Here is a 112,525-nt window from a genome sequence, read left to right as displayed (position 1 = left end):
GGACAAAGTCAGCTACGTGATCAGCTCCCGCTATCGCATCGCAACGTTGCAACGACTCTCAGAGGGACCCGCGACGCCGTCGCTCATCGCCGACGAAACGGACCTCAGCATCGCACACGTCTCTCGGGCGCTCCAAGAGCTACGGGACAACGATCTCGTCCGCCTGCTCGTCTCCGAGGACCGGCGCAAGGGCCGCGTCTACGGCATCACCGACGCCGGGCTAGACGTCTGGCAGACCATCGAGACCGAAAACATGGTGTGACGAATAGTCAGTCCCGCGCGTTGTTTTCTTTCCTGTTCTCGTCGAGTTCGCGTTCACCTTCGGGGAGCAGTTGTTCCGGCCGACGCTGATGTTTGGGAGTCTCGGCGAACTCAGTGATGCGTTGCCACTCGTCCGACGTCAGATGGCCACTCATGCAACAGCGTAGAACACGTCAAGCGACTTCGTAATTCGTAGATTATGCGCGGAAACAGCCTCTTTCGCTCAGTCGAGATTCGGCGGTCGGATCGCGATGCCCGTCGGCGTGACGAGTACGCGATATCCCTCGTGCGTGAACTGGAACTGGGCGTCCGTGGCCGCGGTACCGAACAGCGCGTCCAGCGCGTCAGTGTCCACGGAATCCGCTAGCGGTGTCATTTCCACCGGGTCGATACCCATCACCGCAGCGAGTTCATGGGCGATAGTCGTACTCATCGAGCGATCGCTGGGAACGGGACTTACGTTTTCCCGCGTCTTCGTATCACAATGCTGCATCATCAGTGTCAACGCACAGATGGTATATAATATTTGACTTTCTCGGTGGCCGACCGAAAGAACGGCTTAAAATCCGAAGACAGCAACAGGTCCTGGCTACTCTCGGCTCGGCGAATTCGCGTTTCCCCGGGTCGACACCACGCGTTGCTCATCTCTCGGCGTCGAGCGTGCGCGACAGTCCCTTTCGGAGGCCGACGTTGGCCTCGAACCCCAGGTCTTCCGCGGCCCGACGCACGTCGGCCTCGCTTCGGTCGATGTCGCCGATTCGGGCCGGGCCGTGCTCGATAGGCACGTCCGCACCCACCACGTCGCGAACCGCCTCCGCGAGGTAGTTGATGGTGACGCTCTCGCCGGTGCCGACGTTGAACGGACGGCCGACGGCGTCCGTCGTCGCGGCACAGAGGTTCGCCCGCACCACGTCGTCGACGTAGACGAAGTCGCGGGTCTGCTCGCCGTCACCCTCGACTGTCAGCGGGTCACCCGACTGGGCCTGCCGAACGAACGTCCCGATGACGCCCGCGTACTCGCCGTCCAGTCCGCGCGGCCCGTAGACGTTGAAGTACCGAAGCGGGACGGTCGGGAGGTCGTACGTCTCCGCGTAGAACTGCGCGTACTGCTCGTTGAGTCGCTTCTCGAAGCCGTAGGGCGACGACGGGTCGAGTCGCGCGTCCTCGGCGACGGGCACGGATTCCGGGTCGCCGTAGACGGCGGCGGAAGACGCCATGACGACCCGTGCGTCGTGGCGGCGGGCGCACTCCAAGACGCCGAGCGTGGCCGTCCCGTTCAGTTCGTGACACGCCTGCGGGCGCTCGACTGACTCGGGAACACTGACCATGGCCGCCTCGTGGAAGACCACGTCCGCGCCCGCCATCGCCTCGTCGACGGTCGATTCGTCGCGCACGTCGCCCTCGTGGACCGCGACGCCCTCGGGGAGGTTCGTCCGGTCGCCCGTCGAGAAATCGTCGAGGACGGTCACGTCGTTCTCGGGTGCGAGCGCCGCGGTGAGGTGACTCCCGATGAAGCCCGCGCCGCCGGTAACCAGTATCTGCCGGTCGCTGAGAGACGCTATCGCCATCTAGACGTGTGCAGTCAGACCGCGGCGTAAGTTATGGGGTGACGAACCGTTCGTTGGCGGTGCCTACGCCCCGATAGCCGACGCAGGGACCTGTCAGACGCACGCGAGCGCGCCCATCGTCGGGCGAACGCTGAGTATAACAATGAGTGAATCACCGCAACCGCCACCCGATGACGGAACAGGTCCCGTTCACAGACGTCTACGTCGACGACGACATCGTCGAGCGTGTCGTCGAAACCCTCGAATCGCGGCGCTACGTCAAGGGCCCGCGTGTGCAAGAGCTCGAACGACAGTTCGCCGAGACGTGTGGCACAGCCCACGCCGTCGGCGTCAGCAGCGGCACCGCCGCGTTACACCTCTCGATGAAAGCCGCCGGTATCGGCCCAGGCGACTCCGTACTGGTCCCGGCACACACCTTCTTCGCGACGGTCAGCCCCGTCCTCGAACTCGGCGCAGAACCGGTGTTCGTCGACGTGAACCCGCAGACGTACACGATGAGCGGGACCGACCTCGCTCGGAAGGCGTCGAAGGCCGACAACCCGCAGGCCGTCGTGCCGGTCCACCTCTACGGCCAACCGGCGGCGATGCACGCCGTCTGGAGCGTCGCCGACGCCCACGACCTCACGGTCTTCGAGGATTCGTGTCAGGCCCACGGCGCGACCTACCGCGGCGAACGAACCGGGAGTCTCGGCGACGTGGGATGTTTCAGTTTCTACCCCTCGAAGAACATGACCGTCGCGGGCGACGGCGGGATGCTCGTCACCGACGACGACGAACTCGCTCGCACCGCCCGCCAACTCCGGAACCACGGCCGCGACGCGGACGGTAATCACGTCCGACTCGGCCTCAATCACCGACTCAACGAGGTCAGCGCCGCCGCCGGACTCGAACAGCTATCGCACCTCGCCGACTGGAACGCCGACCGGGCGGCCGCCGCGGCGCGCTACCGCGAGAACCTCGGCGACGTTCCCGAAGTGGAACTCCCGGTCGAACGCGACAACGGGACCCACGTCTACCACCTGTTCGTCGTCCAAGTGCCGGACCGAGACGACCTGCAGTTGTATCTGGAGGAACAGGGCATCCAGACCGGCATCCACTACGACCCGCCGGTCCACCTCACCCCGGCAATGCAGAAGGAACTGAGCGAGCGCCCGACGCTCCCCGAAACGGAGCGAATCTGCTCGCGCATCCTCTCGCTCCCGATGCACCCCCGCATCACCGATGCGGAGATAGACCGGGTCAGCGACGCCATCCGGAGGTACTACGAATGAGGTACGGCGTCGTCGGGACCGGATACTGGGGGAAGAACCACGTCCGAGTCGCCCGCGAACTGCAAGACGAGGGTCACTTCGACGAGGTGGTCATCTGCGATACGGACGAACAGCGCGTCCAGTCGCTCGCGGATTCCTACGACGTGCCGTACGTGACCAGTATTGACGAGTTGGACGTGGACGCCGCGACGGTGGCGACGCCGTCGACCACCCACCTCGACATCGGGAAGACGTTGCTCGGGCAGGGCACGGACCTCCTCATCGAGAAACCGCTGGCGCTGAACTCGACGGATGCATGGGACCTCGTCGAAACCGCCGACGAGCAGGACTGTTCGCTCGGCGTGGGTCACATCTTCCGCTACCACCCCGCCCTGCGGGCCTTGAAGCGCCGTATCGACCGCGGCGAACTCGGCCGCATCAAGTACCTCCAGACCCGGCGCTTCTCCTTCCGCGTCCCGCGGCGGACCACGGGCGTCCTCTACTCGCTCGCGGTCCACGACGTAGACATCTACGACTACCTCCTGGACCGTCGCCCCGACACCATCCACGGCCGGTTCGACTCCTTCGTCAGAGAGGACATCGTCGAGACGTCGACGCTGACGCTCGGCTACGGGAAGGCCACCGGCGTCATCAACTCCTCGTGGCAGGTCCCCGTCTTCGATAAGACCAGGGACCTCATCGTCGTCGGGTCGAACCGCTCGGCGTACATCGACTACCTCGAGAACACGAAGCTCGAAGTGTTCGACGCCGAGGTGTTCTCTGACCCCGACGGCGGCCTCAATTCGCGCAACGACGGCTCGATGGTTCACGTCACCGACGAGCAAGAACCCCTGAAGCTCGAAGTCGAGTCGTTCGCCGATGCCTCGAAAAGCGGCGAAGACCCGCCCGCGAGCGGGACCGTCGGTGCGCGCGCCATCGAGACGCTCGAACACGCCGAGCGCTCCGCGCGAGAAGACATCGTCGTCTCGATGGACGAACCGGCGCTCGTCGGGCAGTACGGCGACGACTAGTCCCGTTCTCGGCGGGGGTCCCCCCAGACCCCGGTGGTTACGCCGTCGATAGCGTCGCGGGGCGGAACTCACGAGTCAGGGGGAATCGTCGAGGCCGAGCGCACGAAAAGGACGCGCAGTGAGAGGGGTTCCGCGATGATGAACGGATTCGCGACGGTCATCCAGAGAGTCATAGCGACTGCTGGCCCCCAATCAGTCACCCGCTCTCTTGGTCGGACCCTCCTACGGCCGCTGGCACCGGGTCACTCGTGGGTCGGACGACGGTTCGGGACGGAATCTGGTCCTCCCGCTTCGGTGCTCTCGTGACGAGGCGCTGGAACCACGTCTCCTCGTTCGGCGCTGGCTTCTCCACGACTTCGTAGTCGACGGCGACGCCGCCGTCCTCGGTCGCAGAGACGCGGACGTAGTTGAGTTGGTACCACGAGTAAAAGACCGGCGGCAGGACGCCGAATACCGGTTCGACCCGCCGGAGTCGCTTCAGCCACGTTCCCGTGTTGACGACGACCCTGTCGGCCACTTCGGTGACCGAGGGTCGGTGAGTGTGCCCGTAGACGAACACGGCGATTTCCGGGTCGGACGCGAACACGGCTCTCGCACCGTCGAGATAGGTCTCTCCCGTCGAACTCCGGTCCTCCGGTCGGTCGATACCGAACCGCCAGAGCGTCTTCCGAACGTCTCTGCCGAGAACGTACAGCGGTATAGCGACGAGTATCAGTACCACGGTGATAGCGAGGTTCGCAGTCAACAGCAGGTCGACCAGCATCCCGACGGGGCCGAACAGTTCGAGGAAGCGTTCGACGAGGTCCATCGGCAGCGACCAGAGGCCGACCGCATCGAGTCCGAACGCCAGGATGTAGAGGAATCCGATGTTGAACAGGAATAGAAACGGCGCGGAGACGTATCTGAGCCACGGACTCATCTCACGATAGAAGTAGTTGGACACCATCCACGCCGGAATCTGGGTCATCGGCGTCACCGCCTGGATATCCTTGAGCCAGTTGAACTTCCCGCGACCGGAGAGGCGACCGGCGCGACTCGTTATCTGTCTGTTGACGAAGTATCCCGGTGGGTTCGCGTACGGGTTCCCGAAATCCGGAATCTGGTTGTTGGAGTCGCGCTGCATCCCGTGCTCGATGTAGACGACGTAGTCACCGACGTCCCGTGTGATCGAGATTTCCTGTCGAAGCGTGACGTTGAACTCGGCCAAACGGTCGACGTACTCGGAATATGCCGCGAGTTCGTAGTCGTGATTTCCGGGTATCAGCGTGATCGGGACCTGACCGCCCGTCGCTCTCAACTGCTCGAACAGTTCCGGATACCGGTCGACGAGCGCGTCGAACTTGTCGAGTCCGTCGAGGTCGGTGAACTCCCACAGACCGAACGCGTCACCGTTGATTATCAACTCGGCGTCCTCATCGGTCGTTTCGAGCATCCGGAGGAACGACAGCAACTCCTCCAGGAAATCGACGTGTCCCAGTTGCTCGTCGCCCCCGATGTGGAGGTCGCTGATAAGGTAGTACGAATCAGTCACGGTCGTCTCTCTAGGCCCCAAATACCGGTTTCCTCGTCGTGGCACCACGCTGTCGGCGTGCGTCTGGGCTGCCCTCCCTCCGCGTCCCAGTGGCCTGCGGCCCCAGCGCCCGACCCACAGACCAGCGGTCTCCTCGCCGAGACGCCGGATACCTGTGCCTCGACGACCTCGACTCTGCCGAGTTCGACTCCCTCGCTGTCCGCCTCGTCGAAGACGGCGTAGTCGAGACGCCGCTCACCGAGTGACTCGTGAGCCCCCTCTTCTCTCCATGGGGGTGCCGACGCTGAAACTAGTCGCATGGAACACATGACGCTCCGAGAGCGTAAAAAATATGAGTGTGTTGATAATTTGAGCGGTCCCCGTCCCCGGTTCGGCGGCGTTCCGCTACACGGCGGAACCCACCGGTGTGAGACGTACCACTCGGCGCGACAGCAGAGTGTGGTACTCGCTCTGCGGACGATATGTTTGAGAAACGGTGTCTCGCGTAATCGGTGGGTCGTGGCCCGACCACGCGTCGACGCGTGGCCGAACGCGTCGACTCCCGGACACCTCACACACGAGAAAGAGCTATCTGAAGACCTCACGTTCTATTACCTGTACGTTCGATAACACGTCACAGAGGCAGTCTATCCCTATGGCCGAAGACCCCAGTACCGACCCGTCGGCGCCCGAGTCCCCCGAGACGGACGGCTTCAGGCGAATCAGTGTGGCCGTCGAGTGGCCCGCGGTCGAGCGCGGACGCGCGGCGCTCTGGTTCGTCATGCTCGTCCTCGTCGCCGGACTCCTCTACGTAGGCTGGCGATACGTCGGGACCGTGGTTATGGGGCTGTTCGTCTACTACGTGACGCGTCCGGTGTTGCGTCGCTTCGAGCCACGATTCGAGTCACGGACGGTGGCCGTCGCCCTCACGCTCACCGCAGTCGCGTTGCCGTTGCTGTTCGTCGTGGGGTGGGCGTTCGCCATCCTGATCGCTTCGTTGAACGACCTCATCGAGTCGGACATCCTCGATAACGTGGAGGCGTTCATCCAGCCGTATCTCGACCTCACCGCGTTACTGAGCCAACTGGGCGTCTTCGTCGAGGAGGTCCTCAGAGACCCGAGCAGGCTCGCTGAGGTCGATATCGGAACCTTCACGGGGAACATCGTGGGGTCGATACTCGGGTGGGTCAGCGTCGCCGTCAACGTCGGCATTCACGCCTTTATCGTCCTCATCATCGTCTTCTACCTGCTCAAAGACGACTACCGAATCGCTCGGTGGGCTCGAACCACGTTCGTCGAGGAGGGGAGCCCCCTGGAATCCTACTTCGAAACGGTCGACAGAGACCTCCACAACGTCTACTTCGGAAACATCCTGAACGCGCTCCTCACCGGGATGCTCGCCGCCACGACGTACACGCTGCTCAACGCCTTCGCACCGGCGACGACCAGAATCCCGGAAGCGGCGTTTCTGGGCCTCCTCGTCGGCGCGGCGAGCCTCGTTCCGGTCGTCGGTATCAAACTCGTCACGTGGCCGGTCGGCGCGTATCTCCTCGGACGGGCGCTGTGGTTCGACCCGGAAACGCTCTGGTTTCCAGTCGTGTTCTTCGGCGTCTCCATCGTCATCGTGGACTACATTCCCGACCAGTTGCTCCGTCCCTACGTCAGCGGTCGGACGCTGCACGTCGGCGCGGTGATGCTCGCGTACACCGTCGGCCCGCTCCTCTTCGGATGGTTCGGTATCTTCTTGGCACCGCTCTTGTTCGTCGCGACGTTCGAGTTCGGCCGGATTCTCGTGCCGTGGCTTCTGAACGCGCCGGAACCGGACCGGGAATCAGGTGACCGGCCGGACGGCCACGCAGGACAGTCACGGGCGTCCGAGCAAGCGCTTCCGTCAGAGAGTTCAGACGCAGAGGCATCGGGGACGGCGGTGGACCGACCGCCCACGAGGCCCGATGCGACCGACCGACCGGTTACGGACGAGTGAGGACGACGGTCCGGCGGCGTCGGTGGTCGACCGCGGACCTCCGGACAGAGAACAGGCTTCGCGAACCGCTCAGTCCTGTGCCGGGGCCGACGCCGACACGGTCTCCTCGACGTCGAACTCGGGGACCGACGACGACTCGAACAGGTCGGTGTAGGAGGTGGCCGTGAGGTTGATGCGTCGACCGGCGAGGGTGGTGTAGGCCGGTTGGAACGGCGGGAAGTCGAGGGCGCGAATCTTGTCGTACACCTCCAGTTGCGTCTGTTCGTCGTCGGCCGCCAGTCGCTCGGGGGGAATCTCCTTCGCGCCGTCGAGGCTGGCTTTGGTGTAGAAGTAGCGCTCGCCGTCGTAGGCGTCCTGCGGAGTCGCGAGGCTGTGAACGTCGCCGTCGACGAGGGTCGGCAACTGTTCGCGGAACATCTCGACGGACGCCTCGGTGACGCGGTCGTACAGTGTGCGGGCGGTATCCGTCTCCCGAATCGGGACGAAACTCCGGGCGAGGATGTCCCCGGCGTCGACTTCGGGGGCCATGATGTGGAACGTCGTCCCGTACTTCCAGTGGTCGTCGCCGCGGGCGTTCAGGATGGCGTGACTGAAGACGTTGCTCCCCCGGTAGCGCGGGAGTTCGGCCTGATGGAGGTTCAGCGGGGCGACGTTCGGGTGGGACAGCAGTTCCTCGCCGAGGATGTTGGGGTAGTAGACGCTGACGAGGTAGTCGATGTCGTGGTCGAGTACTCGCCGTTCGTCCTCGCGCGTGACGACGGCGTGACCGAGGTCAGACGCGAGGTCGTACAGGCACCCGTCCCACCACGTGTCCTCGTCGGGACCGTAGGTGACGACGAGTTCCACGTCGAAGTCGTCGTGGTCCGTGAGCAGTTCGAGGCACCGTTCGCCGAGGGGATGGCTTCCCATGAACGCGACCGAAGGCATAGCGATGCGTACCTGAACGACGGGCGTAGTTATGGACTCCTTGTTACGAGATGAACGACAGGACGACGCGGGGTTTCAACATTCCGCTGGCGACGGCCAACGCCGCCCAGACGACGCCCCCGACCAGAATCGCGGCCGAGAGCGTGAGCAGGCCGTCGACTCTGGGGAGGAGCGTGAACACGACGCCGCCCATGACGAGGGCGATGGCCGAGACGCGCGCGAGGTGGTTCACGACGCCGTGGGCGTCAAAGGGCAACTCGCGGTGGATGTAGTAGACGTTGACGAACGTGTACGCAGTGTACGTGATGACCGTCGCGATACCGGCCCCCAGTGCGCCCAGCGGCGGGATGAGCAGGACGTTCAGGCCGAGGTTGCCGACGGCGCTGGCCCCGCGGGCGATGGCCCGCACCCGGGCCAGACCGAGGTAGTCGAGGGCCGACCCGGTAATCTTGTGGACCGCGCGGACCACCACGAACAGCGCGTATAACTGGATGAGCGGGACCGCGCCGAGGTAGTCCGGGCCGACGACGTACCGGACCGTGGGGCGGGCGACGACGACGAGTCCGGCGGCCGCGGGAACGTACAGCAGGAGGACGTTGCGGAGCGACGTGTCGTAGATTCCCCCCGCGCGCTCGCGGTTCTCGGCCGCCGACTGCTCGCCCAGCGTCGGTGAGATGGTGAACCCGAGCGACTGTGCGGGGACGATGCAGAGGTCGGCAATCTGTCGCGCGAGCGTGTAGAACCCGACGGCGGCGGGCGTCGCGAGTATGCCGACGAGGACGGTGTCTATCTTGCTGTCGACGACGACGCTCGCGCGGGTCGCGGCCGTCGGGACGCTGTATTCGATGAGTCGCCGCCGGAGGCCGGACTCCGGGTCGTCCGTCGCCGGGAGGTCGCGGTAGAAGCGCGTGTACAACAGGACGAGGCCGACGACAGTGGCAGTGAAGAAGCCGATGACGTACCCAGCCATCGCCCCTGTGACACCATAGCCCAGGACGACGAGTCCCGTCGCGGCGACCAGTCGCGTCACGCTGTTGACCGCCGTCAGCGCGGCGCTGTAGGTGACGCGGTTGAACGCCTGGAAGACCGACTTGAGGTAGCCCGACAGGGACCGACCGAGGACGTAGAGACCGCCGACGAACAGGGCTGACGTGACCGACGGCCGCCCCAGGAGTGTCGCCAACGGCTCGCTCACAACCGTGATGACGACGGCGACGGTGACCGCGATACCCGAGATGATCAGCAGCGACCACCAGATGATGTGTCGGACCTGCGTGTCGTCGCGTTCGAGGTACTCGTTGACGTACCGCGCGGTGGCGTTGGGGATGCCCAGCGTCGCGAACAGTTCCGCGACGCCGACCACGGAGATGGCGAAGTACAGCAGACCGTACTGCTCCGGGTCGAGCAGGTACCGCGTGAGGATGATGAGCAGCGCGCCGTTGGCGAGTGCGTGGACGGCGCGGGCGGCGAGCGAGGCCTTAAATCCGGTGGCGATGCGCTCGCTGATGCTGCTCATCGAAGGCAGTCCTCACCTCGGACGAAGTACAGGCGGTAGTCGCCGTTGGATTGGACCCGGTAGATGTCCGGGTTCTGTCTGAACGACCGGAAGTCCTCGGCGGAGTATCGGAAGCCTTCGTACAGCGCGATTTCCTTCTCGTAGTCCCGCGAGGTCAGCGGCACGTACCGACAGTGCGAGTAGAAGGTCGTCTCGTTGTTGCCGAACACCCGGAACGGTATCTTCTCCTCCTTGCCGGGGAAGTGTTCGCCGGTGGGCGTGTAGTCGGAGTAGGTCGTCCCGTAGTAGGCGTCGACGAAGCGCCGCGGCCCGCCGCGCGGCCCGGCGAACCACACCGACGGGTCGCGCTGTTCGAAGGTGGTGACGTGGCCCTCCATGTACGTCTCTGGGACGTGGTCGGAGTCCTTGTACATGTGCGGCGACTGGTGCAGGATGAGCGCCTGGGGCACAATCAGGAGGACCAACACGACGGCGACGGCGGCTTGCCAGTTCTTCTCCGAGAGGGAGAAACTGACCGGGATGCCGTCGCTGACCGCGACGGCGACGAGGATGGTGACGAACACCATCATGAACCCGAGGTAGCGGAACGGCTGACGGGTGACGCTGGTGATGAAGAAGATACCGAACAGCATGAACACCGGGATGAACCCGAACGTGACGTACCGCAACAGGTCGTTCCGGTCGGGATAGCGGTCGTCGAGGCGGCCGCTCATCGTCGCGAGCATCACCAACCCGGCGACGACAGAGAGGACGGCGCTGACGAGGAAAATCTTGACGAACAGTTCGTCGAGACCGCTCCCGAGCGCCGAGAGCGAACTCCCCGACTGCGAGATTTCGTCGGCGGGGTTCGCCCCGTACAGCAGGCCCGTGACCACCGTCTGGAGGGTCCCCGTCGCGCGGTCGAACCGCGGCGTCCACACTGCGAAAAAGAGACCCACGACGATGGCCTGCGGTGCGAGCGAGCGGTGGTCGGCGATGCGGTTGGCGAGGCCGTAGCGCCTCGAGGCGTGCGCGAGCACCTGCAATCCGAATCCGGCGGCGACGATGAACAGGACGTTCGCGCCCGACTGCGGGTGCAGGAGGATGGCGGTGATGCCCGCCAGCGTCAGCAACAGGCCGACGGGCGTCACCACGCGCCGCCCGGCGACGGTGAGCAGCGATTGACCGTCGCCGACGTACCGGAAGAGGAGGTACAGCGCGAACGGCGTGAAGAAGATGGCCGCGCTCGTCGGGTACGGGAAGATGTAGGTGTGGATGTTGTTGATGGGCAAAAACAGCAGCGCGAAGAACACGCCGACGGCCAGCGCGTTCGACCGCCCGGCGATACGCGCGACACAGAGGCCGGTGAACAGGACGTACAGCGCGATGAACACCGGGACGACCAACTGGAGTGTGCGCCGCGGCGGCAGGCCGCTCATCGAGGTCAAGACGACGGCCGTGCTGTGGATACCCGGATACAGGAAGTTCACGGGATTGAGCGCGCCTTCGGCTATCATCCGCGTCCAACCGAGGTAGCTCAGGGCGTCGCCGATACCGTAGTAGTAGTAGTCCCGAATCATCGGGAGCGTGGCCACGCTGATGCCGACGAGCATCCCGAGGAGGAGCGACAGGCGGTGGCGGGCGGTTCCGCCGGGCACGGTCAGACCCACGAGGACGGCGGCGAGGAAGGCGACGCCGGACCCGACCCAGAACAGCATCGGGGTGGCGGTGTAGATGGAGATCTCGTAGCCCGTCGGCGGGTGCTGCGCGGCGACGAGGACCCCGGCCGTGTAGAGCACGTATCCGACGAGGAGGACGGCGACGTGGCGGCGACGTTTCGAAGACATGACGACTATCTGAACCCTGCTGGGGAGTGTCCTGACATTGTTATGGATTCTCTGTGGGCGGTATGGTCGTATTTATTCTCAGTTCTGTGCTACGTCCTCGTAGACGGCGACGAGGCGCTCGCCCATCCGAGTCAGCGAGATGTCGCGGGCGTACTCTCGCCCGTTCGACCGGTGCCCCGCATCGAGTACCGAGGCGAGGCCCTCGACTAACGCGTCGTCGTCGTCGCTGACCGTCGACGGTTCGACGGTGGCGAGGCGCGAGCGCACGTCGCCCACGTCCGTCGAGACGACGGGGAGGTTGCAGGCCATCGCCTCTTTGACGGTGTTGGGCGACCCTTCGCGGAGCGAAGTCATAATCATCGCGTCGGCCGCGTTGAGGTAGTACGGCATTCGTTCGTGGGCGACGCCCGTCGCCGTCCGGAGCGACACCGGCCCGTCGACTCGGTCGCTGACCCGGTCGACGATTCGCTCTGCGCGCGGGTAGTTCTTCACGTCACGTTTCGGCGGATAGGGGAACAGGACGATGTGTTCGTCCTTGGGCCATCCGAGTTCCTGTCGGGCGATGCCGCGCTCGATGGGGCGGAACTGCTCTAAATCGACGCCGTGGGGGATGACCAGACACTCGCCCTCGTAAATCTCGGCCATCCCGTCGGACATGACGATGACCTCGTCGCAGTAGCGGGCGAACCGCTGGGTGACGGGACCGTACTTGCCCATCAGGTCGCTCCCCCACAGCGAGAGGACGACCGGTAGTTTCGGCTGGGCGACGGCCATCGGCGCGGTCAGGCCGTAGTTCGCGTGGATGAGGTCGTAGTCGTCCAGCGAGTTCGCCAGGACGGACGGGTAGAAGCGGACGTAGTCCAGCACCGACCGCTGGCCGTCCTCGTCTGGGTCGATCGACTCGGAGCGGTTGCGGCCCGGCACCGAGAGCGTGGTCAGTTCGACGCCGCGTCGCTCTAACTCCTGGACCTGCGCCCGGAAGAACTGGGCGTCCTTGTTCGTGACGAGGTTGAGTACACGCATTGGAGTCACCGTGTCACGGCCATGAAGGCCGATTTCGCGAGGTTCATTGCCGTGCTATCCGTCTCGATGGTGTAGTACGGAACCAGTTCGCCTGCGAACTTCCCCTTGTAGTCACACAGTCGCTTCGTGTTCGCGCCCATGAGGTCGTACTCGTCGACTTGTTCGAGCGCGGAGTCTTCGAGGATGTCCTCGATGACCCGCCAGTGGACGAGGCTGTTGACGCTGACCCCATCGTGGTCCATCCGCGTCCCGCCCTGCCAGAAGTACGCCGTCTCAGGGCCGTACAACACCGTCACGCCGGACAGGAACTCGCCGTCGCCGGTCCGGGCAACGTACGCGCGGGCGTCGTCGCCGAGTCCGGTGAAGAGGTCGCGGACGTAGTCCCAGGTCATCGGGAAGCCGCGGCTCTGGTCGTTGTAGCGGGTCCGCGTCGCCTCGAATATCTCCCGTGCGCTGTCGAGGCCCTCGACTGAAACGGTGATGTCGCTCTCGCTGCCCCGTCGGATGTCCCGTCGGAGGCTCTTGCTGAACGAGGAGAGCACCGGGTCGACGCCCTGCTGGTCGAGGTCGACGACGTAGGTGAACTGCGTCGAGAGTTTGAAGTCGGCCCACTGGAACGGCCGCGGGTCGCCGTACTGTCGCGGGGTCAGCATTCTGACCAGCGAGAGCGGTCCCATCGCGCCGAGGTCTTCGAGGACCGCCTCGACGAACTTCTTGTTCACTCGCTCGCGCTTGCGCTGTTTCGGACTGGTCGGCATCACTATCGGCCCCAACCGCGGGATGTTCATCCCCGGCGGGGGCGACATGAGAGTTCGACCGATGGTTCGTCGCGTCTCCACGATGGGCATCAGACCGACTGCCTGATGGCCCTTGAAACCGCCGTAGAGGACGAGTTCCCCGTCGACGTGTGCGTCGATTGCCGACAGCGCCGCTGGCGTGTGGAACACCTCGTAACCGGTCTCGGGTAGTGCGTCCCCCCACTCCGAGAGTGTCAATCGTTCGACTTCCATCTTGCTCGCTCCGGAGTCACTTGGCGACGGTATTGGTTATCGGGTTCCTAAGCGGTCGGCGTAGAGGTCACCGGGCGGTCCGACCCACGCACCGCGAGACAGCGCCGCCTCGACGAGGCGACGGTAGAGGCGGCCAAACCCGGGATGGTCGTCGCTGAAATAGCGGGGATGCCACAGCGCGGTCATCACCGCGTCGTTGTCGTCGGCCTCGTCGAGGAGGGACTCACACTCGGCCCACGCGCGGTCGAAGTCCTCGGCGGGGTCCGGCAGCGCCGCCTCCATCACGGTCAGCGGGAAGACGACGAACTCGTCGTCGAAGGGACGGAACGGGTGGTAGCCGTCGGTGAACCCGTACTCCGTGGGGCTCCCGAGCGTCGTGTCGTACTGCAAACCGATGGCGCGGTAGTGCTCCCACGTCTCGGGGCGTTCGAGACGGAGGTAGTGCTGGCGGCCGCCGACGACGGGTTCTCCGAGGACACCTTCGAGTCGGTCTTTCTCCGCTCGGAGGCGGTCGCGGTCGTTTACGGCCTCGTAGGAACCGTGCAGTCCGACCTCCCATCCGCCGCGGCGGAGCGTTCGGATGAGTCGCCGGATACGGTCGTCTTCGAGGTCGTACCGTCCGGCGAACAGTTGCCAGCCCTCCATCGTCAGCCACTCCGACATCGGGCGGTCGCCGAACAGCGACTGCTCGTCGAGCATGTAAAAGGCCGACCGCACCCCCGCTTCGCGCTCGAAGTCGAGCAGGTCGTCGAACGTCCAGTAGGGCGTCCGGTGCGGGGCGAGGTCGAGGAGGTGGGACGGGTCGCGCCGCGTCAGCGCGTAAAAGAGCGACTGGTAGGTCTTGTACGGGCGGTCCACGTCGTGGGTCAGACAGAGGGCGAACTCGTGGTCTTCGGGGACCCACTCGTCGGCGGTAGGGTAGCTCATCGGCCCGCGGCCAGCGTCTCCTCGACGACCACGTCGGTCACGTCGACGCGCTCTTCGAGCAGGCGCTCTCGTCGGTAGTCCCACTCGGCGGCCGTCTCGGGACTCTCGACGAGCGATTTCACTTTCTCGACGGCCTCGTTCTCGTCGCGGATGTTGTAGACGAGTCCCCACTCTTCGAGTTCGCGGAACGTCGAGAGGTCGTCGTCGCCGACGAAGGAGTTCGACCGGACTGCGGGCGTCCCGAGGACGCCCGCCTCGATAGCCATCGTCTGTGAGTCGCCGACGTAGCCGTCGGCGTAGTACAGCAGGTCGTGAATCGTCTCGGGCGGCACCGGGAGGCGGTACTCCTCGAACGCCGCGGGGAGCGGGGATTCGCTGGTGATGTACACCTGCCCGCGCTCGGAGAGATACTCGACGAGTTCCTGTTTCGCGGCGTTACTGAAGCCCGACTGGCCCACGTCGTGGTGCGCGGCCCACGAGACGAACCGCAGGACGTAGTACGGTTCGTCGACAGTGACGCCCGCTTCGCGCAGCGGTTCGGGGTCCGGTTCGAAGCGGTCGGGGTGGAGGTACGCGAGTTCGTGATAGCCGTCGTAGCGGCGGTGTTTGCCGTTGTAGTCCAACTCGAAGCACGCCGGGGTACAGATGCGCGAGGTGAAGGGGACGGTCAGTTTCGCCAGCGTGCGCGTCTCCACCTCGTCGTCGGTGAACGTCACGCTCGGCGTCCCGGTCAGTTTCGCGGCCTGCGCCGCGACCGGACTGAGGTGGCTGACCACCACGTCCGAGTCGAACTGCCGGATGGCGCGGATGAGTTTGAGTTCGCGGACCGCCCACTCCAAGATGAGTTTCGGCGTCGAGTCGGCCTGCCGCGACAACACCTTATAGTCGATGTCGTAGGCGTCCAGTAGGTCCGTGGTCACCTCCTTTTCGCGGGCGGTGACGAACGTCTCGTGACCCCGGTCCTGCAACTCCCAGATGGCGTGTTTGAACAGGTGAACGTGGGCCGGGTGGCCGACTTCGAAGTGGACGTTCATCTGAGGAGCGTCAGCCCTCGCTTGCCGACGTTCGTTATGGTGTCCTTCGCGACTTCGGCGACCAGTTCCGGCGTCGAGTCGGCCCATCGGTTGGGGTGGGTCAACAGGCACGCACGGTCGACGCGATGGCTCCGAAGGAGCGCTTCGAGGTCCGCCGTCGTGTCGGCGCTGACGCGCTTCTCGCCTTCGCCCATCGTGTGGTCTTTGATCTTCAGCGCACCGTCTTCCCACGTCCGGCCGGTGTCCGAGAAGTACGTCACGTCCGTGAAGTCCATCGAGAGGTACGCCTCGCCGAGGAGGTCCCACGGTTCGAGGTCCGCCGCCGTGTCCCACATGTCGCGGTTGTCGTGCGGTGTCAGCGGATTGCCGTGCATACAGACGGTGTCGACGGTGACGTGTTCGCGGAGGCGTTCGAGGTGGTCGCCGAAGGAGAGGCGGGCCTCCACCACGTCCCCGTCCGCGCGGTCTAAGTCCTCGTAGTGGTAGCCGACCTCGTGGCCGAGCGATTCGACTTCCCGGAGTATCTCCGGCTTGAACACCTTGTCTATCGTCCGGAAGTAGTAGGTGCTGGGAACGTCGCGCTCGGCCTCGATACGCGCGAACCGGGCCGAGTTTTCGGGTTTCCGGTCCACGTCGTGCCGGAGGACAACGAACCGTTCTGGCAGGTCGTCACACCGGATGTAGTCCCGGACCGTCAGAAACTCGTACCCGGCGTCGAGGGCCGTATCGAGGAGTCTGGCGTACGCCGCGTCGGTGAAGTCTCGTGTCATCGGTGCTCGTTCGGCGCGTCGAGAACTTCCGGGAGCGGCCGGTGCTTTGCGGGGGTGCCGATAGCCAGCGTGTTCGGCGGCACGTCGCCGGTGACGACGGCCCCGGCCGCGACGAACGACCGCTCGCCGACGGTGACGCCGGGCAGAATCGTCGCGTTCGCGCCCACGGACACGTCGTCTTCGAGTTTCGGCCCGACGAGGTCCACATCGCGACGGAGCGGATACGGGTCGTTCGTGAGGACCGCTCGCGGGCCGAGGAACACCCGGTCGGCGATGTCGGTGTGCGGCGGGACGTACACGCCGGTCTGCATGCTCACGTCGTCGCCGATGTCGCACTGACCGTCGATGACTGTCTGCGTGCCCACGAGCACGTCGTGGCCGATAGTCGTCTGTTCGCGGATGACCGAATCGTGTCCTGTCTGGAAGCCGTCGCCGACCACCACGTCCGGATAGATGATGGTCCCGGAGCGCACGACCGCGTCGTCGCCGATGTGAGCGGGCGTCTGCTCCTGTTCGGGCGGCAGAATCCGCGCCGAGTCCGCGATACGACAGCCGGTTCCGAGTTGGCTCTGACTCATCGGTCCGCACCCTGTTCGAACGTACTGACCGCCGCGGGACGGTCGATTGTATCAAACCCGTTCATCTGCATCCAGTTCGGCCACTCCCGGGCTTTGTTATGGAGAACCTGTCTCAGTCGAGTCGATAGACCCCCGTCTTGAAACCCCCTGCGGGAACAGTGGTAAGCTGATGCTACCGATGCGTCTACGTCGTATAACCAAGAGGGGTGACAGCCACTCGGCAACAAATGGGAACCGTCGTCGTCTCAGTGGACGCCGAACTCGGCTGGGGGTTCCACGACTACCCCCCGGAAGAACGACCGACCGACCGCATCGAGCGCTCCAGATGGGGCTGGGAGCGACTCGTCTCGCTGTTCGAAGAGTTCGACGTTCCGGCGACGTGGGCCGTCGTCGGCCACCTGTTCGAGGAGGAGTGTAACGGCGCGCACGTCGGTCATCCGTCCCCGCCGGGATGGTTCGACCACGAACGCGGTCCCGACGCGATGGCCGCGGAGTTGCGGTTCGCGCCGGACCTGATTCGACCGCTCGTCGACGGCCCGGTCCCGCACGACGTCGGGTCCCACACCTACTCACACGTCGAGTTCGGTGCCCCGTACGCCACGCCAGAACTGGCGAGCGCCGAGTGTCAACGGGCCGTCGAGGCCGCCGAGGCGTTCGGCGTCTCGATGGACTCGTTCGTCTTCCCGCGCAACCGCGTCGGGCACCGCGGCGCGCTGGCAGAGACGGATTTCACGTGCTACCGCGGACGAAAGCCGAACAGACACTCTGCAGGCTCACTGGCGAAACCGGCCAGAAAGCTCGCGCGCGCGACAGTCGTCGAACAACCGCCGCCGCTGGTCACACCGGAAATCGACGAACACGGCCTCGTGAACATCCCGGCGTCGCTGTACCTGTTCGGGTTCGAGGGCGTCGCGCGGCGGGCGCTATCGGCGACGGTCGGCGACCCCATCGTCAAACAGGCCCGTCTCGGCATCGAGGCGGCCGCGCGGCGCGACGGCGTCTGTCACCTGTGGCTTCACCCGAACAATCTCACCGACGACGACGACCTCCAGCGAATCCGCGCCGTTTTGGACGCTATCGACCGAACGCGAGCGCAGACGGACCTCAGCGTCGCGACGATGCGCGAGGTAGCGCGGGAGACCCTTCGGGCGCAGTCGCCGACGAAGCGGCCGTGACGCCGTGACGGACCTCACGCGAATCGCCGTCCTGGCCGGACCGACGCTGGCCCGATGGGAAGTCGACGCGCTCGAACGCGTGCTGCGCGAATGCGACGCGACACTGTCGCTTGTCGTCGAGCTCCGCGTTCCGAGAGAACGGACGACGGGCGACCGAATCCGGCGCGCCCTCGAACTCCGTGAGTGGGCGGCTGTGAGTGGCTGTACCTCATTGTACAACAGCGTATACGGCTCCGCTCCGGAGAAGCGCACCGTGAGGTTGTCGGACGTGACCTGCTTCGACGGCGTGACCACTCACGCGTGTACGCCGTCGGTGGTCGACGGGTGGAAGCACCGCCTCCCCGCCGAGACGGTCGAGACGGTCGCCGACATCGCCGACGTGGCGCTGTACTTCGGCGGCGAATTCCTGACCGGCCCGGTACTGACGGCCCCGACACACGGTGTTCTCCGGTTTCACCACGGCGACCTGCGCGAGTATCGGGGACAGCCTCCCGGGTTCTGGGAGTTCGTCCGGGACGAACCCGAAGCGGGTGTCTCCCTCCAGCGGCTAACTGAACGCCTCGACGGCGGCGAAATCGTCTCCTTACACCGCGTGCCTATCGACGATGCGCGCCGGTGGCGGACGGTTCGCCGTCGTCTCTATCGGACATCTGCCCACGTCCTCGCCGACGGCGTGAAGCGCGTCACCGACGAGGCGTTCGAACCGGTGAGGCTGTCGGCGGATGACCTCGGACGGGTCTATACGCTCCCGCGTGGTCGGGCGGTCGGACGATTCGCAGTGAAAACGATTCAGGCGCTCCTGGCCGACCGCTGTCGACGCGGGGACTACTCCCCGCCGGACGACGTGGTCGAGACCCCGCTCTGAACGGGTTCTGTCTCAACCTCGCCCTGCAGTCGCTCCTCGGCGGCGTCGCGGTCTTCTGGGTAGCCCACGTCCGTCCGCCAGCCGTTCATCCGGATGGCGTCGATGGTCCGGCCAGACTGGAGGAGGAGGTCGACGGCGTCCGAAATCTCGTACTCGCCGCGGTCGGAGGGCTGGACGAGGTGACACGCGTGGAAGATGGCCGGAGAGAACGTGTAAAAGCCGGTCATCACCAGGTTCGAGGGCGGGTCGTCGGGCTTTTCGACGACGTTCGTTATCTCGCCGTACTTGTTGGTGTCACAGACCCCGTAGCGGGAGGCTTCGTCCCACGGCACTTCCTCGACGAGGAAGGCGGCGTCGGCGCGTTCCTCTCGCTGTCGGTTCACAACGTCCTGGAGGTTGGCCTCGAAGATGTTGTCGCCGAGCATCAGCATGAAGTCGTCGTCGATGTGCTCTTCGACGGTCAGCAGGGCGTGGGCCAGTCCCTTCTGCTCGCGTTGGTGCGTGTAGGTGATGGGGACGCCCTCGAATTCGTCCTCGTAGTAGTTGATGATGGCTTGTTTCTTGTAGCCGACGACGACGTGTAGCCCGGACGCCCCGAGTTCGATGAGTCGCTCGAAGCAGTGCGTGAGGATGGGCTTTCCGGCGACTTCGACCATCCCTTTGGGCTTGTCGTCGGTGAGTGGTCGGAGGCGAGTCCCCTGCCCGGCCGCGAGTATCACAGCGTCCATCGTACCGTGGAGAGGCGCTTCTTCGGACAAAGGTATGGTCCGCCTTCGCTCGACTCAGGCTTGCATACCGTCGTCTTCGGCGAGCATCCGCGGGTGTTCGACGAGGGAGCGGGCCTCGTCGGCGGTGGCGACCGGGCGGAGCGCGTTGCGCGCGATTTCGGCCACCTGCCGGACCAACTGCGCGTTGCGTTCGACGGGGCGTTCGGGGTCGAAAAAGAGGTTGTCCTCCATGCCCACAACGGGGTGCGCGCCGAGGAAGAACGCGAGCGTCGTCAGCGGGTACTGGTTCGGTCCGGTCGCGCGGACCAGACACTGTGCCTCGTCCGGCACGGCCTCCAGCAGTGAGAGGGCGTTCATCGGCGTCGCGACGGTGCCGTCGCGCGCGCCGAACAACAGCGTCACGAGCGGCGGCCCGTCGAGGACCGATTCCTCGACGAGGCGGTTCACCTCGTGAATGTCGCGGCCGTTGGTGACGAGCAAGTTCGGCTTGATACGTCGGTCGACGAGTCCCTCGACGAACCGGTCCACGTCGCGGCGCGTCGTCGTCGTGGTTCCGCGGTACTCGTAGTGCGCCGGGCCGACCCGCACGGTGGCGATGTCGGGGACCGGGTCCTCGTCGAGGACGGCGAAGAAGTCGCCGAGTTCGCAGTCCGGAGCGACGGCGTAATCGATGAGCACGTCGTCGGCGCAGATGTCTCGGACCGCCGTCGCGAACGCCGGGAGGCGAGTCGCGTCGGGGTCGCCGTCCTCGTCGCGGCCGTGGAGATGTGCGACCGACGCGCCGAGCGACGCCGACTCGTAGACGTGTTTGGCGACGGCTTCGGGCGTCACCGGCAGGTGCTCGTTCACGTCCGTCGAGTAGCGGTATCCGGTCGGTGCGACGCCGAGTATTGCTTCGTCGCCGCGCATGTAGTCACTGTAGGTCATCGTCGGTCGTAGTCCCGAAATCTGGGGTGGCTGACCCCAGCACGAACCAGCAATTAGTTATGGAGTTCCTAGGGCGGTGTCACTCCCGCAGGTCGACGAGGACGTCCGCTTCGGCCACGATGAACGCCTCTTCGAGCAGGCTCGACTCCTCCGCGGGGAGGAAGACGTACTTGTCGTCGGTCTCCGACTGGATGACCGTCAGGTCGACCAGTTCGTAGCCGAGGTTCTCGTGCGGATCGGGGTCGTCTGGGACCGCGTCCCATTCTTCTGACGTCAACATCGTTACCCGTGGAAGATGTTGATGTCCGCGTCGCCCTCGAGGTCGATGCTCTGGAGGTTTCCGCTGTAGTAGTAGGCGTCGACGCCGTTGCGGACCTGCCCGGTTACCGTTCCGTCCTCGATGACGTCGTCCTGCAGGTCGACGGCGAGGTTGGTGTCGACGACTTCGGTGCGCTGTTCGTCGAGGGTGATGTCGCCGGAGACGGTGACCGCGTAGGCCGCGGACTCCTCGGCGTCACCGGTCCCGTCGATTTCGAAGCGGTTGGGGAGCGTCGACCCGCCCGTGGACCCGTCACCGGAGCTGACGGGGGTAATCTCGACCCGGTCGAGGTTCCCGAAGTCCTCGCCGGTCGACTCGATTCGGAGCGACGACTCGCCCTCGGGGAGCGTCATCGTCAGGGAGACGGTGTCCCACGCGGTCCAACTCTCGGTGGACTCCGTGGTCACCTCCTCGACGTCGTTTCCAGCCTTGATTCGCGCGGTCCGGGACGGGCCGTGCCCCAGCGCGTAGCGGATGGTCACGTCGTACTCGCCGCCGGTCGTGGCGACGGGCCACTGGACGTAGCCGCCGTCGACGGGATAGTTGACGAAGCCGTCGCCGGAGTACCCGTCGTGTTCGGTCTGCAACTCGGCGTCGCCGCCGATCATCGCGTCGGTCGGGTACAGGGTGGTCGTCTCGTTGACCGACGGGGCGTCCGTCTCGGTGGAGTCGCCACCGCTGTCGCCCGTGGTGTCGGTCGTGGAGTCCTCGCCGGAGTCCGAGGTGTCGTCACCGGACGTACCGTCGGACGTGGAGTCGCCACCCGAGTCGGCGGTATCCCCGGACGTGCTGCCTTCCGAAGTCGACGCGGCGGGTTCGACCTGCACGGCGTCCAGGTTCCCGAAGTCCTCGCCCGTGGCGGCGACGCGGAGCGTCGATTCGCCGTCGGGGACGGTGACCGTCGTCTCGACCGTCTCCCACGTCGTCCACGCGCCCGTGGCCGAGGCAGTGACGGGCGTCGAACTGCCGTCGGCGATGACCGCGCCGGTCCGCTCGCCGTAGCCGAGCGCGTAGCGGAGCGTCAGGTCGTACTCCGTCTCGCCGTCGGCGCTGACGGGCCACTCGACGTAGCCGTTCGAGTCCGGGAAGTTGACGAAGCCGTCGCCGGAGTAGCCGTCCCAGTCGGATTCGAGGTTGGCGCTACCGCCGACGGTGCCGTCGCGGGGCAGGAGCGTCGTGGAGGACTCGAGCGGGACGGTCGAAGGGTCGGAGGAGTCCGTCGACGTGTCGCTGTCGTCGGTGGACCCGTCCGTGGTCGAACCGTCAGAGCTAGTCGACCCACTGCCGTCAGTCGACGTGGACCCGTCGCCGTTGACCGGCGTCCAGATGGCGTAGTCGGTGTTCGGCGACTCGGCGTCGCCACCGGTCGCACCCGAGAACCCGGACGGGAGGTCCGTGCTCCCCGGCCCAGAGATGTCGATGTTCTCGCCGGACCAGTTGCCCTCCACGTCCCACTCGGTGTCGAAGACGTCGCTGTTCTCGTTGTAGATGCGGAGGTCGCGGACGACGCCGGACCCGCCTTCACCGCGCTCGTGGAAGTCGACACACACACCGCCGGTCTCGCCCCAGTAGAAGTCGCAGTCCTCGATGACCACGTCGTCTCCGGCGTCGTCTATCTTGATGGCCCGGAGGCTGTCGCCGCCGCCGTAGCCCTCCTCGGACGGGGCAGTCTCCGTCGCTTCGAAGTAACAGCCACGGATGATGCTCTCGCTCGGAGCGAACCGAATCATCGAGGAGTTGGAGTTGCGGAACACGCAGTCCTCGACGATGACCTGTCCGTCCTCGCCCGTGTAGGGGTCAGAGACGTATAGGGCGACGTTACCGAGGCCCTCGAAGTAACAGCCCTTGACGTGGAGTGTCCCCGCGTGGTCGGACCCGGCGTAGATACCGGTCGAGTCGGACCCGTCGACGGTTCCGTCTGGAACGTTGACGTTGAACACCTCCATCGTCGCGCCCTCCTCGGCCCCGACGCGCCAACGGGACTGCTCGACGCCGCGTTCGCCGCGAACGGTGATGTTCGCGACCCGGACCGTTCCGTCCGTCGCCTGGATGGACGGTCGTACCGTCTCCTCGGGGTCCGGGCGGTTGAACACGACGCCGTCCGCCGACCCGATGAGGGCGCAGTTAGCCTTCTCGCCACCGAGGCCGTCCCCGGTGTAATCGTACTCGCCCGCGGGAATCAGCACCTTGTTCCCGTCGTCGAAGTGGTCCTCCAGATACGGGTCGATAAGGTCACCATTCTGAAGACCCTCGTTCGCCAGGTCGACGGTGTTCTCGGCGGCGAGCGTGCTGCCGACCGCCGTACTCCCGACGGCGGCGGCCGCCGCGACGCCGACTGTCTTCATGAACGTCCGCCGGTTGGTATGGTTATCCTTCGCCGCTGGGTCGTCCGATTGGCGCTTTGCCATGGCTGGGAAAGTTTGACCTACTAAAAAAGCCGTTTTGACCACCTCCTCGCTATGGGTGGCTTACTTAGTCAGGGTTGTCTCCGCTCTACGTGCGGCATGGTTACCAGTATCTCTTGGTATCTGGAAAGACCGTCTTAATTCAATAGTTCGGCAGTAGGCCGGATAAATTGTTGGATAAGTACACTCTACTCTTTGCTAAGAAGAGTATAGGATACGATTAGCGACGTGCACCCGGCAGTAATAGTTGTATAACGAAGCGGGCTGACGCGACACTCGCATCCAATGCGGACGCTCCTCTTGGGATTGGACGGGACCTGTCACCCCGTCCTCGACCCGTTGCTGGACGACGGCCTGCTACCGACCCTCGAATCGGTGTTCGAGCGAAGCGTCACGGGCGCACTGACCTCACAGTTGCCGCCGTGGACCCCCAGCGCGTGGCCGTCCTTGTACACCGGCGTCAACCCCGGTAAGCACGGCGTATACGGATTTCTGCGGTTCGACGGTTACGACTACGACGTTGTCGACGCGACGGACGTGCGCGCTCACTCGCTGTGGGAACTCCTAGATTACCACGACAAATCGAGCGTCGTGGTGAACGTCCCGGTGACCGCACCCGCGAGCGAAATCGACGGCGCGGTGATTCCGGGCTACGTCTCACCGGAAGACCCGCCGGGACACCCCGAGGGAATCCTCGACGACGTGCGCGAGGCCATCGGTGAGTACAGCGTCTACGGCCCGATGGACACGCCGGGCGAGGCCGAACTCGGCGACATCGCGGCCCACACGCGGACGCGGGGCGACGCGTTCGCGTACCTCGTCGACCGGTTCGACCCCGACTTCGGCTTTCTGGAGTTCCAGCAGACCGACACCGTCTTCCACCGCCGACCGACCGACGAGGCAGCTATCGAGTGCGTGTTCAGTTCCGTCGACGACGCGGTGGCGACGGCGCTGGAGGCCGCTGACCCCGACAACGTCGTCGTCGTCAGCGACCACGGCATCGGCGAGTACAACGGCTACGAAATCCGCGTTAACGAATGCTTACGCGACTGGGACCTGCTCGAAGCGACGGCTGGCGGCGAGGGGATGCCGTCCTGGGACGCCATCGCCCGCCGCCGCCTCCAGCGCGGGGAATCGGGTGAGAAACCGAGTCCGGGCGTACTGGAACGGGGCGTCTCCCTGTTGGCGAGCGTCGGGGTGACTAGCCAGCGCATCGAGGCCGTCCTCGAACCGCTCGGCCTCGCGGAGTTCGTCGCCAGCGTCGCGCCGACGGACGCCGTCCGGGCCGGGACCGAACAGGTCGACTTCCCGGCCTCGCAGGCGTACATGCGCGACCGCATCGAACTCGGCGTTCGCCTCAACGTCGCCGGGCGCGAACCGGACGGCGTCGTCGGCCCCGACGAGTACGACGCAGTTCGCGACACCGTCATCGAGCGATTCAGCGCGCTCGAAGACCCTGACGGCCGACCGGTGTTCGAGGCGGTATTTCCCCGCGAGGACGTTTTCGAGGGGCCGTACGTCGAGGATGCGCCGGACGTGGTGGTCGTCCCGCGCGAGTTCGAGAACTTCCTCAACGGGTCGTTGCTGGGCGAGCGCTTCGGCACCCCTCGCGAGTCGTGGAACCACAAGCGCGACGGCCTCGTCGCGGCGACCGGTCCCGACATCGACGGAGACGAATCGCTGGCCGACGCCCACCTGTTCGATATCGCGCCGACTGTCCTCGCCACCCTCGGCGTGCCTCGCTCGGACCTGATGGACGGGAGGCCGCTCTCCGTCGTCGACCCGACGCCCGCCGAAACGTACCCCGACTACGAGGATTCCGGGCGGGCCACTCGGGACGACCACGAGGTGGCCGACCGACTGGCGCATCTCGGCTACCTCGACGAGTCCTGACGCCGTCGCGTGTCGACGGGACGACTGCCGTCACCCGCACCCGCACTGCGACAGGTGCAGAATGCCGTCGGGAGAAACCGAACGCAGGCGGATGTTCTGTCTGGAGAGCGGCGACCGGGTCGTCACTAACGGCGTCCCGGTGACGGTGATGTTCGCACCCGAGAGCGTCGACTGGCCGGAGTCGAGCAGGTGGACGCCGTCGCGGGCCGCTCCCGACTGACAGATGCAGAGAGTCTCCAACAGCGTTCCCGGCCGCTCGGCCACCATCACCGCGGCGTCCGTCGCCGCCGACCCGTCGACGGTGAGATTTCGGACCTGCAACGGGTACTGCCGGTTCCCCGACAGCGGTGACCGCGGCGCTTTCGCCCACAGCGCCCGGACGCCGTCGGCCCGGACGGTCACGTGCGTGTTCCTGACGGTGGCGGACTCCAGCCACTCGGCGCAGGTGATGGCCCCGTCGCTCTCCGTGACGCGGTCCATCACGACCCGGCAGTTGTCGACGAGGATATCACTCCCCTCGCGGAGGCGGATGCCCCGCATGTTCGGAACACCGGCGCGCGCCTCGTTGCAGCGAACGGTCACGCCGCGGACCGTCGCGGGACCGCTCACTCGGACGTTCGAGACGCCGCTGTTCCGGTACTCGCCGCCGAGTACGTCGACGCGGCCGACGGCGGGCGAGGCGTACAGGCCGTTGTCGGGGAAGCCGTCGATGCGACACTCCTCGAACCGGAGGTGGCCGCGGTGCGTCTCGCCGACGTAACACCCGGTATTCGGGTACCGCGGGTGCCCGCCGTCGGGCATCCGGAGGTTACGGACGACGCCGGTACCGCCCGGCGCGGTGACGTCGAAGCGCATCCCGTCTTGGTCGATGTCGAACTCGCCGCGGACGGTCACGTCGCCGACGTAGAGGCCGTCTCTCACCCTGCCGTAGAGTGGACGCGGGCCGGTGTCACGCTGTCGGAAGTCGAAGGTGAACCCTTCGACGGCGAGGTTCGAGGCGTCCCCGGTCCCGCCGAACCCGAACAGCGGTCCGGTGAAGTTCGGAACGGTCGTAATCGTCGCCTCCGGCCCTCGGACGGCGAAATTCTGGAACTCGTGAAGCCGCCACTGGCCGTCGATGAAGTACTCCCCCGGCGGGAACTCGACCAGCGTATCGTTCGGGTCGATGTCGTTCAGGACCGGGAGCACGGTTTCGCGACCGTTCGGGTCGGCCCCGGCCTCGACAACGTCGACGACGCGGTCGTAGTCAGACGCGGTCGGCGGTTGTGGGGTCGTCGTCGAGGCGGACGCCGTCGGGGTCTCCCCCCCGTCGGTCGAATCCGGTGACCGTTGCGGGTCCGTGGGGGACGCCGTCTCCGTTTCCGTCGGTGACTCCGTCTCCCCGTCGCCTGGACATCCAGCGAGCGCCCCCAAACCGCCCGCTGCCCCGAGTCGGGCGAGCAACTCTCGCCGCGTCCAGTTACCGGCCATACGCTCTCTGACGGAGAGCGGGGAATTGTTATAGATGCCGTATGCCAAGTAAGGCGCTGCTGGAATCAGTCCTGTCCGGTCGCCGCGGGGACGCTCCGTGATTCGTCCGTCGTCGCGGGCTGCTCGGCGGCGTCAGTCGTCGCTCGGCCGTCCAGGTGTGACTCGTTCCCCCGGTCGATGAGAAGCGCGGCCACGAGGAACGTCCCGCTGAGGAGGAGGGTCACGAGCAGGCGGCCCAGCGCCTCGCCCGCAGAGTCGCTGCGGCGAATCGTGTCGGCGACGCCGCCGAGACCCGCGAGCGCCGATGCCGCGAATAGCCCGAGCATCGAGTACGGCCCCTCGGCCGTGTGTTTCGTCCGAAGGCGCCAGAGGAAATCTCGGAGGAGCATCCCGGAGACCTTCGGGATGTACGAGCGGTAGGTGATGTGGCTCTCTTCCTCGCCGTAGTTCGCGGGCCGGGGCACGTCGAGGACGCGCATCCCGGCGACGTTCAACCGGACCAAGATGTCGTTACAGTAGCCGTAGTACTCGTACATCTCCTCGATACCGGTCGTCTCGAGCGCGTGCAGCGAGATGGCGGTGTAGCCGTTCTGCGGGTCGCCGATGGACCAGTAGCCGCTGGCGATTCGGGTGAGCCACGTCAGGATGCGGTTGCCGACGTACCGAAATCTCGGCATCCCGCTGGCGTGTTCGCGCGAGAGGAGGCGGTTGCCCTTCACGTAGTCGGCCTCGTCCTCGACGATGGGTCGAATGACCCCTTCGAGGAGTTCGGGTTGCATCTGGGCGTCGCCGCCCATGACCGCCGTCACGTCGATGCGGTCCTCGCGCGCAGCGAGATACCCGGTCTTGATCGCGCCGCCGACACCGCGGTTCCGGTCGTGCTGAATCGGGACGACACGACGTTCGAATCCGTTGGTTCGATTGGTGGCTTCGTTGACCGCCTGCGCAGTGCGCCGGATTTCGTCCCACGTCCCGTCGGTCGAGCCGTCCTCGACGACGTATATCCGGTCGACGTAGGCGGGAATCGTCTCAATCGTTCGTCCAACCAAGCCCTCTTCGTTGTACGCCGGGACGACGACGGCGACTGTGGCATCCTCGTACACAGTCACCACATCCCGGTTCGGTGGAGGTGTTCGTAACCCATTCTTCACCCGAACTCGGACTGTTCACGGCATTGTTATGGTCGGCCTGTCCCCAGGAAGCGGCTCTTCGAGTGTCGCACCCGCCGAATCCACGCGCACGGAGAGTCAACGTAGGGGACCCGAAACGCGGTAAGAGGTACATACCAGCCCACATAGCGCCTATAACAATACCCATACGAGCGAGGAGATGTGACGATGACACTGAAAACTGCGGTCGTCGGCGGTGGAGTGGTGTCGGACTTTCACCTCTCCGGCCTGAAGAAGTGTCCGAAGACGGACCTCGTCGGCATCTGTGACCTCGACGAATCGCGTGCGCGGAAGAAAGCTACCGAGTACGATATCGGCGCGTACGCCGACTTCGAGGGGATGCTCGCCCGCGAGGACCTGGATTGGATTCACCTCTGTACGCCCGTACAGACGCATCTGGACTTGGCCCGGATGGCTATCGAAGACGACATCGCCGTCCAAATAGAGAAACCCGTCACCACGTCGGCCGCAGAGGCCGAGGAACTGGAGGCGCTCGTCGAGGAACACGACGCGAAGGCGTCGGTCGTCCACAACCACAACTACGACCCCGCGATTCGGAAGGCGGCGCGTCTCATCGACGCCGGGGTCATCGGCGAGCTCCGCTCGGTCAACATGCTCTACGCCGGGGAGACGTACCCCGACGAAGTGAAGCGGGGCGCGTGGGCGTTCGACCTCCCCGGCGGCGAGTTCGAGGAGGGGCTTCCCCACCCCATCTATCTCGTCCTCAAACTCGGGGGCTATCCGGCCGCCGAGGACGGCATTCAGGCCCAGACCGCCCTCACACAGGAGTACGAGCAGGGATTCGACTACGACAGCGCCCAGTTCCAGTACACCAGCGGCGACGGCGTGCTGTGTAGCGGGACGGTCCTCGCAAGCGATATTCCCCACAAGACGCTGACCGTCCACGGCGAGCGCGGAAGTCTCGATATCGACGTGGTCTCGCAGTCGGTGACGGTGCTGGACAAGGACTATCAGGCATCGCCGAAGGCCCGCGCGATGATGAACGTCGACCACATCCTCGGCCGCGTCAGGGGGACGCTGGAGAACATCGTCGCCGTCGGCAAGCGCTCGTACTACGACGACTGGGAGTACGAGCGCGACCTCGACTCGCACTACTACCAGATAGACGTGGAGGCAGAGGCCATCATGAACGGCGACCCGATGCCCGTCCCCATCGAGGAGGGCACGTGGACGCTCCGCGTCATGGAGGAAATTCGCCGGGCGGCCGTCCGTCCCGACGAGGGCGAACAGATAGCGCTGAACACGGACTCCCTGTAGACGCTCGACCGATAACGGACACATTCCTGTCGGGAAACACGAATATGCTCAGATAGCTTGCCGTCGCGGCAGTATCCGAGCAGCGGAGGGTGCCGTCGACGTGGCCCTCGTGTTTCCCGTGCTGGTCGCATCCGCGGGCGTCGTCGGCCCTGCCAATCGGGCCGTTTCGACCGGCAAGAACCGACCGGTCGCGTACAGCGTGGTGCAGGGCGAGCAGTGGTATCCGCTATCGTTGGCGACCTGACGGAGACGGTCGGCGAGTACTACGACTACCGTAACGCCTCCGATTCGGACTACAGTTCCCACGGAACCGACGACCGGCAGGTCTCGGGCGTGGGCCAACTGTACGTCTACCGCGGGGAACGCGGCGACGCCTCGTCTTCCCTCCGATTAGCGAAACGAGAGAACGGGGTGCCGCGTTGTCGCTGGCTGTAACGGAGATTCCCGAGCGGGCGTCCTGGGTCGCCGAGGACGACGAGATAGTCGTCGAGGCCCGCTTCGGCGAGGACAGTTCCGGGGGCGGGAACTGAACCGGGTCTCTGCCGACGGCGCACGTATCGAAGACGACGAGATTCAGCGTCTGGTGTTCCGCTGCCAGACAATCGCTGCAGTTACCGGCGAGTAAGCAGTGTGTATCGAGCACTGTAGTCGAATCGGACGGCACCTCTTATCCGGCCGTAAGGTAGTTGTAACCGGTTCCGCCGCTGAGACGGCTATCCATAACAAAGCCGGATTCTTCTGAAATCCGACCATACTCAGTCGGGCACCAGCCCGTCAGACCACCATGGAACGTGAGACTGCTGCTATCGGGAGCATCGCCTGTGTACTACTGGTTGTCGCAGCCAGTTTCGCTCCGTTCGGTCCCGTCGGGATGGCCGCGGGGAACGTCGGGAACGTCGAGAACCGCCCGGACGCGTACAGCGTGGAGCAAGGCGACCGATGTATCCCGCTGACGATAGTCGGCGACGCCTCCCAAAACGTCACGTCGTACTACGACTATCGGAGTTCCCCGAACTCTGACTTTAGCTCTCACGGGACCGACGACCGGCAGGTCTCGCAGGTTAGCCAGTTCTACGTCTACCGTGGGGAGAACGCCGACAGCCTCCTCTTCCTCCACGACCGGCGCAACGACGACAGCCCCGAAGGTGGCGCGGTTTCGATGGACATCCAGAACATCCCCGAGCAGGCCAGTTGGTCCGTCGAGGACGACAACTACAGCGAGGAGGCTGACGACCGGTTCATCCACGGCGAGACGCGGAGTCGCGTCGACTGGGTCTGGGCACCCGAACGAACTGACGGCGGGGCGCTCTCCGGCATGGGCCACGTCAACGACAGCGGTATCACCATCCAAGCGGCCTTCGGGAACGACACGTACGCAGCTCGAGAACTCGACTCCCCCTACGCCGACGGCAACCTCTCGTGGGCGGCGCGCGGCCCCGACGAACGGCTCGCGCCGCTCTCGAAGTCCGAGTCGGTGACCGTCCGGCAGGGCGGTTGTCCCACCAACACGGCCCCGAACGCGGACCTGACGGTGACCCCGGAGACGGCGACCCCCGGAACGACGGTCACGCTCGACGCCAGCGCGAGCACGGACCCAGACGGCATCTACCGCTACTACTGGGACGTGGACAACGACGGCACCATCGACAACACGACGACGACGCCGACGCTCCAGCAGACCTACGACACCATCGGCCAGCGGACCGTTCGCGTCGTCGTCGAGGACACGACGCGGTTGCGGAGCGAAGCCACGGCGACGGTGAACGTCACGGCGGGGACGGTGTCCGCGACCATCAACGCCCCGACGCAAGCGACCGTCTCTGAGCCGGTGGCCTTCGACGGCTCCAACTCGACGGCCAGCCCCGGAGCGACCTACGAGTGGACCTTCGGCGACGGGACGACCGCCACCGGACAGCAGGTGTCACACACGTACGCGCAGACGGGACAGTTCAACGTCACGCTGAACGTGACCGAATCGACCGGGGAACGCGACAGTGCGACAGCGACCGTCACGGTCGGCCTCAACGAGAGCCGAGACCCGACGGCCAGTCTCAGCGCACCCGCGACCGTACAGGCGGGGACGAGCGCGACCCTCGACGCCTCGAACTCGACCGCTCCGCGCGGAAGCGCGACCTACGAGTGGGACCTGAACGGTGACGGGACCCCCGAAAACGTCACGACGACGCCGACGCTGACCACGACGTTCGGGACCGTCGGCAACCAGACCGTGTCGGTGACCGTCGTCGACGGCGCGAACCGAACAGATACCGCGACAGCGACGGTCACGGTCGGCCTCAACGAGAACCGAGACCCGACGGCCAGCCTCAGCGCGCCCGCGACCGTACAGGCGGGAACGAGCGTAACCCTCGACGCCTCGAACTCGACCGCTCCACGCGGGAGCGCGACCTACGAGTGGGACCTGAACGGTGACGGAACCCCCGAAAACGTCACCACGACGCCGACGCTGACCACGACGTTCGGGACCGTCGGCAACCAGACCGTGTCGGTGACCGTCGTCGACGGCGCGAACCGAACAGATACCGCGAGCGCACCCGTCTCGGTGACGGTCGACGAACGCCTCTCGGCCACGATACGGGCCGACGCGAGTCAGTCCGAACCCGGTGAATCGGTGGGGTTCTCCCTCGGGGCGTCGCCGTCCGAACGAGTGGTCGACCGCAGTATCGACTTCGGCGACGGGGAGACGGCGACCAACGTCGGCACGTCGGTCAGGCACGTCTTCGACGACCCCGGAACGTACACCGTGAGCTACACCGCGACCGGCCGTTTCGGACAGACGGCGTCCGCGACGACTGCGGTCACCGTCGAACGACAGGCCAGCAGCGGCGGCGGTGGCGGCAGTGACAGCGGCGGTAGCTCCGGCGGCGGTGGCGGGGGCAGTGACGACGACGATAGCGGCGACAGCGGCGGCAGCGGCGGGTCGTCCCTCCCACCCGCCCCGGAACCGACGCCGGAACCCGAGTCTGAGCAGACCACCGTGACCCAGACGGTCGGCACCCTGAACGTCACGTTCGCCGAGGCGACCGACCGGTTCGAGACGCGCCTCGACGACGGGACGCTGGGCCCGAGCGAAGTCCGCGTCCGCCGGGTCGCCTTCTCGAACGTCTCCGCCGACACCACGGTCACGGTGCGCGACGAGTGGAACGGGACGACAGAACCGCCGAACGGAACCGACCGGACGCCCCTCGCCCTTGGCCCATCGGTATCCGGTGGAAGCGCGTCCTCGGTGACCTACCAACTCGCAATCGACCGCGAGTGGGTCCGGAGTCAGGGGGGGTCGGTCGGGTCGCTCACGCCCGCGACGTGGAGCGGGTCCGAGTGGGAACCCGCCGAAGGAACCGTCGTCCGGAACGGGTCGACCGTGGTGATGAACGTCACCGCCGACCCCGCCGCCCCGATGGCGCTCGGCGTCGCCACGCCGCAGGTCAGCGGTGAGAGCATCGGAACCGCCGGGTCACCCGTCGTGGGACAGCCGCTCATCGTCACCGCGACGCTGTCGAACACCGGTCACCGCGACGGGACCGAGACGGTGACGACGGTCCTCGGCGGCCGCGTCGTCGCCTCCGAGCAGGTGACCGTCCCCGCTGGAGGGACGGCGGACCTGTCGTTCACGATCACGCCGACTCGCGCGGGGACGCAGGAACTCTCGCTCGCCGGGCAGAGCCGCACCCTCGAAGTGGCCGAATCGGTGGCGAGCATCGGGTCGCCGTCGGTCAGCGTCGCCAAGTCCCGCGTCGCACCCGGCGAAACGGTCCGGGTGAACGCGACGTTCACCAACGACGGGACCGCCGCCGGGAACGTCAGCGCGGAGTTCGTCGCCTTCGGCGACGTCGTCGAAACCGAACGGATGCAGTTAGAACCCGGCGAGTCCCGGACCGTGACGTTCGAACAGCGCATCGAGCGCCCCGGCGAGTACGCCCTCAGCGTCAACGGACAGAACGCAACGGTGACCGTCGACGGCGAGGTGACCCAGACCGAGGAGACGTTCGTCGGCGGGAGCGGCGGGTCCGGGGACGGCGGTTCCCGGTCGCCGTTGACGCTCGCGCTCCTCGCGGTGGGCGGCGTCGGCGTGGTCGTCGGCGGTATCGTCGTCCTGACCCGGCAGTTGTAGCGGTCCCTCGATTTCGTTCCGCCTCGTCGCACTCGGCACCGGTTCGTCCTGTTCGGTTCGCTTCCGTTTTCTGGGTTCTCGTTGCCGTGTTCTCACAGGTCGACTAGCCGCGGTCCGCCCCACCGACGGACTGCAAGGAAATACACAGTCGGGAGCAACACGGCGAACGCGCCGAGGGTGAGCACCGCCGCCGAGAGCGGGTCCGGCGGCGCCAGGACGGACCCCACCACCGTCGCACCGATGCTGGCCACGCCGACGACGCGCGCCGCTCGTTCGGTTCGGGTGACCGGCGACGACCGAGTGCGCCTGCGACGGACCGACACCAGATAGTACGCGGCGGCCGGGAGGAACAGCACCGAGACGACGCTCCAGAACAGCGGCCATCGGGTCCCGCGGGCCGACGCGTCCGCGTAGAAGGCGTAGCCCACGGCGACCCACGCGACGACGAACAGCGCGAGCGCGGTCAGATACGCGACCGACCCGGCCGGAGACACCTGCATACGTGCGTGCTACCGACGAGCGCTGATAGGTCTTCTGACGGCTAGGACGCAGCCACACGCACAGCGTCAGTCGACGCTATCCGATGGGCGTGGCAGCCACACAACGGAGCTAGCAGCCCTATGTCCTGCTAGTCGTCTTCGGCTGACCGGAGTGCAGCGATGGGCGAAAAGAGACCGCGACGCGCCTTAGTTCGGCGAAACGTCTATGCGGAGGTACAGGACCCGGTCGGCGGAGCCTTCGTTTATCTGGTCCGGGACGGGGCCGCGGACGACGTAGTAGACGAGTCGGAGGTCTTGCCCCGCCATCGTCGGCGTGACGGTGTGGTCGTAGGTCCACGTCTCGTCGACGCCGACGTGCTGTCCGGTCCGGAACAGTTCGTCGCTGGCGAGGACCGACCCGCCGTCGACCCGTTGTAACTTCGCAACCACCGTGTAGTTCGCGGCGCTGTCGTGGTGGTTGGTCACTCTGACGGCGAGCGGTTGGGACTCCCCGACGCTGCCGTTGGTCGGATAGCCACCGGCGATGAACTCGCCGTCGGACGACTCGGTCAGCAGCGACGCGCTGGTGAAGGACATCGACTGGTCAGCACCGGCCAGGGCCACCGACAGTGAACCAACGGCGGCGACGACGCAGACGAGGAGACAGACCGTGAGCGCCTTCGTCAGCGCGTCACCCGCCAAGAGGCCCTCGCCGCTCGACTGTCGGGCGATGGTCAGCGCGTCGAAGCGTTCGTTCGGTGGGAGCGCGAGTCGGCGGACCGCTCCGATAACGACGCCGCTCCCGACGATGAGCCACACCGTCGCAAGGACGGACTCGGTCGTCAACTGGACACCGAACGCGCCGAGGGTGACGGCCAGGAGGGGGATCAGCGTGACGCTCACGCCGAACGACAGCGCGAGTCGCTCGCGGGCCAGCAAGCCGTCGTGCGCCGACCCGAGTGAGAGGGCGATAGCCCCCTCGCCCGCGTCCCGAGTGGTCGGGCGGCCGGGGAACAGCGCCGCGACGACGGCGTACCCCGGCGCGAACAGCACGAGGACGCCCCCGACGAGGAACAACACCACCGTCCCGCCGACGCCCGCCCCAACGGTTGCCGTCGCGAAGACGACGTAAGCCACGAGGACCAAGAGGTCCACTGGTACCGTCTCGAGCGTCGAGGCCGCGAGGCGGCGAGCGGTCTCCGAAACGCTCACACCTCTGTCCCCCACTGGTCCATCGTTCGAACATACTCGCCCCGAAACATCGCGATAGCCATTGTTCGATTACGCCATATCCGGTTCGTCGCTTTGTTATGGCTCACATACTTCCCGCGGACTGCGCTCTGCGGCGTCGGATTCAGGATGGGCGTCGAACCGTTAGGAGGGGTATAACTTACCCCGCAGAATCGCCAGTATTGACAACCGATGTTGGCGTGTTACGGCCCTCGAAATCGGGGTACACCGCGAGGGATGGATAGATGAGTATAGAGGTAGAAGCCCTCTCCAGTAGTGACCGCGACGCGTGGAACGAGGCGCTCGGACGGACGCCGGAGCGAACCCCGTTCCACCGGTTCGAGGCCCTCGAAGTGTTCGCCAAGTACGCGAACGCGAGCCTCTATCCGCTGGTCGGCTACAAGGGCGAGCAGATAGTCGGGCTGTTTCCGCTGTTCGTCATCCGGAAGGGGCCGATAACCACCGCATTCTCGCCGCCGCCGAGCCTGAAAGTGAGCTACATGGGACCGGTGATAGTGTCCCAACCGGGGATGAAAACCAACAGCGTCGAGCGCCGCCGTCGTCGGTTCGTCGAGGAGTCTATCGAGTGGCTCGACGAGACGCACGACCCCCACTACGTCCACGTCCGAACCTCCATCACGGCACCCGACACGCGCCCCTTCGATTGGGAGTTGTTCGAGGAGACGCCCCGGTTCACCTACGTCGTCGACTTGGAGACGGACCCCGACGCCCTGTTCGACCGCTTCAGCGGGGACGCGCGGTCGAACATCCGCGACGCCCAGGACGCCTGCTCGATTACCGAAGGTGACGTGACCGCCGCCCAGAGCATCATCACGCAGGTCCGGAACCGACATGCCGAACAGGACATCTCGTTTACCGTGACTGCCGACTTCGTCGCCGACCTCTACGAGGCCCTCCCCGAGGGCTACGTCCGACCGTACGTCTGTTCGGTCGACGGCACCTTCGCGGGCGGGAGTATCGTCCTCGAAGACGACCGGCGCGCCTACGGCTGGCAGGGGACCGTCAAGACCGACGTGGAGTACGACGTGAACGACCTGCTCCACTGGCACGTCATCCGCGAGGCCGCCGGTCGGGGGCTGGCGTCGTACGACCTCGTGGGCGCGAACAACCCGCGGTTGTCCCGGTACAAGTCGAAGTTCGCGCCGACGCTGACGCAGTACCACTCGCTCGAACGGAGCTCGAAAGCCATCGGCACGATGGCGCGACTCTACAGGCGCTTCGGCTGAGACGCCGCGGCTACCCGTCCCGTCTTCTCTCGGCGCAAAAATTCTCCACGGCGCTGGCCGCTCAGAACACGTCGAGCAGCGACTCGAGACGTGCCGTTTCGCGGGCGACGACGGTCCGCTGGTCGGAGTCGTATTCGAGGACGCCCGCGGCGTCGAGTTTCGGGAGGTGCACGTGGTGCAAGTCGGCGGTAACGCGGTGAGTCGGCATATCCTCGCCACCGTCGACTGCCTCTCGCTCGGCGACGCGGGCGGCCAGCGAGTCGAGCGTGTGGGTCGTGTCGGCGGCCTCGGCGAGGACGGCGACGACCGTTCGCCGTCGCGCCGACGCCAGCAGCGAGAGCGTCTGGTCGTCCCAGACGCACTTCGGTCGCTCCGCTACTGTTTCTTCGGCGGCGTCGTGACTCACTCTACGCACCCCCTCGGGAGTCGACTGTGCCGTCGAACGACCGACCGCGGGACCGACTCATTCGTCTGCATTCGACCGACGGGTGCGGTAAGCGAGGGCAACCAAGACGAGGGCGATACTCGGGACGATGATGCGTTTGGGAAAGAGCATCACATCGGAGGAACGACCGCGGTAAGCAGTAGTTATACGTCTCCTTCCGGCCCGACAGCGTCGCTCCCCGACCCTCGGTCCGTCGGCCCGGCAACGGCCGCATACGACGGGCCTACCCGGATAGCGAGGGTATAACAATACGAACAGGCCGACCACGTACTGTCCGGGAGGGCGGCACCTGCACGTACTGGCCTACCGGTCCATCCCTTGCCAACTCACCCACCCCCACTCAGGCCATCATCGGCGGTACGCACCGCCGTCTCACCTGCGCTGTTCGCTCTCCCGTTTTCAGACCGCTTATGTCCAATTATTCGGAGATAGAAGGCTTGTAGGCCGGACTTAGTCGGGTGAAAAGGTCCTTCCCTTTTAATACTTCACTGGTGGGATGTGTTGGTGATGCCAGAGAGTTCACGTGAGTCATCGGACATCCTCCGGTCACTGCTGCCTTCGAGAGAGACACCGCTCCGGGCAGAGATGTTCGTCCACTCACTCGCACCGGTGGGGAGCAAGCAACAACAGGACGAGTTGGCCGAACGGTTGAGGAGTCTGGTCGACGATGACGTGCTCACCGACCTCGACCTGTTCGTCTGGGGAGACAGTATCTGTACCGGGAGCGCGCTCGCCGAAATCGGGACCGGCAAGCACGTCGTCTCGGCTATCGGTGATTTCTACGCGCTCGCGGCCACGCGCGACGTCTCCATCGCACCGTTTTTCAGAATCTCGAAGGTGACTTCCAGCATCACCGACGAATCGTTCCGGCGAATCGTCCCGCCGTGTCGGTGTCTCGCACTCTACGCGGAGGACGAACTCGTCAGCGTCTTCCCGTGTCTCGTCGACGGCGAGTCGTTCACCCCGGAGGACGCCCTCGACTGGCTGGAGTCGTCGGCGAACGAAGCTGTCGCCTCGGCCGTCCTCGCGGACGAACAGACCTAACAGACGTGGGCGTGCTTCACGATGAGGAGCGTGTTGTGTCCGACCGCGAACAGTTGCGGGAGTGAGAACGCGACGAGCGCGGCGCGGCGATACCGCGACGATGCGTACCGGTAGACGGCGAACAGCGCGCCGAGCGCGGCCGCCTTCAGCACGAACAGTCCGGCCCCGCCGCCGGTGTCGAGTGCCATCTGCGCGACCGGGTTCGCTTCGCTGAAACACATCGACAACCCGAGCAGCGTCAGCGCCACGTCCGCGCTCGCGGCGGCGAGGACGACTCCCCAGAGGAAATAATCCAGCCCGATGCTGTCGTCGCCGACGAACGCTCGCTCGGCGGTGAAGTCGAGTGACACTCGTGAAACGCAGTGTGGACAAAGTATGGTAACGAACCCAATAACCAGTCACTGACGTTCTCGATACTCGCGATTATCGCTATAAATCCGAGCCTAGAACCGGATTTCGAGCGAAGTTGGTGACTTCGCGGCCTATCACCGACGATAGTCCCGTACAGAGTGGGTAACTATACCGAAGTATCGTCTCCTCACCCGTGATGTCAGAACAGACACACAGCCGCTCGGGTCGGAGACGCCGAGCGAGTACGCGCCTCGCCGTCGTGGCAGTGGTCCTCGCCGTCGTCTTCGCCGGGCCGATTGCGAGTACGACGATGGTCGCTGCGGCACAGTCGACCCAAGATACACGCGAAATTGCTTACGGTGAGACGGTGTCGGGCGCGGTCGATAGCGTCGACCCGGTGCGAGAGGCTCCGGTCGACAACGGTCACACCGGCGACTTCTACTACGAACCGGTGTCCTTCGAGGGGAGCGCCGGTGACGTGGTCGATATCGAGCTGTACGGCCCGACGGACACGTCGTTGGTCCTCGTCGGTCCCGACGGCACGGAAGTGTCGATGAACGAGGACGGCGGCCCGGGCAACAACTCCCAAGTGGTCGCTCGACTCCCCGAGGACGGCACGTACACGATTCAGGTGACCAGCCACTTCCCCGAGAAGAGCTACGAGTACCTCCTCTCGCTCGAAAACCTGACTGTCGACGAGAAGTCGTCCGTGAGTATCGGTGAAACCAGAGTGGGCGTCGTCGACGACGAGAGCTCCGAGAGCACGCGCTTCGGCGGGGCCTACGACGAGTACCGGTTCGACGCCGAACCCGGCGACGAGGTGGAAATCACCATGCACGGCTCCGTCGACTCCGCGCTGTACCTCATCGACAGAGAGGGCCAGGTCGTCGCACAGGAAGTCGCGCCCTACGCCGGACGGGACGTGACGCTCGAATACACCGTCGAGCAAGAGCGTTCCTACCGCCTCATCGTGGGAAGCGGTGACGAGGACGGCGAGTTCGCGTACGTCTTAGAGACGCGGCTGGCGGGGTCCGTGGACGACCAGACCACCGACGAGCCGACCAGCGAGACGAGCGGCCACACAGACGGTGGCGGACACGCCCCGATCGGCCCGCCCGAGTCGTCGCTGAATCTGATGAGCAACGGTCTCGACGTGACTTCGGCGACGCTCGGGACGCCCGTCACCTACAGCGTCACCGTCGCCAACTACGGCGACGCCGCCGGAACGTTCAACGAGAGCGTGCTGGTCAACGGCGCGGAGGCCGCCCGGTTCAACGGCACGGTCGAACCGTACACGAAGCGGACCATGCAGGTCACGCTGACCCCCAACCAGACCGGCAAACACAGCGTGGGACTGCCGAACGAAACGACCGAGACGCTGACAATCGTGCCCCCGGACTCGCCCGACGGCAACACCGTCTCGCTCGCCGACGGAACCGAGATGGGTATCAAGCAGAACACCACCAGCGGCGAGACGGTCCCCTTCGAGTTCCGCGTCCGAACCAACGGCTCGACTCTGCGGACGGTGACGGTCAACGCGTCAGGGTCGGGGACCATGTGGCTCGAAGCCACCTCGACGCCCCTCGGCGCTGACGGGCCGCCTGCCGAGGGCCTGTCGGTCCAACACGGCTTCGCGCTCTCGCCGTCGCTCCAGTCCAACGGGACGGACGCAACTACGGCGATGACGGACGGCACGGTCACCATCGAGGTGAACCGGAGCGCGCTAAACACGAGCGAGGCGAGCGTCGTCGTCTACCGACAGTCCGAAACCGGTGACTGGGAACCGCTCCCGACCACTCGCGTCTCCTCGACGCCCGACAACGTGACCTACAGCGCGACGACCGACCAGTTCTCGACCGTCGCCCTCGGAACGGTCACACCGGTCACCAGCACCGGGTCGCTCTCGACCACCTCGATGACGGCCGGTGAGTCGGCGACGGTGACTGCGACGGTCACGAACAGCGGGTCCGCCGCCGTCGACCACACCGTGAACTTCGAGGTCGACGGGCAGACGGTGCGCCAGCAGACCGTGACCGTCTCGCCGGGGAGCGAGCAGACGGTGACCGCGTCGATTTCCCCCTCGGCGGGCGACCACGAGGTGACCGTCGGCGGCGAATCGGTCGGCACGCTCACCGTCGAGCAAGCGGAGACGCCCACGCCGACCGAGGACAGTTCGACGCCCGTCACGACGGACGCCACCGAGACCACCGCGGGTAGCGGTCCCGGGTTCGGCGTCGTCGTCGCAGTCCTCGCGCTGACCGCGGGACTCCTCGTCCTCGGTCGACGTCGCGAAAATAAGCCCTAACTCCACCCGCTGACTCGGTCGTTTCGGCCCTCCCTTTCTCGAACGAACTCAGTTCGGCGGTTCGATTTCGATTCGCCCGTCGCTTCGAATCGTTGCGCGGAACCCATCGATGATCACGTCAACGCTGATTGGCGCATCGGCCTCACCGATTAGCATCGTCAGCGCATCCGGGTCCAGCGAATCCGACAGCGGCGGGAGCTCTTTCACGTCACAGCACCGGACCTTCGCAAGCGCCTCGACGAGCGCGTACCCCGCGTCGGTGCGGTCGGCGTCGAACGCCGTGGTGTACGTATCGGTCCGCGGGTCGTACGACGGTTCCGAGTCGAGCGGCGTCGGTTCAATATCGCCGGTATCGACCTCACTGATAGCTGCCGAGTCCTTGTCAGCCATTTGTTGATTTTGAATTGACAGCGATTGGTATAAAGATTCCGTCAGACAATTGTATTTTTTCTAATAACATATCCCGCGGCCGGAACAATGTAGCCGGCGTTCACTCACCGACGGCGGTGCCGGGAACGAGTTCGAGGCCCGGATGGCCGTCGGCGTACCAGAGGAGGGCCGTCCCGCCGACCAGAAGCGCTTCGAGGAGGAGGAATCGAAGCCCCAGCGGCGTCCCCAAGACGGCGACGAACTCGGTGAACAGTTCCGCGGCCCGCGCGAGGACGTTCGTCGGCGGCGACGGTTCGATGGGGACAAGCGGCCACAGGAGGAATCCCAGCCGTGGGTGGTGACCGAAGGCGAGGCCGTAGAGAGCGTCACAGGGGAGGTGCGCGAGGTACGCGAGCGCGAATCCCGTCCCCGCTGAAGGGTATCGGTCACGCGTCGCGAGGACGACGAGTATCGATACCGGAACGGCGAACAGGAGCGAGTGCGCGAGCGACGTGCCCGACGGGAGCAGGGTCGTCCCCCATCCCAGCGGCTTGTCGACTAAATCGGGAAACTGCGAACCGACCGCGACGGCGACGACGCCCATCGTTCGCGGCCGTCGGCCCCGAACGCGGAGCAACAGCGAGAAGCAAAGATAGCCGACGGCGAGGTGTTCCCACGGCCACACGACTACCGACCCCACCGGACGCGCCGAACAAGCGATTGCACACCCACCGCTGACGGCCACGGTCGTATTGTAATGGTCGCCGTATCGGCGGCCATTCCAGTGGAAGGAAGTACGGTGTAGATTCGGACCGAGACTCAGGCGGTCGAGTAAAGACCGCATTCCGAGCCTATAGAGTTTATAACTATCTCCTATCCGGGGTTTCGGACTGGTGATGCCAAAACATCTTACGGAGCAAGACCTCGAACGGATGGCCGAGTTCGCGGAGACGCCGACGTACCTTCGCAAGCCCGAATTACTGCTTCCCGAAGGAGAGGAGTGAGACCCGGGCCGCCCTGATTCATTCGCTGAACTCCGCCGGCGGCGGGCGCTGACGCCGTCTATATACCGTGTGAACGACGGTCAAAACGACGAACGCCCCCACCACGACCACCGCGGTTATTCCTTCCGCAATCCCCAAGCCCGCCAGCGACGCCGCGACGAGTACCAGACTCACCGCGGCGAGACCGAGGTAGAACAGATACCACGGCGGTTCGTCCTCCTGGTCGCCGAGGTAGGGGTCTATCTCCGACGCCTTCTGGGCGATAGATACTTCACCGGAGTCCTCATCGTACTCGACCAGTCCTGACTCGGCCAGTTTGGGGAGATGCGTCTGGTACAGCGAGACGTACACGCGCTTTCGTTGTTGCGTGGAGAGTTCTTCAACCGTCGTGTCGTTTTCCCAGGCCGCAACGTGTTCGGCCAGGTCGGTCAACTGAATCGGGTTCGGTTCGGTCCTGAGGAAGTAGAGGACGTACCGACGGCGTGGACTACTGAGTATGTCGAAGACGCGGTCGCGTGAGAGTTCTGTGTTGTTTTGTTCCATCGCATCCGTCCCTGCGGTTGGTGTGTGAGCTGTTCATACTGCTGTCGTCAGAGACGACACGAACGTACCGATTGCCGGATACACATTTGTTACAGCGTCGTTACCGCACGGATAGGTGGGATTACTTCCTTCGTCTTCTTTCGAAATCGGCGTGATGGAGCCCCGACCCAAAACCCAGAACAGTAGTTTCGACTGTTCGAAACCAGTCATATAAATGTAAGAACTATATGCCTGGAATGTCAGGTTTTACACACGGAATTCCCGACAGCGAGTCACAGAGGCCAGATACACGTGAGCGATACGGAGTCTCCCCCCGCCGGTCCGAACGCCGTCTCGACAGCGGCGAGTCCTGACAGGTCCGGGCCCGACCAGTCGGGACGGGAATCACTCCCGCTCGGAACCGTCTTCGACGTGTTGAAAAACGACCGGCGGCGGCACGCGGTCAGGTTCCTCCTCGACGCCGCCGACGAAACCTCGGTCGGGTCGCTGTCAGAACACGTCGCGGCGATAGAGCAGGGGACGACCGCCGACGCAGTGACGCAAAAACAGCGAAAGCGCGTGTACGTTTCCCTCCATCAGTGTCATCTCCCGAAGATGGACAAACTCGCGGTAGTCGAGTTCGACCGGGACGGCGGGACGGTGCGAGCGGGGACCGCCGCCGCGGACCTCGCCCCCTACCTCGACCACGAATTCGACGACCGGACCCCGTGGTACCGGTATTACGCCGGCATTACCATCGTCGGGGCGGTCCTGTTCGCGGCGACGGCCGCGACACCGCTCCTCCCCCTCTCCGCGGTCTGTACGGGCCTCCTGCTCGCCGTCGGCGTCTGTGCGGGGCTACATTACAAGGCCGAGCGCCGTCGCTAGACCGACCGGAGCGCCGTCTCCTCGGGTTCGGAAAACAGGTCGGCGACCTGTCCCGTCGTCTCGGTCCGTTCGCGCGCGTTTTCCAGGAGGACCGTCTCGCTGGGAAACAGTCGCTCGCCGAGTTCGAGGTTGTGGTCCCGCGCCGTCGACCCGGTGACGGTGAGGTAGACGCCGATGCCCGTCGCCGCGATGTCCGCCTCCTCCTCGTTGCCGTTGTCCGGGTACGTGAACGTGATGTCGTCGAGCGCGGCGGTCCCGAGCACCGCCTCGACCAACCGCTCGTAGCGTGGCGAGATGCAGAGATCACCAGCGTAGTTCGTGACGAACGCCCTATCGAGCGGGCGGTCCTGCGAGTCGACCACGTCGGGGGTCGCGAGGAGCGTGTGGTAGACCGTGTCCCCGAGTCCGGTGGCGACGCGCACGTCGGTATCCAGCGGGTCGATGCGGTCGTTTATCTCGCCGATGCTGGTGAGCGCTTCGTCCCGCAGTTGGACCACCTCTTCGAGGACGAGGTCGGCGCTGTCGAACCCCAGCGCGAACTCGTGGGTCCGAAGCGCGCGGAACGGTTCCTCGCGGCCGATGAGTTGCACGTCGCCGTGGTCGGTCGGCACGGTGACGCTGTCGAACACGACGCGGCGCGGCATCCCGTCCCGGTCGTCGCGCAGCAGCGTGTACTCGGGTTCGTACGGGTCCGCGAGCGAGGAATAGTCGGCGAGGCGATGGTACACGTCCTCCTCGGCGGTCTGGTTGCCTTTGGTGATGGCCTTCTCGTACCGGAGCGTGGAAATGATGTCGTCAGCCAACTCGGTCGTCCCGGTTCGGTTCGCAAGGCGTTCCAGTACGGCCTCGAGGGGTCGTCCCTTGCGCGGGACGGCCACTCTGGTCGTCGTCATTACGCCTACCCACAGCCGGGACGAATAAAACCAGTTCGATTAGTTGCCGCCGCCGATGACCGAGGAGAGCTGTTCGCGCCACTCGTTGAGGGCTTCTATCTCCGATTCCACGTCCGAAAGTCGGTCGTCGAGTTCGCCATCGCCCATCTCCTCTCGCATCTCGTCGAGTTCCGTCTCCATCTCTTCGAGGGTGGTATCCATCTCGTCCACTTCTTCGGAGACCGACGCCATCTCGTCGGTGACGCCGTCGACGGTCTCGTCCAGTTCGGCCACGTCCTCGGCCGCGTTTTCTGCGGTCGACCGCGCTCTGCCGAGTTCGGATTCGAACTCACCGAGTTTCTGGTCGAATTCGTCGAGTCGGTCGCCGAATTCGGAGATTACCTGGTCACCAGTGCCGTTTTCTTCGAGGAATTCTTCGAGCGCGTCGGTGTATGCTCGAAGGTCAGCGATATCGCCCTGTATTCGCTGTATTCGAGCGTCGTTGACACCGCTCGTCTCATCGTCGTCGGATACCGCGTCCAATGCGCGCTTGAGTAGCTTCACGTCGTCTGCCGAGACGTTCTGTTGGCGGATTTCCTCGGCCATCGCCGCCACGACGTTCCCGGTCTCCACCTCGGTATCGGCGTCGGCGTCACCCGCCGCCTCCGAATCGCCGCCGCTCTCGCCGTCCCCGTTGGCCGTCGCGCCCGCGCTGGGGTTGTTCGGGTCCTTGAGTTCGAGCGTCTCGATGTCCTCATCCTCGGTTTCGTCATCGAGGCCCGGGACGCTACTGGCGTCGCCCGCGATGACGTCCCGGACGGCGTCGCCGCCGCTCCCGATGAGGTCGGCGTCCTCCTCGTCGAGCGGCGGGTCGACGCTCTCTATCTCCGGTTCGGTGAGGAACTTTTCCACGTCGTCCGTGCCCGTCGCGCGGATGCCGTACACCGTGGTGTAGTCCGCGTCCGGTTCTATCTCCTTCACGAAGGCGATCTGGTCGTCGTTGATGTCCCAGTACTCCGAACCGTACTCGGGGTGAAAACCGAGGTCTTCGACGGCGACGTCGTCGGGAACGGTATCGACGAGACGGAGCGTCACGGGTTCGGAGCGCTGTGACGCGACGTTGAACGCGATGGCCGGGACGGGAAACTCGTCGGCCTCGAACCGTTTGGTGACGGTGACGCCGTCCGAGACGACGGTAACCTCCTCGTACACTTGCGAGTCACTCATGTATGGTAGTCCATACCCAAGCAGTAATAAACCTGCTTACTGTTACAAAAAGTTAAATTAATCCAACCCTACAAGTCCACGCGGTCGCCGATTTCGGCGATTTCGAGCGATTCCGGGTGGTCGAAGCTGTTGGCGTGGTTGTGCAGGACCGTCGGTTCCGTAGTCATGCCTTTCCACATGTCCCAGTGGCTCGGCAGGAGCGTGTCCAACTGGAGTTCGTTGGCGGCCTGGATAATCATGTTCTCGTCGCTGTACCACTGGGTCCGCTGTGGTTCGCCGGTGTCCGGGTCGTCTATCATGCCGACGGCACCGAACGCGAGGACGCCGAGGTCGATGTCGTATCGTTCGCCGACCGTCTCGAAGTCGCCCGGGCGAGCGTCGCCGCCGTGGAAGAAGGTCCCGGCCTCGTGTTCGAAGACGAACGAAACGGGATGGTCGGCGTCGGGGTCGTTGGCCGGTTCGACGTGGATAGTTATGTCGCCGATTTCGAGCGTGTCGCCCTCCTCGATTTCGTGGAGTTGGTCGTCGGTGACCGACCAGTTCTCCAGCCACGCCTCGTCGTGGATGACCTCGTGGCCGCTGTCGGTCGTGTAGTAGTCCGCGCCCGTGCTGGCGAGGATGGGGGCCTGCGAGGAGCCGTGAACGTGGTCGGTGTGTTCGTGCGTGCCGAGGACGGCGTCGGCCTCCTGCACGTCGCCCGGTTCGAACGGCACGGGGACCATTCGGACGGTCCGGGGCGGGTCGCCGATGCCGAGATAGGGGTCGATGAACACCGTCGTGTCGCCGCTTGACTTGACGATGAAGCCGTTACAGCCGAGGTACCAAATCGCCAGTCCGTCGGGGTCGGCGTCTTCGACGGCGCGCAGGAGCCAATCGTCCCAGTCAGATTCGACTGTCATGTTCTGTCGTGCGAACGGGTATGGCTAAGTCGTTACGGACCACTGCGGAACTGTTCGATTCGGTCGTCGCCGTACTCGACGTCTCTAACGGCCGGGAGCGTGCGCAGCGAGGCCGACAGCGCGAAGTACAGCGTGCCCAGCAGGTTCGCGACGCCGACGGCTATCACCAGCGGGACGGGGCCGACGACGGCCGCCGCCGCGCCGCCGACCAGCGACCCGAACGGCGTCGCGGTGCCCTGGAGGGTCGTCATCGCGCTCGTAACCCGGCCAAGTTTGGCCTCCGGGACGACGGTCTGGACGAGCGTATCGAACAGGACACTGTTACCCCCGGAGTAGACGATAGCGAGCGCGAAGAACGCGACGACGGCGGGCGTCCACGTCGACAGCGCCGCGCCTATCCACGCGAGACCGGTGAGCGCAGTCCCGCCGAGCATGAGGTAGCCGTAGGGCACGCCGTCCAGGCGCGCCGAGAGGACGGACCCGACCAACGCGCCCGCCGCGAGCGCCGACAGCAGCACGCCGTACAATCCCGACCCGCCGCGCATCGCGGCGAACGCCGGGAGTATCGCCAGCAGCATCCCCGTCGCGAAACTGATGAACACCTGCGGGAGCAACACGGGGACGAACGCCGTCCCACGGAGGTATGCGATGCCGTCGCGAAAATCTCCGGTGTACCGTCGGACTCGCTCGCCGACGGATTCTGAACCGTCGCCCTCGCTGTTCTCGTCCGACGGGTCCGCTCCGCCGTCAGTCGTCGCCGTCTCGACGCTCGCCGCCCCGTCCGAATCGACGTCGGTGCCCGACCGTCGCTCTGGAAGGGTGAGGCCGACGAACAGGAGGATGGCGACGCCGAACGTCGCCGCGTCGACGAGGAACGCCCCCACCGCACCGACGGCGGCCATCCCAACCAGAATCCCGCCCACGGCGTTGAACGTCATGTTGACGCCCTCGTGGGCCGTGTTGAACACCGCGTTGGCCGTCGGGAGGTTCTCCCGGTCGACGGCGCGCGGGAGCGCCGACGACTGCGCGGGGTAAGTGACCAGATTGACGAGCGACGCCAGCGGGATGACCACCAAGACGAGTTCGACGGACAGAACGCCCAGCCATTCGGCGGCCGGAATCGTCAGCACGAGCAACCCCTGTATCGCCTGAGTGACGACGAGCGCCCACCGAACCTCTACGTCGTCGACGAGGGGACCGACGGCGAACTGCAACATGCCGGGGGCCATCACGAGAAACGACGCGATGCCCGTATAGAGCGTCGACTGAGCCAGGTCGTGGACCAACCACAGCGCCGCGACGTAGTAGATACTGTCGCCCGCGTTCGTCACGAGGCGACCGGCGAGGAGGCGGCAAAACGTCCGGTTACGGAGCAGTTCGCGCACAGGGCACCGTCGAACAGTGGGGCAAAAATACGTTGTGGATGTTCGTCACACATCCCGTGGGGACGGTGCGTCACCAGGACGGCGACGAGCGGGCGAGCCTCAGTCCTCGCAGCAACCGCCGGCCTTCCCACCGAAGTCGACGACGAGTTGCTCGGAGACGAGTTCGTTCAGTTCCTGCAGGCGGAGTTCGAGGTCGTTCTGGACCTGCAGATACTCGCTCATCACCTCAATCTCGTGGAGGTCCTCCTGTGCGGCCTGCAGTTTGCGGAGGTCCTCTTGGGAGGCGCGGCCGGTTTGTCGGGCCAACTGGAACTCTTCGCGCAGTTGCTCGAACTCCTGAATCGCCTCCTGGGCTTCCTCGTCGTTCTCGACCGCTTCCTTGGCCTCGGCGTAGCGCTGATAGACGGGCAGTTCCGCGATGGCCTGCCCGAACTCGGCGGCGAGTTCGTCGACGCTCGAATCGACGGGGTCGGCGGCGGTGTCACTCTCGATGCTCATGCTCCGGGGTTGGAACTGGCGCGGTATAGGCCTGCCGAAACCTGCCGAAACCTGCCGTCTGTGCGCGGTCCGGTGGCGAGCAACGGGGCAGTCGACGCCGACGGTGAGACGGCTACACAGGGCCTCCCGGCAAGAAACACCGAGGTTATACACCTCGAACGGATACGTCGTGCCAATGAGTCAAGAGCGTACCGAGGGTGACCTCCGCAACACGGGCCTCTCGCTCAAGCACGACCGGGAGTGGGACTACGAAGTCGACCGCATCGTCGACGCCGTCGAAGAGCGCGACGCCTCCACGGTCGGCCTCCAGTTCCCCGAGGGCCTGAAGCGGCGCGGTCCCGCCGTCGCCGACGACCTGCGCGAGGAACTCCCCGACGACGTGAGCGTGATGATGTCCGGACAGCCGTGTTACGGAGCCTGCGACCTCGACACCTATCTGATGCGCCGGACCGACGTGTTCGTCCACTTTGGTCACTCGCCGATGAAGGAGTCGGACAAGATTATCTACGTCCCGCTGTTCTCGAACGTCGACGTCTTCCCGATGATGGAACAGGCCGCCGAGGAGGAACTGACGAGTCCCGACGAGGACCCCGACGTGGGACTGGTGACGACGGCCCAGCACATGAACAAGTTCGACGAGATGCGCTCGTGGCTGGAAGAGCGCGGCTACGAGGTCCACACCCGCAAGGGCGACGACCGACTGACCCACGAGGGGCAGGTCCTCGGGTGTAACTACGCTTCTGCGGACGTGGACGCCGACCAGATTCTCTACGTCGGCGGCGGGAAGTTCCATCCCCTCGGACTGGCGATGGAACACCCCGAGAAGAAGGTCGTCATCGCCGACCCGGTGAACAACTCTCTCACTATCGCCGACACGGAGAAGTTCATGAAACAGCGCTACGCCTCGGTCCACAAGGCGATGGACGCCGAGACGTGGGGCGTCATCTTCTGCACCAAAATCGGGCAGGGCCGATGGGAGAAAGCCCAAGAAATCGTCGAGAACAACGACGACGCCTACCTCATCACGATGGACGAAGTCACGCCGGACCGCCTGACCAACTTCGGGATGGACGCCTACGTCAACACCGGGTGTCCGAGAATCACGACCGACGACGGCCCGCAGTTCAAGCGGCCGATGCTCACCCCCGGTGAGTACGAAATCGCCGTCGGCGAGAAACCGCTGGAGTCGCTGGAGTTCGACACGTTCCACGGCACGTGGTAAGGCCTTCGACCGCCGGGCCGGACTCCGCTTTCGACCACTGAACAGGGCGGTTTTCCGTTCGTCCTCTGCTGTCCCGAACCCCCGTAGTGTCGTCCCTACCGGGTGGACCGCAGCGAGGGACCGCGACCGTGAACTGGCGCGTCCGGAATAACTACGAGGCATCACCAAAAGTTTTTACATGAGTTTGGCGTATTGCAGGTGATGCCGACAAAGAGTGCGCTCGCCCAGCAACTCGGTGTCGTCGCGGGGTTCGACAACCCACAGGCCAGCCTCGAACAGTACCGGACGCCGCCGGAACTGGCGGCCCACCTGATTCACACGGCTGACCTGCAAGGCGACGTGCAAGACCGCACCGTCGTCGACTTGGGGTGTGGGACCGGGATGCTGGCGCTCGGGGCGGCGCTCAGAGCGCCGACTGCCGTCGTCGGTGTGGACATCGACCCCGCGCCGTTGGCGACGGCCCGGCAGAACGAGCGCAAGGTCGGATCGACGACGTCCGTCTCGTGGGTGCGCGCGGACGCGACGCGAGCGCCGCTCTGCCCCCCGTCCGACACGACGGTGGTGATGAACCCGCCGTTCGGCGCGCAGTCGGGGAACGAACACGCCGACCGCAGTTTCTTGGCGACTGCCGCCGACATCGCCGCCGTCTCCTACTCCGTCCACAACGAGGGAAGTCGCGAGTTCGTGGAGTCGTTCGCCAGCGACAACGGCGGCGACGTGACCCACGCCTTCGAGACGGAGTTCGAACTCCCGCGGCAGTTCGACTTCCACGAGGCAGATAAACGCCACATCACCGCCGAAGTGTACCGAATCGTCTGGGCCTAGCGCTCGGGCGGCGTCTGCTTCTGTGCGATTTTCACCCGCGTCTGGTTCACACTGGCGTACAGGTCCGTTCGGTTGCGCAGGAACGTGAGGCCGCCGACCGTTTCGGTGGTCATGTTGGCGGGCAGGGGGCCGACGACGGACGTGCCGTTCTTCCGAGTGACCTTCAGTTCGAACCCTCCGCTCCCGGGCCTGAGCGTGACGTTTCGACCGTCGAGTCGGGCGTCGGCCGTCGACGGCGCAGAGGTGAACGCGGTCTGTGGGTCGCCCCCCTCGCGGCGGAGTTGGACGCGATACACCGTGTCGTTCCCGAGGACGCGCCACCCGGTTCGAGAGGCGACGACGGTCTCTCGCCACCCGACGCCGCCGACGACGACGGTTGCGCGCTGGTCCAGCGCCAACCGCCCCTTCGGTACCGCGGCTATCCACACCTCGCGCTGGTCGCTCGCGACGATGACGCCGCTCTCGGAGACGTTCGTCCGGTCGTCACCGAGTCCCAACGGGAGGGAGATGCTGGCGACGTATTCGTTGCGCACGTCCTCGTCGTAGGTGACGACGTAGTCCCGCACCGTCACGCCGTCCTGGGGGACGTTGTCGGGACCGATGGCGACCGTGTTGGCGGGCACCGACGCGAGACAGAGCGCGCCGAAGGCGACGAGGAGGACCACTCCGGCCACCGAGTGCCAATCCCGTTCGAACCGCGGGAGTCGGTGGTGGAGTTGGGCCGTGGCGGCGGCGACGAGGAGGGCGAGGACGAACACCAGCGCCGTCCCCAGCCACCGGAACAGCGTGAAACGGCCGCCCCCGACCGGAACGTAGACCGCCCAGAGGCCGTTCGAGACGGCGTAAACGAGCGTCGCGAAGAACACCCGCGTCGTCGCGGGTCGCTCCTGGCGGTGCCAGAGGTACGCGCCCGCGACGACGATGCCCGCGAGCAAGCCGATGGCGTGGCCCTGAATCGCGATGTTAGCCCACCACGGTGTCACGAACCGGGTGGTCCCGCCGACGGTCGGTTCGGGGTACAACAGCGCCGTGTATATCTGGTTCACAATTCGGCTTCCCAAGAGCGCGCCCAGGAAGAGATACGGTCGCGTCACCAGGGCGAACCCGGCCAGCGCGAACACCACGCCCGAGAAGCCCACGACGGGGCCGACGGCGAACAGGCCGGTGAACACGCCGACGACGGCCATCGCCGCCGGGACGGCCAGGATGCGTGCGAACGGGTTCGTCGACAGCGAGGTGAACGTCTGGACGCCGCGCTCCTCGGGGTAGTGGCCCCAGACGTACTCGACGACGGTCCCGTACAACAGGGTTCCCAGCAGGTTTCCCGTGATGTGGGCCTGCCCGCTGTGGGTGAACGGACCGGTCAACATTCCGAGCGGGTAGAAGTACGACCACGTCCGGAACGGCGTCACGAGCGGATGGTGATACCACCACGCCCCCTGGACGAACAGGTAGATAGCGAGGACGCCAGCCATCGTGAGTAGCGTCCCCCACGGCACCCCGAACAGCAGTCGACGGCGGAGCGGGGCGGTCAATCGGTCGCCGGTGAGCCGGCGGAGGCCGACCATCCCGACGACGACGGCGAGGACGACTGCCGCCGGTCGAAACGGCGCCGCTGCCAACGCCTCCGGCACCCACACCTGCATCATGTAGCGGTACTCGGGCGGGTGTCGGCTTATGGCTGACGGCGTTCGGAGCGCACGAAGGAAGTGACCGTCGCGGCCAGGCGTCCGTCGTCGCTCAGACCAGCGAGAGGCCGACGCTGTACGGCCACGCGGTGCCAGCGAGCGTCAGGACGACGAGCGCGCCGCCCGCCATCACGACGTTCTTCAGGAACTGCGTCATCTCGTTTTGCTGTTGGTCTTCGGGGACCGCCCAGAAATCGTGCATCGTGACCGCAGAGGCGAGCAGGAAGGTTGCGAGCGCGCCCGCGGCGACGACGACGTACGCGCCGAGGATGACGAGCACACCGCTGACGGCCAGCAGGCCACCGCTTACGTACACAGACGCTTTCGGGAGCGGGAGCCCCTTCGCCTCGGCGTAGGGAGCCATCGACTCGGCGTTCATGAAGTGATTCAGCCCCATGAACGCGAGGACGCCGCCGAACAGCAGGCGCGCGACGAGGAACAGTTCGGCCGCGCCAGCGGCTTCGAACACCATTACGCTGACACCTCCGTGACGGCGGCCGCGGTGCTGAGCGAGCAGTCGAACCGAACATCGAAATGCGGTTTCATTACGTTACTTGGTTCGGATGCGAACCTATATATCGCTTCCCGGACATAGAGGTGACCAGGTAACACGCATGTCATCAGAAGTCTTCTCAGATTCGGCCGAACCCGAGGAAAACGGCCCGTGCGCGCTCATCGAGTCGCTCGAACAAATCGGCTCGAAGTGGCGGCTCATCGTCCTCAACGAACTGCAAACCGGTGAGCGGCGATTCAACGAACTGAAGCGGGCGACGGACGCGAGTTCCCGGACGCTGTCGCGCGTGCTGGACGACTTACAGGAGATGGACTTCGTCGAGCGCCGCCTCGAAGAGGACGCGCCCGTCGCGACGTACTACCGCCTCACGCCGAAAGGCGAGTCGCTGTGTCCCGTCTTCACCGAAATCGAGGGGTGGGCCAACGAGTGGCTCGCCTCGTGTGAGAACTGACCCGACGAGAACACAGGCTTTTCCACCCACTACCACGAATAGATGAGCAATGGGAGTACGGCCACCAGCGAACGACAGTGACGAACCGGACGTTATCGAGTTCGGCATCGCGGCGCTGGACGCCCGACTCGCCGACGTGGACGTCGAGTACCCCACCGACGCCGAAGCGGTCAGCGAGCGGTTGGGACACGTCGAAATTCCGTACGACGCGACGGGCCACACCGTCACACTCGACGAGGCGCTCGGCGAAGCCACGGTCAAGCGCTACGACGACGAACAGGAACTACTGAACGCTCTCCATCCCGTCTTCGAGCGCAAGCGACAGGCCGCGGCCAACAGCATCCTCTCGCAACTCCGCTCGCTCGTCCCCTTCTAGCGCTGTTGGTCGCCCGTCGCGACGGCCGGTTCGGCGTCCGAGTCCTCGCCGCTCTCGTCGGCGCCGTGGTCGGACGGTGGCACGGTTCGCGCGCCCGTTCGCGTCCCGACGCGGTTGGCGATGTCCTCCAACCGCCGGGTCTGCTCGCGGTTGACCGTCACAATCATGTCCGAGAGGACGGCGAACATCAGGAGTTGGATGCCCAGCAGGATGGCGACGCCGCCGACCATCGCGATGACCTCGTGGGAGATGCTGTTGACCACCCAGTCGTAGGCGACGTACGCGCCCAGCGCGAGGCCGACGCCGATAGAGCCGAACCCGACGCTCCCGAAGTAAAAGAGCGGGTTGTTGGTCTTCGCCATCCGGTAGAGCGTGACGATGATGGTCCCGCCGTCGCGGAACGGCCGGAGATTCGTCTCGGACTCGTCGGGCCGTGGCTCGTAGGTGATGGGGACGACTTCCGTGTGGACGCCGTGTTTGACGCACTCGACGGCCATCTCCGTCTCGATGCCGAACCCCTCGGAGGACAGCGAGAGGCGCTGGAACGAGTCGCGGGTGAACGCTCGGTAGCCGGAGAGGATGTCGGTGAGGTCGTGGCCGTGGATGATGGAGAAGGCCCAGTTGATGACGGCGTTGCCCGTCTGGTTGAGGCGGGTCATCGCGCCGGGTTGCATGTTCGCGAAACGGTTACCGATGACGTGCCCGGCCCGGCCTTCGAACAGCGGTTCGAGCATCCGGTCGGCCTCGTCGGGGCGGTACGTCTCGTCGGCGTCGGCCATCAACACGTAGTCGGCGTCGACGTGGCGCTCGACGGCCTCCCGTATCGCCTGTCCTTTCCCGCTCCCCGACTGCTCGACGACGCGAGCGCCAGCGGCGGTCGCGAGGTCCTGTGTTCCGTCGGTCGACCCGCCGTCGATGACGAGGACGTTCTCGAACCCCTCCTCGCGGAACCCACTGACGACTGATTCGATGGTCTCGGCCTCGTTGAAGGCCGGGAGCAGCACGCAGACGTCGTCGCGGTCAGCCATTGGCACAACGTCGGCCACGCGCACTCAAATAAATACGGGTCCGTGGCCGACCGTTTCACGGCCCGGAACATGCGGGGCGGCACGCCGATTTACCCCCGCCGTGCGGGAGATTTATACACTCACCGATACTGACACTAGTTGGCACGGTAATTCATGACATCTCTCACAGACCGGGGCGACACGGTCGTCCGGGTCGCGGCGTCGGACCACGACGACGTGGCGGTGACGGTCGACGCGGGCGTCGGCGGCACCGTCGCGCGCGTCGGGTCCACTGGCGTACCGGCACTCGAACCACTCGTCGTGGTCACGCGCGACGGCCGGAGCGGTTTCTACGCCCGGTGTTCCGACGACCGCATCGCGGACATCGCGTCGGCCTGCCTCGCCGACGCGGACGTGACGGCGGCCGACCCGGACGCCGTCGCGGACCACGACCCTGCGGCCACGTCACTCCCGCCCGTCGACCTCCCCGGCCTCGATACGGACCGGCCCGTTCTCGGTGGCTGTGGCTGGCGACGGCCTGAGAGCGCGGGCGACCACGCCGACGCCGGTGGGTTCGCCGACGCAGAGGCGGATGCGGTGTTCGACGCGGGCGCGACTCTCCTCGGTCGCGGGTGGGGCGACTGGTGTCGGGACCGCCCGCTGGTCGAGGCCTGGGAGACGGCCGCCGAAGTCGACGAGGCACCCGCCGTCGTGGTGAACGGCCACGGGTCGACGACGGACTCGCTCCTCCTCGCCAGCGCGCCGATGGAAGTCCTCGACGGCGCGATGGCCCTGACGGACGCGGTTGACGCGGAGCGACTGGTCGTCTATCTCTCCGAGGCCGACGAGCGAGCGGCCGAGCGAGTCCGGGCGGCCGCCGACGGCTACCCGGACCCGGCCGCCGCCGTCGAAGTCCACACCGGCCCCGCCGTCTACCGGGCCGCCGAACCGACGATGGCGCTCGAAGCCATCGAGGGGAACCACCGCCTCGAAGCGCGACTCCGGCCGCCCGGTCCGGACTCGGTCGGCCTCGACGGCCACCCGACCCTGGTCCACACGCCGCGGACCCTCGCCCACCTCTCCGTGACCCTCCGCCGCGACGAACCGCCCGAGACCCGCGTCGTCACCGTCGACGGGGACGTGGATACCTCGGCGACCGTCGAACTCTCCGCGGACGCGCCGCTGTCGACGGCGCTGGACGCGGTGTCGCTCACGGGCGAGTTCAAAGCGGCCTGCGTCGGCGGCCGCTTCGGCGGCCTCACCGACTCGCTGGACGTGCGGCCGACGCCCGAGGCCCTCACGGCGGCGGGCCTCGGGACCGATGGCCGCGTCGAACTGCTCACCGACGACCGCTGTCTCCTCTCGTTCGTCGGGAAGCGCGCGCAGTTCGCCGCCGACGCCAACTGCGGGCGCTGTGTGCCCTGCCGCGAGGGGACGACCCAACTCGCGGAACTGCTCCGCGACATCTACGACGGGGCGTACGACCCCGACGCCGTCGACGAACTGACCGACGTGATGGCCGAGACGAGCATCTGCGCGTTCGGCGTCGACGCCGGACGCCCCGCGCGGACGGCGATGGAATCGTTCGGCGCCGAACTCGCGGCCCACGCCGAGGGCCGCTGTCCGGCCGGGAGTTGCCCCGACATGCTGGAGGTTTCCCACTGACATGAGTTCCGAATCCCACGACACGACGGACGCACCGCCGCTGACAGAAGACATCGCGCCGGGGACGGCGACGGACCCGCCCCTTGGAAGCGCGGACCGGGCGACGGTGACCGTCGACGGAACGGAAGTGACCGTCGCCGCGGGGTCGACGCTCATCGACGCCGTCGAGGCCGTCGACACCGACGACTCTGTTCCGGCCCTCTGCCACTACGGCCGCGAGGGCATCGGCCCGCGGAGCGAGTGCCGGACCTGCATGGTCGAGACGGACGCCCACGGCGTCGTCCCGGCCTGCAGTTTCCCGGCCGAAGACGGGGCCGTGGTCAGCACCGACGCGGACGGCGCGGCCACCGCTCGGAGCGTGAACCTCGATTTGGTGCTGTCGAACCACAACCTCCGCTGTACGACCTGCGGGAAGAACGGCCGGTGTGAACTGCAGGACGCCGCCATCGAGGAGGACGTGGAGGAACCGCGATACGGCGTCTTCGACGACCGGGACGCCTACGAACCGCTGGACGACACGTCGTCGTTCATCCAGATAGACCGCAACAAATGCATCCTCTGCAACCGCTGTGTCGAGGCCTGCAACGACGTGCAGGTGGAAGGCGTCCTGCGGATGGAGGGGTCCGGGCAGGACACTCGCATCGGCTTCCAGAGCGACGCCGAGACGATGGAGGCGTCGACCTGTGTCTCCTGCGGACACTGCGCGACGGTGTGCCCGACCGGGTCGCTCGTCGAGAAGGGCATCGAGGACGCGACGACTATCCCCCTGCCGGGGTTCACCCAGAAGAACAGTATCGGGAAGGCCTACGAGAACACCGGTCGCTCGAAGGGGCCGATGACGCCGAAGAAGCGCGCCCAACGGGCGAAAGAGGAGGCGGCGACCGAGAACGAAACGGGCGACGGGGGCGACGCGACGCCCGGCGTCCCCGAGGACCCCGACGGGGGTGAGTGGCCGTGAGTTCGGACGGCGAGGGCGAGAAGTCGGGTGTCGCCGGATTCATGGAGCGAGCGAGGGCACAGGCACTGCAGAATGTCGAACACGTCGCGGAGGGGGTCGCCGCCGAGACGCTCCCGGAAGGAAAATTGTTCGAGGTTGCCAGCGCCGTGGGCGACAAACGTCTCAGCGAACTGACCGTCGCGGACACGACCTGCGGGTACTGCGCCGTCGGGTGCCGATTCGACCTCTACTCGGATGGCGAGGAGATTCTCGCCGCCAGACCCACCGACGACGAGAACGCCCCGGTCAACGGCATCTCCACCTGCGTGAAGGGGAAGTTCAGCTACGGGTTCGTCAACTCCGACGACCGCCTGACCAAACCGCTCGTCAGGGCCGAGGACGGGTCCTTCCGCACCGCGTCGTGGGACGAAGCGCTGAACCGCGTCGCCGAAGGACTCGGCGCAATCAAGGAGGAACACGGTGGGGAAGCCCTGTCACTCATCGCCTCCTCGAAGGCGACCAACGAAGAGAACTACCTGATGGGCAAGTTCGCCCGACAGGTGCTCGGCACGAACAGCGTCGACAACTGCAACCGTCTCTGTCACTCCTCTACCGTCGCTGGCCTCGCCCAGACGTACGGCTACGGGGCGGCCTCGGTCAGCACCGAGGACATCGAACAGACCGACTGCTACCTCTTGACCGGGTCCAACACGACGGAGGCCCATCCCGTACTGGCGACCCGCATCAAGCAGAACGTCAGGGACGGCGCGGACCTGCTGGTCTTCGACCCGCGCGAGGTCCAAATCGCCGAGTACGCGACCCAGTACAGCCGCGTCCAACCGGGCTACGACGCCGTCTGGATTAACGGCATCACCCGGTACATCATCGAGAACGACCTCTACGACGAGGCGTTCGTCGCGGAACGGACGAGCGGGTTCGAGGACGTGAAAGCGTCCGTGCAGGAGTTCACGCCCGAACGCGTCGAGGAGGTCACCGGCGTCCCGCCCGAGGAGATCGCGTCGGCCGCCGAGACACTCGGGGCCGCCGACACCTGCGTCTTCGGATGGACGCTCGGCCTGACCGAACACTCCCACGGCACGGAGAACGTCATCGCGATGGCGAACCTCGCGGCGATAACCGGCAACCTCGGGAAACCGGGGACCGGCGTCTCGCCGTTCCGCGGTCAGAACAACGTCCAGGGCGGGGGCGGCGACATGGGGCCGCTTCCGGACAATTTCCCGGGGTATCAGGACATCGCTGACGACGAGATTCGCGCGAAGTTCGAGGAGGCGTGGGACTGCGACATCTCGCCGGAGTACGGCCACTACACCACCCAGATGTTCCTCGCCGCCCACCGCGGCGACGTTCGCGGGATGTACATCATCGGCGAGAACGCCGCGCTCTCCGAACCCGGCGTCAACCACGCCGAGGAGATTCTGCGCGACCTCGACTTCCTCGTGGTACAGGACCTGTTCCACAACGAGACGGCCGAGTACGCCGACGTGGTCCTCCCCGCGTGTTCGTTCGTGGAGAAGACGGGCACGTTCACCAACACCGACCGGACCGTCCAGATGGTCAAGCAGGTGATGCCGCCGAAGGGCGACTCGCGCTCGGACTGGGAGATTCTCCAGGACCTCGCCAACCGGATGGGGCGTGACTGGAACTACGCGTCCAGCGCGGAGATAATGGACGAGGTGAACGCGCTGACGCCCCTCTACGGGGGCGTCACCCACGAACGCGTCGACAGCGAGGGTGGCCTCCAGTGGCCGTGTCCCCACGAGGACCACCCCGGAACGAAACGGCTCTACGAGGACGCGTTCAACACCGACGACGGCCTCGCGCACCTGCAGGGCATCGGCTTCAGCGCCCCCGCCGAGACGCCCGACGACGAGTACCCGTTCACCCTGACGACAGGCCGGGTCCTCTATCAGTACCACACGGGGACGATGACCCACCGCGAGGAGGGAATCATGCAGTACACCCCCAGCGACTTCGTGGAGATTCACCCCGACACCGCGGCGGAGTACGGCATCGAGAGCGGCGACGAGGTCCGAATCCGGTCGCGGCGCGGCGAAATCGTCGTTCCGGCCCAAGTCACCGACCGGGTCGGCCCGGATACCGTCTTCGCGCCCATCCACTTCGCCGAGAGCGCGGTGAACCGACTCACCGACGAGGACCACTTGGACCCGGCGGCGGCGACCCCGGAGTACAAAGTCTCGGCGGTCAGCATCGAACGCGTCGACGGCCACCACGAGACGGCCGACGAAGACGAACGCGAGCAACCGCGGGCCGCGGGGGACGACTGAGATGGCGGACCCACAGCGAACGGTTCCCGAGGAAGCGACGAATCGCGCGCGGAAAGAGCGACCGTCGACGAACGGCGAGACGGCGCTCGAAGACGCGTTGGCGGCCCACGGCGAGGAACTCGCGGCGGCCGTCGAGGCCAGCGACGAACTGGACGACGCGTTGACGACGGCGATTCTCGTCGCCGCCACCGCCGACGAGGAGGAAATCGCCAATCTGACCCAATCGGCGGCACACCTCGTGGAGGCGGCGGATGGCTTAACGACGGAGGGAGCCGCGGCGCTGGCGACACAGGTCGGCGACGACGCCGACGAACTCTCCGCGGCGGTCGACGCCGTCGTGGAACTGGAACGGGAGGGGCACCTCGACCGCGTGGTCGACATCGGGACAACCCTCTCCGAATCGCTCTCCGACGAGCAACTGGCCCAACTCGGAACGCTGTTGGAGGAAGACGGGACTGACCTGTTCGAAGCGCTGGACGTGGTCCTGTCGCTCCAGCGCGAGGGGAACCTCGAACCGCTCATCGACAACGCCCGGGCGCTGTCGGCGCTTCGTCTCGACGCGGAGACGGTGGCGGGCGTCGACACGGTACTCGGTGCGCTCGGCGAGGCACAGCACGAATCGGAGCCGATGGGACTCCTCGGTGCCGTCTCCGCGCTCCGGAGTCGCGACGCCCGGGCCGGACTCGGGTACCTCGTGACGCTCCTGAAAGCACAGGGCCGCAGGGTACGGGAGCGGTAAGCCGCGATGGTCGGAGACGAGTCGGACCCGCCGCCGACCACCTGCCCCGAGTGCGGCGTCGGCTGTCAGCTAACTCGCGGACCCGACCCGGACCGGGCGCGTGGCCGGAAGGGGCCCGCGAACCCGGACGGCCGCCTCTGTCGGCGAGGTGCAACGACGTTCGGGCGGCCGCCCGAGGCCGAGCGACTGCGCCGCCCCCGCGTTCGTCGAGACGGGGAACTGACGCCCGTCTCGTGGGAGACGGCGATGGCCGCCGCCGCCGAGGGCCTCGCCGACGCCCGTGACGCTACGGGTCCGGACTCGCTGGCCTTCCTCGGCGCGCCCCGCTGTACGAACGAGGAGAACTACCTCCTCCAGAAACTCGCGCGACTCTGCGGGACCAACAACGTCGACAACCGCGCCCGCCTGTGTCACGACCAGACGGCGCGGGCATTGGCCGACCGTCTCGGGTGGCCCGCTTCGACGAACGGCCTCGACGGCCTGCGCTCGGCCGACGTGATTCTCGTCGTCGGCGCGAATCCGGCGGCGCGTCAACCGATGGCGTTCGACTCGTTCGTCCGGCCCGCGGTCCGAGACGGCGCGACGCTCGTCCACCTCGACCCGGTCGGCAACGAGACGACGCGACTCGCGGACGTCCACCTCGCGCCTCGGCCCGGGACGGACGCGCTGTTACTGGACCACCTGAGCGCGCGAGTCGACGCGCGCGGCGGCGTCGCCGAGTCGTTCGTTGCGGACCGAACCCGCGACGCCGACCGGTACCGCGAGGAACTGACCGCGCTCGAACGGGGGGACGCGGCGGCCGTCGCGGGGGTCGACGACGCCGCCGTCGACCGGGTCGCGGAACTCCTCTGCGAGCGGGACCGGACCGCTGCCGTCGTCGGGACCGGCATCGACGGCCAGCCACCGGTGTCTGCCCCCGACGCGCTTCTGAACCTGCTGTTGCTGACCGGCAACGTCGGGCGGCCCGGGACGGGCCTGTACGTCTTCCGCGGCCTGGTCAACGAACAGGGCGCGACGGACGCGGGGTGCGTGCCGGACAAACTACCGGGCCACGTCTCCGTCACCGATGCCGACGCCCGCGAGCGAGTCGGGTCGGTTTGGGGCGTCGACCCGCCAAAGCGACCGGGACTCGACGCGAAAGCCCTCGTCGGTGCGTTCGGCGACGCGGTCCGGGCCGCGCTGGTCGTCGGCGAGAACCCGGCCGTCTCGAAGCGGCCGGACGAGTGGCTGGACCGACGCCTCGGTGGACTGGATACGCTCGTCCTCGTCGACGCGGCCGAGACGGCCACGACGCCGTACGCAGACGTGGTGTTGCCCGCCGCGACTGGCGTCGAGAAGCGCGGGACCGTCACCAACCTCGACCGGACGGTCCAGCGGGTCCGGCCCGTCCGCGACCCGCCGGGCGACGCGCGACCGGACTTCGAGGTACTGCGGGAACTGGGGTCGCGGCTGACGGCCCCGGCGCAGTTCGACTTCGACGGGCCTGACGAGGCGTTCGACGAACTGGCGGACGTGAGTCCGGCCTACGCGGGACTGTCGGTGGGCGAGACGAAATCCAGCCGACAGTGGCCCGGGGACGCCGGGTCGACCCTGTACGAGGACGGTTTCGAGACGGCGGACGGCCGCGCACGCTTCGTCGGCGTCCAACCGCCCGTCGACGCCGGTGACGACGACGGCCTGCGTCTCGTCTCGGTCGGGCGAGCGAACGACGACGCGGCGACGCGCGGCGAACGGGACCGCGTGCGGATACACCCCGACGACGCCGCGGCGCGCGACGTAGCGACCGGCGAAACAGTCGCCGTCACCGACGGCGAGACGGTGGTCGAAGCCGTCGCCGAGACGACCGACGACGTTCGGCGCGGGACCGCGGTGATGCACGCCGCCATCGCTGACCCGCTGGAACGTCGGGGGGACCCGAACGTCGCCGTTCGGCCCCTTCGGTCGGCGCCTGCCACGCAGGAGTGAGCGCCCACCCCCCGACCGTGGATTGATTACGCCGCGGGACGTGTCATCTGACTATGAGTTCTGCCACGTCCAGTGACACGATTCCGATTACCGTCGTCAGCGGACCGCTCGGGGCCGGGAAGACGACGCTCGTCAACCGACTACTGAGCGATTCCGGTGACCGCCGCATCGCCGTCGTCGTCAACGACATGGGCGAGGTGAACGTCGACGCCGAACTGCTGGAGGGCGACACAGAGGACGGCATCGTCGACCTCTCGAACGGGTGTATCTGCTGTCGCTTACAGGACGACCTCGTGACCTCGGTGACGCGGTTGGCCGAGGAGCGGTCGTTCGACTACCTCGTCGTCGAGGCGTCGGGCATCAGCGAACCGCAACCAATCGCTCGCACGCTCACGATGGGGACGGAGGAAGGGGCGCTTCCCGAGCAGTTCCGACTCGATACGACCGTCTCGGTCGTCGACGCCTACGGCTTCTGGAAGGCCTTCGACCCCGAGGAATCCCTGCCGGACGCCGCGCCCGACCCCGAACGCCCGCTGACAGAGGTGCTGGTCGACCAGATAGAGTTCTGCGACGTGCTGTTGCTGAACAAGTGCGACATGGTCCCCGACGACGCCCTCGACGACATCGAAGCCTCGATTCGGGAACTCCAACCGCGAGCGACCATCTATCGGACGACGTACAGCGAGGTCGACCCGGACGCGGTGCTCGGCACCGGCGCGTTCGACTTCGAGGAGACGCGTCGGCAACAGGGGTGGAAACGGGCGCTCGCGGGGGCGCAAGGGAGCGGCGATAGCGAGGGCGACGCCGGACACGAGGCCGGGGACACCCACGGCCACGACCACGACCACGGCGGGCAGTCCGCCGCCGAGGCCCACGGCGTCGAATCGTTCGTCTATCGCCGCGAACGACCGTTCCACCCCGAGCGGTTCGACGCGTTTCTGGACGACTGGGACGGGCGCGTCGTCCGTGCGAAGGGCTTTGCGTGGGTCGCCAGTCGGCCAGAGACGGTCCTCGGCGTGAGTCAAGCGGGACCGGCGGTACAGGCGGGGCCTATCGGCGAGTGGGGCGACGACGACCCGGCGACGCGACTCGTCTTCATCGGGCAGGGGATGGACGAAGCGGCGCTGACTGCGAGGCTGGACGATTGTCTCGCCGCCGACGAGGAACGGAACGCGGCCTACGAATCGGACCCGTTCCCGCGAGAGTCCTGACTACGCGCCGTAGCCCACGTCCTCTTTCAGGTCGTCCCAGGATTCGTGAAAGCCGTAGGTCGAGTCTGACTCGCCGGACACGGCGGTCTGATAGACCTCGTCGTACTCCAGCAGGCGCGACCACCCCTCCTGAAATCGGTAGCTACAGTACTGGCACATCGTGTCAACGTAGCGACTGCTCCGGCATAGCGGTTCCGGTCGAAAAAACGGCGAGTGGGGTTAGGGTTCCAGCAGGACCTTCGTGACGCCCTCTTCGCGGTCGTCGAACTTCTCGTACATCTCCGGGGCCTCGTCGAGGCCCACGCGGTGGGAGACGACCCAACTCGGGTCGGCGCGGCCCTCGATGATGAGGTCGCGGAGTTCGCGGTTGTAGGACTTCACGTTACACTGGCCGGTGCCGAGTTTCTGCCCCTTCTCGAAGAGGAGGCCGAAGTCGATGCCGAGTCGGCCCTGCGCGGCCATGTCGTCGGGCGCGCCGGGGTCCTCCGGAACGTAGAGGCCTGGGATGCCGAGTTGGCCGGTCGGTTTGACCGTCCGGATGAGGTTGTTGAGGACGACGGCCGGGTTCTCGCGGGCCGGGTCGTACGCGTCGTCAGCCTCCTTCTCGGGGTCGATGGCCTGATAGCCGACGGCGTCGACGCCCTTGTCGACTTCCCCGCCGTGTTCGTTCTTGATCTGCTCGACCGGGTCGCCCTCCTCGAAGTTGATGGCGGTGGCGTCGCAGTGCTCCTCGGCGAGTTCCAGTCTGCTCGGCACACGGTCGATGGAGTAGATTTCGGCCGCGCCTTTGATTTTCGCGCTGTAGGCGGCCATCAGGCCGACCGGCCCGGCACCGTAGATAGCGACGGAATCTCCGGGTTCGAGGTTCGCCAGTTCCGTGCCGTGCCACCCCGTCGGGAAGATGTCGGCGAGCAGCGCGAACGCGTCCTCGTGCTCGTCGCCCTCCGGGAGTTTCAGCGCGTTGAAGTCGGCGTACGGGATGCGGAGTTTCTCGGCCTGTCCGCCCTTATACGGCCCCATCGCGACGTAGCCGTAGGCCCCACCGGCGAATCCGGGGTTGACGTTGGTACAGAACCCTGTGTACCCGTCCTCGCAGTTCTCACAGAACCCGCAGGCGACGTTGAACGGCGCGACGACGCGGTCGCCCACCTCCAGCGAGGTGACGGCGTCGCCGACTTCCGTGACGATACCCATGTTCTCGTGACCGAACACGATACCCGGTTCGGCGGCCGTCCGCCCCTCGTACATGTGGAGGTCGGACCCACAGATACAACTGGTCGTGATGTCGATGAGAACGTCGTTCGGATGTTGCAGTTCCGGTTCGTCTACCTCTTCGACGGCGACTTCGTGCGGGCCTTTGTATACGACAGCTTGCATGGACATTTCTTTGACAACTCCGGGTCAAACTCCGGTTGGTAGACATTTATAGATAATCGTTACATTAGTGATTCAGCTACTGTGCCGTACGATTTAGATACGTATGGATTACGTACCACTCGTCAGCGAGAAGACTCACTCGTCTCGTTGTTCGCTGAGATGTTCCCAGACTTCAGTGCAGCCACAGCCGTCGTCTAACTCCTCGAAACGTGCGTCGTCCCGGTCACTCTCTCCCCGCTTTTGTTTACTCACGATGCGAGTAACTATGCCGGGCATCGGGTAAATATCTTCCGGCGATACTCCCGCGCGTTTTACCTTCTCCAGCGTGAACGGGGTGGTATGACCGACCCGTCCGACGTGTTCGAGCGCGTTGGGCTGACCGAGTACGAGACGACGGCGGTAGAGGAACTGCTGTCGCTCGGCCGGACTACCGCCCCGAACCTCGCCGAGGCGACGGGGATTCCGAAAGCACGCATTTACGGCGTCCTCGATTCGCTCGCCGACCGCGGGTTCGTCAAGGTGATTCCCGGCCGACCGAAGGAGTATCAGCCCAAATCGCCCGAAGAGATTCTGGACCGCGCCGTCGAGAACCGGCGGCAGTCCTACGAATCGTTCGCGGGCGACGTGGAGGCTCAGCGCGACGCCTTCCTCGCCGAGTATCGGCCTCGCTACGAGCGTGCGAGCGGAGACATCTCGCCGACGGCCGAACTGTTCCACGTCGTCGACGTGGGTGACCCGAGCGAGCGAGAGACACGACGACTGTACGACGACGCTACCGAGACGCTCCGAATCATCACGAACAGTTACGCCTACCAAGACAGCGTCGACCGGGCGCTCGCCGACGCCGTCGAGAGAGACGTCGACGTGGCCGTCCTCTTCTTACACCCCGACCGACTCCCACCCGAGAAGGCCGCCGTTCAGGCCGACATCGTCGACCGTCTGGCCAGCGAGTACCCCGACATCGGGGTTCGATTCAGCACCGAGAAACTGCCGTGGCGCGGCACGCTGGTCGACCCGAGCATGGACTACGAGGGCGGCGAGGCGATCCTCCTCGTCGAGGAACCGGACGTGCCGAACCACATGCGACAGGCCGCGCTTACCGAGAACGGGTCGTTCGTCGCGGGGATGAAACGCTACTTCGACCTCGTCTGGGAGCACGAGAGCGTCCCGGAACCCTGAACTGAGGTTACACCTTGTAGCCGAGTTCGCGGAGTCGCTGGTCGACCTTCTCCTGTCCGACCTCCGCCTCGTCCGACACCGGCGGTTCCGGGACGATGCGACGACGGGTGCCGTTCGTCGACTCGTACCACGGGACCCGCACGAGGTGCTCGTCGTACAGGCCGACGTGGTGGCCGTAGTCCGCTATCGGAACCGGCGCGGTCCGGTCGCCGAGCAGTTCGCCGTGGTCGGCGGTGACCACCGTCTTGCCGTCGAGTTCGTCGAGGAGGCGGTGGACTTCGGGGAGCACCCACTCCAGATTCTCGACGTAGGCCTGTCGAAGCGTCTCGTCGTCGATGTCGAGTTCGCCCTGCTGGATGCGCTCGAAGAGCGCATCTGACTGCTCCTCGTAGGACGGGAAGACGCGGTCTGCCGTCGGTCCCTTGAACGGGTGATGGGGCGGGATGAAGTGAATCAACAGGCGTTTGTTGGGGTACTCGTCCAGCGCGCCCAGCGCCGTCTCGGTCAGTTCCGGCGGGTCGCTCTGGTCGCCGTAGAGGGCCGCGTGGACCTCGGTGTCTATCTCCTCGTTGAGACGGAAGTACCAGCTATTGGTCGTCGCGTAGACCACGTCGTGGAGGTCCTTCCCGGCGAAGTTTCCGCGCACGAACTCCGGGGTCGCGGCCCCCCGAGAGATGCGCGACTCCACGCCCTCGAAATCCGTCACTTCGCAGAAGGTGTCGTACCGACACGCGTCGAGGATGATGAGGTTGTCCCAGTCGGCCTCGAAGATGTCGATGCCGTCGGTGTTGTACGGGCGAGTGTACAGGCGGCGGTGGTACGCGCGATTCAGCTCTCGTAACACCAGATGCGGATTGGAAAGCGCCTCTTTGAGTTCGCTCAGCCCGTACATCAACGCCTTGTGGTCCGGTGGTCCGTCGCTTAATTCCGTCGAAAGGTCGGCGTCTCGGGACGCCGCCCGTCGCCCTATCGATAGCCGAGTTCTTCCAGTCGGTCGGCGACGTGGTCGGGGACGTCGACTTCCCCGCCGGTGACGACCGCGGCGCGTTCGAGGCCACTCCGGAGGTCGTCCAACCGCGCTCTGGGGTCGTCTCGCTCGGCCCGTCCGACGGACTCGAACCCGTCGAGCGTCTCCCAACCGTAGTAATCGACGGGTTGGGCGCTCCCCCACAGTTCGGTGTCGTAGCGGTCGATGACCGCCTCGTCGTACCCCCGCTCTTCGAGGAGGTGCTTGTGCCCGGCCTTCAGGCCGTGTCGTTCGACCAGCAGGTCGCGCGGTTCGGGGTCGTCGAGCAGGTCCTGCCCGGGGTACTCGTCGATGTCGAGGCCGCTGGCCGCGAGAACGGTGGTGAACACGTCGCAGAGCGAGACGGGGAGGTCCGTGCGCCGGTCCTCGACGCCGTCGTAGTAGATTGACAGCGGCACGTGGACCAGTTGAGGGTAGATGCCGTGCGTGTGTTCCCACGCGCCGTACTCGCCGAACATCTCGCCGTGGTCGCTGAGGGTGACGACCACGTCGAACGCGTCGCGCAACTCGGCGAACACGTCCCGGTACACGTCCGCGAGATACCGGACGCTGTCGTCGTAGGCCTGCCGAATCCCCGCGTGGTCGGCCGCCGGCCCCGACTCGGAGATGGTGTCCTCGATGTTGGGGCTGTAGTCGACGTCGGTGGTCCGATACTCCTCGGGCGGGTCGTACGGCGCGTGGGCCTCCATCAGGTTCGCGAAAAAGAACGCCTCGTCGTCGAACGACCGGTTCCGGAGCGTCTCTCGTAACTGTGCCGCCCCGTCGTCGTCGCCCGTGAGCGTCGAGATGCCCATGTCGTCGGCTTTCAGTTTCAGCCCCCGCCGAAGCGAGCGGAGCGTGTCCACATCGGGGCCGAACAGTTCCTTCACGGCGTAGAGGTAGCGGCCGAACCCGCTCGTCCCGTGTTCGGAGATGAACGTCCCCCAGTCGACCACGTCGTCGTCGTATCTGCTCGCCTTCCACGTCGTCTCGAACTCGTCGAACCCGCGGTCGAACTGGAACGGGCGAGAGATGTTCGCGTTCGCGCTGAACGCGCTCGTCGTGTAGCCTGCCTCGGAGAGCAGTTCCGCGAGCACATCCCCCTCGTAGTCGAGTTGCTCGGCCTGAGCGTACACCCCGGTTTCGCTCGGATACCGGCCCGTGAACAGCGCACCGTGGGCGGGCACGGTCCACGAACACGGCGACCACGCGTTGTCGAACTGGACCCCTGGCATCCAGTCGAAGAACTCGTCGTAGCTGTCTTTGCGCAAGGTATCGAGGACGACGAGGGCGACGCTGGTCATCTGGCTTGCCGCGAAGTATAGCGGTTTGCTACAAAACAGTTCCCCTCCCAAATGACCCTCCCGCCCGGTCTGACGGTGGCCCCACCAGCGCGCAATCACGAGGTTATAATGGGTGGAGGGCGCATCCGGTGACAATGAGGGTCGCGCTACTCGTCAAGGAGTTCCCGCCGAACGTCGTCGGCGGCACCGAAACGCAGTCGCTGCGGATGGCCGACGCCCTCCAGTCGCGCGGCCACGACGTGACCGTCTACACGAAGTCCTACGGCGAGGCGACGCCCGACGACGACCACCCCTACGACGTGGTTCGCGTCCCCAACGTGCGGTCCTCGCCGTTCGTCAGCACGCTCACCTTCGTCCTCGGGGCGACGCTGTTGCTCCTCCGGGACGCGAAGCGGTTCGACGTGCTCCAGTGCATGATGGTGTATCCGAACGGCTTCGTGGGCTACCTCGTCTCGAAACTGCGCGGCCTGCCGTACTTCGCGTGGATACGCGGCGGCGACTACTACTTCATGAAAGACACGCCCGGCAAGCGGTGGAGCATCGACCGCGTCCTCCGCGATACGACGGTACTGGTACAGGGAAGCGACATCGCGGCCGACGTTCGGTCGGAGTTCGACCCGCGAGACGTGCGGGTGTTGGGCAACGGCGTCGCCCTCCCGGAGGGGCGGGCCGACGGCGAAGACGTCGTCTTCGTCGCCCGCCTCGAACGCTGGAAGGGACTCGACGTACTCCTCGACGCACTCGCCGGAACCGACCGCTCGCTAACCGTCGTCGGCGACGGACCCGAGCGCGAATCGCTCGAACGGCAGGCCAACTCGCTCGACGTCGACGCGGAGTTCGTCGGCCTCGTGGACCCCGAAGAAGTCGTCGACTACCTCGCCGACGGCCGCGTCTTCGTGCAACCCTCCCGAGAGGGCGAAGGCCTGCCCAACACCGTCCTGGAGGCGATGGCCGTCGGCCTCCCGCCCGTCGTCACCGACTCCGGCGGTCTGCCGGACCTCGTCACCGACGGCGAGACGGGATACATCGTCCCGATGGAGGACCCCGAGGCGATTCGTGAACGCGTCGAGACGCTGTTTACCGACGACGAGACGCACGCTCGCCTCTCGGAGAACGCCCGCGAACACGTCGAAGCGAACCACAGTTGGGACGCCATCGTGGACTCGCTGGAAGGCGTCTACGCCGACGTTCGCGCCGTGGGAGGTGCGTCCTGATGTGCGGCATCGCTGGGGTCCACGGGTGGGTCGACGAAGGGCGTCTGGACGAGATGCTGTCTTGCATCCGCCACCGCGGCCCCGACGAGGGCGGCCGCCACATCGACGAGAAGGCGGGCGTCATGCTGGGGATGCGCCGCCTCTCTATCGTGGACCTCGCGGGCGGGAGCCAACCCATCTACAACGAGGACGACACCGTCGCCGTCGTGTTCAACGGCGAGATATACAACCGCGACTCGCTCCGGGCCGAACTGGAGTCGGTCGGCCACCGCTTCACCACCGACAGCGACACCGAGGTGCTGGTCCACGGGTGGGAGGAGTGGGGCCAGTCGCTCCCCGAACGGCTCAACGGGATGTTCGCCTTCGCCGTCTACGACGAAACCGACGAATCGGTGTTCCTCGCTCGCGACCGCTTGGGCATCAAGCCGCTGTACGTCGCCACCGTCGACGACGGGTTCGCCTTCGCCAGCGAACTCCGGCAGTTGCTCCGTGCGGGTGTGACCCGGGAGGTCGACCCCCGGGCCGTCCACAACTTCTTCTCGGTGCGGTACACGCCCGGGTCGGAGACCCTGCTGTCGGCCGTCGAAAAGGTCGACCCCGGCACGTCGCTGCTGGTCACCGACGAGGGCGTCGAGCGCCGCCGCTACTGGGAACTGTCGCCGTCGCCGGTGCGCGGGTCCCGGGGCGACATCGCCGGGCAGGTCCGTGACCTCCTCGAACTGTCCGTCGAGCGCCGTCTGATGGCCGACGTGCCGGTCGGGGCGTTCCTCTCCGGGGGCCTCGACTCCTCGGCCATCGTCGGCCTCGCCAGCGAGCGCTACGACGGCGACTTGCAGACGTTCTCGGTGGGGTTCCAGCAGGCCGAGGCCGACGAGAGCGAGGAGGCCCGCTTCGTCGCGGACCACTTCGGGACGGACCACCACGAACTCACCGTCGATATCGACGATATGTCGGTGTTCTCGGACCTCGTCGCCCACTACGGCGAACCGCTGGCCGACGCGGCGGCGCTCCCGACGATGCTCCTCTCGGAGTACGCCGCCGAGAACGTGAAATGCGTCCTCACCGGCGAGGGGGCCGACGAACTGTTCGCGGGCTATCACCGGCACAGACTGCTCCCGAAGCACCGACAGTACGCACGCCACGTCCCGAGTCCCACCTTCGACGCCGTCGGCGCAGTTGCCGAACACGCCGGGCCGCTCCGCCGACCGCTGCGCTACGCCGCGAGTCTGGAGAGCGACGAGCGCGCGATACTGGAGTCGGCCCGGCGGTACGCCGACGAGCGACCGGAGACGTATCTCTCGACCGGCCACGACACAGCGTCGAGCGGCCTCATCGGGAAAGTCGAGACGGCGACGGCGCGAGCGGGGAACGATACGCTTCAGCGACTCACCGCCTACGACATCAGCTACTGGCTCCCGGACGACCTTCTTTATAAGGTCGACCGGGCGAGCATGGCCGCGTCGCTGGAGGCGCGCGTCCCGTTCCTCGACCACGAACTCGTCGAATACGCTTACAACGTCCCCACGGAGTACAAACTCGACGGCTACAAGCGGGCGCTGACCGACGCCGTCGACGACGTGGTTCCCGCGCGCATCCTCGACCGGGACAAGCACGGGTTCAACGTCCCCGTCAGCGAGTGGTTTCGGGAGGACCACGAGGCCATCGCGGGGTGGCTGACCGAGACACACGTCGAGACGGCCCCCTACATCGACAGCGACCGCGTGTTCGACCTCCGGCGGGCGCACCGCCACGGCGACGCGGACCACGGGATGACGCTCTGGAAAGTCCTCACCTACGTCGCGTGGTACCACGAGTTCCTCGTCGAGGAGTGACCGTCGCTGGAAAGGTTCATGTGGCGCGACCCGGCAGAGGGGATATGAGGAGCGAGTCGTGATGCGGCTGGGGAAGACGACGCTGTTGCACTTCGGGTCACAGGTCGTCGTCTCGGGCGCTGGCTTCGCCGTCACGTGGGTCATCTCCTACCTACTGGGCGAGGAAGTGCTCGGCCAGTACGCCGTCATCGTCGGCATCGGCTTCTTCTGGTTGGCGATTCCGATTCGCGCCGTCGGCAACGCCGTCCGCAAGCGAATCAGCGAGGGCCGTGACCCCGAGGGCTACCTCGGTGCTGGCGTCGTGCTGAACGCCCTCGTCGGCGTCGTCCTCGCGAGTGCCGTGTTGCTCGGCGGCGAACTCGTCGCCCGCGTTTCGCCGAATCCCTCCCAGACGTTCTTCCAGATTCTCGTCCAGTACAACCTCGAACTCGCCGCACTCGTGGTCAGCACCGTCGCGTACAGCACCGTCGCCGCAGGCCTCGAAGGGCAGAAACGAGTCGCGTGGGCCGGATGGTTGCAGGCGTTCGAGCGCATCACCCGGTCGACGGCCCAAGTCACGCTGGTCGTCCTCAGTTTCGGCGTCTCCGCGCTGGTCGCCAGTCACGCCGCGGCGCTCGCCGTCGCGGCCGTCGTCGGGCTTCTGACCAGCGAACTCCGTCCGAGCGTGCCCACGCGCGAGGAGATACGCGAACTCGTCAGCTACGCCCGCTACGCGTGGATGAGCACGCTCCGGAGCAACGTCTTCGGGTGGATGGACACCATCGTCCTCTCCTTTTTCGTCGGCGCGGGACTCATCGGCATCTACGAGGCCGCGTGGGGCATCGCCTCGCTGCTAGGGATGGTGAGCCTCTCGATTCGCCGGACCCTCTTCCCGGAGGTCAGCGACCTCTCGGAACAGGGCGACTACGACTACATCCGGCACATCTTAGAGGAGGGGTTGCTCTTCTCGGGCGTGTTCGTCATCCCCGGACTGGCCGGGGCGCTGGTCATCGGCGAGCGAGTCCTCCAGTTCTACCGTCCCTCGTTCGGTATCGGTCAGCCGATTCTCGTCGTCCTCGTCCTCGCGTACGCCGCAGACGTGTACGCCTCGCAGTTCCTGAACGTCATCAACGCCGTCGACGAACCGCGGGCGGCCTACCGCGTCAACGTCGCGTTCATCGCGACGAACCTCACGCTGAACGTCCTACTGGTCTGGCAGTTCGGCTGGATAGGGGCGGCTATCGCGACGGCCACCGCGTCGGCCCTTCGGGCCGTCCTCGGCTACCGGACGTTGACCCGGCTTATCGGTCGCCCGTCGCTCCCCCTCCGCGAAGTCGGTATCGAAGTGGTCGCGGCCGCACTGATGACCGCCGTCGTCGTCTTCGCCCGACCGATAGTGCCGTTCCGTCGCTCCGGAACCCTCATGCTGGTGGGTATTGGCGCGGTGGTCTACGTCGGCGCACTCGTCGGCCTCTCCGGGCGCGTGCGCGAGAAAGTGCAATCGCTGACCGCGGCGATAGCGTAGCCACGGCGTATCAGCATACTTAACCGGAACGCTGGCACACCGGCCCGTATGGACAACGTCCTCCTCGTCACGATAGACTCACTCCGGGCCGACCACGTCGGCTATCACGGGTACGAGCGGGACACGACGCCGAACATCGACCGCCTCGCCAGCGAGGGCAGTCGCTTCATGAACGCGTTCGCCCACGGCGGCAGCACGATGTTCTCGTTCCCGGGTATCCTGACCGGTGTGACGCCGCTGATGTACGGCGGCCACGACAGAGTCTCGGACTCACAGACGGTCGTGTCGGAGGTATTCGACGACGCTGGGTACCAGACTGGCGGCTTCCACTCCAACCTCTACGTCTCCGGCCAGTTCGGCTACGACCGGGGCTGGGACGCCTTCTACGACTCCGCACCGGACCAGGGGATGCTCGCGTCGGCCCGCAAGTGGGCCAAGACGAACCTACAGGAGACGCCGGTGTACTCCCTGCTCCAGTGGGGATACGACAAACTCGAATCGGAGGGGGGCATCAACGTCGGGTCCTACCACGTCCCCGCCGACGAGATGACCGACCGCGCAATCGAGTGGCTGGAAGCGACCGACGACGACCGCCCGACGTTCCTCTGGGTCCACTACATGGACGTTCACCACCCGTTCCTCCCGCCCGAGGAGTACCAGCGCCACTTCCGGGACGACGTGGTCAGCGACACCGACTCCATCAAACTCCGTCGGAAGTTCATCGAGGAACCCGACGCGGTGACCGACGAGGAGTATCAGCGGTTCATCGACCTCTACGACGCCGAGATTCGGTTCAACGACGCCGAAGTCGGCCGTCTCATCGACGCCGCCGAACGGGAGTGGGGCGACGACTACGTGATGGCGATGACCGCCGACCACGGTGACCACTTCTTGGACCACGGCTACTTCGGCGGCGCGAACGCGTTGGATCTGAAGATACACGTCCCGCTGTTCGTCTCCGGATGGGACGACGACGGCGAGTACGACGAACTCGTCGGCCTCACCGACCTGCCGTCGACGCTCGTCGACGCTGTCGGACTGGACGTGCCGCGGAACTTCTACGGCGAAAGCCTGCGGAAACTCGTCTTCGACGGCGAGTGGGACCGCGACGCCGTTTTCGGCGGCTGGACCAGCGACGACGGCGACAACCACTTCGTCCGCGAGGAGGAGTGGAAACTCATCCGCAGGCCAGACGGCTCCGCAGAACTGTACGACCTCGTCGACGACCCGGAGGAGCGGACGAATCTCGTCGACGACGACCCGAGCGAGGTCCGCCGCCTCCAGAAGCGCATCGACGAGCATCTGGAACTCGTCCGCGCGACGGCCGACGACGACGTGGAACGACCGGACATGAACGAGGACGTGAAAGAGCGACTCCGCCGTCTGGGGTACTCCGAGTAACCGCGACAGACGGGCGCAGCATCGGCGGCCGGGTCCGCGTCAGCCCGAAAGCGCGAACAGGATTTGTCGGTAGCGCTCGCAGGCCGCCTCGAAACTGTACTCCGCCTCTATCAGGTCGCGGCCGTTCTCGCTGATGTTGGCGAGGTCGTCGCGAGCGAGGATTTCCTCGATACCGTCGGCGAGCGCCGTCGGTTCTCGGGACGGAATATGGAACCCCGTTTCGCCGTCCCGCACCACGTCGGGAACGCCCGATACGGGGGAAGCGTACACCGGCGTCCCGCAGGCCAATGCTTCGAGAATCGTCGTCGGCAGGCCCTCGGTGGGTTGGGACGGCAGGACGAGCAAGGCGAGGTCGTTCAACTGCGTCGGCACGTCGTCGTGATCGACCCAGCCCGTGAGTTCGACTCGTCCGGCATCGATTTCGGCGGCGAGTTCCCGCTCCAGCCACCCCCGGAGGTCGCCGTCGCCGACGAACCGGAAGGTCACGTCCGCCGGGAGGTTCTTCGCGACAGCGGCGAGTTCCCGAATCCCCTTCTCCTCGTCGAGTCGGCCGAGGAAGCCGACGACTCGGTCGCGGTCCTCGTACGGACGCTCGACGTCGAATTCCTCGGTGCGGACGTAGCGCGCACCGGTCGGGAAGACTCGCTGTGATTCCGGATGGAGGTCGAGTTGACGGGCCATCTCCGGCGTGTACGTGACGACGCCGTCGGCGAGTGTGAATCCGACGCGTTCGAGGGTCTTGACGAGCCCTGCGAGAGTCCACGCTACGCGGTCGGGCATCCGCTGTTCCCAGTTGAGTCGAAGCGTTAGCGGCACGTCGCCGCGCGGTTCGACGACCACCGTCTTCCCCAGCAGTTTGGCCGCGAGGATGGGCAAGACGTACGAAGTGGCCCCGTAGAACAGGACGACCTCCTCGTCACGGTCGGCGAGGACGCGACACATCCGCAGTTGGTTCAAGAGGAAGCGGACGGCGGCGACGAGGACCGAATCGCCCGCGCCCTTCCGCGTGAGTTCGACGAGTTCGCGCTTCTCGCGGATTTCGGAATCTTCGGGGAGGCCGGCGGTGACGAGGGCGACGCCGGTTATCGCGCCGAGGATGTCCAGGAGGCTCCGAGTGGCGTTCTCTCCCGCGGCCGCGAGCGGGTGCGTGACGACGCACACGTCCGGGAGTGGTGGCTCGCCCATCCGGTCACCCCCAGACGTACATCCCGTAGAGGTAGCCGACGCCGACGGCCCCAGTCAGGACGAACAGGAAGACGAGTTGCAGAACGGCGGCGACGGACGGCGACGTGACCAGGCCGCCGAGTCGCTCGGGGACGAACGAAAAGAGGAGGTCGCCGAGGAAATCGGACTCCTCACCCGTCGACTCGGGGACGAACACCTCCATGCCCCGCTTCGAGTAGCCCTGCCAGAATGCCCGGTCGACGAGCCATCCGGGGTCGGTCCGGTAGTCGAATATCTTGTGGGCGACGAGGGCGTCGGGGACGTAGTAGACGCCGCTGTCGTACTCGCTTTCGAGGCGGGCACACAGTTCCGTCTCGCCGCCTTGGAGATTCTTGGTGCCCTGTCGGCCGCCGATGTCGTCCTCGAAGCCGCCCAACTCGAGGAACACGTCCCGGCGGAAGGAGATATTCGAGCCGAAGGTGTTGCGGACTTCGCCAGCCTCGTCGGGGTCGCCGTTCGGGCCGAATCCGCGGTGCGTGACGCCGATGAGCCAGTAGAACTCCTCCGGGAGGAACGACGGTTTCCCGGCGACCCACGCCGGGACCATCCGCCCGCCGACGGCGAGTGCATCCGTCTCCTCGTAGGCGGCGACGAGTTTCGCCAGCCACTCCTCGTCTGCGACGGCATCGTCGTCCAGAAAGACCACCACGTCGCCGGTGGCGACTTCGGCCCCGTTGTTCCGACTGTCCAACAGGCCGACGTTCTCGTCGTTGCAGTGGGTCACGACGTTCTCGCGGCCGCCGAAGTCGTCCTCGTACCGTTCGTAGACGGCCTCGTTTCCGTCGGAGACGAGGACGAGTTCCACGTCGTCGTGGGTCTGGTCCAGGACACTCTCGGCCGCCGCCCGACAGTCCCCGTAGCGGTCAAGCGTGTGCGTACACAGGACGACCGAGGCGCGCATGCACGCACGTCCTCTATGGGCGCTGTTAGGCGTTTCCATCCGGTTCCGTCCGGAGGTCAAAAGGCTTATGCGCGCGTTGGGACTGTCTCCGTTCAATGAGTCAATCGCGGGGTTATCTCGACGAAAATCCCCAACTCGAGTCCGCCCTGGACTGGGTTCAACAGTGGTACCACATACCGACACTCGTGGTACTGCTCGGGTTCATGCTGTGGAATCGGGTCCGTAACTACTCGAACTTCTTCGTCGACGGCGAAGTGCTGTTCAGCGGGCAAGACCCGTGGTACCACTTCCGCTCGACGATGTACGTGGTCGAAAACTGGCCCGCGACGATGCCGTTCGATCCGTGGACGTACTTCCCGTACGGGACCGCCTCCGGCCAGTTCGGAACCCTCTTCGACCAAGTGTTCGGGACCATCGCTCTCATCGTCGGTCTCGGGTCACCCACCGAACAGACCGTCGGCGCTGTCGCAATCGTCGCGCCGGCCGTCATCGGGACCCTCGGCGCGATACCGACGTACTTCATCGGCCGCCGACTCGGCGGTCGCATCGGCGGCGTCACCGCCGCCGTCGTCATCGCACTCTCGGCGGGGACGTTCCTCCAACGCAGTCTCGTCGGGACCTACGACCACCAGGTCGCCGAAGGCCTCCTCCAAGTGACCGCCGTCATGGCCGTGATGGTCGCCCTCTCCGTCGCCGAACGCGATAAACCGGTGTACGAACAGTTCCTCGAACGCGACGTTCCGGCGTTGCGCGACACCGTCGGCTACTCGCTGATGGCCGGGTTCGCCATCGCGCTGTACCTCTGGACGTGGCCGCCCGCGGTCCTCCTGCTGGGTATCCTCGGCGTGTTCTTCCTCCTGTGGCTCACCATCGAATTCGCCCGCGGGAACAGCCCCGAACACGTCGCCATCGCTGGCGCGGTGATGATGGGTGCCGTCGTCGTCTTCGAACTCGCCGTCCTCCAGACGCTCTCCATCACGGCGACCGACCACTCGCTCCTCCAACCCCTCCTCGCCCTCGCCATCGGCGTCGGGAGCGTGTTCATGGCGTGGCTGGCTCGCTACATGGAGGCCGAAGACTACGACCGAAACCTCTACCCGGTGACCATCGGCGGTATCATCGTCGTCGGCGCGGTGCTGATGGCGATTCTGACCCCGGACCTGCTCAGCTACTTCGTCGACCAAGTGCTTCGGGTCGTCGGATTCACCTCGAGTCCGTCCGCCACGCAGACTTCCGTCGGTGAGGCGACGCCGCTCCGCAACCCCGGCGTCCTCTACCGCTACTACGGCCTCTCGCTGTTCGTCGCCGGGGTCGGCGCCTTCCTCATCCTGTTCAACCAACTGTTCGACCGCGACGCACCCGCCGAGCAGTTCCTGATGGTCGTCTGGGGCGCGTTCATCATCGCCGCCTCCTTCACGCAGATTCGCTTCGGTGTCTATCTCGTCTTCCCCGTCGCGGTGCTGACGGGCTACGTCATCGGGCGCGTCGTCGACTGGGTCGACTTCTCGGCCGACGACGGCGTGGAGGCGTACCAGGTCATCACCGTCATCGCCCTCGTGTTCACCATCGTCGGGCCGCTCATCTTCGTCGCGCCGTCTGCGGCCGCCATCGGCGCGACGGCCGGACCCGGCCAGGAGGCCCAAGGCTGGAACGACGGCCTCGGGTGGATGCAAGAGAACACGCCGGTCGAAGGCGCGTACGGGACGGGCGACCAACAGAGTCTGGAGTACTACGGGACCTACCAGAATCAGGAGGACTACGATTACAGTGCCGGCGAGTACGGCGTGATGTCGTGGTGGGACTACGGCCACCTCATCACCGTCGAAGGCGAGCGTATCCCGAACGCCAACCCGTTCCAGCAGGGCGCCACCACCGCCGCGAACTTCCTGCTCGCGCCGAACGAAACACAGGCGAATCAGGTCCTCGACGACCTGGACGAGGACGACGCCAGTACTCGCTACGTGGCCGCCGACTGGAAGATGACGAGCGTCTACGGCCAGTACAACGGGAAGTTCTTCGCGCCGCCGCGCTTCTACAGCACCGCTAACGTCTCCGAGAGCGACTACTACGGTACCGTCGTCTCCCGACAGAGCGGGGCGCGCTTCAATTACCGGACGCAGGCGTACTACAACACCACCGTCGTCCGCCTGTACGAGTTCCACGGGAGCGCCGTCACGCCCCAACCCGTCGTCCTCGACTGGGAGATAGCGACCCAGAACGGCCGACAGGTTCGGGTCACGCCCTCGGACGGCCGCGCAATCAAGCAGTTCAACACGCTCGAACAGGCCCGCACCTACGTCGCGAACGACACGACCTCACAGGTCGGCGGCTTCGGGACGATACCCGCCGAACGCGTTCCGGCGATGGAGCACTACCGCTACGTCGGATCTAGCGAGCGCACCGCCTACGAGTCGACGAACTACAACCGCGGGACGCTCGTCGAGGCCCAGAGCATCGGCGTCCGGTTCCGTCCCGCGGGCAACGAGAGCTGTATGGCCAACGAGACGTCCCTCCCGCTCGAACAGCAGAACTTCTGCATGAGTGACTCCGCCGCGGACATCATGAGCACGAACACGCCCGCGTGGACCAAAATATTCGAGCGCGTCCCCGGGGCGACGGTCGAAGGCACCGGTCCGGCGAACTCGACGGTGACGGCCTCGGTCCGGATGCGAAACGCCCAGACCAACGAGACGTTCGTCTACCGCCAGCAGGCCCAGACAGACGAGAACGGCAACTTCGAGATGACCCTACCGTACTCCACCACCGGCTACGACCAGTGGGGGACCGACGAGGGGTACACGAACGTCAGCGTCCGCGCCGAGACGCAGTACCAGTTCACCGCCACGGGCACGCAGGACGGCTCTCTCGTCCCGTTCGCTGGAACGACGGACGTGAGTGAGGGACAGGTCATCGGCGAGAACGAGACGGCGTCGACCGTCGAGATGGAACCGCTCATTCAGACGCAACCCGACGGCGATAGCCAGACCAACGAAACGCAGACGAACGACACGTCGACCAACACGGCTGACGACTCGTCGTCCGGCACGAGCGACGGGTCGACGAATACGACCGAAGCACTCGCGTCCGCGGCGACCGAGCAGATTCGCGTCGCACCCTGACTGACGGCGAGGTTCTACTTCCTCACTCGCGGTGTTCGTTCGTGACTACTCCTTCAGTACAGAGAGTGCGTTCAGCGTTCACTGTGCTCACAAGACACTTAACAGACTTGTCCATAGTCCGGCCGATGCCTAAATCGACGCGAGATACTGGTCGCCGCGACAGGACCGCTTAGTATCTCTCTCAGCGGCTGTCTGACCTCGGTCTCTCCCCCACAGAACACACCTCCAGAGAACACACCAGTGCCCTTCGATGTTCCATCTGCGGAGGAGTGTTCACAGACTCCTCGCCCGATGCCCGACCCAGTAGCGGGCTACGAGCCACGACCGTATCCCGACCCACCCGGCGAGGACAGCGAGACCGCTGCCGAGGAATTCGCTCTAGCATACGAACGTGCCATAACGTACAACCACTGGCTCGCGAATAACATCTCCGAGGACACGGACTCGTTCAGTGTCGATGTCACCGCTGGCCCCACTGAGGAAGCAGGCAACGGATATCTAGTGGGTCTCGATTGGTCCGCATATGATACAACCGAGGAGGATGCGATAGGGGAAGCATCGGGCGCAATCGTCTACTATATTGCACTGCGTGTGGGTATCCGAGCCTATCCGGACTCCAAAAGTATCCACGACGTATCGCTCCCGTCGTGCGACTGCACGGTTCTCGGAACCGTCTACTGTTAGTGAGGCGTGACCGACTCCCACACCTACTACGTTATCGTGGCTTTCTGGGCTATTCGTTAGACTGTCCAGCACGGGCGGTCTGCTGAACAAGCATCCGCACGAGTGAAGCGAGTGCGGTTCACTCAAGCGAGGCCAAAGGTCGAAGTTCAGCCTTTGTAGCGTAGATTTTCGCGCCGAGCGGTGGGCGAGCGAAGCGAGCGCACCCGATGCGTAAAAAGGGACTATTCAGCCAGCGGATTGAACGTCCCGTTGATGTCCCACTCGTGGAGACATCGCGGATTCCCCGATTGCTTTTCGCCGTTATCGTCGGCGATGCGCCACGTTTGCAGGTCGTCGTCCCATACGTCTCGTCGACCGCACCGTTCACACTCCCGTTCTCTGGGCGATACGATAGCTACCATAGTGAAGGGTACACGTGAACGGTTATCAGCGTGCCGGTCTTTCGCAATGGCGTCGAAGGAAAATGGACGAAGGAACTGGAATCTCGTCTCGTGACGGGTCGGGGAGACGGTTTTATCCCTCGGACCGGTAGCCTCTGAGGATGGGCTTTCACACGTTCGACCCGGCGCGCGCGGACCAGTTAGAGGACCCGAGTCGGTACGAGTACGTCTCCGTCGACGAGTTGCTCGCACTGTTCGACGCGAGGCCGGACGACGTGGTCGCGGACCTCGGGAGCGGGACCGGGTTCTACACCGACCACGTGGCGGCGGCCGTCGAGACGGTGTACGCGCTCGACGTACAGGCCGAGATGCACGAGTTGTACCGCGAGAAGGGGATGCCCGAGAACGTCGTCCCCGTCACGGGCGGCGTCGAGTCGATGCCGATAGCCGACTCGCTCGACGCCGTCGTCTCGACGATGACGTTCCACGAGTTCGCCACGCCCGAGGCGATGGAAGCGGTCGCGGACTCGCTTGCTCCCGAGGGCCGCGTCGGGTTCGCCGACTGGACGGCCGACGGGACCGGGAGTAGCGGCCCGCCGCTGTCGGAGCGCTATTCGGCGGCCGAGGCCGTCGAGATGTGCGAAGCGGTCGGTATCGAAGTGACCCGCGCAGAGGACCGGCGCGAGACGTTCGTCCTCGAAGGGCGGATTTAGAAGTCCGGCAGGTCCCCGGCGTCGACTTCTTCTGCCTCCCAGTCCAGGTACTCGTCGGCCAACACGTCGCACACCACCTGCCCGAACTCGGTCAGACCCGCGTTGATGCTGGAGACGGTCTCCCAGGATTCGATGTCGGGGTGGATTTCCCGCTCTCGCCAGTCTTCGGGCAGGCCCGGCGCGTGATAGCCGACGCGGCCCGCGAAGGAGTCCCAGAAGAAGTCGAACTCGGCGACGAGGTCGAGGTCGGTGACGATGGCCCACGTGGATTCGGTCAGCGGTGTGTCCCGGGCCCATTCTTCGAAGGCGTCGGCCCACGCGCCGTCGTCGAGGGCGTCCGCGAGTTCGTCCCGCCGGTACTCGTCGCCCTGCACGTCCACGTCGTCGTACGCCTCGGCCCCGACGCCGCTCGTCAGTTGCGGGCGGTCGGGAACGGGCACGTCGAGTGTCATGGGTCGCCTTCGGCGGCGACCGGGATAAACGTCAGCGCTCGCCGTCGGAGGCGGCGGCGCGCAACTCCCGACCGCGCTCCGAATCCACCGTGAGGTCGGGGACCGGTTGCGGGTCGCCGTCCTCGTCGATGGCGACGTAAACCGAGTACGACTCGGTCGTGGGTTCGCGCTCGCCGGTGCGAGGGTTCTCCCGGGCGGCCTTCAGGCGGACCTTGATGCTGCTGGTCCCGGTGTCGTAGACGTACGCCTCGACGACGGCGTTATCCCCCACGGGAATCGGTCGGGTGAAGTTCACCTGGTCCATCCGGGCCGTGACGCAACTCTCCCCCGCAAAGCGCATGGCGGACATCGCGCCGAGTTCGTCCATCCACTTCAGGACGTTCCCACCGTGTGTCGTCCCGAGGTGGTTCGCGTGGTTCGGTTGGACCATCCATCGGTTCTCAAGATACGTCTCCAGCAGGTCCGGCATACCCTCCGCTCCCAACCCCACCTAGTTGAGTGTGTCGACGGCCGTCACGCAGTGATGTACTGAGACTCCCAGTCCTGCCGGGCGTCGAGTTCACGCTTGCCGCGCCGGGTCAGCGTGTAGAAGTTCGTCCGACGGTCCCGTTCCCCCTTCTCGACGAGGCCCTTGTCGACGAGAGTGTCGAGGTTCGGGTACAGTCGGCCGTGATTCACCTCGCTCTCGTAGTAGTCTTCGAGTTCCTCCTTGATGGCGAGGCCGTGCGGTTCGTCTAGCCCCGCTATCACGTACAGCAGGTCACGTTGAAAGCCAGTCAGGTCGTACATGGTTCCGAGTAGTCCCATCGGACTCAATACATATCACTATTGCTGATTCGGTGGTCGGTAGTTTACAGCGAGGTTAGCGGACCGCGTCGTGTAGTTACCGGCTGTTAGCTGTCGTGAATTAAGCAGCACCAACCCGTTGCTTTTCTTACACGTGTCGTCGATTTGGCATCACCACAGCGGTAGTTCACGACGGTAACAGGTGAGATTCGGGGGACCCGACAAGGGTAAAGGACGCGACTGTGTAACGCGGATGATGACCGAACACGCGTCGGTAGACGACGGCCCGCCCGAGCCGAGCGGCGACGGGTCGGTCACAGTCGTCGGCACGGCCCACGTCTCCGAACACAGTGTCGCGGAGGTCGAGTCGGCCATCGAGGAACACCGACCAGATATGGTCGCGGTCGAACTGGACGAAGGCCGCTACCAGCAGATGAAAGGCGAGACGCCGGACGATTTAGACGCCAGCGACCTGCTTCGCGGGAACACCGTCTTCCAGTTTCTCGCCTACTGGATGCTCTCGTACGTCCAGACGCGGATGGGCGAACGCTTCGACGTCGAACCCGGTGCGGACATGAAAGCCGCCATCGACACCGCCGAACGCCTCGGCCTCGGCGTCGCCCTCGTCGACCGAGACATCCAGACCACCGTCCAGCGGTTCTGGGCACGGCTGACGCTCCGCGAGAAACTCACCCTCGTCGGCAGTCTGCTGACCGAACTCGGCCCGCCGATGACCGTCGGGTTCACCATCGGGGCGATGTTCGGCCTCGTAGGTGCGGTCGCCGCGTCGGCGTTCGGCGGTCCCTACTTCGTTCCAGCGGCGGTCGCGACAACCGTCGGGGCGTCCGTCACCGCCGTCCTCGACACCGTCCTCGTCGGCGTCGCGCTGACGGCGCTTCTCGGTCTCCCCATCGCAGCGGCGCTCGTGCGACTCCGCGGGAGCGGCGAGGAGATGGAGGAGTTCGACATCGAGCAGTTGACCGAGACGGACGTGGTGACGGCGATGATGGAGGAGTTCCGGCGGTTCTCGCCCGGCGGGGCAGAGGCGCTCATCGACGAGCGCGACGCATTCATCGCACACCGACTCGTCGGCCTCCGTGAGGCGGGCTACGACGTAGTGGCCGTCGTCGGGGCCGGACACCGGGAGGGTATCGAGCGCTACCTGGCCCACCCCGAGGAGTTGCCCCCCATCGACTCGCTCACCGGCACCGAGAGCGGAGGGCGCTTCTCGCTGTACAAAGCGGTCGGCTACCTCATCACGCTCGGCTTTCTCTCCTTTTTCGTCCTCTTGGCGATGGCGGGCGTCCAGAACACGTTCCTCCTCCAGGTGTTCGCGGCGTGGTTCCTCATCAACGGAATCGCCGCCGCCGGACTCGCGCGACTCGCGGGTGCACACTGGACGAGTTCGCTCGTGGGCGGCGGCGTCGCCTGGATGACGAGCGTCAACCCCCTGCTCGCGCCGGGATGGTTCGCTGGCTACGTCGAGTTACGCTACATCTCGGTCAACGTCGGTGACATCGGCAAACTGAACGAGATTCTGGCCGACGAGGAAGCCCCGATACTGGACCTCGTGAAACGGCTCCGGGCCGTGCCGCTGTTCCGCCTCATCCTCATCGTGGCGATGACCAACATCGGGAGCATGATAGCGAGTTTCGCCTTCCCCGTCGTCGCCCTGCCCTATCTGGCGACGCAGGACCGCGACGTGTCGTGGGTCGTCTCGAAGATGATAGAGGGCGCACAGAACAGCGCCGACCTCATCTGGGGGCTGGTCGCGTGAACCTGACCTTCTCCGCCGACGAAATACGGGACCTGTTCATCGCGTGGCTGGCGCTCGGATTCGCCTTCACGCTCCTCTTGGAACCGCGTCTCCGGACTATCTTGTTCGGCCAGTTCGGCGGCCTCTCGCTGGGCGGCGTCGTCCAGACGCTCGTCGTCAGCCTCCTCACCGTCGGGGTCGGCTTCCTCCTCCACGAACTCGCCCACAAAGTCGTCGCCGTCCGGTTCGGCCAACTCGCGGCGTTCCGCGCCGACTACCGGATGCTCGGCTTCGCTATCGTCGGCGCGCTGGTCGGCTTCCTCTTCGCCGCGCCCGGGGCCGTCGTCCACCGCGGCCGCATCACCCTGAAGGAGAACGGCCTCATCGCGCTGGCCGGGCCGGTGACGAACATCCTGTTAGCCGTCGTCTTCCTCGTTCCGTTCGCCGCGGGACTGCTCGGTATCGTCGGCGGGGTCGTCTGGGAGATAGCGGTCCGCGGCCTCCAAATCAACCTCCTGCTCGCGGGATTCAACATGCTCCCGTTCGGCCCGCTGGACGGCCGGAAGGTCCGCGAGTGGAGCAACGTCGTCTACGCCGTCGTCGCCGTCCCGTCGATTCTCCTCGGCGTCGCCGCGCTGTTCGTCCTCTGACCGGGGCGGGGGAACGATGCCCTTTTGCCCGACCCACGCACCGTCTCGGATATGACCGAGGAGCGCGAGGATTCCGCAGAGGAAAACGAGGAAGAGGGACTGACCTACGCCGAGACAGGCGTCGACATCGACGCGAGCGAGGCCGCGACGAAGGCGCTCATCGGCGCGGCCGGTGAGTTCGAGGGCGACTACGCCGGACTCGTCGACATCGGCGACCAGTATCTCGCGCTGGCCACCGACGGCGTCGGGACGAAACTGCTCGTCGCCGAGGCCATCGACGACTACTCCACCATCGGCATCGACTGCATGGCGATGAACGCCAACGACCTGCTGGCGGCGGGGGTCGAACCCGTCGCCTTCGTCGATTACCTCGCCGTCGAATCCCCCGACGAGGAGACGAGCGAGGAAATCGGTGCGGGTCTGCGCGAGGGCGCGAAGCGCGCTGGCGTCGCGTTGGTCGGCGGCGAGACGGCGGTGATGCCCGACGTAATCAAGGGCCTCGACATCGCCGGGACCTGCGCCGGACTCGCCCCGAAAGACGCCGTCTTCCCCGGGGAGGCCGAGGCCGGTGACGCCATCGTCGGGTGGCCCTCCTCGGGCATCCACTCGAACGGCCTGACGCTCGCCCGCGAAGCGGCGACTCGAAACCACGAGTACACAGACCCGTTCCCACCGAACCCGGACGTGACCATCGCAGAGGAACTGCTGACGCCGACGCGAATCTACAGCGAAGTGCTGGAACCACTTCGCGAGGTCGAGACCCACGCCGCCGCCCACGTCACCGGCGGCGGATGGACCAACCTGACCCGGATGGGCGAGTACCGCTACGAGATTACGGACGCCTTCGACCCGCAGGCCGTCTTCGAGTTCGTCCAGTCGGAAGGGAGCGTCGACGACGAGGAGATGCACCGGACGTTCAACATGGGCACGGGATTCGTCGCCGCGATGTCCGAGGCGGACGCCGAAGAAGTGGTCGACGGGTCCGAGGACGCACGCGTCATCGGGCAGGTCCAAGAGGACGACGACGGAGACGGCGTCGTCTCGATTCGCGGCCTCGAACTGCGGGAGTAGCGTTCTGAAACCCGGTCTTCTTCTCGCTTTCCAACCCCGTCAGCTAACGGTGCGTGCGATGTCCGCTTCCGTGATAACGCCGACCGTCCGGCCGTCTTCGACGACCATCACGGCGGCGTTGTGGTTGAGGTAGGCGTCTACCTCGTCGATGGTCGCGTCGGGTTCGACGGTCGCGATAGACTCGTGCATCACTTCGGCGACGGGAAGGTCACCGACGCTCTCCTCGGGTCGCTGGCGGATGTCCGAGTTGCCGATGAGTCCCTGCGGAGAGCCGTCGCGGATGACTGGTACCTGCGAGTAGCCCTTCTCGTCCATCAGTTCCTTGCTCTCGTGGACCGAGTCGTCCGGTTCGACGGAGACGACGGGCGTGTTCATCACGTCCCGTGCCCGGACGATGCCCCCCTCCGCCTCGTCCAACGCGGTGACGATTCGACGAAGCGTCGACAGACGCGGGTCCACGTCGCCGCCCTCGATGCGCGCGATGAGCGGTTGGGAAACGTCGGCGCGTTCGGCGAGTTCGCTCTGGGTCAACTCTAACTCGTTTCGCCGCTCCCGCAGGTCCTCGGGTGTCGGCAGTTCCATGCGCCGCTATAACCATAGGTAATACAAAAAACCACCGGGGTCGGCAGTTCCGGCCTACGCTTCGGCCTCGGCGTCGTCGTCCTCTTGGGTTTCGAACACTTCGATGACCTTCAGCGGCACGTCCCGGAGCGCGCCTCCAATTTCGCTCTTGGCGATGCGCTGGGCGTGTTCCATGGACTCCGCGTTGAACACTTCCATCTCCAGGACGAGGCCGACCAGCGCGGTGTCGGCGGCGATGAAGGCCGAGTCGAACGGTTCGCCGCAGGCCGGGCAGCCGGTCGCGCCGACTTCGACTTCGACGTAATCCATCTCCGATTGGTTGAGGCGCTTGCCCGCTTCGCTCACGGCGACGCCGATAGCGTCGTCGATGTCGTCTACGTCACGGACCAGCCAGGCGGCTTCCATCGCCACGAGGTAGTTCATATTCACACTCTCGGGGCCCGACTACTCCATAGTTTTGATTCTCCGACGGTGCGCACGTCACCGTTACTATCGCCATAAGTTATGGGAACGCCCGGGCTTTCCAATAGCCCAGTTATCGCTGAGCCGTCAGTTCACCAACGTCAGTTGTCTCGCAGGCAATCACAGTTTAATCGCAAGACAGCGGCGCCCCAATCCTTCACGAACGATTTAGTATATGCGTCCGTCGGGGCGAAGAAATATATAGGGGATGCCGCGTCCCGACGGGTGAGGGACGATGGAAACCCGACTGTACGCCATCACACTGCTCGCACTGTATCAACTCACGCTCGCCGCAGGTATCGTCCTGCTACCGGTGGCGATGTTCACCGAACGACTCGGCCTCCGGCTGCCAATAAACCGGGCTGTGGAGGGGCTCGGCGACGCGTACGCACAGGCGAGCAAGTAATCGAATCAGGCGGAGGCGGTGAGCCTCACCACAAGAAGAGGTTTTATCAGCGGCCGAGTGGTATCAGCGGTTAATGAGAGACACGAGCCCTCAGTTCTCGCGCCCCCCGACGGCCGACGAGTTCCAGACGAGTCCCTACGAACCCGAAGTCGGGTCCCTGCCGGACCAATCCGAACAGGACGCCGACAAGGTGAACAAGACGGGCACGACGACCATCGGCATCACCACGAACGAGGGCGTCGTCATCGCCACCGACATGCGCGCTTCGCTGGGCGGCCGGTTCGTCTCGAACAAGAACGTCCAGAAAGTCGAGCAGATTCACCCCACCGGCGCGCTCACCCTGGTCGGGAGCGTCGGCGGCGCGCAGTCGTTCATCCGCTCGCTCCGGGCCGAGGTAAACCTCTACGAGGCCCGCCGCGGCGAGGACATGAGCATGCAGGCGCTGTCGACGCTCGCGGGCAACTTCGCCCGCGGCGGCCCCTTCTTCGCCATCAACCCCATCCTCGGCGGCGTCGACGAGGACGGCCACCACGTCTACTCTATCGACCCGGCCGGCGGTGTGATGAAAGACGACTACACCGTCACTGGCTCGGGCCTCACCGTCGCCTACGGGACCTTGGAGGACCGCTACGAGGACGACATGTCCAACGAGGAAGCCCGCGAAGTCGCCGCTGCGTCCATCAAGGCCGCCGCCGAGCGTGACACCGGTTCCGGTAACGGCATCTTCCTCGCCGACGTGACCAGCGACGGCGTGGACATCCAGGGCTACGACTTCGACGAACTGCTATAGACCTTTTTACTGCGGCGGGTCGCCGATGGCGACCACCGATTACAACATCGCGAGAATGTGCGCCACCGCTCGGACCGCGAGAGCGGGAGAACTAAGCGGGAACCGGTCGGACCACCGTGCATGGAACTGTTCGGGACGGCGGGAATTCGCGGCGATGTCGGCGACCGAGTGACGCCCGAACTCGCCCTACAGGTCGGGCAAGCGGCCGGACGCGACGGCGAGGCGTTCGTCCTCGGGTACGACGGGCGCGTGAGTTCGCCCGCGCTGGCCGACGCCGTCGCGGCGGGCTTAGAGAGCACCGGCACCAGGGTCACCCGCCTGGGTGCGGTCCCGACCCCCGCGCTGGCGTTCGCCTCGTGCGGGCGCCGCGGCGTGATGGTGACGGCGAGCCACAACCCGCCGACGGACAACGGCCTCAAACTGTTCGTCGACGGCCAAGAGTACGACGGCGAAGCGGAGGGACGCATCGAACAGCGCGTCGCCGACGCTGTCGGGCCGGCGGCGTGGTACGACTGGGGCGACACCACCACGGCAGACGTACTACCCGAATACCGGGCCGCCGTCGCGGACTACGCCGCATCCTTCGGCGCAACACCGACTGACCTGACCGTCGCCGTCGACTGTGGCAACGGGATGAGCGGGGTCGCCACACCGCAAGTCCTCCGTGCGCTCGGGGCGGACGTGGTCGCGACGGAGGCCAACGTCGACGGTCACTTTCCCGCCCGCGAGAGCAAACCGACGCCCGAGACGCTCGCGAACTTTCGGTCGTTCGTGACGGCGACGGACGCCGACTTCGGGTTCGGCCACGACGGCGACGCCGACCGCATCGTCCTCGTCAACGGCGACGGCGATGTGGTCCACGAAGACACCGTCGTGGCGATGCTGGCGGCACACTACACTCGGGCCGCTGACTCATCGGACCCCGTGGTGGTGACGACGCCGAACGCCTCCGGCCGCATCGACGAACGGGTCGCGGCCGCCGGTGGGCGAGTGGAACGGGTCCACCTCGGGGCGCTACACGAAGGCGTCGCGCGGGAGCGGGCGGCGGGCGGCCCCGAGACAGAAGTCGTCTTCGCCGCCGAACCGTGGAAACACATCCATCTCCCCTTCGGCGGCTGGATAGACGGCGTGGCGAGTGCGGCGGTCCTCACGCAACTGTTCGCGAGCGAACCGCTGGCCGACCGTCGAGGGGAGATTTCCGAGCGTCCGTACCGCAAGGTGAGCGTCGAATGCCCCGACGAACGCAAGCCCGCGGTGATGGAAACTGTTGGCGAGACGCTCCCCGACGCGTTCCCGGCGGCGAGCGTCTCCACCGAGTACGGCGTCCGACTCACCTTCCCCGACGACTCGTGGACGCTCGTCAGACCCAGCGGGACGGAACCGTACGTCCGCATCTACGCCGAGAGCGACGACGTGGACTCGCTTGTGGACTCGGTCCGTGAAGTAGTCGAGTCTGCCGTCGCGGCCACCGAGTAGCCCGTTCCAGCGGAGCCTATTTGCCCCGGCCGCCCGACGCACGTCTATGGACGAACTGATGGAAGCCGCGCGTGAGGCCGTCGAAGCCTCCTACGCGCCGTACTCGGAGTACCGCGTCGGTGCGGCCATCGAGACGGCCGACGGCACCGTATACACGGGGTGCAACATCGAGAACGCGAACTACAGCAACAGCCTCCACGCCGAGGAAGTCGCCATCGGGACGGCGATTCGGGAGGGCCACCGCGAATTCGAACGTCTCGCCGTCTCATCGGACAAGCGCGACGGCGTGACCCCTTGCGGGATGTGCCGACAGACCCTCGCCGAGTTCTGTGACGAGGACCTGCCGATTCGGACCGACGGCGAGGACAGCGCGGAGTACACGCTGGGGGAACTGCTCCCGACGACGATTACGCCCGGCCACCTCGACAAATGACCGGGGGAAGCGAGGACCCGAACGACGACGTACAGTACCACGTCGGCGTCGGGCCAGACGACGTGGCCGACAGCGTTCTCCTGCCGGGCAACCCCGAACGCGTCGAGAAAGTCGTCGACTACTGGGACGACCACGAACTCGTCGCCGAACACCGCGAGTACCGCACCGCGACGGGAACACACGAGGGCGCACCGATTTCGGTCACGTCGACGGGTATCGGGTCACCCTCCGCGGCTATCGCCGTCGAGGAACTCGCCCGCGTCGGCGTCGACACCTTCCTCCGTGTAGGGTCCTGCGGAGCCATCCAACCGGAAGCCAGCGTCGGCGACCTCGTCATCTCGACGGGAGCGGTCCGGCAGGAGGGGACGAGCAAGGAGTACGTCCGCGAGGACTACCCGGCCAACGCCGACCACCGCGTCGTCTCGGCGCTCGTCGCCGCCGCCGAGGAACTCGGCTACGACTACCACCTCGGCGTCACCTGCACCACGGACAGTTTCTACACCGGCCAATCCCGGCCCGGATTCGGCGGGTTCGAGGCGCGCGACAGCGACGCCAACATCGCGGAACTCCGCGAGGCGGGCGTCCTGAACTTCGAGATGGAGGCCGCGAGCATCCTCACGCTGGCGAGCATCTACGGCCTCCGAGCGGGCGCGGTGTGTACGGTGTACGCCAACCGCCAGACCGGCGAGTTCCGCACCGAAGGCGAGCGCAAGGCCGCGAAGTGTGCCAGTCTCGCCGTGACGTATCTCGACCTGATGGACGAGGCCGTCGAGGAAGCCGACGCGGACGGGTGGCACGCGGGCCTGTCGATAGAGCGATAGGGCGATAGCGCGGCGTGGCCTTGGGGCCGGGAGCGCGCTCTGCCGCGCGAGGACGGGGAAGGGCAGGCTGACGAGCGAAGCATACCGCGCCGACGGCGCGGTTTCACGCGAATCGCCGTGCGATTCGCGCCATTTTAGCGTAGATTTTTGGGGGGGTTGAGGGCGCGCAGCGCCCGAACCTCCCGTCGAAAAAGGTACTTCTACATGTCCGGCCACGCCTTCGCGGCGCGGCCGACACCGGTCACGTCGGCGATCCAGCGAGCGGCGATACCCTTCTTGAGGATTTTCGCTGGGAGGCCGCCGAAGGTGTCGATGGGCACGCCCATCACGTCGTGGGCGACTGCCTCTTCACCGACGGAAATGACTGTCCCCTTGTCCTTGTGAGTCCACGTCTTCAGGGGCTGGTCCCGGACGGCGCGGGCGAGGTTCTCGCCTGCGACTTCGGCGGCCTGCCACGCGGCCTGTGCCGTCGGCGGCGCGGGCTGGTCGCCGGGTTGGTCGATGAGCGCGGAGTCCCCGATGGCGAAGACGCGCTCGTCTTCCGTCTGGAAGTCGCCTTCGGCGTGGATGCGATGGTTGCGTTCGTCCTTTTCGAGGTCCACGTCGCGGACGCAGTCGCGGCCGGTGATGCCGCCGGTCCAGATGAGCACGTCGTAGTCGACTTCCTCGTCGTCGCCGATGTAGACCGTCTCCTCGTCGACTTCGCCGATGAAGTCGCCGGTCATGATGTTCACGTCGGCGTCTTCCAGTCGCTTACGGAGCGCACCCTGCAGTTCGGGGTCGTTGCCCGGGAAGATTTCGTCCAGCCCTTCGACGAGGTGGATGTCGATGGGCGCGCGGTGGTCGTCGCGGAACTCCGCGATTTCACCGCAGGTCTGGATGCCCGAGAGGCCAGCACCGCCGACGATGACCTGCGCCGGGTCGCTCTGGGAGGCCTCGCGGGCGGCCTGCTGAATCGCGTCGTGGATACCGAGCGCGTCGTCGAGGCTCTTCAGCGTGTGAGCGTACTCTTTGAGACCCTCGATACCGAAGAAGGCCGTCTGCGAACCGAGGCCGACGAGCAGGTAGTCGTACTCGACGTCGTCGCCGCTCTCCAGTTCGACGAGTCGCTCGTCGGTGTCGATACCGACGACCGTGTCCTGCACGAAGTCCGTCGTCGGCTGTTTGATCTCGTGGACCGGAATCGCGACCTTCTCTTGCACCGAGGGGTCGCGGATACAGCGGTGGGATTCGTGGAGCACGAGGTGATAGTCGGTGTCGGAGATCCACGTCACGTCGGCGTCTCCGTGCAGTTCGTCTTCGAGGCTTTTAATCGCGCCAGCACCGGCGTAACCCGCTCCGAGTACGACGACCTTCTCACTCATACGCCGGACTCGGGGTCCGGGTGATACAAAGGCTACGAAATCGCCGTCTGAACGGGCGAAACAATCACGATTGTTTGTCGGGAACAGAGGCGACAAAATCGGTCGACGCTGGTGGGTCGAGAAGCGAATCGAATCGTGAGAGCGGCGGCAGAAGCGCGGCGTTAGTGTTCGGGTTCGCCAGCGGGCGCCCGCATGTCGTCGATAGTGAGGATGAGTTTGTTGTTGGTGTCGTCTTTCCCTTCGAGCGTCCCGATAATCTGGAGTTTCGAGAGCGGCGTCGGGCCGACGGTGACGGAGTCGCCCTCGTGGAACTCCGAGATGGACCCTTGTAGCTGAATCTCTGCGCGGCACTCTTCGGGGTGATGAACGCTCGTCAGGTCGATTTCCTCGACGTTCGAGTGTTCGACGAGGTCACCGTTGTGTCGGAGGGGGACCTCGGCGGCTTGGTCCATATCCTGAATCTGGAGTGCGTCGTAAGCGTTCGCTGTCGGCTTGTAGCCGCCCTTCGGGCCGGGGACGCCTTCGACCAACTGGAGCGCTTTGAGGCTCTGCATTTGGTTGCGAATCGTTCCGGGGTTCCGGTCGACCTTCTCGGCGATGTCCTCGCCCTTGACCGCACTCTCGCTCTCGCGGAAGAGGTTTACGAGTTCCTGCAAGATGTTTTTCTGACTCGGGGTCAGTTCTATTGATGACATAATCGTTCGTTCGGTACCTCTATTCATAAAGGCGACGGTGGTACATATTGTGCGTAAACGTTGATGGGCAACGGTGCAGTGGGCCTGTGAAAGCGATATTCCTTTACTCGTGGCTCGTCCTGGCACGAGTATGAACGGACAACGCGTGTTGGTGACCGGCGGCGGCGGCTTCATCGGGTCCAACCTCGCGAACGCACTCGCGGCGGACAACGAGGTTATCGCGCTCGACGACGGCTATCTCGGAACCATCGAGAACGTCGACGACGACGTGGAGTACGTCGAGCGGAGCGTCCTCGAAGACGACCTGCCGACGGACGTCGACGTCGTGTTCCACCTCGCGGCGCTCTCCTCGTACGCGATGCACGAGGACGACCCCACGCGGGGCGCGCGAGTCAACGTCGAAGGGTTCGTCAACGTCGTCGAACAAGCCCGCGAGGACGGCTGTGATACCGTCGTCTACGCGTCCACCTCCTCAATCTACGGCGACCGGACCGAACCGTCCCCGGAGGACATGGACGTGGCCGTCAACACCGGGTACGAGGCGTCGAAACTCGCCCGCGAGCGCTACGCCGAGTACTTCCACAACCACTACGGGATGTCGATGGCCGGGATGCGCTTTTTCTCGGTGTATCAGGGCATGGAAGACGGAGCCGAGGAACACAAGGGCGAGTACGCGAACCTCATCGCGCAGTTCGCCGACGACATCGCAAGTGGCGATAATCCCGTCATCTGGGGTGACGGCAGTCAGACGCGGGACTTCACCCACGTGGACGACATCGTCAGAGGGTTGGAACTGGCGGCCGACCACGAACTCACCGGCATTTACAATCTCGGGACGGGCGAGCAGTACAGTTTCAACCACCTCGTCGACGTGCTCAACGAGAAACTCGGGACCAGCGTGGACCCCGTCTACGAGGACAACCCAATCCCGGAGGACGTCTACGTCCACGACACCCGTGCAGACTGCTCGAAGATGTACGAAGCGACTGGCTGGGAACCGCGGATTTCCTTCGACGACGGCGTCGAGATGGTCTGTTCGCAGTACGACTGAAAGTCAGGGTTCGTCGCCGGGACGCTCGACGCCCGTGAACTCCAGCCGCGCACCGCCGTCGCTCCCACCCGTCGCGGTGACCTCCCAACCGTGTGCTGTCGCGATTTCCCTGACGATAGAGAGACCGAATCCCGTTCCGTCGTCGCTGGTCGTGTCTGCGGTATCGAACACGTTGCCGTCGTCTATCGCCGGGAACCCCGGGCCGTCGTCCTCGACGTAGAACCCATCTCCGTCCGGGAGCGGCCCCACTCGAACGGTCACCGTCGGACCGCCGTGTTCTATCGCGTTTCGAAAGATGGTGGCCATCAGCCGTCGACGGCGACTCTCGTCGCCGAGAACCGTTCCGAGTTCTCGCGGTCGTTCGATGGTCGATTGGGGCACGTCGATGCGGCCCACGTCACGTCGACCACGTCCTCTACGTCGACCGGCATCGGAGAGACGGCGTCTCGGCCCTGTCGGGCGAGGGTGAGTACGTCGTCGATTAGGTCGTCCATCCGTTCGAATCCCGTCTCGACCCCGACTCGTTCTCGCTCCGCATTGGTACGAGGTATCGTAGTCAGGACGGAAATGGATGCCCCTGTGCTTTATTCGCTGGACCGTCAACGTCGGGTATGGACAGGACCGTACGCGTACTCGGCGTCCCGATGGACCTCGGAGCGGACCGGCGCGGAGTCGACATGGGACCCTCCGCGATTCGATACGGCGGACTCGCCAAGCAGTTAGGAACCCTCGGTATCGACTGCCTCGACGGCGGCGACCTCGCCGTCCCGCGGCCGGAGGAACGCGACCCGGACGCGAACCAGCCACACGGCGGGCGAGCGAAGTTTCGCCGAGAGACCGAGGAAGTGTGCGAAGACGTGACGCGCGCCGTCGAGGGGACGGTCGCCGACGGCGAGTTCCCCCTCGTCCTCGGCGGCGACCACTCCATCGCCATCGGCACCGTCGCTGGAGCGGCCGACCCGGACGAGTCGCTCGGCGTCATCTGGTTCGACGCCCACGGCGACTTCAACACGCCGCTGACGACGCCCAGCGGCAACATCCACGGGATGTCGCTGGCGGCCATCCTCGGGAAAGGCCCGTTCGCCGACGAGTCGTGGGCGCACACCCCCGCCGTGAGCGAGGAAAACGTGGCTATCGTCGGCCTGCGGAGCGTCGATGACGGCGAACGGGAACTCATCCACGAGAGCGACGTGACGGCCTACACGATGTCCGACCTTGACGCCCGGAGCGTCCCGGAAGTCGTCGCGGAAGCCATCGAAATCGCGACCGACGGGACCGACGGGATTCACGTCTCGCTCGATTTGGACTGGCTGGACCCCACGGAAGCCCCCGGCGTCGGGACGCCCGTCCGCGGCGGCGTCTCCTACCGAGAGGCCCACAGCGCGATGGAACACGTCGCCGAGTACCGTGACCGACTCCGGTCGATGGAGATGGTCGAGGTGAACCCGATTCTCGACGACCACAACCGGACCGCCGAACTCGCCTGCGAACTCGCCGCGAGCGCCTTCGGTAAGCGAGTTCTCTAGTCGTCCCGATAGGCGGTCAGCCCGGCATAGTCAGCGATGATACCGTCTGCACCGCTCGCGAGCGCCCGGTCGGCCGCTCGCCAATCGGTCACCGTCCAGACGTACCGCGAGGCGTCGACTGCGTCGGCGGCGGTCTGGAGCGACGCCGGGAGTGTGGCGTCCGCACGAAGCACCGCGAGCGGGTGGTTTATCGCATCGACATCGTAGCGGCGGGCGACGGTCGCCCCGGCGTCGGCCCCGCCCGGTTCGACGAGGACGGCGAGCGATTCCCCGGGTGCGACCGAATCGACGGCCGCGAGCGCCCCCTCGCAGAACGACGAGTAGAGTACGTCGTGTTCGAAGCGGTCGGCCACCGCGAGGACGGACGTGACGAACGATTGCCACCGCCGTCGAGCGGCCTCCCTCGCAGGTTCGCCGAGGGCCTCTCCGGGCCGAATCGCGTCGCTCCCCGGATTCTTCAGTTCGACGTTGACGCCGACTGCGGGAGGTAGTGCCTCGAAAACCTCCGACAGGAGCGGCACCCGCTCCTCGGTTCCCAACACTCTCGCGCTCGTCACTGTCGCCGTCGACCGCTCCCAGACGACGCCCCTCTCGTCGGTGACGCCACGGCTCTCACCGCCGTCGTCGAGTCGTCGGTCGTGGAACGCCACCACGTCGCCGTCGGCGGTCGGTTGCACGTCTATCTCGACCATCGCCGCGTCCGCCGCCGCGGCCCCACGAACGCTCCGGACCGTGTTCTCGGGGAACTGGCCCGCGAATCCGCGGTGAGCGATGACCATGGACGACGTCATCGTCGGCTTCCCGGAGCCTGTCGCTGTGTCTGCATAGTTGGTGTACGGAGGTGAGAAACGTCAGGTTGCGGGTAAAGAGGGCCGTTCGCTTCGCTCGCGGTGCTACTCCTCGATGCTCCCCGCCGGAACCACCGTCACGCTCGCCACGCTGTCGCCACCGTCGAGGTCCATGATGGTGACGCCCTTCGTGTTGCGACCGACCTGCGAAACGTCACCGGCGCGGATGCGCATGATTTGGCCCCGCTCGGACATGATGACGAGATGGTCGTCGTCGGTGACGGCCTTCGCCGTCGAGACGGGACCGTTCCGCTCGTCCGTCTTGATGTCGATGAGGCCCTGTCCGTACCGGGACTGGCGGCGGTACTCGGTCAGTGCGGTCCGCTTGCCGTAGCCGTTCTTCGTCACGGTCAACAGCGAGCGCGGGTCGTCGTCGTTGGTGGCGACCATCGCGGCCACCTTGTCGCTGTCCTTCAGTTTGATGCCGTGAACGCCGCGGGCCGAACGCCCCATCTCGGTGACCTCGCTCTCGTCGAAGCGGATGGTCATGCCGTGTTCGGTTGCGATGACGAGGTCACCCGTGCCGTCGGTCACGTCAACGTCGACGAGTTCGTCCCCGTCTTCGAGTTTCGCGGCGCGGATGCCGGTCGAAAGGATGTTCTCGAACTGGTCACAGCAGGTGCGCTTGACGTAGCCGTCGCGGGTGACCATCGTGATACACTCGTCGGCGTCGAACTCGTCGGTGGAGACGACGGCGGTAATCTCCTCGCCGTCGGCCAACGAGAGGAGGTTGATGGCCGACTTCCCGCGTGCCGTGCGGGACATCTCCGGGACCTCGTAGGTCTTCAGGCGGTAGACCTGCCCGTGGTTGGTGAAACAGAGCAGGTAGTCGTGGCTGTTGGCCCGGAACACCTTCGAGACGCGGTCGCCCTCCTTGGGGTCCGCGCCGATGATTCCCTTCCCGCCGCGGTTCTGCGGGTCGAACTGGTCGACCGGCATCCGCTTGATGTAGTCGTCCTCGGTCACGACGACGACGCAGTCTTCCTCGGGGATGAGGTCCTCGTGCGTGACCTGCCCCTCGTCCTCGATGATGCTGGTCCGTCGGTCGTCGTCGTACTCGTCTTTGACCTCGCGGAGTTCGTCCTTGATGACGCCGTCGAGTTTCTCGGCGCTCGCGAGGACGGATTCGAGGTACTCGATGGTCGCTTGGACCTCCTCGTACTCCTCCTCGATTTCGGCCGACTCCATCGACGTGAGCGACCCGAGTTGCATCCGGACGATGTGGGCGGCCTGCTCTTCGGAGAAGGCAAAGGACTCCTGCAGACCGGACCGGGCGGCGTCACGGTCCTCGCTGTTGCGGATGAGGTCGACCACGTCCTCGACGTTCTCCAAGGCCTTCAGGCGGCCTTCGAGGATGTGGGCGCGGTCCTCGGCCTCTTCGAGGTCGTACTCGGAGCGCCGCCGAACGACTTCGCGGCGATGGTCGACGTAGTGCTGGAGCGTCTGCTTCAGCGAGAGGACTTTCGGTTGGCCGTCGACCAGCGAGAGGTTGATGACGCCGAAGGTGGATTCGAGATGGTGGTCGAGCAGTCGGTTCTCGACCACGTCGACGTTCGCGCCGCGCTTGAGTTCGACGACGATGCGGACGCCGTTGCGGTCGGACTCGTCGCGCAGGTCGGAGATGCCTTCGATTTTCCCCTCGTTCACGTCGTCGGCGATTCGCTCGACGACGCGGGCCTTGTTCTCCTGATACGGGAGTTCGCTGATGACGATGCGGCCGTTCTCACGGTCGACTTCGTACTCGGCGCGAACGCGGAGTCGCCCGCGACCGGTGGTGTACGCCGAGTAGATGGCGTCGCGGCCGACGATGTTCCCGCCGGTCGGGAAGTCCGGCCCCTTGACGTGTTCCATCAGGTCCTCGACCGTACAGTCGGGGTTGTCGATGAGGTGAATCGTCGCGTCGACGAGTTCGCCGAGGTTGTGCGGCGGGATGTTCGTCGACATCCCGACGGCGATACCCGACGACCCGTTGAGTAGGAGACTCGGAACCTTCGCGGGGAGGACGTCCGGTTCCTGCAAGCGGTCGTCGTAGTTGCTGGAGAAGTCGACGGTGTCCTTCTCGATGTCCTCCAGTAACTCCTCGGCGATGGGCGACATCCGAGCCTCAGTGTAGCGCATGGCCGCCGCGGGGTCGCCGTCCATCGACCCGAAGTTCCCCTGCCCGTCGACGAGGGGATAGCGCATCGAGAAGTCCTGTGCCATCCGCACCAGCGTGTCGTAGATGGCGCTGTCGCCGTGGGGGTGGTAGTCACCCATCGTCTCGCCGACGATGGACGAGGACTTCCGGTGACTGGACCCCGAGGTGACGCCCATCTCGTGCATCGCGTAGAGGATGCGCCGATGGACCGGTTTCAGGCCGTCGCGAACGTCCGGGAGCGCCCGACCCGCGATGACCGACATCGCGTAGTCGATGTAGGACTGCTCCATCTCGTCCTCGATGCGGACGTGTTTGATTCGGTCCGCGGGGGCGTTCGGGTCGTCTGCGGCGTCGGAGCTCATATGTCCACCCACTCCGCTTCGGGCGAGTGTTCCTTGATGAACTCCTTGCGGGGTTCGACGGCGTCACCCATCAGGATGTTGAACATCCGGTCGGCGGCCGCCGCGTCTTCGATGGTTATCTGCTTGAGGATGCGGTTGTCGGGGTCCATCGTCGTCTCCCACAACTGCTCGGGGTTCATCTCCCCGAGGCCCTTGAACCGCTGGACCTGGGTGGGGTTGCCGTCGCACTTCTCTTCGACGATGCGGTCCCGTTCCTCCTCGGTCATCGCGTCGTACGTGTTCCCGCGGTAGCGGATGCGGTACAGCGGCGGTTGGGAGGCGTAGACGTAGCCCGCCTCGATGAGCGGCTTCATGTGCCGGTAGAGAAGCGTCAACAGGAGCGTTCTGATGTGCGCCCCGTCCACGTCGGCGTCGGTCATCATGATTATCTTCTCGTAGCGCAGGTCGTCGATGTCGAACTCGTCGCCGATGCCCGTCCCGAGGGCGGTGATGAGGTTCCGAATCTCGTTGTTCTCCAAGATGCGGTCGAGTCGGTGTTTCTCGACGTTCAGAATCTTGCCCTTGATGGGGAGGATAGCCTGAAACTCGGGATTGCGGCCCTGCTTGGCGCTGCCGCCCGCAGAGTCGCCCTCCACGACGAACAGTTCGGCCTCCTCGGGGTCGCGGGTCTGACAGTCCGCGAGTTTCCCGGGCAGTGCCGTCGAGTCGAGCGCGGATTTCCGGCGCGTGAGTTCTTCGGCCTTCTTCGCTGCCTTTCGGGCTTTGGCCGCCTCGACGGCCTTTCCGATGATGGCCTCGGCGGTGTTCGGGTTCTCCTCGAAGAACGTCGCGAGGCCGTCGTGCATCGCCGACTCGACGATACCTCTGACCTCGCTGTTGCCGAGTTTCGTCTTCGTCTGGCCCTCGAACTGCGGGTCGGGGTGTTTTACGGAGATGACCGCGGTGAGGCCCTCGCGGATGTCGTCGCCTTTCAGCGTGTCGTCTAAGTCCTTCAGCAGGTCGTTGTCCGTCGCGTAGTCGTTGACGACCCGTGTGAGCGACGTCTTGAACCCGGTGAGGTGGCTCCCGCCTTCGCGGGTGTTGATGTTGTTGGCGAAGGCGTGGATAGAACCCTGCAAGTCGTCGGTCCCCTGCATCGCGATTTCGACCTGGACGACGCCGTCGGCTATCTCCTCCTCGTCCTCGAAGTAGATGACGCCGTCGTGGAGCGGGGCTTTCGTCTCGTTGAGGTACTCGACGAACTCCTTGATTCCGCCGTCGTACTCGAACGTCTCTTCGGTCCCGTCGCGGTCGTCCGAGATGGTGATGGCGACGCCGGAGTTGAGGAAGGCGAGTTCGCGGAGGCGAGATTCGAGCGTCGAGAAGGCGAACTCGCCCGTCTCGAAGATGTCGTCGTCGGGCCAGAACCGAACTGTCGTCCCGGTCTCTTCGTCGGGTTCGAGGTCCCGAATCCGCTTGAGTTCGTACTCCGGTTCGCCGTGGTCGAAGCGCTGTCGCCAGAGCGCGCCATCGCGCTTGACGTCGACTTCCAGCCACTTCGAGAGTGCGTTGACGACGCTCACCCCGACACCGTGGAGACCGCCGGATACCTGGTAGGACTTGTTGTCGAATTTCCCCCCGGCGTGGAGGATGGTCATCACGACTTCGACGGCCGGACGGCCGTGTTCTTCGTGTTCGTCGACGGGGATGCCCCGGCCGTCGTCGCTGACCGAGACGGACCCGTCGTCGTGTATCGTCACGTCGATGTTGTCACAGTAGCCAGCGAGGGCCTCGTCGATAGCGTTGTCGACGACCTCGTAGACGAGATGGTGTAGACCCCGAGCGTCAGTGGACCCGATGTACATCGCTGGCCGCTTGCGAACGGCTTCCAACCCTTCGAGGGTCTGGATAGACTTCGCGCCGTACTCATCAGACTCTCCTGACATAGGAACTGATTCCCCCTAGAAGGTCACTGCTCATAAAACTCCCGCACGCGCGTGTGCGCGGCCGGCGGGTCGAGGCGTAACGAGCGCTTACCGAACGGCCGCCGCGATGCGATAGTACCGCCTTACTGCGGGCCCGCACGCGGACCCGGTCAGTCCACTTTCACCCCGGTGGCGATTACCTTTTAACCCCGACGGCGGTACGTACCCCACGAAATGACCTCGTATCAGTCGCGACTCGGCGAAGGCGAGGGCATCGCCGAGGAGTTGGCCGAGTCCCAGCGGGCCATCTCCATCGCCGAGTTCTTCGAGAAAAACAAGCACATGCTCGGGTTCGACTCGAACGCCCGAGCGCTCGTCACAGCCGTCAAGGAGGCCGTCGACAACGCGCTTGACGCCTGTGAGGAGGCCGGAATCAAGCCCGACATCTACGTCGAGATTCAGGAAGTCGGCGACTACTACCGCCTCGTCGTCGAGGACAACGGTCCTGGCATCACGAAAGAACAACTCCCCAAAATCTTCGGGAAACTGCTGTACGGTTCCCGATTCCACGCCCGCGAGCAGAGCCGCGGTCAGCAGGGTATCGGTATCTCCGCCGCCGTCCTCTACTCCCAACTCACCTCGGGGAAGCCCGCGAAAATCACCTCGCGGCCGAAGGGCCAGTCCGAGGCGCAGTACTTCGAACTCATCGTCGACACCGACACGAACGAACCCGAGATTAGCGTCGACGAGACCACCTCGTGGGAACGGCCCCACGGGACGCGCATCGAGTTGGAGATGGAGGCGAACATGCGCTCGCGCGGGAGCCTCCACGACTACATTCAGGACACCGCCGTCGTCAACCCCCACGCCCGCATCGAGTTCGACGAACCGGGCCTCGACGAGCCCCTGAAGTACGAACGCGTCGAGGGCGCGGAACTCCCCGCCGAGACCTCCGAGATTCGGCCCCACCCCCACGGCGTCGAACTCGGGACGCTCCTGAAGATGCTCGAAGCCACGGAATCCTACTCTATCTCTGGGTTCGTCCAAGGGGAGTTCACCCGCGTCGGCGGGAAGACGGCCGACAGCATCATCGCCAACTTCAACGACCGCCACTTCGGCCGCGGGATGGCGTGGAAGCCGCCCCAACACCACGAGGACGTGGATATCGAGACGGCCGTCGAGGAGGCCGTCGCCAACAAGGGCGCGACGGCCACCGCCGAGTTCGCCGCCGCCGTGTCCGACGAAATCCACGACCGCGACCGCGTGGCCCACCACGAAATCGAGGCCATCGTCGCCGACGCCGCCGAAGACGCCGAGGCCGCACACGACACTACGTTCGGGTCCACGGTTCGAGAGAACGCCGTCGAGGCCGCGTGGGCCGCGGTGACGGCCGAACGAAACAGCGACCTGTACGAACTGGTCGACGCGGCGACCACCGTGCGGAAAGACGACGCGGCCATCGAGGGGATGGCGAGTCGACTCGCGGAGAAGTTCGACACGGAGAGTCGCCACCGCCTCACCCGAGACGAGTTCCGCCGGTACGTCGACCGGGCGGCCGACATGACCGAGGAACACGACGACGCCACCTTCGGCGAGACGGCCCGCGAGAACGTCCTCGACCAGTTGTGGGACGCCGCCGTCCCCGTCCCCGACGACCCGCCGAACGTCTCCGAAGTCGCGGACGACCGGGATACGGCGAGTAATCTACTGGAGGCGATGCGCGAGACGGACATCATCGCCCCGCCGACCGACTGCCTCTCGCCCATCGGCGCGGACCTCGTCGAGAAGGGGCTTCGCAAGGAGTTCGAGGCCGACTTCTACGCCGCCTCGACCCGCGATGCGGCCGTCCACGGCGGCGACCCGTTCATCGTCGAGGCGGGCATCGCCTACGGCGGCGACCTCCAGGCCGACGGGCCCGTCGACGTGATGCGCTTCGCTAACCGCGTCCCCCTCGTCTATCAGCGCGGGGCCTGTGCGACGACGGACGTCATCAAGGGCATCAACTGGCGCAACTACAACTTGGACCAACCCGGCGGGTCGGGCATTCCGAACGGTCCGGCGGTCATCATGGTCCACGTCGCGTCGACGAACGTGCCCTTCACGAGCGAGTCCAAGGACGCCATCGCGAACATCCCCGAGATGGAAGACGAAATCGAACTCGCCATCCGGGAGGCCGCCCGCGAACTCAAGAGTTACCTCAACAAGCGCCGCTCGCTCCAACAGCGCCGGAAGAAGCAGGACAAACTCGCGACCATCCTCCCCGAGATGGCCGAGAAACTGACCGAAGTGACGGGCAACGACGAGTTGCACATCGACGACTCGCTGGCCCGGATCATGAACAACGTCCTCGTCGAACGCGAGTTCGACGGCGAGACGGTCCGGTTGACCGTCGAGAACAACGACGACACGAACGCCGACGTGGACCTGACCGACATCGTCACCGCCGAACCCCAGGACACGAACGGGGCGACGGTGGTCGAGATGGACGGCGAGTGGTTCGTGAAGTGGTCGCCGACCGTCGCCGCTGGCGAGTCCGCGACGCTGGAGTACCGCGTGACAGACGACGCCGAGTTCACCGTCTCCGTCGACGGTGTCGAAGACGAGAAACTGACGGTGGACGCCTAACCATGAGCACGGACAACGACGCACCCCAATCGAGAGTGGCCCGCGAGAAACTCATCGACCTCGCGGCGGAGTTCTACGACCAGTTCGCAGAGGGCGACGTGCCCACGATGTCGATTCCCACCCGGACCAAGTCCAACATCGAGTACGACGAGGACAAGGACGTGTGGGTGTACGGCGACCGGCAGTCGACGCGGTCGGCCAAGACCGTCTCCGGGGCGGAGAAGCTGTTGAAAGCGACCTACACCATCGATTTCCTCGCGCAACAACTCGACGAGGACCGCTCGTCGACCCTGCGTGAACTGTACTACCTCTCCGAGTCGTGGGACCTCGAAGAAGCGCAGTTCGAGAGCCAGGACGAGTCCAACGACCTCGTCGAGGACTTGGAAATCGTCTCTGAGGTCACCCGCGAGGACTTCCACATGCGCCCGGAGGAGTCGGGGGCGACGCTGATGGGGCCGCTCCAGATTCGCGAGCAGACCCGCCGCGGCGAGCGCGAGATACACTGTCAGGAGGACGTTGGCGAAGGGGGGTATCAGATTCCGAACAACCCCGACACCATCGAGTTCCTCGACCACGACGCCGACTTCATCCTGTGCGTGGAGACCGGCGGGATGCGGGACCGACTCGTCGAGAACGGGTTCGACGAGGAGTACAACGTCATCGTCGTCCACCTCAAAGGGCAACCGGCGCGGGCGACCCGGCGCATCACCAAGCGCCTCCACGACGAACTCGACCTGCCAGTCGTGGTCTTCACAGACGGCGACCCGTGGTCGTACCGCATCTACGGGTCCGTCGCCTACGGGTCCATCAAGTCGGCCCACCTCTCGGAGTACCTCGCGACGCCGGAGGCGGAGTTCGTCGGCATCCGGCCACAGGACATCGTCGACTACGACCTGCCGACGGACCCGCTGAGCGATTCGGACATCAACGCGCTGGAATCGGAACTGGAAGACCCCCGCTTCCAGACCGACTTCTGGAAGGAGCAAATCGAACTCCAACTCGACATCGGGAAGAAGGCGGAACAGCAGGCGCTCGCCTCGCGCGGCCTCGACTTCGTGACCGATACCTACCTCCCAGAGCGCCTGACCGAGATGGGCGTGTTGTAGCGAAGACTGCCCGAGAACGAAACTTTATCTCGCTATACTCGCAGACTATAGCCATGCCCGTCATGTCCAGCGACGACTTCTCGCTGCACCGCGAGGAGTGCGACCAGTTCGACGACGGGATGCCCGTGAGTTCCTTCCCCGACGAAGTGACGAGTTTGGAGGACCTCGACTGTGAATGCTGGGACCGGTTCGACTCGCTGGCGGCGGCCGAGTGACCGAGTTCGTCAGTCGCGGTCCAAGACGACCGGGACTCGACGGCCCGCCACGTCGGCGGCGAACGCCTCGTCGTCCGCCTCAAGCGCGGTGAACGTGTTGTAGTGGATGGGGAGGACGAGGTCCGGGTCCATCTCCGCGGCGAGGTCGGCCGCGCTGTGACGGTCCATCGTATAGCTCTGTGAGATAGACGGGACGAACAGCGACACGTCGAGTTCGGCGTGGCCCGGGAGCACGTCCGAATCGCCCGGCCAGAACACGCGGGTGTCGTCCAGCGCGACGAGGAATCCACAGCCGATACCCTTCGGATGGTGCGGGTCGCCGTTCGCGTCGACGTTCGGGCCGTCTTCGCGGTTGTACGCTGGCATCGTCCAGATAGGCACGTCGCCGACGAGCAGTTCGTCTTCCATCCCGACTTTTCGGACCTCGTAGTCGAGGTCCGCGAGTCTATCGAGGTCGCGGTCAGACTGGTGGACGTTGATGCCCTCGAACGCGACGACGGTGGCGTCGTCGCTGGCGACGCGACGGATGCCGTCCGGGTCGTAGTGATGAATGTGCGTGACACAGACGATATCGCCGTCCTTCGGCGCGTAGTCACGCGTCTTCGGATGGCCGACGCCGGGCGTATCGGGTTCCCACTCGCCGGTGAGGACGCCGTATCGCCCGGGGTCGAGATAGACCGTCGTCTCGCCGTCCGATAGTTTGAGCGTCGCGTACCCGAGCCATTCGGCCGTGATACCGTCGTGTCTGATGGTCATGGACGGGCGTACACGCACCGGTGGGATACGACTATCGGTCGCCGCGGTCACTCGGCGTCGGCGAGTCGTCCGACCCGCGACAGCGAGTCCGCATCGTCGGGGGTCTTGTCCTCGCGGACGGCGAGAAAGCGGGGGAACCGGAGCGCGTACCCGGCGTCGTAGTTCGAAGAGGTCTGTATCTCCTCGTAGCCGACCTCGAAGACGAGATGCGGGTCGAGGGCCACTTCGCGCCCGGATTCGGCAGAGATGTGCGGTTCGAGGCGCTCGGTCACCGCGTCCAGTTCCGCGTCGGTGAACCCGGTGGCGACGTTGCCGACGTGCGCGAATCCGTCGTCCGTGCGTACCGAGAGTTCGAACGTTCCGAGGACGTTCGCCCGGCGGCCTTCGCCCCATTCGGCCCCGGTGATCACGCAGTCGAGCGTCTCCACGTCGGGTTTGCGCTTGCGCCAGTTCTTCCCGCGCTTGCCGGGCGTGTACGCCGCGTCGGGGTCCTTCAGCATGATTCCCTCGTGGCCCGCCTCCAGCGCTTCGGCCTCGATGTCCGCGATTCGGGCCGGGTCGTCGGTGGTCCACAGGTCCGAGACGGTATCCGGGGGAAACAGCGATTCGAGGCGGTCGTGTCGCTCGCGCAACGGCGCGTCGAGCAAATCCTCGCCGTCGGCGTGCAGACAGTCGAACAGATGCAGACGGACGGTCACGTCCTCGCGGGTGGCGGCCACGTCGTGTTTCCGGCGGAACCGCCGGAGGACCTCCTGAAACGGGAGCGGCGCGCCGTCGTCGTCGACGGCGACCACCTCGCCGTCGAGGATAGCCGGTGTCTCCAGCGCGTCGTCGACGGTGGCGACGATTTCGGGAAGCGGGTCGGTCACCTCCTCCATGTTTCGCGAGAACAGGCGGGCCGACTCGCCGTCGAAGTGGACCTGTACGCGAGCGCCGTCGTACTTCCACTCGACGGCGACCGCTTCCCAGTCTTCGAGCGCCCCGGTACTCGTCCCGGCCTGGGCGAGCATCGCTTGCACTGGGCGGCCGACTTCGAGGTCGATTGCGGCGAGTCCCGTTTCGCCCTCGTCGCGGGCCACCTCGGCGACGTAGCCGTAGTCGTTCGAGACCTGGAGCGCACGTTCGACGGCGTCGACCGGCGCGTCGAAGGCGGCCGCGATGGCGTCGCGGACGGTGCCGTCGCCGACCCCGATACGCATCTCCGAGAGGACGAGGCGTGCGAGATAGCGGGCTTCCTCGGGGTCCGCGCGGTTGAATAGCCCGAACAGCATGTCGACTTTCGTCTCCTGGCTCCCCGACCCCGTCACGGCGGCGAGAGCCGACAGTTCGTCGGCGACGGTCGCGACGGTGAGCGCGTCCTCGCCGCCGGACCCGAACGCGGCCAGGCCGCGCTGCCCCCCGAAGTCGTAGCTCGCCGCCACCTCGCCGATTTCACCCCGCTCGGCCAACCGGGTCTCCACGTCGTCGGCGCTCACGTTCTGCCCCGCGGCGCGCGCGATGGCCTCGTAGCACAATCGCGGCCCGATATCGAGCGTCGTCGACTCGTGGGCGGGGAACACCCGCCCCTGCACGAACCGCGCGAGCGTCGCCAAGTCGTCGTCCGCCTCGCCGAGCAGTTCGGTGACCGATTCCGTGATGGCGATATCGGCGCTCTCGGACTCGATTTCGGACGCGCGGGCGGCGAAGTCAGCGAACTCCATCGGCTGTCGGTATCCGGTGGGCGAGGGTAAACCCATTCATTCCCGACCCGGAGTCACTCCAACTCGACCGTCACCGAGACGGTCTGGCTCTGCCCGGAGGCCGGGTAGGGTCGGTCGGTCGCGTCGGAACCGGGGAACTCGAAGTCGTAGTCGAGGACGCCGTTCCCGTTGGTGTCGCGGTGGGCGACGACGACGACGTCCTGGCCCGCCGACGGCGGGTTGTCCAACTGGACGGACACGTCGCTGTGTGACCCCGGGGCGAGGTACGGGGAGACGCCGACGACTCGCCCGTCCTCGTCGTGGGCGTGGACGACGAGGAATCCGCCGCTGGACAGCGATGCCGAATCGACCGAAATCTGGCCGTTCTCGACGGTAGGCTCGGTTATCGTCATCGAGGCCACCGGCGAGGACAGCAGGACGAACACGAGGTAAGCGAAGCCGAGCAACACGGCGGCGTGTTTCGCCCCGTCGCGGAGCGACCCCTCACCTAACTGGCCGCCGACGAACCCGGTCAACACGGCCTGAATCAGCGCCGTGTGGAAGAAGACGAGTGTGTACGCCGCCTTATCGACTTGGCCGAGACGTGCGAACTGGTCGACGCCGACGCCGAGGCGGTTCGAGGAGGGCGGCGTCGGCACGGACGAGGGGAGACTGGGGACCAGTACCTCTTGGACGGCGACGATGATGACCAGAAAGACGAGAAAGGAGACGTAGATGACGACGAGGTAGGTGAGCATCTGCTGTTGGCGGCGCTTCTGGAGTCTCCGGTCCGCCCGCGACTGGGAGGCGGCGATTCGGAGCACGCGGCCGAGTTGCCCCGAGGCCTGCATCGCGTGCGTCACCAGCGTCACCACCCGCGTAATCGCCACCGTTCGAATTCGGCGGCCGAACCGGATAAGCGCGTCCTCGACGTTCGCGCCCATCCGGATGTCCGCCCAGATGCGGTCGACTTCGGGCGAGAGGACACCCACCTCGCTCCCTCGAACCCGGCGCAGGCTCTCGACGAGCGTCATCCCCGCCTCGTTGAGGCTCGCCAACCGTTCGAGCAGTTCCGGCGTCGCCGCCTCGATGCGCTGGACGCGCCGCGTATAGAGCGTCCGAACGACGGCGAACGACCCGAGCACGACGAGCGCGGACTGGACGAGAAAGTCGTCGAGCAGTCGAACGTTCATCGACCCGGTCTGGAACGCCTGCGGTGCGCGGACCGCGAACAACACGATAGCGACCGGGACCGCGAGGTACAGCACTTTTGAGGGGTTCCAGACGAGCGTCTGGACCGGCGAGCGAAGCGTCCGTCTCACCGCCCGGACGCGGTCGTACATCCGGAGTCGCCGCCAGTTGGCCCCCTCGTTGGGGAGCATCCCGCCGTCGGTCACCCCGGTCCGCGTCTGGACCGGTTTCGGACGGCCGAGCGCCGAGAGGTCTTGCCGGTCGAGGACCCCCGTCGTTCCCGCTCGCCCGATGCCCAGGGCGTCGAGTTTCTGCCCCAGATACACCATGAAGCCGAGGTTCGCCAGCGGAATCGCGAGGTAGCCGAGTAGTTGCAGGAATACGAGGGTGTCCGTCGTCGTCAGACCGAAGACGAGCAGAATGGTGATGAGGAACAGCACCCCGGCGACCAAGATGGTGACGTACGCCTCGGCGATGGTGGCGAGCGATTCGAGCAGGTCGGCCTGTCGCTCCGCGGCCTCCTCCTGATACCGCTCGTACTGGTCGTTGAGGAACGTCGACAGCGACTGGCCGCTCTGGAGGACGCTGGAGAGATTCTCCGCGAAGGTCTTGAACTCCTCGCTGGGCGTTCGGGCGGTCATCCGTTCGATGGCCGTTATCATGTCCTTGCCGAACATGTCCATCTCCCGGATAGCGATGCTTATCTCCCGGGCCGTCTCGCCGTAGATATCGTCGTTCCTCGCCAGCACGCGCATCACATCCGGGAATGCGACCCCACCGCGCGAGAGCGCGTACATGAACGCGATGGTGCGTGTCATCCCCTCGTTGATATTCCGCCGACGCACCTCCGCCGTGTTCCGCGGGAGTTCCCAGCGAAGCCAGTAGGCGACGGCGGCGCATCCGATACCGAAGACGACCCCGCTTCCGATGAGGATACCCAGCGTCTGGCGCCCTGTCAGAACGAGTTCGAACCCCCGGATGCCGAGCGCGTTCACCATCGTCCGCGGCAGTCCCATCAGCAGGTCGACGATAGTCGGGACGAGGAGTAAGAATCCGCCGACGACATATGCCCCGGCCGCCGCGCCGCCGAGGGCGGCGAGCCCGGTAATCAGGAGCGTTCGGGCCGCGTACCCCCGGTACGTCTGTCCGATGTAGGCCGCTTCGAGTTGGCGCTCGCGTTCCGGCGCGGCCGTGACGTACCGGCCGAACAAGCGGCGGGCGAACCGCGTCACGCGGCGGTCGAATCCCTCGCTCACCGAGGCCAGCGCCGCCCCGGCGAGGATGCAGGCGACGACGATAAGCGGGGCCAGCCCTATCGGGTTCAGCGCCATGTCAGACCGTCACGCTGGACCCGATGCGGTCCATGACTTCGTCTTTGTCGGCGTAGTACTTGTTGACCATCGCGGTGAAGCGACGGTAGTCTCCGACCTCCTGCTGTCGGAGGTACTCCAGAAACCGCTGTCGGTCTTTCAGTTCGGTGAGGAGGGTCGACTGGCTCCACCCTCGTTCCTCGCGAATCTCGTCGAGCAGTTCGCTGTTGTTCTCGGCGAATCGGTCCTCGGTCGCCCGCCACGAGAAACTCGTCGAGTAGTCGAGTTCGCCGGTCCGCTGGTCGATGCCCTCGATTTCCGCGAGCGTCTTCGCACGGCGGACGCGTTCGTCGCCCGACCGGGTCAGCACCTGCACGCAGAGGATGTCGAGACTCTGCACCATCGGCCGGGGGACGTTGATAGGTTCGTTCTCCAGTCGGTTGATGACCGTCTGCACCGAGTCGGCGTGCATCGTCGAGAACGTCGTGTGGCCGGTGTTCATCGCCTGAAACAGCGTGATGGCCTCCTCGCCGCGGACCTCGCCAACCACGATGTACTCGGGTCGATGACGGAGGGCGGACCGGAGCAGGTCGTACATCGTGATGTCGGAGTCGTCGAGTCGCTCGCGGGTGACCGAGGAGAGCCAGTTGTCGTGGTACAGCGACAGTTCGCGGGTGTCCTCGATGGTCAGCACCTTCGAACGCGGCGGGACGAACATCGCCAGCGCGTTCATCGACGTGGTCTTGCCCGCCGCCGTCCCGCCAGCGAAGATGAGCGACTTGTTGGACTCGATAGCCAACCAGAGGTACGCGAGCATCTCCAGCGAGAAGGTGCCGTACTCCAGCAGGTCGATGGGCGTGAACGGTTCGTCGGCGTACTTCCGGATGGTGAACGCGGAGCCACGCGGAGTGACTTCCTCGCCGAGCGCGAGTTCGATACGCGACCCGTCCGGGAGCGTCGTCGAGACGACGGGGTCGGAGATGGAGACGTGTTGGCCCGAGCGCTGCGCCAACTGGATGACGAAGTCGTCGAGTTCCTCCTCGCCGTAGACGATGTTCGACTCGATATCGGTGTAGTCGTCGTGGTAGATGAATATCGGGAGGTTCGACCCGTCACAGGAGATGTCCTCGATGTGGGGGTCGTGCATCAGCGGGTCGATGTAGCCGTACCCCTGAAACGAGCGGTAGAGGTAGTAGAACAACCGGTAGAACGTCTCGGGTTCGACGACGACGCCGTACTCCTCCAGACGGTCGCGCAACTCCTCTCGGAGCGCCGTCTCGGGGTCTGTCTCCACGTCGCGGCGGTAGATGAGCGGGCCGCGAACGTCGTCGTACAGGCGGTCTAAGAGTTCGGATTCGATGTCCGTGAGCGAGGGTTCGACCACGTGGTACAGGTGCTCGTCGTTCTGCGTGTCGTGTTCGATGGAGACGAACGAGAACGGGGCGTTGAGCCAGTAGCGCTCGATTTCCTCGTAGCCAGCGAGGCCGTCGAAAGTCACCAGCGAGTCGTGCCTGCTCGGGTCGTAGTTCGACTCCGGGACGACCGACCCGGAGAGGAGACTCGCGGTGCGCGAGAGCCACGACTGCACGTGACCGAGTGGGTCGCGGACGACGTCGCCGGGGGCAGGTGTCTCGGGGTTAGCCATCGGTAGCCAGTGAAGATGGGTCGGACAGCAGTTATCAGCCATTATGTGGCCACCTACTTAAATTCGCGCGCCCGGTTCGTACCACTCCGTCCGCAGATTCAGTCCGCCTGCTCGCTGGTGAGCAGGACGTACGCGAGGACGGCGGCGACGGCCGCCCCGACGGGGACGGTCAGGCCCGGGAAGTACCGGACGAACAGCGCCGTCGCGGCGAGGGTGAGGGCGGCGACACCGGCGAGTAACCACCCGAACAGCGCCACGGGGTCGACGGGCAGCGCGTCGGTCAGTCGCTCCTCTTCGAAGTAGTAGAACAGGCTCAGCGCGAACGGGACCGCAAAGAGGAGGAAGGCGGCGAACCCGGCGTAGCCCGCCAGCGTGAGTTCCGCCGACTGTTGGAACCGGGCGACTTCCCACGCCCAGAGGAACGGGCGCTCGTTGTCGAGGGTCGCGCCGAAGATGAACTGGAACCTGAAGGGGAGGAAGCGAAGCGCGACGACCGTCAGGTTCGACACCTCGAAGACAGACGCCGACCACGGGGCCAGCGCTACCAACCACGTCGAGAGGACGGCCAGTTCTCCGGCGTACTCTGACTTCACCCACGTCATCCTGTCAGCACCGGCGACAGCGACGGGGTAAAAGCTACCGAAAGCGCCGACGCAAAACGGTTGTGTCGGTGCCGCCGCCGTTACGTTCATTGCGACGGCGACCCAAGCGTCAATCACCCGAATGAGGCGCGACTACTTCACGCTCGACATCCGAGAAGACCCCGACGACGGGACACCTACGCTCAGTATCGACTACGACGGCCCGTCGGGTGTACTCCGAGAGCGCCTCACGACCGCGACCGGCGAGACACTCGACGGCGGCGAAGTCGACGTAACGTTCCGACGGCAGGCCGACACCGACGGCGGCGTCCTGTCGCTGACGAACCGCATGACCGGCGAGTTCGTCCTCGAAGTCATGGCCGACCCCGGCGAAATCGACGGGTTCGTCGCCGCCGCCGAGAGCCACGACGACGGGGAGTACCGCGTGGTCCTGACCGACAGCGACGGCGAGTCCGTGGCGTACGAAAAGGGGACGCTGCTCGTCTACGACCACGACGGCAGCCTCCTCCGCCAGCGAAGCCTCATTCCCGGCGGCGTCGAACTCTAGACCCGCTCTTCGAGCGCGGGTAGCACGTCCGTAACGTCCTCCCGAATCACGTCTGTCGCCGCCCCGTCCCGCGTCGTCTCGTCGAAGTTCACGACGACGAATCGACCCCCCGAGTCGACGGCTATCTTTGGCAGTAACGAGGCGGGTCTGACCGACAGGGACGACCCAACGGCGAGGAACACGTCGCTTTCGCGG

Annotated in this window: 107 protein-coding genes (2 of these 107 cut by a window edge); 46 read left to right on the top strand and 61 right to left on the bottom strand. The window is 65.7% G+C overall.

Going from position 1 to position 112,525, the window contains the following annotated elements; translation table 11 throughout:
- On the top strand, positions 1 to 262 hold the 3' portion of the coding sequence (locus NJQ44_RS08870; protein ID WP_254270987.1) for a winged helix-turn-helix domain-containing protein. It extends 20 nt beyond the left edge of the window; 262 of the gene's 282 nt are visible here — the last part of the coding sequence; the start codon falls outside the window, past its left edge; its stop codon occupies positions 260 to 262.
- Between the two features lie 7 nt (positions 263 to 269).
- Here NJQ44_RS08870 and NJQ44_RS08865 read toward each other — a convergent pair whose 3' ends face one another.
- The 3 genes from NJQ44_RS08865 to NJQ44_RS08855 all read right to left on the bottom strand — a co-directional run bounded on the left by NJQ44_RS08865 (position 270) and on the right by NJQ44_RS08855 (position 1,829).
- A complete protein-coding gene (locus NJQ44_RS08865) occupies positions 270 to 416 on the bottom strand; it encodes a hypothetical protein (protein WP_254270986.1) in 147 nt (48 codons plus the stop codon).
- 68 nt (positions 417 to 484) lie between these two features.
- The gene (locus tag NJQ44_RS08860) at positions 485 to 694 is read right to left on the bottom strand and encodes a HalOD1 output domain-containing protein (protein WP_254270985.1); all 210 of its coding nucleotides are present in this window, start codon (positions 692 to 694) and stop codon (positions 485 to 487) included.
- A gap of 208 nt (positions 695 to 902) precedes the next feature.
- Positions 903 to 1,829, bottom strand: a complete 927-nt coding sequence (locus tag NJQ44_RS08855; RefSeq protein ID WP_254270984.1) for an NAD-dependent epimerase/dehydratase family protein — start codon at positions 1,827 to 1,829, stop codon at positions 903 to 905.
- Between the two features lie 170 nt (positions 1,830 to 1,999).
- On the opposite strand from NJQ44_RS08855, the gene NJQ44_RS08850 reads away from it, so the two are divergent.
- Both NJQ44_RS08850 and NJQ44_RS08845 read left to right on the top strand, forming a co-directional pair.
- On the top strand, positions 2,000 to 3,100 hold the full coding sequence (locus NJQ44_RS08850) for a DegT/DnrJ/EryC1/StrS family aminotransferase (RefSeq protein WP_254270983.1): 1,101 nt from the start codon (positions 2,000 to 2,002) through the stop codon (positions 3,098 to 3,100).
- Positions 3,097 to 4,110, top strand: a complete 1,014-nt coding sequence (locus NJQ44_RS08845; RefSeq protein WP_254270982.1) for a Gfo/Idh/MocA family protein — start codon at positions 3,097 to 3,099, stop codon at positions 4,108 to 4,110. Before NJQ44_RS08850 ends, NJQ44_RS08845 begins: the two co-directional genes overlap by 4 nt.
- Positions 4,111 to 4,306: 196 nt before the next feature.
- On the opposite strand, the gene NJQ44_RS08840 is transcribed toward NJQ44_RS08845, so the two are convergent.
- Both NJQ44_RS08840 and NJQ44_RS08835 read right to left on the bottom strand, forming a co-directional pair.
- Positions 4,307 to 5,641, bottom strand: coding sequence for a metallophosphoesterase (locus tag NJQ44_RS08840; protein WP_254270981.1), 1,335 nt, complete (start codon positions 5,639 to 5,641; stop codon positions 4,307 to 4,309).
- Entirely contained in the window at positions 5,638 to 5,940 is a 303-nt protein-coding gene (locus NJQ44_RS08835; protein ID WP_254270980.1) for a hypothetical protein, read from the bottom strand. The genes NJQ44_RS08840 and NJQ44_RS08835 overlap by 4 nt, the downstream gene beginning before the upstream one ends.
- A 335-nt stretch (positions 5,941 to 6,275) precedes the next feature.
- On the opposite strand from NJQ44_RS08835, the gene NJQ44_RS08830 reads away from it, so the two are divergent.
- Entirely contained in the window at positions 6,276 to 7,604 is a 1,329-nt protein-coding gene (locus NJQ44_RS08830) for an AI-2E family transporter (protein ID WP_254270979.1), read from the top strand.
- A gap of 69 nt (positions 7,605 to 7,673) precedes the next feature.
- On the opposite strand, the gene NJQ44_RS08825 is transcribed toward NJQ44_RS08830, so the two are convergent.
- The 9 genes from NJQ44_RS08825 to NJQ44_RS08785 form a co-directional block, all read right to left on the bottom strand.
- The gene (locus tag NJQ44_RS08825; RefSeq protein ID WP_254270978.1) at positions 7,674 to 8,531 is read right to left on the bottom strand and encodes a methionyl-tRNA formyltransferase; all 858 of its coding nucleotides are present in this window, start codon (positions 8,529 to 8,531) and stop codon (positions 7,674 to 7,676) included.
- A gap of 43 nt (positions 8,532 to 8,574) precedes the next feature.
- A complete protein-coding gene (locus tag NJQ44_RS08820; RefSeq protein ID WP_254270977.1) occupies positions 8,575 to 10,047 on the bottom strand; it encodes a flippase in 1,473 nt (490 codons plus the stop codon).
- Positions 10,044 to 11,873, bottom strand: coding sequence for a TgpA N-terminal domain-containing protein (locus tag NJQ44_RS08815; protein WP_254270976.1), 1,830 nt, complete (start codon positions 11,871 to 11,873; stop codon positions 10,044 to 10,046). Before NJQ44_RS08815 ends, NJQ44_RS08820 begins: the two co-directional genes overlap by 4 nt.
- A 78-nt stretch (positions 11,874 to 11,951) precedes the next feature.
- Complete coding sequence (locus tag NJQ44_RS08810) at positions 11,952 to 12,896, bottom strand: glycosyltransferase family 4 protein (protein ID WP_254270975.1); 945 nt, start codon at positions 12,894 to 12,896, stop codon at positions 11,952 to 11,954.
- Positions 12,897 to 12,901: 5 nt separating this feature from the next.
- A complete protein-coding gene (locus tag NJQ44_RS08805; protein ID WP_254270974.1) occupies positions 12,902 to 13,906 on the bottom strand; it encodes a GNAT family N-acetyltransferase in 1,005 nt (334 codons plus the stop codon).
- Positions 13,907 to 13,942: 36 nt separating this feature from the next.
- Positions 13,943 to 14,833: a polysaccharide deacetylase family protein gene (locus tag NJQ44_RS08800; protein ID WP_254270973.1), complete on the bottom strand. Its 891-nt coding sequence runs from the start codon at positions 14,831 to 14,833 to the stop codon at positions 13,943 to 13,945.
- Positions 14,830 to 15,867, bottom strand: a complete 1,038-nt coding sequence (locus NJQ44_RS08795) for a DUF354 domain-containing protein (protein ID WP_254270972.1) — start codon at positions 15,865 to 15,867, stop codon at positions 14,830 to 14,832. The genes NJQ44_RS08800 and NJQ44_RS08795 overlap by 4 nt, the downstream gene beginning before the upstream one ends.
- Positions 15,864 to 16,637, bottom strand: coding sequence for a polysaccharide deacetylase family protein (locus NJQ44_RS08790; protein ID WP_254270971.1), 774 nt, complete (start codon positions 16,635 to 16,637; stop codon positions 15,864 to 15,866). Before NJQ44_RS08790 ends, NJQ44_RS08795 begins: the two co-directional genes overlap by 4 nt.
- Positions 16,634 to 17,215 (bottom strand): acyltransferase, encoded by a 582-nt coding sequence (locus NJQ44_RS08785; RefSeq protein WP_254270970.1) that lies wholly within the window; start codon positions 17,213 to 17,215, stop codon positions 16,634 to 16,636. Before NJQ44_RS08785 ends, NJQ44_RS08790 begins: the two co-directional genes overlap by 4 nt.
- A gap of 227 nt (positions 17,216 to 17,442) precedes the next feature.
- On the opposite strand from NJQ44_RS08785, the gene NJQ44_RS08780 reads away from it, so the two are divergent.
- Both NJQ44_RS08780 and NJQ44_RS08775 read left to right on the top strand, forming a co-directional pair.
- Positions 17,443 to 18,390, top strand: a complete 948-nt coding sequence (locus tag NJQ44_RS08780) for a polysaccharide deacetylase family protein (RefSeq protein WP_254270969.1) — start codon at positions 17,443 to 17,445, stop codon at positions 18,388 to 18,390.
- 4 nt (positions 18,391 to 18,394) lie between these two features.
- Complete coding sequence (locus NJQ44_RS08775; RefSeq protein ID WP_254270968.1) at positions 18,395 to 19,255, top strand: formyltransferase family protein; 861 nt, start codon at positions 18,395 to 18,397, stop codon at positions 19,253 to 19,255.
- On the opposite strand, the gene aglF is transcribed toward NJQ44_RS08775, so the two are convergent.
- The 4 genes from aglF to NJQ44_RS08755 all read right to left on the bottom strand — a co-directional run bounded on the left by aglF (position 19,216) and on the right by NJQ44_RS08755 (position 23,637).
- A complete protein-coding gene (aglF, locus tag NJQ44_RS08770) occupies positions 19,216 to 19,983 on the bottom strand; it encodes a UTP--glucose-1-phosphate uridylyltransferase AglF (RefSeq protein ID WP_254270967.1) in 768 nt (255 codons plus the stop codon). The two genes, NJQ44_RS08775 and aglF, sit on opposite strands and share 40 nt — an antisense overlap.
- 54 nt (positions 19,984 to 20,037) lie before the next feature.
- Entirely contained in the window at positions 20,038 to 20,910 is an 873-nt protein-coding gene (locus NJQ44_RS08765) for a beta-keto acid cleavage family enzyme (protein WP_254270966.1), read from the bottom strand.
- A 79-nt stretch (positions 20,911 to 20,989) separates the two neighbouring features.
- Positions 20,990 to 21,190, bottom strand: a complete 201-nt coding sequence (locus NJQ44_RS08760; protein ID WP_254270965.1) for a hypothetical protein — start codon at positions 21,188 to 21,190, stop codon at positions 20,990 to 20,992.
- 2 nt (positions 21,191 to 21,192) lie between these two features.
- Positions 21,193 to 23,637: a carbohydrate-binding protein gene (locus tag NJQ44_RS08755; protein ID WP_254274305.1), complete on the bottom strand. Its 2,445-nt coding sequence runs from the start codon at positions 23,635 to 23,637 to the stop codon at positions 21,193 to 21,195.
- A 282-nt stretch (positions 23,638 to 23,919) separates the two neighbouring features.
- Between NJQ44_RS08755 and NJQ44_RS08750 the strand changes: the two genes are divergently transcribed.
- Positions 23,920 to 25,527, top strand: coding sequence for an alkaline phosphatase family protein (locus NJQ44_RS08750; RefSeq protein WP_254274304.1), 1,608 nt, complete (start codon positions 23,920 to 23,922; stop codon positions 25,525 to 25,527).
- Between the two features lie 30 nt (positions 25,528 to 25,557).
- On the opposite strand, the gene NJQ44_RS08745 is transcribed toward NJQ44_RS08750, so the two are convergent.
- On the bottom strand, positions 25,558 to 26,997 hold the full coding sequence (locus NJQ44_RS08745) for a hypothetical protein (RefSeq protein WP_254274303.1): 1,440 nt from the start codon (positions 26,995 to 26,997) through the stop codon (positions 25,558 to 25,560).
- Positions 26,998 to 27,062: 65 nt separating this feature from the next.
- The gene (locus NJQ44_RS08740) at positions 27,063 to 28,100 is read right to left on the bottom strand and encodes a glycosyltransferase family 2 protein (RefSeq protein WP_254274328.1); all 1,038 of its coding nucleotides are present in this window, start codon (positions 28,098 to 28,100) and stop codon (positions 27,063 to 27,065) included.
- Positions 28,101 to 28,334: 234 nt separating this feature from the next.
- On the opposite strand from NJQ44_RS08740, the gene NJQ44_RS08735 reads away from it, so the two are divergent.
- The 3 genes from NJQ44_RS08735 (at position 28,335) to NJQ44_RS08725 (ending at position 33,573) form a co-directional block, all read left to right on the top strand.
- Positions 28,335 to 29,444, top strand: a complete 1,110-nt coding sequence (locus NJQ44_RS08735; RefSeq protein WP_254274302.1) for a Gfo/Idh/MocA family protein — start codon at positions 28,335 to 28,337, stop codon at positions 29,442 to 29,444.
- Positions 29,445 to 29,660: 216 nt separating this feature from the next.
- Positions 29,661 to 29,879, top strand: coding sequence for a hypothetical protein (locus NJQ44_RS08730; protein ID WP_254274301.1), 219 nt, complete (start codon positions 29,661 to 29,663; stop codon positions 29,877 to 29,879).
- Between the two features lie 349 nt (positions 29,880 to 30,228).
- Positions 30,229 to 33,573: a PKD domain-containing protein gene (locus NJQ44_RS08725; protein ID WP_254274300.1), complete on the top strand. Its 3,345-nt coding sequence runs from the start codon at positions 30,229 to 30,231 to the stop codon at positions 33,571 to 33,573.
- Between the two features lie 92 nt (positions 33,574 to 33,665).
- Here the strand turns inward: NJQ44_RS08725 and NJQ44_RS08720 are convergent, their stop codons facing one another.
- Positions 33,666 to 34,073, bottom strand: coding sequence for a hypothetical protein (locus NJQ44_RS08720; RefSeq protein WP_254274299.1), 408 nt, complete (start codon positions 34,071 to 34,073; stop codon positions 33,666 to 33,668).
- Positions 34,074 to 34,259: 186 nt separating this feature from the next.
- A complete protein-coding gene (locus NJQ44_RS08715) occupies positions 34,260 to 35,264 on the bottom strand; it encodes a DUF1616 domain-containing protein (RefSeq protein WP_254274298.1) in 1,005 nt (334 codons plus the stop codon).
- A 263-nt stretch (positions 35,265 to 35,527) separates the two neighbouring features.
- On the opposite strand from NJQ44_RS08715, the gene NJQ44_RS08710 reads away from it, so the two are divergent.
- Complete coding sequence (locus tag NJQ44_RS08710; protein ID WP_254274297.1) at positions 35,528 to 36,529, top strand: GNAT family N-acetyltransferase; 1,002 nt, start codon at positions 35,528 to 35,530, stop codon at positions 36,527 to 36,529.
- 61 nt (positions 36,530 to 36,590) lie between these two features.
- Here NJQ44_RS08710 and NJQ44_RS08705 read toward each other — a convergent pair whose 3' ends face one another.
- Complete coding sequence (locus tag NJQ44_RS08705; RefSeq protein WP_254274296.1) at positions 36,591 to 36,935, bottom strand: DUF7344 domain-containing protein; 345 nt, start codon at positions 36,933 to 36,935, stop codon at positions 36,591 to 36,593.
- A 546-nt stretch (positions 36,936 to 37,481) separates the two neighbouring features.
- Here NJQ44_RS08705 and NJQ44_RS08700 point away from each other — a divergent pair.
- On the top strand, positions 37,482 to 38,018 hold the full coding sequence (locus NJQ44_RS08700; protein WP_254274295.1) for an HTH domain-containing protein: 537 nt from the start codon (positions 37,482 to 37,484) through the stop codon (positions 38,016 to 38,018).
- On the opposite strand, the gene NJQ44_RS08695 is transcribed toward NJQ44_RS08700, so the two are convergent.
- Complete coding sequence (locus tag NJQ44_RS08695) at positions 38,015 to 38,368, bottom strand: DUF5658 family protein (RefSeq protein ID WP_254274294.1); 354 nt, start codon at positions 38,366 to 38,368, stop codon at positions 38,015 to 38,017. The genes NJQ44_RS08700 and NJQ44_RS08695 overlap by 4 nt on opposite strands.
- Before the next feature lie 197 nt (positions 38,369 to 38,565).
- Between NJQ44_RS08695 and NJQ44_RS08690 the strand changes: the two genes are divergently transcribed.
- Positions 38,566 to 40,674, top strand: a complete 2,109-nt coding sequence (locus NJQ44_RS08690; RefSeq protein ID WP_254274293.1) for a pre-peptidase C-terminal domain-containing protein — start codon at positions 38,566 to 38,568, stop codon at positions 40,672 to 40,674.
- Between the two features lie 48 nt (positions 40,675 to 40,722).
- Here the strand turns inward: NJQ44_RS08690 and NJQ44_RS08685 are convergent, their stop codons facing one another.
- The 3 genes from NJQ44_RS08685 to NJQ44_RS08675 all read right to left on the bottom strand — a co-directional run bounded on the left by NJQ44_RS08685 (position 40,723) and on the right by NJQ44_RS08675 (position 42,590).
- Positions 40,723 to 41,064 carry a HalOD1 output domain-containing protein gene (locus NJQ44_RS08685; protein WP_254274292.1) on the bottom strand — a complete coding sequence of 114 codons (342 nt, stop codon included), beginning with the start codon at positions 41,062 to 41,064 and terminating at the stop codon, positions 40,723 to 40,725.
- Positions 41,065 to 41,164: 100 nt separating this feature from the next.
- Entirely contained in the window at positions 41,165 to 41,743 is a 579-nt protein-coding gene (locus NJQ44_RS08680) for a metal-dependent hydrolase (RefSeq protein ID WP_254274291.1), read from the bottom strand.
- 322 nt (positions 41,744 to 42,065) lie between these two features.
- The gene (locus tag NJQ44_RS08675; protein ID WP_254274290.1) at positions 42,066 to 42,590 is read right to left on the bottom strand and encodes a DUF7344 domain-containing protein; all 525 of its coding nucleotides are present in this window, start codon (positions 42,588 to 42,590) and stop codon (positions 42,066 to 42,068) included.
- A gap of 291 nt (positions 42,591 to 42,881) precedes the next feature.
- Between NJQ44_RS08675 and NJQ44_RS08670 the strand changes: the two genes are divergently transcribed.
- The gene (locus NJQ44_RS08670) at positions 42,882 to 43,457 is read left to right on the top strand and encodes a DUF7344 domain-containing protein (RefSeq protein WP_254274289.1); all 576 of its coding nucleotides are present in this window, start codon (positions 42,882 to 42,884) and stop codon (positions 43,455 to 43,457) included.
- On the opposite strand, the gene NJQ44_RS08665 is transcribed toward NJQ44_RS08670, so the two are convergent.
- The 5 genes from NJQ44_RS08665 to NJQ44_RS08645 all read right to left on the bottom strand — a co-directional run bounded on the left by NJQ44_RS08665 (position 43,454) and on the right by NJQ44_RS08645 (position 48,338).
- Positions 43,454 to 44,350, bottom strand: a complete 897-nt coding sequence (locus tag NJQ44_RS08665) for a phosphoribosyltransferase HisG-related protein (RefSeq protein ID WP_254274288.1) — start codon at positions 44,348 to 44,350, stop codon at positions 43,454 to 43,456. The two genes, NJQ44_RS08670 and NJQ44_RS08665, sit on opposite strands and share 4 nt — an antisense overlap.
- Positions 44,351 to 44,389: 39 nt before the next feature.
- Positions 44,390 to 45,556 carry a hypothetical protein gene (locus NJQ44_RS08660; RefSeq protein ID WP_254274287.1) on the bottom strand — a complete coding sequence of 389 codons (1,167 nt, stop codon included), beginning with the start codon at positions 45,554 to 45,556 and terminating at the stop codon, positions 44,390 to 44,392.
- Positions 45,557 to 45,624: 68 nt separating this feature from the next.
- Positions 45,625 to 46,455, bottom strand: coding sequence for an MBL fold metallo-hydrolase (locus tag NJQ44_RS08655; protein WP_254274286.1), 831 nt, complete (start codon positions 46,453 to 46,455; stop codon positions 45,625 to 45,627).
- A gap of 32 nt (positions 46,456 to 46,487) precedes the next feature.
- Complete coding sequence (locus NJQ44_RS08650; protein WP_254274285.1) at positions 46,488 to 47,840, bottom strand: MFS transporter; 1,353 nt, start codon at positions 47,838 to 47,840, stop codon at positions 46,488 to 46,490.
- 99 nt (positions 47,841 to 47,939) lie between these two features.
- Positions 47,940 to 48,338: a YlbF/YmcA family competence regulator gene (locus tag NJQ44_RS08645; RefSeq protein ID WP_254274284.1), complete on the bottom strand. Its 399-nt coding sequence runs from the start codon at positions 48,336 to 48,338 to the stop codon at positions 47,940 to 47,942.
- A gap of 175 nt (positions 48,339 to 48,513) precedes the next feature.
- Here NJQ44_RS08645 and dph2 point away from each other — a divergent pair, with 175 nt between their 5' ends.
- Together dph2 and NJQ44_RS08635 are read left to right on the top strand one after the other, a co-directional pair.
- A complete protein-coding gene (dph2, locus tag NJQ44_RS08640) occupies positions 48,514 to 49,560 on the top strand; it encodes a diphthamide biosynthesis enzyme Dph2 (protein WP_254274283.1) in 1,047 nt (348 codons plus the stop codon).
- Positions 49,561 to 49,761: 201 nt separating this feature from the next.
- Positions 49,762 to 50,385 (top strand): METTL5 family protein, encoded by a 624-nt coding sequence (locus NJQ44_RS08635; RefSeq protein WP_254274282.1) that lies wholly within the window; start codon positions 49,762 to 49,764, stop codon positions 50,383 to 50,385.
- On the opposite strand, the gene NJQ44_RS08630 is transcribed toward NJQ44_RS08635, so the two are convergent.
- Entirely contained in the window at positions 50,382 to 52,034 is a 1,653-nt protein-coding gene (locus NJQ44_RS08630; protein ID WP_254274281.1) for a rhomboid family intramembrane serine protease, read from the bottom strand. The genes NJQ44_RS08635 and NJQ44_RS08630 overlap by 4 nt on opposite strands.
- A 91-nt stretch (positions 52,035 to 52,125) precedes the next feature.
- On the bottom strand, positions 52,126 to 52,545 hold the full coding sequence (locus NJQ44_RS08625) for a DoxX family protein (RefSeq protein WP_254274280.1): 420 nt from the start codon (positions 52,543 to 52,545) through the stop codon (positions 52,126 to 52,128).
- Positions 52,546 to 52,687: 142 nt separating this feature from the next.
- Between NJQ44_RS08625 and NJQ44_RS08620 the strand changes: the two genes are divergently transcribed.
- A complete protein-coding gene (locus NJQ44_RS08620) occupies positions 52,688 to 53,038 on the top strand; it encodes a winged helix-turn-helix transcriptional regulator (RefSeq protein WP_254274279.1) in 351 nt (116 codons plus the stop codon).
- Positions 53,039 to 53,087: 49 nt separating this feature from the next.
- Complete coding sequence (locus NJQ44_RS08615) at positions 53,088 to 53,414, top strand: hypothetical protein (RefSeq protein ID WP_254274278.1); 327 nt, start codon at positions 53,088 to 53,090, stop codon at positions 53,412 to 53,414.
- Here NJQ44_RS08615 and aglJ read toward each other — a convergent pair.
- Positions 53,411 to 54,442, bottom strand: a complete 1,032-nt coding sequence (aglJ, locus tag NJQ44_RS08610) for an S-layer glycoprotein N-glycosyltransferase AglJ (RefSeq protein WP_254274277.1) — start codon at positions 54,440 to 54,442, stop codon at positions 53,411 to 53,413. The genes NJQ44_RS08615 and aglJ overlap by 4 nt on opposite strands.
- Before the next feature lie 153 nt (positions 54,443 to 54,595).
- Between aglJ and NJQ44_RS08605 the strand changes: the two genes are divergently transcribed.
- From NJQ44_RS08605 to NJQ44_RS08580, 6 genes are read left to right on the top strand one after another with little or no spacing between them, the layout of a single operon-like run.
- Positions 54,596 to 56,086, top strand: coding sequence for an NADH-ubiquinone oxidoreductase-F iron-sulfur binding region domain-containing protein (locus NJQ44_RS08605; protein WP_254274276.1), 1,491 nt, complete (start codon positions 54,596 to 54,598; stop codon positions 56,084 to 56,086).
- Position 56,087: 1 nt separating this feature from the next.
- Complete coding sequence (locus NJQ44_RS08600; RefSeq protein WP_254274275.1) at positions 56,088 to 57,044, top strand: 2Fe-2S iron-sulfur cluster-binding protein; 957 nt, start codon at positions 56,088 to 56,090, stop codon at positions 57,042 to 57,044.
- A 41-nt stretch (positions 57,045 to 57,085) separates the two neighbouring features.
- The gene (gene fdhF, locus NJQ44_RS08595; RefSeq protein ID WP_254274327.1) at positions 57,086 to 59,329 is read left to right on the top strand and encodes a formate dehydrogenase subunit alpha; all 2,244 of its coding nucleotides are present in this window, start codon (positions 57,086 to 57,088) and stop codon (positions 59,327 to 59,329) included.
- A 1-nt stretch (position 59,330) separates the two neighbouring features.
- Positions 59,331 to 60,068, top strand: coding sequence for a helical membrane plugin domain-containing protein (locus NJQ44_RS08590; protein ID WP_254274274.1), 738 nt, complete (start codon positions 59,331 to 59,333; stop codon positions 60,066 to 60,068).
- 6 nt (positions 60,069 to 60,074) lie between these two features.
- Entirely contained in the window at positions 60,075 to 62,033 is a 1,959-nt protein-coding gene (locus tag NJQ44_RS08585; protein ID WP_254274273.1) for a molybdopterin oxidoreductase family protein, read from the top strand.
- Between the two features lie 53 nt (positions 62,034 to 62,086).
- Complete coding sequence (locus tag NJQ44_RS08580) at positions 62,087 to 63,244, top strand: CobW family GTP-binding protein (protein WP_254274272.1); 1,158 nt, start codon at positions 62,087 to 62,089, stop codon at positions 63,242 to 63,244.
- Here the strand turns inward: NJQ44_RS08580 and NJQ44_RS08575 are convergent, their stop codons facing one another.
- From NJQ44_RS08575 to NJQ44_RS19620, 3 genes are all read right to left on the bottom strand, one after another.
- A complete protein-coding gene (locus tag NJQ44_RS08575) occupies positions 63,245 to 63,403 on the bottom strand; it encodes a hypothetical protein (protein ID WP_254274271.1) in 159 nt (52 codons plus the stop codon).
- A 60-nt stretch (positions 63,404 to 63,463) separates the two neighbouring features.
- The gene (locus tag NJQ44_RS08570) at positions 63,464 to 64,621 is read right to left on the bottom strand and encodes a glutathione-independent formaldehyde dehydrogenase (protein WP_254274270.1); all 1,158 of its coding nucleotides are present in this window, start codon (positions 64,619 to 64,621) and stop codon (positions 63,464 to 63,466) included.
- 135 nt (positions 64,622 to 64,756) lie between these two features.
- Entirely contained in the window at positions 64,757 to 64,897 is a 141-nt protein-coding gene (locus tag NJQ44_RS19620) for a hypothetical protein (RefSeq protein WP_489146250.1), read from the bottom strand.
- 63 nt (positions 64,898 to 64,960) lie between these two features.
- Between NJQ44_RS19620 and NJQ44_RS08565 the strand changes: the two genes are divergently transcribed.
- Entirely contained in the window at positions 64,961 to 65,800 is an 840-nt protein-coding gene (locus NJQ44_RS08565) for a TrmB family transcriptional regulator (RefSeq protein ID WP_254274269.1), read from the top strand.
- A 7-nt stretch (positions 65,801 to 65,807) separates the two neighbouring features.
- Here NJQ44_RS08565 and NJQ44_RS08560 read toward each other — a convergent pair whose 3' ends face one another.
- Both NJQ44_RS08560 and NJQ44_RS08555 read right to left on the bottom strand, forming a co-directional pair.
- Positions 65,808 to 66,692 (bottom strand): alkaline phosphatase family protein, encoded by an 885-nt coding sequence (locus tag NJQ44_RS08560; protein WP_254274268.1) that lies wholly within the window; start codon positions 66,690 to 66,692, stop codon positions 65,808 to 65,810.
- 74 nt (positions 66,693 to 66,766) lie between these two features.
- A complete protein-coding gene (locus NJQ44_RS08555) occupies positions 66,767 to 68,110 on the bottom strand; it encodes a sulfatase-like hydrolase/transferase (RefSeq protein WP_254274267.1) in 1,344 nt (447 codons plus the stop codon).
- A gap of 134 nt (positions 68,111 to 68,244) precedes the next feature.
- Between NJQ44_RS08555 and NJQ44_RS08550 the strand changes: the two genes are divergently transcribed.
- The 4 genes from NJQ44_RS08550 to NJQ44_RS08535 all read left to right on the top strand — a co-directional run bounded on the left by NJQ44_RS08550 (position 68,245) and on the right by NJQ44_RS08535 (position 74,061).
- Positions 68,245 to 69,324 (top strand): glycosyltransferase family 4 protein, encoded by a 1,080-nt coding sequence (locus NJQ44_RS08550; protein WP_254274266.1) that lies wholly within the window; start codon positions 68,245 to 68,247, stop codon positions 69,322 to 69,324.
- Positions 69,324 to 71,156, top strand: coding sequence for an asparagine synthase (glutamine-hydrolyzing) (asnB, locus tag NJQ44_RS08545; protein WP_254274265.1), 1,833 nt, complete (start codon positions 69,324 to 69,326; stop codon positions 71,154 to 71,156). Before NJQ44_RS08550 ends, asnB begins: the two co-directional genes overlap by 1 nt.
- Before the next feature lie 61 nt (positions 71,157 to 71,217).
- Positions 71,218 to 72,660, top strand: a complete 1,443-nt coding sequence (locus tag NJQ44_RS08540) for an oligosaccharide flippase family protein (RefSeq protein ID WP_254274264.1) — start codon at positions 71,218 to 71,220, stop codon at positions 72,658 to 72,660.
- A 48-nt stretch (positions 72,661 to 72,708) separates the two neighbouring features.
- Entirely contained in the window at positions 72,709 to 74,061 is a 1,353-nt protein-coding gene (locus NJQ44_RS08535; protein ID WP_254274263.1) for a sulfatase family protein, read from the top strand.
- A 39-nt stretch (positions 74,062 to 74,100) separates the two neighbouring features.
- Here the strand turns inward: NJQ44_RS08535 and NJQ44_RS08530 are convergent, their stop codons facing one another.
- Both NJQ44_RS08530 and aglG read right to left on the bottom strand, forming a co-directional pair.
- Complete coding sequence (locus NJQ44_RS08530; protein ID WP_254274262.1) at positions 74,101 to 75,246, bottom strand: glycosyltransferase family 4 protein; 1,146 nt, start codon at positions 75,244 to 75,246, stop codon at positions 74,101 to 74,103.
- A gap of 4 nt (positions 75,247 to 75,250) precedes the next feature.
- On the bottom strand, positions 75,251 to 76,186 hold the full coding sequence (gene aglG, locus NJQ44_RS08525) for a glucosyl-dolichyl phosphate glucuronosyltransferase (protein ID WP_254274261.1): 936 nt from the start codon (positions 76,184 to 76,186) through the stop codon (positions 75,251 to 75,253).
- Between the two features lie 95 nt (positions 76,187 to 76,281).
- Between aglG and NJQ44_RS08520 the strand changes: the two genes are divergently transcribed.
- Entirely contained in the window at positions 76,282 to 79,305 is a 3,024-nt protein-coding gene (locus NJQ44_RS08520) for an oligosaccharyl transferase, archaeosortase A system-associated (protein ID WP_254274260.1), read from the top strand.
- A gap of 291 nt (positions 79,306 to 79,596) precedes the next feature.
- Positions 79,597 to 79,989, top strand: a complete 393-nt coding sequence (locus NJQ44_RS08515) for a hypothetical protein (RefSeq protein WP_254274259.1) — start codon at positions 79,597 to 79,599, stop codon at positions 79,987 to 79,989.
- A gap of 221 nt (positions 79,990 to 80,210) precedes the next feature.
- On the opposite strand, the gene NJQ44_RS08510 is transcribed toward NJQ44_RS08515, so the two are convergent.
- Positions 80,211 to 80,390, bottom strand: coding sequence for an HEWD family protein (locus NJQ44_RS08510; RefSeq protein WP_254274258.1), 180 nt, complete (start codon positions 80,388 to 80,390; stop codon positions 80,211 to 80,213).
- Positions 80,391 to 80,530: 140 nt separating this feature from the next.
- Here NJQ44_RS08510 and NJQ44_RS08505 point away from each other — a divergent pair, with 140 nt between their 5' ends.
- Complete coding sequence (locus NJQ44_RS08505) at positions 80,531 to 81,082, top strand: class I SAM-dependent methyltransferase (RefSeq protein WP_254274257.1); 552 nt, start codon at positions 80,531 to 80,533, stop codon at positions 81,080 to 81,082.
- Here NJQ44_RS08505 and NJQ44_RS08500 read toward each other — a convergent pair.
- From NJQ44_RS08500 to NJQ44_RS08490, 3 genes are read right to left on the bottom strand one after another with little or no spacing between them, the layout of a single operon-like run.
- Positions 81,079 to 81,534, bottom strand: a complete 456-nt coding sequence (locus NJQ44_RS08500; RefSeq protein WP_254274256.1) for a DUF7992 family protein — start codon at positions 81,532 to 81,534, stop codon at positions 81,079 to 81,081. The genes NJQ44_RS08505 and NJQ44_RS08500 overlap by 4 nt on opposite strands.
- A gap of 31 nt (positions 81,535 to 81,565) precedes the next feature.
- Positions 81,566 to 82,003, bottom strand: coding sequence for an acyl-CoA thioesterase (locus NJQ44_RS08495; protein WP_254274255.1), 438 nt, complete (start codon positions 82,001 to 82,003; stop codon positions 81,566 to 81,568).
- A 44-nt stretch (positions 82,004 to 82,047) separates the two neighbouring features.
- Positions 82,048 to 82,323 (bottom strand): PadR family transcriptional regulator, encoded by a 276-nt coding sequence (locus NJQ44_RS08490; protein WP_254274254.1) that lies wholly within the window; start codon positions 82,321 to 82,323, stop codon positions 82,048 to 82,050.
- 253 nt (positions 82,324 to 82,576) lie between these two features.
- Here NJQ44_RS08490 and NJQ44_RS08485 point away from each other — a divergent pair, with 253 nt between their 5' ends.
- Genes NJQ44_RS08485 through purM form a run of 3 tightly spaced genes read left to right on the top strand, consistent with a single transcriptional unit; the run spans position 82,577 to position 85,797 of the window.
- Positions 82,577 to 84,097: a TraB/GumN family protein gene (locus NJQ44_RS08485; RefSeq protein ID WP_254274253.1), complete on the top strand. Its 1,521-nt coding sequence runs from the start codon at positions 82,577 to 82,579 to the stop codon at positions 84,095 to 84,097.
- On the top strand, positions 84,094 to 84,726 hold the full coding sequence (locus NJQ44_RS08480) for a zinc metalloprotease (RefSeq protein WP_254274252.1): 633 nt from the start codon (positions 84,094 to 84,096) through the stop codon (positions 84,724 to 84,726). Before NJQ44_RS08485 ends, NJQ44_RS08480 begins: the two co-directional genes overlap by 4 nt.
- 51 nt (positions 84,727 to 84,777) lie before the next feature.
- Complete coding sequence (gene purM / locus NJQ44_RS08475) at positions 84,778 to 85,797, top strand: phosphoribosylformylglycinamidine cyclo-ligase (protein ID WP_254274251.1); 1,020 nt, start codon at positions 84,778 to 84,780, stop codon at positions 85,795 to 85,797.
- A 39-nt stretch (positions 85,798 to 85,836) separates the two neighbouring features.
- On the opposite strand, the gene NJQ44_RS08470 is transcribed toward purM, so the two are convergent.
- Positions 85,837 to 86,379 carry a CBS domain-containing protein gene (locus tag NJQ44_RS08470; RefSeq protein ID WP_254274250.1) on the bottom strand — a complete coding sequence of 181 codons (543 nt, stop codon included), beginning with the start codon at positions 86,377 to 86,379 and terminating at the stop codon, positions 85,837 to 85,839.
- A gap of 54 nt (positions 86,380 to 86,433) precedes the next feature.
- A complete protein-coding gene (locus tag NJQ44_RS08465) occupies positions 86,434 to 86,802 on the bottom strand; it encodes a DUF555 domain-containing protein (RefSeq protein WP_254274249.1) in 369 nt (122 codons plus the stop codon).
- A gap of 274 nt (positions 86,803 to 87,076) precedes the next feature.
- On the opposite strand from NJQ44_RS08465, the gene NJQ44_RS08460 reads away from it, so the two are divergent.
- From NJQ44_RS08460 to NJQ44_RS08440, 5 genes are all read left to right on the top strand, one after another.
- The gene (locus NJQ44_RS08460) at positions 87,077 to 87,247 is read left to right on the top strand and encodes a hypothetical protein (RefSeq protein WP_254274248.1); all 171 of its coding nucleotides are present in this window, start codon (positions 87,077 to 87,079) and stop codon (positions 87,245 to 87,247) included.
- Between the two features lie 73 nt (positions 87,248 to 87,320).
- Positions 87,321 to 88,037, top strand: a complete 717-nt coding sequence (psmB, locus tag NJQ44_RS08455) for an archaeal proteasome endopeptidase complex subunit beta (RefSeq protein WP_254274247.1) — start codon at positions 87,321 to 87,323, stop codon at positions 88,035 to 88,037.
- Positions 88,038 to 88,157: 120 nt separating this feature from the next.
- Entirely contained in the window at positions 88,158 to 89,513 is a 1,356-nt protein-coding gene (locus tag NJQ44_RS08450) for a phosphopentomutase/phosphoglucosamine mutase (protein WP_254274246.1), read from the top strand.
- A 46-nt stretch (positions 89,514 to 89,559) separates the two neighbouring features.
- Positions 89,560 to 89,946 carry a cytidine deaminase gene (gene cdd, locus NJQ44_RS08445; RefSeq protein ID WP_254274245.1) on the top strand — a complete coding sequence of 129 codons (387 nt, stop codon included), beginning with the start codon at positions 89,560 to 89,562 and terminating at the stop codon, positions 89,944 to 89,946.
- Complete coding sequence (locus NJQ44_RS08440) at positions 89,943 to 90,767, top strand: nucleoside phosphorylase (protein ID WP_254274244.1); 825 nt, start codon at positions 89,943 to 89,945, stop codon at positions 90,765 to 90,767. The genes cdd and NJQ44_RS08440 overlap by 4 nt, the downstream gene beginning before the upstream one ends.
- 200 nt (positions 90,768 to 90,967) lie before the next feature.
- Here NJQ44_RS08440 and NJQ44_RS08435 read toward each other — a convergent pair whose 3' ends face one another.
- On the bottom strand, positions 90,968 to 92,131 hold the full coding sequence (locus NJQ44_RS08435; RefSeq protein ID WP_254274243.1) for an NAD(P)/FAD-dependent oxidoreductase: 1,164 nt from the start codon (positions 92,129 to 92,131) through the stop codon (positions 90,968 to 90,970).
- A 161-nt stretch (positions 92,132 to 92,292) separates the two neighbouring features.
- Positions 92,293 to 92,826, bottom strand: a complete 534-nt coding sequence (locus NJQ44_RS08430; RefSeq protein WP_254274242.1) for an HTH domain-containing protein — start codon at positions 92,824 to 92,826, stop codon at positions 92,293 to 92,295.
- 130 nt (positions 92,827 to 92,956) lie between these two features.
- On the opposite strand from NJQ44_RS08430, the gene NJQ44_RS08425 reads away from it, so the two are divergent.
- Complete coding sequence (locus tag NJQ44_RS08425; protein ID WP_254274241.1) at positions 92,957 to 93,877, top strand: NAD-dependent epimerase/dehydratase family protein; 921 nt, start codon at positions 92,957 to 92,959, stop codon at positions 93,875 to 93,877.
- Positions 93,878 to 93,880: 3 nt separating this feature from the next.
- Here the strand turns inward: NJQ44_RS08425 and NJQ44_RS08420 are convergent, their stop codons facing one another.
- Both NJQ44_RS08420 and NJQ44_RS08415 read right to left on the bottom strand, forming a co-directional pair.
- Positions 93,881 to 94,183 carry a sensor histidine kinase gene (locus NJQ44_RS08420; protein WP_254274240.1) on the bottom strand — a complete coding sequence of 101 codons (303 nt, stop codon included), beginning with the start codon at positions 94,181 to 94,183 and terminating at the stop codon, positions 93,881 to 93,883.
- A complete protein-coding gene (locus NJQ44_RS08415) occupies positions 94,183 to 94,371 on the bottom strand; it encodes a hypothetical protein (RefSeq protein ID WP_254274239.1) in 189 nt (62 codons plus the stop codon). The genes NJQ44_RS08420 and NJQ44_RS08415 overlap by 1 nt, the downstream gene beginning before the upstream one ends.
- A 117-nt stretch (positions 94,372 to 94,488) precedes the next feature.
- Between NJQ44_RS08415 and rocF the strand changes: the two genes are divergently transcribed.
- Entirely contained in the window at positions 94,489 to 95,403 is a 915-nt protein-coding gene (gene rocF / locus NJQ44_RS08410; RefSeq protein WP_254274238.1) for an arginase, read from the top strand.
- Here the strand turns inward: rocF and NJQ44_RS08405 are convergent.
- From NJQ44_RS08405 to gyrB, 3 genes are all read right to left on the bottom strand, one after another.
- Positions 95,400 to 96,182 (bottom strand): glycerophosphodiester phosphodiesterase, encoded by a 783-nt coding sequence (locus NJQ44_RS08405; protein ID WP_254274237.1) that lies wholly within the window; start codon positions 96,180 to 96,182, stop codon positions 95,400 to 95,402. The two genes, rocF and NJQ44_RS08405, sit on opposite strands and share 4 nt — an antisense overlap.
- Positions 96,183 to 96,296: 114 nt before the next feature.
- Positions 96,297 to 98,750, bottom strand: coding sequence for a DNA gyrase subunit A (gene gyrA / locus NJQ44_RS08400; RefSeq protein ID WP_254274236.1), 2,454 nt, complete (start codon positions 98,748 to 98,750; stop codon positions 96,297 to 96,299).
- Complete coding sequence (gyrB, locus tag NJQ44_RS08395) at positions 98,747 to 100,675, bottom strand: DNA topoisomerase (ATP-hydrolyzing) subunit B (RefSeq protein WP_254274235.1); 1,929 nt, start codon at positions 100,673 to 100,675, stop codon at positions 98,747 to 98,749. The genes gyrA and gyrB overlap by 4 nt, the downstream gene beginning before the upstream one ends.
- 213 nt (positions 100,676 to 100,888) lie before the next feature.
- On the opposite strand from gyrB, the gene NJQ44_RS08390 reads away from it, so the two are divergent.
- The 3 genes from NJQ44_RS08390 to NJQ44_RS08380 are packed head-to-tail and all read left to right on the top strand — an operon-like array spanning position 100,889 to position 104,600.
- Entirely contained in the window at positions 100,889 to 103,279 is a 2,391-nt protein-coding gene (locus tag NJQ44_RS08390) for a DNA topoisomerase VI subunit B (protein WP_254274234.1), read from the top strand.
- A gap of 2 nt (positions 103,280 to 103,281) precedes the next feature.
- On the top strand, positions 103,282 to 104,385 hold the full coding sequence (locus tag NJQ44_RS08385) for a DNA topoisomerase IV subunit A (protein WP_254274233.1): 1,104 nt from the start codon (positions 103,282 to 103,284) through the stop codon (positions 104,383 to 104,385).
- 53 nt (positions 104,386 to 104,438) lie between these two features.
- Positions 104,439 to 104,600 (top strand): hypothetical protein, encoded by a 162-nt coding sequence (locus tag NJQ44_RS08380; protein ID WP_254274232.1) that lies wholly within the window; start codon positions 104,439 to 104,441, stop codon positions 104,598 to 104,600.
- A 9-nt stretch (positions 104,601 to 104,609) separates the two neighbouring features.
- Here the strand turns inward: NJQ44_RS08380 and NJQ44_RS08375 are convergent, their stop codons facing one another.
- The 5 genes from NJQ44_RS08375 to NJQ44_RS08355 form a co-directional block, all read right to left on the bottom strand.
- Positions 104,610 to 105,356, bottom strand: a complete 747-nt coding sequence (locus tag NJQ44_RS08375; RefSeq protein WP_254274231.1) for an MBL fold metallo-hydrolase — start codon at positions 105,354 to 105,356, stop codon at positions 104,610 to 104,612.
- 47 nt (positions 105,357 to 105,403) lie between these two features.
- A complete protein-coding gene (gene ligA / locus NJQ44_RS08370; protein ID WP_254274230.1) occupies positions 105,404 to 107,056 on the bottom strand; it encodes an ATP-dependent DNA ligase LigA in 1,653 nt (550 codons plus the stop codon).
- A gap of 53 nt (positions 107,057 to 107,109) precedes the next feature.
- Complete coding sequence (locus NJQ44_RS08365) at positions 107,110 to 109,557, bottom strand: type II secretion system F family protein (RefSeq protein ID WP_254274229.1); 2,448 nt, start codon at positions 109,555 to 109,557, stop codon at positions 107,110 to 107,112.
- Between the two features lies 1 nt (position 109,558).
- Entirely contained in the window at positions 109,559 to 111,181 is a 1,623-nt protein-coding gene (locus tag NJQ44_RS08360) for a type II/IV secretion system ATPase subunit (protein ID WP_254274326.1), read from the bottom strand.
- Positions 111,182 to 111,279: 98 nt separating this feature from the next.
- Positions 111,280 to 111,783, bottom strand: a complete 504-nt coding sequence (locus NJQ44_RS08355) for a DUF7549 family protein (protein ID WP_254274228.1) — start codon at positions 111,781 to 111,783, stop codon at positions 111,280 to 111,282.
- Positions 111,784 to 111,904: 121 nt separating this feature from the next.
- On the opposite strand from NJQ44_RS08355, the gene NJQ44_RS08350 reads away from it, so the two are divergent.
- On the top strand, positions 111,905 to 112,330 hold the full coding sequence (locus NJQ44_RS08350) for a DUF5793 family protein (protein ID WP_254274227.1): 426 nt from the start codon (positions 111,905 to 111,907) through the stop codon (positions 112,328 to 112,330).
- Here NJQ44_RS08350 and NJQ44_RS08345 read toward each other — a convergent pair.
- Positions 112,327 to 112,525: the final stretch of an NAD-dependent protein deacylase gene (locus NJQ44_RS08345; protein WP_254274226.1), read on the bottom strand. The gene runs 560 nt beyond the window's last position; 199 of the gene's 759 nt are visible here — the last part of the coding sequence; the start codon falls outside the window, past its right edge — the gene reads right to left on this strand; its stop codon occupies positions 112,327 to 112,329. The two genes, NJQ44_RS08350 and NJQ44_RS08345, sit on opposite strands and share 4 nt — an antisense overlap.

The organism is Haloarcula marina (assembly GCF_024218775.1).
GTDB classification, from domain to species: Archaea; Halobacteriota; Halobacteria; order Halobacteriales; family Haloarculaceae; genus Haloarcula; species Haloarcula marina.
Note: the sequence above shows the minus strand (reverse complement) of the source record. Positions and strands in the feature narration are given on the sequence as shown.

Excerpts from the sequence above, each read along its gene's own strand:
- NJQ44_RS08390 (WP_254274234.1), top strand. The coding sequence starts at position 100,889 with ATGACCTCGTATCAGTCGCGACTCGGCGAAGGCGAGGGCATCGCCGAG.
- NJQ44_RS08550 (WP_254274266.1), top strand. The coding sequence starts at position 68,245 with ATGAGGGTCGCGCTACTCGTCAAGGAGTTCCCGCCGAACGTCGTCGGC.
- NJQ44_RS08755 (WP_254274305.1), bottom strand. The coding sequence starts at position 23,637 with ATGGCAAAGCGCCAATCGGACGACCCAGCGGCGAAGGATAACCATACC.
- NJQ44_RS08780 (WP_254270969.1), top strand. The coding sequence starts at position 17,443 with ATGGGAACCGTCGTCGTCTCAGTGGACGCCGAACTCGGCTGGGGGTTC.
- psmB (WP_254274247.1), top strand. The coding sequence starts at position 87,321 with ATGAGAGACACGAGCCCTCAGTTCTCGCGCCCCCCGACGGCCGACGAG.
- NJQ44_RS08765 (WP_254270966.1), bottom strand. The coding sequence starts at position 20,910 with ATGACCTACAGTGACTACATGCGCGGCGACGAAGCAATACTCGGCGTC.
- NJQ44_RS08465 (WP_254274249.1), bottom strand. The coding sequence starts at position 86,802 with ATGAACTACCTCGTGGCGATGGAAGCCGCCTGGCTGGTCCGTGACGTA.
- NJQ44_RS08360 (WP_254274326.1), bottom strand. The coding sequence starts at position 111,181 with ATGGCTAACCCCGAGACACCTGCCCCCGGCGACGTCGTCCGCGACCCA.
- NJQ44_RS08425 (WP_254274241.1), top strand. The coding sequence starts at position 92,957 with ATGAACGGACAACGCGTGTTGGTGACCGGCGGCGGCGGCTTCATCGGG.
- NJQ44_RS08710 (WP_254274297.1), top strand. The coding sequence starts at position 35,528 with ATGAGTATAGAGGTAGAAGCCCTCTCCAGTAGTGACCGCGACGCGTGG.
- NJQ44_RS08655 (WP_254274286.1), bottom strand. The coding sequence starts at position 46,455 with ATGACAGTCGAATCTGACTGGGACGATTGGCTCCTGCGCGCCGTCGAA.
- NJQ44_RS08790 (WP_254270971.1), bottom strand. The coding sequence starts at position 16,637 with ATGACACGAGACTTCACCGACGCGGCGTACGCCAGACTCCTCGATACG.
- NJQ44_RS08855 (WP_254270984.1), bottom strand. The coding sequence starts at position 1,829 with ATGGCGATAGCGTCTCTCAGCGACCGGCAGATACTGGTTACCGGCGGC.
- NJQ44_RS08460 (WP_254274248.1), top strand. The coding sequence starts at position 87,077 with ATGGAAACCCGACTGTACGCCATCACACTGCTCGCACTGTATCAACTC.
- NJQ44_RS08375 (WP_254274231.1), bottom strand. The coding sequence starts at position 105,356 with ATGACCATCAGACACGACGGTATCACGGCCGAATGGCTCGGGTACGCG.
- NJQ44_RS08420 (WP_254274240.1), bottom strand. The coding sequence starts at position 94,183 with ATGGCCACCATCTTTCGAAACGCGATAGAACACGGCGGTCCGACGGTG.
- NJQ44_RS08570 (WP_254274270.1), bottom strand. The coding sequence starts at position 64,621 with ATGCAAGCTGTCGTATACAAAGGCCCGCACGAAGTCGCCGTCGAAGAG.
- NJQ44_RS08515 (WP_254274259.1), top strand. The coding sequence starts at position 79,597 with ATGCCCGACCCAGTAGCGGGCTACGAGCCACGACCGTATCCCGACCCA.
- aglG (WP_254274261.1), bottom strand. The coding sequence starts at position 76,186 with ATGCGCGCCTCGGTCGTCCTGTGTACGCACACGCTTGACCGCTACGGG.
- NJQ44_RS08690 (WP_254274293.1), top strand. The coding sequence starts at position 38,566 with ATGTCAGAACAGACACACAGCCGCTCGGGTCGGAGACGCCGAGCGAGT.
- NJQ44_RS08585 (WP_254274273.1), top strand. The coding sequence starts at position 60,075 with ATGGTCGGAGACGAGTCGGACCCGCCGCCGACCACCTGCCCCGAGTGC.
- NJQ44_RS08385 (WP_254274233.1), top strand. The coding sequence starts at position 103,282 with ATGAGCACGGACAACGACGCACCCCAATCGAGAGTGGCCCGCGAGAAA.
- NJQ44_RS08750 (WP_254274304.1), top strand. The coding sequence starts at position 23,920 with ATGCGGACGCTCCTCTTGGGATTGGACGGGACCTGTCACCCCGTCCTC.
- aglJ (WP_254274277.1), bottom strand. The coding sequence starts at position 54,442 with ATGGCTGACCGCGACGACGTCTGCGTGCTGCTCCCGGCCTTCAACGAG.
- NJQ44_RS08580 (WP_254274272.1), top strand. The coding sequence starts at position 62,087 with ATGAGTTCTGCCACGTCCAGTGACACGATTCCGATTACCGTCGTCAGC.
- NJQ44_RS08720 (WP_254274299.1), bottom strand. The coding sequence starts at position 34,073 with ATGCAGGTGTCTCCGGCCGGGTCGGTCGCGTATCTGACCGCGCTCGCG.
- NJQ44_RS08450 (WP_254274246.1), top strand. The coding sequence starts at position 88,158 with ATGGAACTGTTCGGGACGGCGGGAATTCGCGGCGATGTCGGCGACCGA.
- NJQ44_RS08850 (WP_254270983.1), top strand. The coding sequence starts at position 2,000 with ATGACGGAACAGGTCCCGTTCACAGACGTCTACGTCGACGACGACATC.
- NJQ44_RS08830 (WP_254270979.1), top strand. The coding sequence starts at position 6,276 with ATGGCCGAAGACCCCAGTACCGACCCGTCGGCGCCCGAGTCCCCCGAG.
- cdd (WP_254274245.1), top strand. The coding sequence starts at position 89,560 with ATGGACGAACTGATGGAAGCCGCGCGTGAGGCCGTCGAAGCCTCCTAC.
- NJQ44_RS08675 (WP_254274290.1), bottom strand. The coding sequence starts at position 42,590 with ATGGAACAAAACAACACAGAACTCTCACGCGACCGCGTCTTCGACATA.
- NJQ44_RS08630 (WP_254274281.1), bottom strand. The coding sequence starts at position 52,034 with ATGATGCAGGTGTGGGTGCCGGAGGCGTTGGCAGCGGCGCCGTTTCGA.
- NJQ44_RS08835 (WP_254270980.1), bottom strand. The coding sequence starts at position 5,940 with ATGCGACTAGTTTCAGCGTCGGCACCCCCATGGAGAGAAGAGGGGGCT.
- NJQ44_RS08665 (WP_254274288.1), bottom strand. The coding sequence starts at position 44,350 with ATGACGACGACCAGAGTGGCCGTCCCGCGCAAGGGACGACCCCTCGAG.
- NJQ44_RS08485 (WP_254274253.1), top strand. The coding sequence starts at position 82,577 with ATGACCGAACACGCGTCGGTAGACGACGGCCCGCCCGAGCCGAGCGGC.
- NJQ44_RS08810 (WP_254270975.1), bottom strand. The coding sequence starts at position 12,896 with ATGCGTGTACTCAACCTCGTCACGAACAAGGACGCCCAGTTCTTCCGG.
- NJQ44_RS08555 (WP_254274267.1), bottom strand. The coding sequence starts at position 68,110 with ATGACCAGCGTCGCCCTCGTCGTCCTCGATACCTTGCGCAAAGACAGC.
- aglF (WP_254270967.1), bottom strand. The coding sequence starts at position 19,983 with ATGGACGCTGTGATACTCGCGGCCGGGCAGGGGACTCGCCTCCGACCA.
- NJQ44_RS08440 (WP_254274244.1), top strand. The coding sequence starts at position 89,943 with ATGACCGGGGGAAGCGAGGACCCGAACGACGACGTACAGTACCACGTC.
- fdhF (WP_254274327.1), top strand. The coding sequence starts at position 57,086 with ATGGAGCGAGCGAGGGCACAGGCACTGCAGAATGTCGAACACGTCGCG.
- NJQ44_RS08700 (WP_254274295.1), top strand. The coding sequence starts at position 37,482 with ATGCCAGAGAGTTCACGTGAGTCATCGGACATCCTCCGGTCACTGCTG.
- NJQ44_RS08620 (WP_254274279.1), top strand. The coding sequence starts at position 52,688 with ATGTCATCAGAAGTCTTCTCAGATTCGGCCGAACCCGAGGAAAACGGC.
- NJQ44_RS08615 (WP_254274278.1), top strand. The coding sequence starts at position 53,088 with ATGGGAGTACGGCCACCAGCGAACGACAGTGACGAACCGGACGTTATC.
- purM (WP_254274251.1), top strand. The coding sequence starts at position 84,778 with ATGACCGAGGAGCGCGAGGATTCCGCAGAGGAAAACGAGGAAGAGGGA.
- NJQ44_RS08505 (WP_254274257.1), top strand. The coding sequence starts at position 80,531 with ATGGGCTTTCACACGTTCGACCCGGCGCGCGCGGACCAGTTAGAGGAC.
- NJQ44_RS08795 (WP_254270972.1), bottom strand. The coding sequence starts at position 15,867 with ATGAACGTCCACTTCGAAGTCGGCCACCCGGCCCACGTTCACCTGTTC.
- NJQ44_RS08625 (WP_254274280.1), bottom strand. The coding sequence starts at position 52,545 with ATGGTGTTCGAAGCCGCTGGCGCGGCCGAACTGTTCCTCGTCGCGCGC.
- NJQ44_RS08645 (WP_254274284.1), bottom strand. The coding sequence starts at position 48,338 with ATGAGCATCGAGAGTGACACCGCCGCCGACCCCGTCGATTCGAGCGTC.
- NJQ44_RS08825 (WP_254270978.1), bottom strand. The coding sequence starts at position 8,531 with ATGCCTTCGGTCGCGTTCATGGGAAGCCATCCCCTCGGCGAACGGTGC.
- NJQ44_RS08590 (WP_254274274.1), top strand. The coding sequence starts at position 59,331 with ATGGCGGACCCACAGCGAACGGTTCCCGAGGAAGCGACGAATCGCGCG.
- NJQ44_RS08490 (WP_254274254.1), bottom strand. The coding sequence starts at position 82,323 with ATGTACGACCTGACTGGCTTTCAACGTGACCTGCTGTACGTGATAGCG.
- NJQ44_RS08530 (WP_254274262.1), bottom strand. The coding sequence starts at position 75,246 with ATGGGCGAGCCACCACTCCCGGACGTGTGCGTCGTCACGCACCCGCTC.
- NJQ44_RS08510 (WP_254274258.1), bottom strand. The coding sequence starts at position 80,390 with ATGGTAGCTATCGTATCGCCCAGAGAACGGGAGTGTGAACGGTGCGGT.
- NJQ44_RS08845 (WP_254270982.1), top strand. The coding sequence starts at position 3,097 with ATGAGGTACGGCGTCGTCGGGACCGGATACTGGGGGAAGAACCACGTC.
- NJQ44_RS08725 (WP_254274300.1), top strand. The coding sequence starts at position 30,229 with ATGGAACGTGAGACTGCTGCTATCGGGAGCATCGCCTGTGTACTACTG.
- ligA (WP_254274230.1), bottom strand. The coding sequence starts at position 107,056 with ATGGAGTTCGCTGACTTCGCCGCCCGCGCGTCCGAAATCGAGTCCGAG.
- NJQ44_RS08565 (WP_254274269.1), top strand. The coding sequence starts at position 64,961 with ATGACCGACCCGTCCGACGTGTTCGAGCGCGTTGGGCTGACCGAGTAC.
- NJQ44_RS08735 (WP_254274302.1), top strand. The coding sequence starts at position 28,335 with ATGACACTGAAAACTGCGGTCGTCGGCGGTGGAGTGGTGTCGGACTTT.
- NJQ44_RS08805 (WP_254270974.1), bottom strand. The coding sequence starts at position 13,906 with ATGGAAGTCGAACGATTGACACTCTCGGAGTGGGGGGACGCACTACCC.
- NJQ44_RS08495 (WP_254274255.1), bottom strand. The coding sequence starts at position 82,003 with ATGCCGGACCTGCTGGAGACGTATCTTGAGAACCGATGGATGGTCCAA.
- NJQ44_RS08685 (WP_254274292.1), bottom strand. The coding sequence starts at position 41,064 with ATGGCTGACAAGGACTCGGCAGCTATCAGTGAGGTCGATACCGGCGAT.
- NJQ44_RS08365 (WP_254274229.1), bottom strand. The coding sequence starts at position 109,557 with ATGGCGCTGAACCCGATAGGGCTGGCCCCGCTTATCGTCGTCGCCTGC.
- NJQ44_RS08500 (WP_254274256.1), bottom strand. The coding sequence starts at position 81,534 with ATGACACTCGACGTGCCCGTTCCCGACCGCCCGCAACTGACGAGCGGC.
- NJQ44_RS08415 (WP_254274239.1), bottom strand. The coding sequence starts at position 94,371 with ATGGACGACCTAATCGACGACGTACTCACCCTCGCCCGACAGGGCCGA.
- NJQ44_RS08760 (WP_254270965.1), bottom strand. The coding sequence starts at position 21,190 with ATGTTGACGTCAGAAGAATGGGACGCGGTCCCAGACGACCCCGATCCG.
- NJQ44_RS08520 (WP_254274260.1), top strand. The coding sequence starts at position 76,282 with ATGAGTCAATCGCGGGGTTATCTCGACGAAAATCCCCAACTCGAGTCC.
- NJQ44_RS08600 (WP_254274275.1), top strand. The coding sequence starts at position 56,088 with ATGAGTTCCGAATCCCACGACACGACGGACGCACCGCCGCTGACAGAA.
- NJQ44_RS08405 (WP_254274237.1), bottom strand. The coding sequence starts at position 96,182 with ATGGTCATCGCTCACCGCGGATTCGCGGGCCAGTTCCCCGAGAACACG.
- NJQ44_RS08800 (WP_254270973.1), bottom strand. The coding sequence starts at position 14,833 with ATGAGCTACCCTACCGCCGACGAGTGGGTCCCCGAAGACCACGAGTTC.
- NJQ44_RS08470 (WP_254274250.1), bottom strand. The coding sequence starts at position 86,379 with ATGGAACTGCCGACACCCGAGGACCTGCGGGAGCGGCGAAACGAGTTA.
- NJQ44_RS19620 (WP_489146250.1), bottom strand. The coding sequence starts at position 64,897 with ATGCCCGGCATAGTTACTCGCATCGTGAGTAAACAAAAGCGGGGAGAG.
- rocF (WP_254274238.1), top strand. The coding sequence starts at position 94,489 with ATGGACAGGACCGTACGCGTACTCGGCGTCCCGATGGACCTCGGAGCG.
- NJQ44_RS08860 (WP_254270985.1), bottom strand. The coding sequence starts at position 694 with ATGAGTACGACTATCGCCCATGAACTCGCTGCGGTGATGGGTATCGAC.
- dph2 (WP_254274283.1), top strand. The coding sequence starts at position 48,514 with ATGAGTCAAGAGCGTACCGAGGGTGACCTCCGCAACACGGGCCTCTCG.
- NJQ44_RS08660 (WP_254274287.1), bottom strand. The coding sequence starts at position 45,556 with ATGAGTGACTCGCAAGTGTACGAGGAGGTTACCGTCGTCTCGGACGGC.
- NJQ44_RS08745 (WP_254274303.1), bottom strand. The coding sequence starts at position 26,997 with ATGGCCGGTAACTGGACGCGGCGAGAGTTGCTCGCCCGACTCGGGGCA.
- NJQ44_RS08815 (WP_254270976.1), bottom strand. The coding sequence starts at position 11,873 with ATGTCTTCGAAACGTCGCCGCCACGTCGCCGTCCTCCTCGTCGGATAC.
- NJQ44_RS08865 (WP_254270986.1), bottom strand. The coding sequence starts at position 416 with ATGAGTGGCCATCTGACGTCGGACGAGTGGCAACGCATCACTGAGTTC.
- NJQ44_RS08635 (WP_254274282.1), top strand. The coding sequence starts at position 49,762 with ATGCCGACAAAGAGTGCGCTCGCCCAGCAACTCGGTGTCGTCGCGGGG.
- asnB (WP_254274265.1), top strand. The coding sequence starts at position 69,324 with ATGTGCGGCATCGCTGGGGTCCACGGGTGGGTCGACGAAGGGCGTCTG.
- NJQ44_RS08820 (WP_254270977.1), bottom strand. The coding sequence starts at position 10,047 with ATGAGCAGCATCAGCGAGCGCATCGCCACCGGATTTAAGGCCTCGCTC.
- NJQ44_RS08540 (WP_254274264.1), top strand. The coding sequence starts at position 71,218 with ATGCGGCTGGGGAAGACGACGCTGTTGCACTTCGGGTCACAGGTCGTC.
- NJQ44_RS08430 (WP_254274242.1), bottom strand. The coding sequence starts at position 92,826 with ATGTCATCAATAGAACTGACCCCGAGTCAGAAAAACATCTTGCAGGAA.
- NJQ44_RS08350 (WP_254274227.1), top strand. The coding sequence starts at position 111,905 with ATGAGGCGCGACTACTTCACGCTCGACATCCGAGAAGACCCCGACGAC.
- NJQ44_RS08785 (WP_254270970.1), bottom strand. The coding sequence starts at position 17,215 with ATGAGTCAGAGCCAACTCGGAACCGGCTGTCGTATCGCGGACTCGGCG.
- gyrB (WP_254274235.1), bottom strand. The coding sequence starts at position 100,675 with ATGTCAGGAGAGTCTGATGAGTACGGCGCGAAGTCTATCCAGACCCTC.
- gyrA (WP_254274236.1), bottom strand. The coding sequence starts at position 98,750 with ATGAGCTCCGACGCCGCAGACGACCCGAACGCCCCCGCGGACCGAATC.
- NJQ44_RS08560 (WP_254274268.1), bottom strand. The coding sequence starts at position 66,692 with ATGTACGGGCTGAGCGAACTCAAAGAGGCGCTTTCCAATCCGCATCTG.
- NJQ44_RS08355 (WP_254274228.1), bottom strand. The coding sequence starts at position 111,783 with ATGACGTGGGTGAAGTCAGAGTACGCCGGAGAACTGGCCGTCCTCTCG.
- NJQ44_RS08435 (WP_254274243.1), bottom strand. The coding sequence starts at position 92,131 with ATGAGTGAGAAGGTCGTCGTACTCGGAGCGGGTTACGCCGGTGCTGGC.
- NJQ44_RS08380 (WP_254274232.1), top strand. The coding sequence starts at position 104,439 with ATGCCCGTCATGTCCAGCGACGACTTCTCGCTGCACCGCGAGGAGTGC.
- NJQ44_RS08535 (WP_254274263.1), top strand. The coding sequence starts at position 72,709 with ATGGACAACGTCCTCCTCGTCACGATAGACTCACTCCGGGCCGACCAC.
- NJQ44_RS08575 (WP_254274271.1), bottom strand. The coding sequence starts at position 63,403 with ATGTGCCAGTACTGTAGCTACCGATTTCAGGAGGGGTGGTCGCGCCTG.
- NJQ44_RS08605 (WP_254274276.1), top strand. The coding sequence starts at position 54,596 with ATGACATCTCTCACAGACCGGGGCGACACGGTCGTCCGGGTCGCGGCG.